The following is a 115,343-nucleotide window of genomic DNA, read 5'->3' as shown; positions in this document are numbered from 1 at the left end:
TGCGTTGCAAAATTTCGACCAGCTTACCAATTGGAAGTTGAGCAGAGCTGGATCATATTGCCCATAAAAGTTAGACAATAGGTCAAGGTCTGATCCCTTACGGGTAGTATGGCGTTGTATTTTAAAACGTTAAAAAAAAACTTGATTTTCTTTTAGTACCGCTGTGCGGTTTTGTTGTTATATAATAAAGGATAAGGTTTAATGGTTAACGAATTTGATTAGCAACCGCCCCGCATGTCTATGCGGGGCTTTTTCATTACAGGGTGGTATGAGTGAATGTTATATAGATGATTGTTTCTTAAAATAAATTGACAATTCGCTTAGTACCAGGTTGCCGTTTAGTTGTTATAGTAATAGTGAATCATAGCATACAAATATTTTAGTTTGGGAACCCTGTATGTCTATGCGGGGTTTATTTTAAAAGAAAAACACTCATCAAGTATATCAATGGGCGCGGATGATAGCAAGAGACTGCGACCATCGGTTCGTAGTCTCTTCTTTTTAATTTTTTGATTTGGATAATTAGTCTTGTAATTGAATTTGGTTTGCCCTGCATGTCTATGCAGGGCTTTTTATTGGGAGAATCCGAAGGATGCCTTGCGTTGGCCTAAGCTCCATCATCCAGTGCCGGATTCGCCTGGTGGCTGTCGGCGGGTAGGGACCAATAAAAAGGGCCACCTCTTTTCCTAAAGGTAGCCCTGGCGTATAGTTGGTTTCGTAATAACGGGTAAAGGTGCGCGTGGCGCCGGCTGATCATAGGCAATCCTGGTCGCGGCCCTTGAAACAACCTACCGGCTGTTCGGGCATCAGGATCTTTTTCGGTTCCTCCTGTTTATGCCGGAGGGCGGGCATCGGGATCACGATCGCTGCTTGCTTCACTTCTGTCACAGGTGCTAATGGCTCGTTGCGGATGGCAGTGGTAGTATTCATAAATAGCGGTTTTTTACTCGTTTTGCGGTCGGCATTCTTATTTGACAATTGTTATGCCAATGGGAGTAAGCGGCCTTATTTGTATGGCTGTGGAAGTGAATGCCCAAATCGTGGAGCCCGGTTGTAGTGTCATTTGATTATGGGGTGTAATTGTATCGCAGGAAGGGGACGTATTGACCAGTGGTGTGCCATGAAAAAGGCCGGGGGAGAACCCCCGGCCTGCTGTCTGCTAAATATTAAATAAACCAAAGTCTTAGTCTTCTTCTTGTTCGTCATCTTCCTGCTCTGCTTCCCAGTTGATCCCGTTTTCGGCGATCGCGGTCAGGTGGCTATCGGTGTCTTTTTCTTCCTGCAGCGTCTCTACCAGTAGCTCGGCCAGGTCCGAGTTGCCCATGGTATTGGCGAGGGTCACCAGGGTGCCATAGGTAGCGATCTCGTAGTGTTCGATCTTCTGGGCGGCGGCGATGATCGCTACGTCGCGGGTCATGGTACCTTTCTCCGTTTCTTCGAGGATGCTCTCGCCCTCTTTGATCAATCCCTCCATGGCTTCGCATTTCTTCCCTTGTGCTTTTTTACCGAGGAGGCTGAACGCTTCTTCTACCCGTACTATATGCTCTTTGGTTTGAGCGAGGTGATCTTCGATGGCTGATTTTAGTTCGTCGGTGGTGGCTGCCTTCTGCATTTTGGGCAACGCTTTGGACAGCGCTTTCTCTGCCCAATAAATATCTTTCAATGCGTCTATGAAAAACTTTTCCAGTTGGGTATTGCCTTTGGCGGGCGCCTTGGTTTTACCTTTTGCGGTACGTGGTTTTGTTTTCGTGGTTGGCATATGTGGCTTGTTTGAATTTGATAAAGGATAATTGTTCATCCCTGTTTCAAAGGCTATGCCGCTTGCCATGCCGCCTGCACAGTTGTGGCTTTGTGAACATTGTTGCCCAACTATACGCCAGTTGAGGAAGATAGCACAGTCCTGACTGTTATAGGCGTCAGCTGCTGTTCATGGGTTATCAGCTATGCTGCCCTGATGGGGTAGCCGGATACCGCGCCCTTCAGGCTGCTGTGGGGAATGGGTAGGAACGTAGACCTTGGGGTCTGGTCGCTGTGGGCGCCGCTACCAGACAGCACAGGAAGGGTGGGTGGCAATTTTTTCCTATTTTGTCGTCCTCATGCAACACAAGCTATTCCGGTTACTATTACCGGCAACGATCCTGCTGGCCGCTTTCGTCGATCCTCCCCGGAAAAGAAAGCTCTTCCTGGTGGGCGATTCCACGATGTCCGATAAAGTACAGAAGGCCTTTCCCGAAACGGGCTGGGGCACTATGTTTGCCAAATTTGTGGACACCAGTAACACGGTCGTCTACAACCGCGCGCAAAATGGCCGTAGCACCAAGTCCTTTCTCGCCGACAATTTATGGGCACCCATCCTCGATAGTCTATCTACAGGCGATCTGGTGCTGATCCAGTTTGGCCACAACGATGAAGTGCCCACCAAAAAGCAGGCAACGACCGAAGCCGAATTTCAGCAAAACCTGCTGCGTTATGTATCGGAAGCTCGCGCCCGTAAGGCCATCCCGATCCTGATCACCCCCGCGGCGCGGCGTAAGTTTGGCCCCGATGGCAAACTGGAAGATACGCACCGGGTCTATGCGGAATTGGTACGAAAAATAGCGGCCAAAGAGAGTGTACCGCTCATCGAGCTCGACGGTAAAAGTCAGGCCCTGCTGCAATCCATGGGCCCCGAATCCTCCAAATTATTGTTCAACCACCTGAAGCCAGGGGAACATCCCAACTATCCGGAAGGGAAGATCGACGATACGCATTTCAGCGAGCTCGGTGCCCGCAGAATGGCAGAGATCGTGTATGCTTCGCTGAAGGAGTTACATCCCGGCGATATCCTGGATCACTTTTACAAACCTATTCCCAAAAAGAATTAACCTGATTTATGCGATTGATTGCCCGAATGCCTTTACTGGTAAGCTGCCTGGCATTGTGTTCATTTATCCTGTTCCGCAGGGATAAGATCACCGTCTACCTGATTGGCGATTCTACAGTTTGCACACAACCGGTGTCGCAGGCGCCCGTAACAGGGTGGGGGACGCCGTTCGCCACTTTCTTCAATGAATCGGTAACTGTAGACAACCATGCCCGAGGGGGTCGAAGTACCCGCACCTTCCTCAGCGAGAACCGCTGGCAGCCGATCGAACATGCGCTGAAGCCGGGCGATTATGTGTTCATGCAGTTTGGCCACAACGATGAAGCGAAAGGCGAACAATACAAAGACCGGTATACCACGCCCGAAGATTACCGGAAGAACCTGATGCGCTTTGTTGCCGAAACAAGGGCGAAATCTGCTTTCCCGGTATTGGTGACACCCGTGTCGCGCCGCCGATTTACGAAAGAAGGCAAAGCGTCAGCAACTCATGTGGAATATTCCAAGATCGTGGTGGAGGTCGCAGCTGCGCAGCAGGTGCCCCTGATCGATCTGGACACCAGGAGCCGCAAGCTGTTCGATTCCCTTGGCCCCGATGCTTCCAAAGTACTGTTCAATATATCAGAACCCGGCGTCAACCCGCAATTTCCTGATGGGGTCAATGACAATACCCACTTTAGTGAATATGGTGCGAGGCTGATGGCGCAGCTCGTCTATGATGAAATGCGTAAGCTCCGGCTCGAACTGATGAAGCACATCGTCAATGGCGGGTAGACGCTTACTCCCGAATTGCCACCCTGCGGCTACTAACACTGAATCCACTGAAGCAGCCCGTAACATTTTCGCCACTGATGGTAGATTGTAGCGTAACCGGGGTCGAAAAGGGCCCTCCGTTGCTGCGCGCCTTATTGAAGCTATCCCAGAAATTGTAGACTTTTCTTTCTACGCTGGCCAGGTGATAGGTAATGGTGTCGCCTACATTGAGTCCATTACCGTGGGTGATATGCAGGTATTGGCCATTCACCAGGTCATCGGTGCCAGGCGTGTACCGGTTCGTATGCAGGCTGCCCCAGCCAAACCGCCGCTCCAGCCGGTATTGCCAGAAATACAGTTGACTGTTGCCAATGGTATCGGGATCCTTGTAGTGAACGGTGATCAGTGCTTTGCGAACGATATGCCCCTCTTCCTCGTCGTTGTAATAATTGCCGACGGTTACGCTATCCAGTCTTACCACAGGTACCAGGTGTGTGGTAGCGGTATACTGTTTGCCGTCGGTTTCGATTTCCAGTAAGTAATGTTTACCGGCGGTTCCCCGTAACGACCGGCCCGGATCGCTGGCTAAGCGGGGATCGAAGTAAACTCCGGGTAGCTGCACGTTGCCCAATTGGGGCACACGTATCTCCCGCATTTGCCGGCGGGTGGTAGCATCCCAGCTATACGTATCGTTGGGCCCGTAGGTGCCCTCCGTAATGAACACCCGCGCATTGGAGACGGCCACATTGGAGAAAGCCGTATCATAAAAATCCTGGCTACGGCCAAGTATTACATAGTTGTAGAGCGGATTCCAGGTATTGATATAGCCCTCCACCACCAGCATGGGTACTGCCGGCTTCAGTTCAATCTCGAAGTCACGTGAACAGCCGGCCATGAAAAGGGCGATACACAAAAGACCCGGGACTGTATATCGTTTAACGGTTACCATGCTTTAGAATTTAAAGTTCCAGGTAACACCTGGTATGATGGGGAAGAGAAATACCTTCTTGCCCTGGATCTTGCGATCTTCTTCGTCTACATCCAGGTAAATGAAATAGGGGTTCTGGCGGCTGTATACATTGTACAGGCCAAAAGCCCAGCTGCTTTTGAATCTTTTGGTGCTCTCCGGCTTAGGCGTATACGTGAACGACAGATCGAGCCGGTGATAGGCCGGCATGCGGTAATCATTGATCTTATCGTACTGGTTGATGCTGGTAAAGATGGGCGCATTGCCAACGGCATTGAAACCAATGCTGTATACAAATCGGCCGGTAGGCATCGTAAGCGCATTGCCGGTACCGTACACAAATACCAGCGAAGAACTCCATTTCCTGTTCAACTGATAGTTGGCTACTACGCTCAGGTCGTGCGTGCGGTCGTACCGGTAAGGATAGGGCTTGCCATCGTTCAACTCGGCGAATGTCCTTTCCGAGCGGCTTAGTGTATAACCGATCCAGCCAGACAGTCTGCCCGTTCTTTTCTGGAAGAAGAGTTCAAGGCCATAAGCCTTGCCGCTGCCAAAGATCATCTCCCCATCCATATTCTGGTTCAGCAGCAACTGGGCACCTGGTTTGAACTCCAGTTGATTCGTCATGGTTTTGTAGTATGCCTCGGCGCTGAATTCAAACTGTCCGTTGCCAAACCCTTTGAAATAACCGGCAGCCACCTGCGTCGCTTTCTCGGGTTGGATGCGGCGGCTGGAAGGCACCCATAGATCGGTAGGAAAGGTGGCGGCACTGGTGGTGGCCAGGTGCAGGTATTGGATGGTGCGGGTATACGACAGCTTGATATTGGAAGTGGGTGTCAGCTTGTACTGGAGGCTGATCCGTGGTTCGGGATAATGATAACGTGCGATGCTTTCCCCCCTTTTATAGGTTTCTGTTTCACCGGTTGGTGCGCCGTCGGGCCCATAGATCATGCGATCTGTTGGCCCTACCTGGTTAAAATAGCTATAACGCATGCCTGCCACCAGGTTGAGCGCTGGGGTAATATCGATATCGGTACTGAGGTAAGCGGCCGCCTCATGGGCAAACTGGTCCTGGATGGCCGACCTGAATTCCTGTGTACCCTGGTTGCTGCTGCCTGCCCCCGGTCTGAAATTGTGCCAGATGTATTGGGCCCCCGCTTTCCAGCGCATCCAGTTGGTAGCGGTGTAATTCCAGTCATTCTTGGCCTGGTAATCTGTCAACCCCGAGGATAGAATAAGGCTGTTGGTGTTGAAGGTAATACGGGAGGTGAGGTTGAAATCATTGCGTACGATCGTAAGCTCTTGTTTCAACTGCTTGTTGAGTTGTTGTTTCCAGGTGAGCCCGGCAATCGTATTGCCCCAGGCGGCGTTGAAGGAGCGGGAGCGGCCTTCTCCTTCTTCTTCGTCATCGTCGACAAAGGTGAAATTATCGCGACCAGTATAGAAGGTGAAGTACAGCGCATTTTTGTCGTTGAGCTGGTAGTCCACTTTGGCATTGATATCATAAAAATAATATCCATTATCGCCAATGGTGTCTTTGGCCACCAATCGGGCCACCTGGTCGATGTAGGTGCGCCGCATGCTGACCGTGAACGTGGATTTCTTTTTGATGAGCGGCCCTTCCAGGGTAAGGCGGGAGGAGATCAGTCCTATACCGCCAGTGCCTTTGATAGAATCACGGTTGCCGTCGCGGGTATTCACGGCAATCACACTGCTGAGGCGCCCACCGTATTCGGCCGGAATGCCCCCTTTGATCACTTCTATATTCCGTAGCGCGTCGCCATTGAAGACACTGAAGAAACCCAGCAGGTGATTGGGATTGTAGATCGGAATGCCATCCAGCAGTACCAGGTTTTGATCGGGACCGCCGCCGCGCACATAAATACCTGCACTGGCATCGCCCCCACTTTTAACACCGGGCAGTAATGTGATCGTTTTCATGGGATCGACCTCGCCCAGGATCACGGGTAGTTTTTGGATAAGGGTCATATCGAGCGTGTGGGCGCTCATCTGGTTGCGGTGTAGGGTACGACTTCCCAATACCGTCACCGCATCCAGGGTATTGCGCCGGGTGCGCAAGGTCAGCTGCAACACATAGTCGCTCGTCAGTTGCAACGACAGGTTAGTGTCTTCATAGCCAATAGCGGTGATGAGGAGGCGGTACCGGCCGCCGGGTAACGTATCGGTAAAGGCGCCCGTGGAATCTGCCACGGATGCCTTGCCGTTTATTTGAATAGTTGCCTGATGGATCGGGTGAGAAAGGGTGTCGTTGATCCGCACCGTGAGCCGGTAGCTTTGACTGCTCGATCGCAACGGCATACAGATGGCCAGCCAGGCCAGCACACAACACACCAGTATGCAAGGGGTACGCTTTTCCATACACATCAAAAAAGGTAGGTTTTATGGTACGACTCGTCTGGTGGTCAGGCCAGTTCCTGGCAGGCGGGGTTATCGTTCATTACCCCCGCCGAGTGCCCTGTAAAGATCAGTAATGGCATTCAATTTTTCTCTTCTTACCGCAAATAAAAAGAGCCGCTGAAGACAGCGGCTCCCGGTTTGCAGGATAGGGGACTATCAATTGATCAATTTGCGTACACGTTGAAGGCACGTATGTTACAGAACTTACCTGGTGTGCCATCTACCTGTGTAGTCAGGTAGCCAATGCTGACCTCTTTGGTTTCCGTCAAGGTAAACCGAATGCGTAGCTCACTCAATGGTTTTCCGTTCACGATCTTTGCCGATGCCAATGCGCTGCCAATATTGGCCACATCCGGCAGGTCGGCACCAACGGCCGCCACCAGGTAGGTGTTGTCTGTCGGCAGCAGATTGGTATCGCGCAGGTCGGATATCTCAAAAGTGTAGGTGCCCGCGGGTAGTGAGATCACCTGCCACAGTTTACCGTTGTTGATAGCTGGTGAACCCCAACCCGATTCTACATTGAAGATGTTGCTGTTCCATTCGTCCCAGCCGCCGAATCCTCCATGGCTCTTCACGGCAGCGTTGGCGTTCCAGTCGGACAGGTTTCCCCAGCGGCCCGATTTGGCCGATGCTATAAAGGGTATGCGACTGTTTTTAAAAGGTACCAGGGTCGTGTCCTTCCACGGCAGTGCAAAGGTGTCTATACAGGTAGTGTCGGGCCGGAAGATAGAGCGGAAGCGGAATACGGTAGCCGCATTCGGCAAGGCAGGTAGTGTATTGACGGTTGTGGCCGTCGGTGTGACTACCTCCTGGGTAACACCATTTAAAGGATACTGAAACTCGGTGCGTATGGTTCCTATACTCGCATCGGCCGGCTCCCAGTTGATGGTGCTGCCGGTTCCCAGGAACAAGGTGTTGAAGATGCGGTGGCTGAGCTTTTTCCGGTAATTGGCGCCATAACTTCTGCCTATTACGGATACGGGTACCGATTTATTACCCTTGGCGTCGTAGGTGTGTACCGTAAACGTCGTCACCCCCTCAGGAGCTGCAAATATTTCCCTGAACTGGTTGTCGCCGCTCACGCGTTTAACAGTGAATTGTGCAGAATCACGCCGGTTGTTCCAGAACACTTTCACTTGTGTGATGGAAGGGTCGGCATTGAAACGGCCGGTGATCATTACACGGTCTTTTCCGGAAAGGATTCGGATGGAATCCAGTTTACCGGCATACGTGATCTCGCCGGTCTCCGTGTATTTTTTATAGTCGTCCCATTTGTTGCACGAAGCCACCGTCAGCAGGCCGGCCGTCAACAAGGGCAGTAGAATTGGACGAATGATAGTTGTTGTCATTGTAGTGTTTTGAATGGTTGCTGAATTACCTTGGATCTCCATAAACCGTGATCTCATTGATGTTTTGCGCAGTGCCACCAGCCCAGTTCTCCAGGCAGCGAACACGCAGGTACCTCACCCTTGGAGCGTTCAACGGGATCTCGAAATTGAAACCAGCCGCGGCGACCTCCCGGTCAAGGTCGGTATCCTTGCCATAAGCTGTACCCGATGGTTTGGTGATCTGGAACGAGCTCAACAGTGTCCAGCTGGCATCCAGTGCGCCGCTTGCCGTAGGAGCCGTAGCGCCATATATTTCAAAGCGCTTGAGCGTCGTGAGGAAGTAGAACTGCGTAGGGTTGAGCTCGGGGAAAGGACGGATCCAGATCAGGCTCAGCTTGGCAGTAATACCCATGTCGAAGGTGATCGTGTGCGGGCCCGAACCACCAGCCGTTTGGTCGGTGAAGCTGACGTAAGGCCATCCCAGCCGGTTATCCCAGGCATACTCCAGCCGTGCGCCATTGGTTACCTGCGGTGCATCACCGGGAAGTACATAAGTCTTGAACTTCGCTTTGTCGAATTGCGTTTCGTAGATCGGCGTCACATCCTGGAACAGGGTGTCGGAAGCGTTGCCCCAGCGATCCTGTACAAAAAAACCAAGTCGCTGTTTCACGGTGTCCATACCCCTGATCTTGGCCAGGAAGGTCTTTTCTCCCGTAGTCAGGTAAACGCTTTTGTAATTGTCGATCTCGTACTCTTTGAATTGGTTGGGCGATAGCACGATGATGCCATAGTTGGCGCCGGTAGCATTGTCGCCGGTCAGACGAAATCCACCAAAGGCGTTTTCCACCTTCATGCTACGGAATACATCATGGATCGGCGCTTCCAGCGGTTTTATCGTCGTTGTTATCGGTTGTGAGCGTACGCCGCATCGGGATACCGAGTACAGTTTGATCTCGTGTTGCAACGTGTCGGCAAAGCCATTGACGAGCAAGGAGTCGACATAATACGACACTTTGGTTTCTATCGTCTTTGCTTTTCCGGAAGTATACTCCGCCAGTACATAGAGGATATTGGGATCGTCGGGCACCTTATAATTGATCCTGGCGTAACCCTTTCTGTTTTCCACCTGTATATTGGTGATGGCGCTGGGCACCGTGTTACCATCGCAAAGCGGTTCCTGTTGCACTTCTTTACCGCAGGTGGCAAACAGGAAGCTGCCGATAGCCAGCCATTGTATATGTTTTTTCAAGTTGTTCATGTCTGTTCTTTGAATGTGAAAAGTGAATTACCAGCCTGGGTTTTCTACCAGCAAAGGATTTCTCCGGATGTCGTAGTTGCCCACGGGCCAGAGGTAATCGCGGGGCACGAGAAAGCGTTGGGTAAATACCACGCGTTCCTTGTAATAGGTCTCGGTGGTTTTACCGGAACTGGTCCAGCCGGTGATGTCCTTGTTCAGCTCTTCCAGTGCACGTTTCCAGCGGCGCAGGTCCCAGAAACGTTGCCCTTCAAAAGAGAGTTCGATCAGCCGCTCCTGTTGAATGATCGCCCGCAGCCCATCTTGCGAACTGTACTTGCCGGGTGTGGTAGAGAAATTGTTCCAGGATTCAACCACGCCTTTCAGTCCGGCCCGGGTACGGATCTTGTCGAGATATTGTATGGCGGTAGCAGAGCCGGGCTCCAGTTCATTCAAGGCCTCTGCATACATCAGGTACAGGTCTGCCAACCGGATCTCCGGCCAGGGATAAGCCTTCCAGCTGGTACTTTGGTTGGTACCCGATTCCCAGTGTACCAGTTTCTTGATAAAGTACCCGGTCTCGTTCCAGTTCGTGAAGTGACCGAGGCCAGCCCGTTCTCCATTTTTGGCCCGTACAAAATACGTGTTGCGGTCACTGCCTCCTGCCACGGCATCTTTCATGTACCAGACGCCGCCATCAAAACCAAGGTCTGCATAGAAGCGTGGCTCCCGGTCATAATTGAGGCGTGAGGTCGTGAAGCCGGGTTCTATATAATTGCGCTCGGCCTGTGTGGCAGTACGCAGCTCTTCGATGTTGCGGAAGTTGAGTGTCTTGTCTTCCTCGATGGGTACGCCATTCTTGCTATAGAACAGTTTAGCGATCTTGATGGGGGCCGCCCATACGCCCTGCAGTTCAAACCGGATGGTAGATGCACTGGCGCGGGAAAGACGCTCCATGGGAGGCATACACAACGATTCGTTGACGAAATAGCTTTGTGCATTGGCCCACACATGTTCCGTATTCCAGCGACCGGTTGTGGCATTGCGGATCGACAATTGCAACTTGGTGGTATCGGTGAGATTGAGCAGGTCGGGGCCATATTCATACAGGCGGTGGCCGTTGCTTTCGGCAGCCGTGATGGCTGCGAGGGTGGCTGCTTTGGCTTTTTCCCATTTGCTCTTATCGACAGCCGGATTGAAAAGCGCTTTGCCCTTGGTGTCTGTAAAGCCGGCATAGTCGGTATTGCCATTGAAGAGCGGGCTGGCGGCGAGTAGCCACAGTTTAGCTTTTACCGCGAGTGCAATCGGACGTGTAATACGACCCAGGTCCTTGTTCTCATCGAGTATGGTAACGGGGAGTTTCTCATACGCCGAATCCAATAGGTTGGATACATAATTGACCACGGAGTCTACGGGCGCACGTTGTGAATAGGAGGAGGCTACATCACCATCCACATCGATGTTCTTGTCCATGATCGGTACAGGACCATACATCCTGAACAGGTAATAATGGTAGAACGCTTTCAGGAATTCCGCTTCACCGATCCATTGCATCCGCTCCGCTTCGGAGATATCGGGTACCTTGGTCATGTCGCGCATGTTGAGCATGAATATATTGCAATGGCTGATGGCGATCCATAGTTTACGATGGTCGTTGGTGCCATTATTGCCTTTGCGTACTCCGGCCCATTCGTCGAACAGGGGTGCATCTTTGGTCTGCATACCGCGGGCGATGCGGAAGGCCGGGTGCCAGTGTGTTTCACTTTCTTCCGGTAGCCAGATCTCATCACCACCCATCATGCCGGGGTTGTACCAGCCATCGCCACTACGGGGCATGAAAGAATACAGGGTGAACAGGTATTTCTCTGCTTCATTTCTCAATCTGAAAGCGTGGTCGATCGTAGCCACGTTATCGGGTACGATGTCCATGAACTTTTTGCAGGAGCCCAGCAGCGATGTTATAGCGAGGGCGCCCAACACGGCTCCCAGCCAACGGCGGGTTTTACGTGGTGGCCGCTGATTGCCGGCAGCTGCCCGCAGGCGATGGTTGTCAGTTTGTATACTTGATTTCATTGTTCGCTTCATTGTCATTGTTTAGAAACTCAATTCCAGACCGAGGTTGAATACCGATTGAATAGGGTATCCCAGGCCATTGCCACCCATTTCCACATCCCATAATTTAAAGCTGCTCAACATCAGCAGGTTGGTGCCAGATAAGTACACCCGGCCGCTTTGCAGGCCATATTTGCGGAGGTTCGGGAAGTTGTAGCCGAGGTCTACGTTCTTCAACCGCAGGAACGCACCATTGCGCATCCACCAGGTAGAACGTTGCAGGTTGCTGTTCACGGGCGCCGAACTGAGGCGGGGCCACAAAGCGTAGAGGTTACGGTTCTCTTCTGTCCAATGGTCATCAGCAATGGCCTTTAGCAAGCCATTCTGTAAACCGCCCACCTGGTTGAAGGGTTGTACGGCATTGGGGTCGATGAAGAAAGAAGAGCGGGCCGATCCCTGGAAATAAAAACTGAAGTCCAGGTTCTTGTAACGCAGCGATGCACCAAAGCCATAAATGATCTCCGGTTGGGTAGGGTAGCCAATCGGCACACGGTCATCGCCATTGATGATGCCATCACCGTTGATGTCGCGGTACTTGATGTCGCCGGCCATGATATCACCCAGCTTGGAGCCATTGCCCTGATCGCCAAATTGCTGGGGTGAGTTGGACACTTCTTTCTGGTCGATGAACAGGCGTTCGGCGATATAACCCCATTCCTGTCTCAGGGGATAACCTACGCTCGACAGGTGACGGAGACTGTTTTCATAGTTCAATTCATCTACAATATGCCGTTTGCTGGTGGCAAAAGTGAAGGTGCCGCGGATATTCGCATACAGGTTTTTATTGACTACGCGATCGTATTTAACCGACAGGTCTACACCCCGTGATTCAGCCTTGCCATAGTTGGCTTGCGGAATGGCCATCAGGCCCAGGGCCGATTCCAGGTTGGATTTGAACAACAGGATGCCATCCCGTTGCTGACGGAATACATCCACGATCAGTTCGAGTGATTTGAACATACGGATATCCATACCGATGTTCAACTGACGCGATTTCTCCCAGGTGATATTCGGGTTGGCATAGCGGAAGATCGATACACCGGGACGGGAGTAGGTGGCTGCACCATCATTGCGGCCGAAGGTGGCCCCATAGGCCAGGTTATCTAAACTGATATTGGACAGGTAGAAGAAACGATCCCTTTCGTCACCGATCTGGTCATTACCCACGATACCATAGGTAGCTCTGAACTTCAGGTCGTCGATGACGGTCAACAACGGATCGAAGAATTTTTCATTGGAGATCCGGTAAGCGACACCACCAGAAGGGAAGAAACCAAAGCGGTGGCTGGCGTCGAATCTTTCTGAACCATTGTAACCAAAGTTGAATTCGGCCAGGTAACGGTCATCATAACCATAGGTAAAGCGGCCGCTCACCCCCAGGTTGCGTTTGGGTAGCGAAGACGTTACGTTGCCGGCATTGCCCACTTCATAACTCGACATATAGGAGATGAGTGAACCGCCTACGCTGTGCACGTCCTTGAAGGTCCGGTTATAGTTGAGCGTACCTTCCAGCCAGATGCGGGAATCTACATCTTTGGCCAGCTCTGTATAGTCCAGGTATTCCGTACCGATGATGCCGGCGGGTAAACCGGAGGTGGTGGCGTCTGCATTGTATACCTGCAGGTTGTAGTTCTTGCCGTCAGGCTGCACATTGGCATAGTAGTAGAAGGGGTTGTATTTTCGGCTCGACGAATAGAACGAATAGCGCTTCAGGTAAGCCATGGTGCGGAAGTTCAACCCCTTGGTGATGAAGTCGAGCTTCTGCCGCAGTTCTACCTGCGGTTGCAGGTTGGAGGTCTTGTAGACGCTATACCCTCTTACCATCTCCGCGTAAGGATTCGTCAGCAGGGTAGAGGTGAGGGTACCATTGGCCATCATCCGGTACGATCCAAACAGCGGATGGTTGACATAAGGGCGCATTTCATGGGGGTATACTGCCGGGAACATGACCGGGTTCGAGCGCAGCGCCAGCCGGAAAATATAGCCACCGCCATCATTGTACGTCACATTGTCCAGCCGCCCGCCGATGGGGCCTTGGTAATCGTCAAACTGACCATACATACGCACCATCAATTCGGTGGTCTTGGTAACATCCAGGTTGAAGGTCGAGCGCAGCGAATAACGCGACAGGCGGATATTGCTGTTGAAGTCATTGATAGGATCTACGCTGAGGATACCGTTGTCACGTGCGTACGAAGCGGCTACGTGGTAGCGCGCCCGGGCGGTGCCACCGTTCACGCTGGCGTAGTAGTTCTGGTTGACGGTAAAATCCTTCACCAGTTGCTTGATCCAGTTATTGCTGGGGTACAGGTTGGGGTCGTCGCCCGCTGCAGTATGGTTGATCTTGTTTTGACTGTAAGGAAGTGCCACGGCGCCGTTGGCCCGCGTAGTGGCCGCCTCGTTGGCGAGGTTCATATAGGTAATGTTGTCGGCATACTTCAGGTTTTGTGTGTTGGTGGATGCCCTGGCTTCACTTCTGACGAAGAATTTGGGGGCGCCTTCCTTACCCAGTTTGGTATTGATCAGCACGACGCCGTTCGCTCCGCGGGCACCGTATACGGAGGCTGCAGAGGCGTCTTTCAACACCGAGAAATCGGAAATGTCATCGGCCTGGATACGGGCCATATCGGTCGGCGTCGATTCGATACCATCGATGAGGATCAGCGGATCCTGTTTGCCCGATCCAAAGGTGGCCAGACCGCGGATGTAAAAGGTGGAGTTGTCACTGCCACGTCCGGGTTCACCGCTTTGCTGAAATGAGATCATACCCGCTACACGGCCTGCAATCTGATTGGTGATATTGCCGGTGGGCGTTTGCAGGTCTTTCGCGCTGATGGAAGTGATAGAGCTGACGAGACTGCCTTTCTTGCGGGTGCCGCCGAAGCCGATCACGGTGACATCTTCCATGCCTTTGTCCTTAATCCGCATCGTCACATTGATCGTGCTTTTGCCGTTGATGGGTATCTCCTGTGTTTCGAATCCTACCATCGAGAATACGAGGATACCATCTGCCGGCACCTTGATGGAGTAAGCGCCGTTCGTAAGCGTGCGGGTGAAGATCTTGGGGTTTGATCGCAGTACGATATTCACTTCATGCAGGTTGGCTGAGTCGGAACTTACCTTACCCTGCACAGTGATCTCGTTTCCTTGTGAAAAGAGTTTACCAGTGGTGAGTAGTAAAACGATCAGCCAAATGAGTTGATGTTTGCCGGGTGACAAACGAGCCTTCATTGTCATCGAATGTTGTTATTTAGAAATTGAGAGGAAAAAAGAATTACTGGCCGGCCGGTAAACGTTATTGAAACGCTCCGGGCGGTGTACCGGTCGTAAAGGCCGGTCATCAGGTTGTGTGGTGGTTGATTATGTTCCGAATAGGCGGCGGGTGCGGTCGTTGAGGGTCAATGACCGACAACGAAACCAGGCCGTCAGGTTAGCAGGTCTCATATTGCTTTGATTTGGTTGGTGGAATAGCAAAATAGTGTCTGCCGGGTACCATGGGCGATAAGCCGGTAGCCGGATAACATGATACCAGTAAACTTCAGTTGCCTAGTGCCTCAAAAATGTTTGGATGTATAGAAGTGCGTGCTGGTGTGGGTACGTCCGCAAGCGGAAGACGATGGGTTGGGAGCATTTCATAATAGCAATATTTATCGTTTTGGAATAAAAGCAAGGTCAAATCCCCGTCGGTCACACACTTTTCGAGAGCTAAAAAGAGGTATACCGCTATTAACGTCAAATTAACAGTTATTATTCGAAATAAAAAAGAATTAGTGTCAAGAAAACAATTAAAAATTTTCCACTATGCCGGAGCAGGTAAGTACAGGATAGTTAGACTGGTGGCCGATTGCCGCGTTGCCTGGCCTATGACAACCGATTGCACTACCTGCTACGCCTCGGCGCCGTTTTACCCCGCTTCGCGCAATTGGGCTTGAGCAGCCGCCAGCCACCCGATAGATTTGTGGGATCAAACTGATACAGCCCTTGCGCATCAGGACACTCATATTATGTTGTTGCCTGCTACCAGCCGTTTACTGGCCCGCTTTCCTGCAGCACCATAGCTCACCGGCCCCCAGGCTGGCCTGCCTGCAACCAGTTGCGAAGGGTGGTGACAGGCAAACGGAAAAGGGTTGTTGCGAAACGGCTTGTGGCCAGCATAGCCCCCTGGTGTATGTGGTCACGGCAAACGCCTGGCAAACATCCTCCGACGGGGTGATGGCGGTTGCCAGCGCATTTCGTTACTTCCATTCACATTATTGCTTTCAGTATTTATCCGGCGCGTGGAAACCACCGGATGCTGTTGCGTATAGCCCTGAAAATCAAGTTCATTTTATTTACTCAACAGCTACAACAAACACAATATGAAAAAGGTATTTTTTTTAGCTACTATGGCCCTCCTGATGAGCAGTGCAGTAGCTTACTCCAACGAAGGCGAAAAGAACAAGCAAAAGACCGGTAAAGGAAAGACGGAAAACTGTTGCAAGAAAACCTGCACAAAACCCGGAAAGCCTTGCTGCGAAAAACCGAAGTGTACGAAAAGCTAGTCTTATCGGTTATCGGTACAATGACAGCCCCTGGCAACAGGGGCTTTTTGCATAGCAGTGTATCAGGCGTGTTCGATGAGAAAGCGATCCATGGAGCGATGACTCAGCAGGCCGCCTACTTCCAGTTCGAGGATCCGTTGAAGCAGGGAGACCAGTTGTACATAGCTGGCCGGCTTGCAGGCATAGAGGTTGGCGCCGGCGCCAAATGCGACCTGTACGGTCGATGGGTTCCTGGTGGTGGAGAACATGACGATCGGTACGTGTTGAAGCGTCTTGTGGCCCTTGATCTCTTTCAAAGCTTCCAGGCCGTTTTTGCGGGGCATATTGATATCGAGGAACAGCAGATCGGGCAACACGATGGCCTCATGCAGGTAATCGAGCAGGGCCTGACCATTTTCAAAGGTGAGGGGCTTTTGTTCGATCGACAGATCGCCGAGCGCCTGCTGAAACAACAGGCAGTCGTCCGCATCGTCGTCCGCTAGCATGATAAAGTATTTTGAGTAGGGCATGTCGCTGGTATACGGGGCTGGCAAAGATACAACGCCGGTGGCAGCAAATCCGATCTTTCTTTGGCAAGCTGATTCCCTGGCGGCAGCACCGGGGCGGTCGCCGCTAAGCCATGGAGGGTATTTTAGCGACCGGTCATACGGGACCCGAGAACCGGCGGGATACGTCCCAAAGAGGGAATGTAATGCAGGGTAGTAAAAAAAGTCATGGATTGGGATGAACTTTTTGTCTTTTCTCTGTTGATAAAAATAATCAGGGTAGCGGGCAAAAATGACGGCGATGCATGATGCCAATAGTAGGTCGTAAATTTCGCCGCCGTTAATGGCTTCTATTTCAGCAGGCTAATGAATGTGTGGCGCATCGGCTTTTATTGTGGGCGTGTATGAACTGATTTATTGCCCTCGTGGAAAATATTGATCATCGTAGATTTCCTATTGCATTTATGCAACGCTGGTATTAGCTTTAGTGTAGTTGATACATGAAACGGTTCAGACAATCCGATATCCTGAAAATCCGACCAATATCATCCGAAAAAGCCCGTTGTTAACCGTACCCTTTGGATATCCTGAACTGTTACTTGTGATCTGCTGTAATTAAGGTCCAGCGTCCTGTCGTCCAATGCATGTGAAGAATGTTCTGTGCTCGTCCGTAAAAGATTGAAGCCCCCGTAAGGGGGCTTTCTTGTTGGTATCACCTGCCGTCCGCTCCCCCTCCTGTTACCGCTCCCCCTGTAGAAGTGTAGAAAAATGTCTCCGACCAGCCGGTCCTGTCCGGCCTTCCGCTGGTTTACCGCCCGGCCGGGGCTGCCGTGGCGTCTGGCTTCAATTTGGTAATGCCATCAGCAGCAGCACAAAGCGAAGGCACTAACATATGGAAGAATCAATCGTAGAAGTCGGCGCCCTTCTCCAGGAGGATGGCCATTGTCTGTTCCGCGTCTGGGCCCCCTTAGTGAAGCAGGCAGGCGTTCTGCTCAACAGCCATTATCATGGCCTTGTATCCCGGCGCGGAGGCTATTGGGAGGTCACGATACCCTGCATTCGGCCAGGTGATCGATACCAGATACAGTTAGGGGATGGGCCACCTTTGCCCGATCCGGCTTCGCGCTGGCAACCGGATGGCGTTCATGGCGCTTCGGCAGTAGCCGGTACGCACTACAACTGGACCGACCAGGCATGGAAGGGCTTGCGCATGGAGGAACTCATTATCTATGAGCTACACACCGGCACCTTCACCCCAACCGGCGATTTTGCCGGCATCATCGATCAACTGGATTACCTGCACGACCTGGGCATCACGGCCATAGAACTGATGCCCATTGCACAATTTCCCGGCGATCGCAACTGGGGATACGATGGCGTTTTTCCCTTTGCAGCCCATACTGCTTATGGTGGTATTGAAGGGTTGAAAGACCTCGTCAATGCCGCCCACGCTAAAGGCATCGCCGTCCTCCTCGATGTGGTCTACAACCATTTTGGTCCCGAAGGCAATCATTTTCCGCAATTTGGTCCTTACACCACCGACAAGTACAAAGGGGTATGGGGCCCTGTCGTCAATTTTGACGATGCCTACAGCGACGGTGTACGAAATTTCTTTTGGCAAAATGCCCTGATGTGGCTCAATGAGTTTCACCTCGATGGTCTTCGCCTGGATGCGGTACATGCTATCTGGGACCATGGCGCCCGTCATTTCATCGATGAATTGAGAATAAAAGTAGAAGCGTTGTCGCAATCGACCGGTCGACATAAGTTGCTGATCGCTGAGCTCGACCTTAACCATCCCCGCTATATTCAATCGCCTGCTATAGGCGGATACGGATTGAGCGGACAATGGATCGATGAGTTTCACCATGCACTTCATAGCCTGGTTACCGGTGAAGTAAAAGGGTATTATGAAGATTTTGGCCAGCCCCAACACCTGGTGAAAGCGATCCGCGATGGCTATGTCTATACCGGGCAATACTCCCAGCACCGGAAAAAGAATTTCGGCACCTATCCCACCGGTACCACCAATGATCAGTTTGTCGTATTTGCACAAAACCATGATCAGATCGGTAACCGGCCGGGTGGCGACCGGCTTAGCTCGCTGGTATCTTACGAAATGCAAAAGCTGGTCGCCGCCACCGTATTGCTTTCGCCCTATACCCCCTTACTGTTCATGGGGGAAGAGTATGGAGAAAAGAATCCCTTTCAATATTTCATCAGTCATACCGACGAGCACCTGGTAGAAATGGTACGCAAAGGTCGCCGAGAAGAATTTGCCTATTTCTTCGGAGACGACGAGGTGCCCGATCCACAAGCGGAGGCCACCTTCCTGCAATGCAAGCTCAGCAGGGCTTACACATTCGATGAGCGAGCCGCCAACCTACTGAGCTTTTACAAGTACCTCATCAATATGAGAAAGTTTGTACCCTCGTTGAGGAGTACCCACCGGGAAGATCTGCAGCTACTCGATACAGGCCATGAGTACATCATTGGTTTCCGCAGGCAGGATGGTTTCGACGCGCTGTTGATATTCCTCCATTTCAGTCAGGCAACCAGTGAATGTCATTTTCCCCTGCCGGCCGGGGCACGAAAAGTGCTCGACTCTTCCGCCTCAGTGTGGCTGGGTCCGGGAGAACTACCCCTGAGTGAGCCATACCCCGAAAGCTGGACCCTGCAACCCGAATCAGTTGTCGTATTCGAAATACCTAAAAAGATATGAGCATTCCTATAGCTACCTATCGTATCCAATTGCACAAAGACTTTACCCTGCAACAATTGTCGGAGATCATCGACTATCTCCACGCTCTGGGTATCAGTACCGTGTATGCATCGCCCATTACCCGGGCACCGGACAACAGCCTGCATGGGTATGATGTCACCGATCCTCATCAACTGAACCCGGTGATCGGTACCCTGGAGGAATGGAGGGCCATCACCAGGCGCCTGCAGGAAAAGAACATGAACTGGTTGCAAGACATCGTGCCCAATCATATGTCGTTCAGTAGTGCCAACTGGCGCCTGATGGATGTGCTGGAACGCGGACGCTTGTCGCCTTATGCCAGCTATTTCGACATCCTGTGGCAGCATCCCCATTTTGGTGGTCGCCTCATGGTGCCGTTCCTGGGCGTTTCTTTGGCAGATGGTGTGCGCGACGGTTCTGTGCGGTTGACCGTTGCTGCCGACGGCATCTATGTTGCCACCCCGGGCGATCGGTATCCGTTGTCTATCGGTGCCTACTACCTGTTGTTCGTCAGCATGATGGCCAGGGATACTGCCATGCAGCTGGCACCGGCTATTACCCACCTCGCACTTGTGAGCATGCAGGAGCGTACCCTTGAACAATGGCAGCAAATGAAGTCGACCGTACTGGGCGCCGCGCTCGATCATCCTCAGCATCGTCAGCAGGTGGAAGCGCTCATCGATCTCGTCAACAGCCGGCATGATTGGTTACTCGAAATACTCCACAAACAATACTATCGACTGTGCCATTGGCAGGAGGTGAACACTGTCATCGATTACCGTCGTTTTTTCACGGTCACTTCCTTGATCTGTCTGCGCATGGAAGATGAGCGGGTATTTGACGAATACCATGCTTTTTTGCACCAGCTGTACCAGGAAGGATTGGTACAGGGATTGCGCATCGATCACATCGATGGACTCTACGCGCCCGGCGAATACGTACAAAGGCTGCGCGCTTTGTTTGGGGAGGAGTGTTACCTCATCGCCGAAAAGATACTGGCAGAAAATGAATACCTGCCACCACAATGGCCCTTGCAGGGCACCAGCGGTTATGAGTTCCTGGCCTACGTCAACCAGCTCTTTGCCGACCAGGAAGGCATGCAGGAGTTGGAACGTTTTTACCGCCGCTTATTGCCCGATCTGCCGGCTTATCCGCAAATCGTGATCAACAATAAGCGGATGATCCTGGAGCAATACATGGCGGGTGAATTGGATAACCTCGTGCAGCTGTTTGCAGAACTTGGACTGGCGAAGCACAACGAACAGTTGAAATGGCGTGCTGCATTGGCGGCGATCATGATCCACCTGCCAGTGTATAGAACCTATCCAGTCGAATATCCCTTGTCGGCCTCCGAGACGACGCTGCTGCAGGATGTCATTGCAGAGGCCATACACGCTTCACCAGCGGTGGAGCCGGAGTTGAACTATCTGCGGCAATTGCTGACCGGCCAGGATGCCAGTTCCGATAAGGGAAGAAAGATCCTGCAATTCCTGAAGAGGCTCATGCAGTTTACCGGCCCGCTCATGGCGAAGGGGGTAGAGGATACCACCTTCTATCAATACAATGCCTTCATCGGTCATAACGAAGTAGGCGATTCACCGGCGATTGGTGGTATGTCTGTGCGGTCATTCCATACGCTTATGAAGGAGCGGCTGTTGCGCACACCGCAGTCGCTCAACGCTACGTCTACCCACGATACCAAACGTGGTGAGGATGCCCGCATGCGCCTGGCCGTGTTGACCACGATGACGGAAGCCTGGGAAACGGCCGTGCAGGAATGGATGATCGTCAACGATGCCATCAGGCAACTGGAAGGGGAACGCAGGATGCCGGATACCAACGAGGAATATTTTATCTATCAGTCACTGATCGCCGGGTGGCCGGCAGACGGACTATGCAACGATGGGTTGGTAGAAAGACTGAAGGCGTATTTGACCAAGGCATTGCGTGAAGCGAAGCAACACACACGCTGGGAGACGCCCGATGAACAATACGAAACGGCCTGTCACCGGTTTATCGATGAACTGCTCCATCCTGCACATGCGTTCCTGGCCTCCTTTACGCCATTTGCCCAGCAGGTAGCGCGCAAGGCGGAAGACCTGTCGCTGGGACAGGTGCTGATCAAAATAACAGCCCCGGGCATTCCGGATATTTACCAGGGTTGCGAGCGCTGGGATCTTACTTATGTAGATCCTGATAACCGTCGCCCCATAGACTATGCTACGGGCAAATTGCTCCTGAATGAACTGCAACTGGTGAAACCCACGGCGCTGATGGATTACCTGGCGGCACACCGTGCCGACGGAGCCGCTAAGTTGTACATCACCTGGAAGGCTTTACAATGTCGTCAGGAAAGCGCTGCTGTGTTTGCCGAAGGAGATTATCGTCCGTTGGACATAAAAGGGCAGGAAGTGACTACGTTGGCCTATGCACGTACGCTGGACGATGCGTGGGTAATTGTGGCCGTACCCCTGCAACCATTGCCTGATGATCGCCAGCTCTGGCAAATACAGTTACCGGATCAGGCGCCACAACGCTGGAGAAATATTTTTACCGGTGAAGATGTAGCAGTCGATGAAAATAATATGTTACCCGCAGGCATCGGGAAGGGAGATTTTCCGGTAGGCTGCTGGGTGTCGATTCGTTGAGCGTTAAATGTGCTCACGCCTTATTGATTTCTCTGCTGGTTACCTCGGTGCCCCGACGAATGTCGGGGTTGCCTTTCTGCCTTTTTCTGCCGCGTTGCCTGTAACTTTGCGGTCCTATGCAAAGGATCATCCGGCTCATCGGCACCTTCTTCTTATTGCTACTCGTTCAGGCAAGTTTAGCCCAGGTTGCCCGTCAGCGAATGGCTGTACTCATGGGCGCGCGTTTCGATATTACCATTGTCGCTAAAGACTCTCTGACGGCCGAGCGCTATATTGATTCCGTCATTGCTGAAGTTTCGAGGATCGAATACCTCATCTCCGATTGGAAACCTGCTTCACAGGTCTCTGCCGTCAATCGCAACGCAGGTATTGCCCCGGTAAAAGTAGATCGGGAAGTACTTGAACTGGCAGAACGCGCGATCCGTATTTCTGAATTGACCCATGGCGCTTTCGATATCAGCTTTGCTGCCATGGAAAGGATCTGGAAATACGATGGTTCCATGACGGCGATGCCCGATTCGGCAGTCGTACGCCAGGCTGTGGCCAAAGTAGGATACAGGAACATCGTGATCGATAAAGAACAGTCAACGATCTTTTTGAAGTTGCCCGGTATGAAGATTGGTTTTGGTGCCCTGGGGGAGGGGTATGCCACCGACCGATGTCGCGATATGATGTTGGCGCGCGGCATCCACGCAGGCATCGTCAATGGGTCCGGTGATATGAGTACCTGGGGGCGTCAGCCCAATGGCAGCCCCTGGACGATCGGCATCAGCGATCCTTTCGACAGAGGTAGCCTCTATGCAGTCGTTCCCCTGCGTACCAGTGCCGTGACCACTTCCGGCAGTTATGAAAAATATGTCGAGCTCGATGGCAAACGCTATTCACACATCATCAACCCCACTACCGGTTACCCGGTGACCGGACTGACCAGTGTAACCGTTTTTGGCCCCAGTGCCGAAATGGCCAACGCCTTCAGTACTTCCATTATGGTGATGGGTAAAGAGGCGGGCTTCCGTTTATTGAAACAGTTTCCCGCATACACCACCATCATGGTCAGCGACGAAGGCAAATTCTATACTTCTAAAAAGATAAAGCTGCGTAAATACCGGCAACGCGATCAATAGCAGTCGCTGAGGATCTGACCGCCCGATTGCCAGGCTTCCACACCTGCTCCTTTCTTCGCCACACTGATCTTTTCCAGCAAGGCCAGTACATCTCTCTGCATCGACAAGGAGCCACAGATCATGACAATGCCACCCTCCTGCAGGTGAGTGAATACATGCTCCTCATCCCGCAACAAAAGGTCGCTGACATAATGTTTGCCGGTTTCACGTGATAAGGCCAGGTGGATATCATCCAGCTTGCCGGCATCCATACATCCCTGTAAGAAGGTGCGGTAGAGGGCAAAGGCTGCCCTGGTTCTAAAACCCGCATACAGCTGTATCGGCACGCCCTTATGGTTGCTGCTGATCATACCGAGAAAAGGTGCGATGCCAGTACCATTAGCAATCATCAGCACAGCCCGTGCTTTGCGGGGGAAGTGGAAGTGCTGATTCTTGACGATCCGGGCAGATAAGGTGGCGCCCGGTTCCAGGCCGTGCAGGTACCTGGAACCCAGTCCATGTTCATGTAGCCTGATGCTGAGTTGTATTTCCTTGCCGATCTTGCCAATGGAATACAACCGCTCCCGGTGATCGTTTTTGGGATAGATGGCCAACAGGTCGCCCGATGATACTTTGGTAAGCCCTTTCAATTTCAGTCGTACCTGGAAGGAGTCATTGGCATCTACGGCTGTTTTGTGCATCACCTTCACGGAGCGCAGACCATGTTTATTCGTCGTAAGCAGCTGGCGGGGTAACGTGAGGGGGAAGCCGGTCAACTGCGACCAGGCCGTCAGCCAGTTACTGAAATCCTGCGGCGAACGGTCATCGATGGTATACAGCGGCAACGCAGCCTGTGCCCAGGATTGCTGTTGCAGCAGGTGGTCGGTATCTACGGCAAACTGACAAAAGTCCTGGTAGCTGCGCGAACCAAATCCAACCACCGAATAGTGTATCGGCTGCGCCTGTGGGTGTTTCAACAGTTGCGCGGCAAAATGTTTGCCATTGGCAGGTGGATCTCCCAATCCATACGTACTGGTCATCACGATGAGGTGCTGCGCCTGGGGGAAGGTCGTGTATTTGTCCAGCCCGGCGAGGTACACTTTTTCTCCGTGGCTGATCAGTTGTTTGTATACGGAAGCGGCAAAGTGATTGGTCGTGCCATTCTCAGTACCTACCAGGAGGATGATGCGGGCATCGGCAGCTTTGTATTTGTTGCGCACACGACCCGAGCGGCGTTTGATCGTGATCACGAGGCCCGAGTAAATGAAGAACAATAAATAGCCAGCCGTAATGGCCAGCACGATCGCCCAGATGATCCCGTTGCGGCCTGTATGCCAGCGCATGCTCCAGTTGTTGAGGAGCACCGTTTTGTCGAGCACGGCCTGTGCCAGTACATCGCCGGTAAACTGATTCACGGCTACATGACGGTCCTTCAACTTCAAGGTGTAATAATCTTCCGGAAAATCAGAGAAGGGAAATTCTACCGATTGTACCTGTGATAAGAAGGTGCGTTGAAAGAGCGGAAACTCCGCGGGCTTGCGGACAGGTTCTTCTGCTACGTGGTCGGTATCGACTGATAGGATCGTTTTTTTAGGGGCCCAGCTGTCAAATTGAGCCAGGGCGAGTAAGGTGCCGGTGATGGCTACCGCGAGTATAGGGAAGAGCGCAAAGCGCCCAAACAGCACATGGTAGTATTGGGCCCAGTTGCCTTGTTCGATCGGGTGGAAAAATCTTTTAAGACCTTTTTGCCGTTGTATCACGAGGGCAATGCCCGATAGGGTCACCAGGATGAGCAGGAAGGCCGTAATGCCCATGATGATCCGGCCTGTTTCGTGCAGGAAGAGTGAGCGGTGCAGGGTAGTGGTCCATTGAAAGAGTGCCGGCTTTTCGTGGGGCGTGCCGAGGCGGGCACCCGTAGCCGGGTGTACATAGGCTTTTTGGTTATCACCCGTCTTGTCCGACCAGGTGATGAGTACAAATTCATTGTCATCTACCTTGATCTCCTGCAGGCCGGGGTATTGCGCTTTCAATACAGGCACTACCTGCGACAGGTGCAGGTCATAGAACCCGCTTACTTTGTACGGTTGTACTTTCTCGGTCACCGGCTCAAATGCCAGGATGATACCTGTCACGGAAGCGAGGGTCAATAAAAGAAAAGAAGATACAGCCAGTGCGAAGTGGCTGTATCTCCATATAGACATCGTCATATTGTCGGGTGCAATTAATTAGCGCTGAAACGAACGTACCGGATATAATGCTGGCCATCTGTTTTAGCAGCCAGTGCTTCTGTCGTCAGAGGGATTTCCAGGTCTTTTACGTGGTACTCTTTGTCTTCAACGGCACTTTCAAAACGCAGCTTGTAGCCGGCATTGATGGTGGCGTTGTCGAGTTCGATGGTGACCACGCTGCGGTCGCCACCAGCCACAGAGGCGCCGGTGATCGCGCTGATATTGGTTGGCTTCTTTTTATACGCCTTGTGCCATTCCTTCACATCGGGATACCATTTCTTGTCGGACCCCAGTACGTACAATGTTTTATTGTAGGTGTCGTTGCTGTTGATCAGCGATACCACGATATAAGCACCCTGGCCCATATAGTTGGTCATCTGGATCATGCATTTGTACTTGGTCGTTTGCGCGCTGCCGGCCAACGTAGCGGTGAGCAGTACGAGTAATAAACTGGTGCGGATGAGTTGTTTCATGGGGAGCACACTATTTTAAGAAGTCTACGGAAATGTTTTGTTTGGTCAGGTACTCGTTTTCGGCGGCCAGTTGGAAAGCTGTTTCGTTGAAGCTGGTACCAATGTCTTTTTTAGCGCCGATGCTCAGCAGGTATTTCAGGGCAGCATCATCTTTGGCGATCATGGCTGCTTTGTGCAGGGCGGTCATGCCTTCCTTGTTTTTGGCGTTCACGTCGGCACCATAGGTCTGTACTTGCTGCAGCAGGCCCAGGTCGTTTTTCGCTACGGCGAGGTGGTACAGGGTGCTGCCATCTTGTTGGGGCGCGGCTATGTCCAGTCCTTTACTTTTCAGCAGGGCCAGCTTGGCATCAAACTCTTTGGCGTTGCGGGGGCTGTACGATTCAAACAGGTAATACACCAGGTTATTGCCTTTGGCATCGGTCGTCTTCAGCGAAGCGCCCTGGTTCAGCAGGTAGCTCACTACTTCGGGGGCATTGCTGCGTACGGCCAGCGAGAGGGCGGTAGCGCCTGCTTTGTTGGCATAGTTGATGTCTTTAACGGATGTTTTCAGTAAACCGATCAACGCCGTGTCGCGGCTGCTGGCGGCAGCGTTCAGGAAGGCGGTATTGCCATCTTCGTTGGCCTGGTTAACGTTCACGCCTTTGCCGAGGAAATACTTGATGATCTCGGTTTGGCCGGGACGGCGTACCAGCGCATGCAGTACGTTGTCGCCATTTTTCGCAGTCACCGTTGGCTTGATGCCGAGGCTTTCCAGGTACTGAAACACTTCCAGTGTATTAGCACCGCGGCGGCCACCCTGGCTGGCGAAGATCATGGCGTTGTTGGTATGCTTCACGCCTTTGCTTTGCAGCAACTGCATGTTCTTGATATTGCCGGCGCGGGCTGCGTAATCGAAAGCCGTGTTGCCCGCAGCATCTTTCGATTGCAGCGACAGCCCTTTCGATACAAAGTATTCGGTGAGTTTAAATTCAGGGTCATTGCCGATGGCCACGAGCAGCGCATTGGCGCCGTCATGATTCAGTTCTGTTTTCAGGTTGGCACCTTTGCTCAGCAACAGGTCATACACTTTGGTGTCTTGCTGTCCACCGGCCGCAAACAACAGGGGGGTAGAGCCATGGCTGTCGGGGTTGCTTACTTTGGCGCCCTTGTTGAGCAGGTATTCCATCACCACGGTGTTGCCTCTGCTGGCCGACCAGTGAATATAGTTGCGGCTATCGTGGGTGATCTTGTTGATGTCATTGCCTTTCTGCTCTAGCAGGTAAACAATGGCTTCGTTGGAGGCACCGGCATTGATGGCCATCACCACCGGGTCGAAAGCGTTGCCGTTGAATTCTGCAGGATTGGCACCTTTCTCTACCGCAGCTTTCACGGCGTCGAGACCTGGTTTCTCCTGCCAGAAGCTGGCATTGAGCAAGGGATTGTTCGTTTGGGGACCTGCTGGGCGCTGGGCCTGGGTGCTGGTGCTGAGGAGCATACCGGCAACAAGGGGCATCAGTAAATATCTCATGTTTCGAGTTTGTGAATGATGATGGTGGGGCTGGCGGACAGGAACAAGCAGAAAAGGTCCGCAGCGTCATTTTCAGGTTGCGAAATTAGCCCGTATCACAGGCTACCTGTTTACGAATGCCGGAAATAAGCTAACCGATTGAGAAATAAGAATTTGATAAATGATAATAGCCCTTTGGCCTGCCAGGCAGGCTGGCCGGTCAGGCAGGTGCCCCCGGTTGCCACCAGGGCATGCCGCATCGGGAATTCCCCCTCTGCCGGATTACCAGATAAATGCGGTGACCGCCAACCCAAAGGTCCAGTGGTTGAACCGTACCCGCTCCCGGAGAGAGCGCTCATACCGGTACGAACCATCCTGGTTGATCTCACGCAGTACATCGACATCGAAGTCATGGTCCGAGTCGAAGTAAGCCGCAAATGCTTTGAGGCCCAGGTTGCGGGCGACTCTTTTCTGAATACCGATCCCACTGCTCCAGCTAAAAGTATATTCAGGCTTATACCGGATGTAGGGCAGTTCTTTCTCGGTGATCAGCGATTGAAATTCATCCCTGACCTGTACCATGATATTGCCTTCGGCACCGGTGGAACTGCCGGCGTTCAACTTGGCCGTAATGAACCAATTGTTGCGGAGCGGCAAACTGAAGAAGGGACCGATGTGCAAGTAGCGAACACCCATGGGTTGCGTGTAATAATTATCGCCCAGGAGGGTGGCGGTAGGATCGTTGATGACGAGCTTATCGTCATTGGCAGGAAAACTGGTAAAGGCAAACTCGCCACCAATGCCAACATTCTTGTGAAAGAACCAGGCACCCTCCAGTCCAAAATTGAATCCCCGTTCGGCATGCAGGTCTTTGTTAGATTTGATGAGGTCGCCCGAGCTGGCCACCGCAAACCCCAACCGCAGTTCCAGGAAGCTAGGCTTCTTGTTGATGGGAAAAGGATCACTGCGCAAAGGCTTGTGCACACCTTTGTCCTTAAAGATCTTGTCGGCAAAGAAATAGCCCAGTTCGGTGGATAGGATACCAATGCCTGCTCCGGCCAGTACATCGGATATCCAGTGCCGGTTGTTCAACTGACGCCCGACTGCTGTGGCGGTCGACATAGTATAGGCCGCTACGCCGTATAAGGGATGACGGTACTGTCCGTATTCTTTATTGAGGAAGGTGGCGTTCATGAAAGAATTGGCGGTATGTCCGGAAGGGAAAGAATTGCGGTCATCTCCACTGGGTCTTTGCACCTTGGCGGTATACTTGATCGTGTTGACGGTAAGACCCATGATGGCTGCGGAAAAGGCATACGACACGAAAGCCCGTTTCATACTGTGTTTTCCTTTTACGCCCGCTGCATTGAGGCCGAATACCGCCAGGGCAGGTACATATTGGAGATAGTCGTCGTAATGATGCCGGAAGGTGGGAATATACCGGTTGCGAAATTTCCGGATCTCCTCGCGTTCGCCCCAGGTAAGGGCGGAAGCTGCAAAAAGACCGATCGGCACGGCCGTCATCCTTACAAAGCGGGTTTGCCAGAAACTGGCAGCATTTGCTGGGGAGTCAGCCAATGACAGTAGTGAAAGCCGTATGGGGCTGATCAGGGACGGAGCAGCAGGGACAAATGCTGGTCTGGAAGGCAGGGAATCTATCGTTGAGTAGGGCAAATCCGGGAAGCTGGATCCGAAAGGTTGCTGCGCCAGCTGTGCGATAGCTGGCTGCCATCCCAGCGCCCCGATCAGGACAAAGGCTACAAGTCGGTTCATAAACAGTGATTGGTATACAATAATGGGTAAGGACTAACAGACAAGTACCTTGAAATTAAACCAATCAGGTAATAGTTGAAGAAAAAATATACTGTGTAGAAGTTAATTACCCATTGCCCTTGAAGCCCTGGAGCGGAAAATGCCGGAGCTATGGAATTTGTGGTAGATGGTGGTGGTTTACCTCGATGCCTGGTTGCCTTTTGCCACGGCGCATTAGTTGTTAAACGTAGGGTCCAGCCGATCCGGCTGGTTTTCGATCAGTTCCAGTTTATGCATCAGCATTTTGATCCGGTCACGGGCTGCATACAGGTCAGGAAGGGCCGCACCCTTTTGCAACATGGCCGTAAAGGATTTGATTTCCGAAATGATCTGCGCTCTCAATACAATACTCTCCACTGCTATACATTTTAGTAGTTCTTATTAAAAGCTTATGCCAGCCCCCGTGTCTAATAAGCCCGGAGCGGTCAAAGTCTTTTCGAATAACGTGAATTAAATCTGCGGCTACTACATTGGGGAACATCAACCCCGGAGGTGATCTACACCCCGGTTTGTGGTAAAAATGGGACTGTTGCCGATGCAGGGGGCAGGGTACCCGATACAAGCTGCCTCCAGTTTGTTGTTAGCACGATAGTACCACATTACCCGTCGATTTGAAACAAGGTGGATAAATTATATGGGCGAAATGCTAAAAATATTAGTAGTATTGCAGTGGGGAACAATGTACTTGCATGATGCCACAACAGCCAGCCATAAAAGCAAAACTGGAGCAGGAGATACTCCTGTTGCAAGGGTTTAAACCCCTCACGGCCGATCCTGTGCGGGCCATCGATATCGGCCCCATAGCCCAGTCTTTTCCCTTTCAGCAGTTTCCTACCGGGGGCATCCACGAGTTCCTGATCAGTGATCCCTCGGATGATGCCTGTACCACCGCTTTTATTGCGGGCATACTGGCCCACCTGATGCGGGCCGGCGGCGCGGTGATCTGGATCACCGGCAGTAAAAAATTGTTTCCGCCTGCTTTCAAACAGTTTGGTATTGAACCCGATCGCCTCATTCTCATCGACCTGCGGAAAGAAAAAGAAGCCTTGTGGGTCATGGAGGAAGCCTTGCAGTACCCCGGGCTGGCAGCAGTGGTGGGCGAACTGAACAATATCGACTTCACAGCCTCCCGCCGTTTGCAGCTGGCCGTGGAGAAAAGCCGTGTCACCGGATTCATCCTGCGTACCGTACAGCGTCGCATCAATACCATTGCGGCGGTGGCACGTTGGCAGGTGACCAGCCTGCCCAGCGAAAGTGCCGATGGACTGCCCGGGGTTTCTTTCCCGCGCTGGAAGGTTGACCTGCTGCGGGTGCGCAATGGCCGTACCGGTAGCTGGACCGTTCAATGGCAGTCCGGTGGTTTCCGTTTCCCGCAGGCGCCTGCCCTCGGCCAATTGCCTGCTGTTCCGCTGCCCGCTACCAAGTTGCCTGCTTCCAATAAAAAAACAGGTTGATATGGCGCGGCGGTATGTATCCATCTGGTTCCGCTTCCTGCAGGCGGATTATTGTGCACTGCGTCAACCGGCACTGCGCTCTGGGCCCTTCGTGCTGGCATCCCCCGACCATGGCCGTATGATGGTGCGCGCCGTCAATGCCGCTGCGCTGCAGGCCGGCATCGAAGCCGGTATCACCGTGGCCGATGCCCGCACCATCTATGCCGCTGTAGAAGTTCGGGATGATGACCCTGCGCTGGTCGATAGCCTGTTGCAGCGGCTCGCTGCCTGGTGTATACGTTTTACCCCCGTGTCGGCCATCGATGGCGCGGAGGGGTTGCTGCTCGATGTCAGCGGTTGCGCACACCTGTGGGGTGGGGAAGCGGCCTACCTGCATGACCTGGTACAACGATTACAACAGCTGGGCTTTACTGTCCAGGCATCCATGGCAGATACCATCGGCGCTGCCTGGGCCATGGCACGTTTTACCCAACATCCCACCATCGTACCGGCGGGTGGTCATATTGAAGCGCTGCAGGGCTTACCGCCCGAAGCACTCCGGCTGGAACCAGCCACTACAGCCAGGTTGCGGCAACTGGGATTACGGCGTATCAAACGATTCCTGTCTATGCCACGGGCCGTATTGCAACGACGCTTTGGCACCCATTTCCTGCTCCGCCTCGATCAGGCACTGGGTACGGCTACTGAAACCCTCACACCGATACAAGCGCCGGCCCCATTCGAAGAACGGTTACCCTGCCTGGAGCCCATCGTGACGGCCACCGGTATCGAAATGGCCATCGAGCAATTGCTCACTTCCCTGTGCAAGCGATTGGAGCAGGAGGGCAAGGGGATCCGCCAGGCCGTCCTGAAAGCATTCCGGGTAGATGGAGCTATCGAACAGATCGCCATCGGTACCCACCGGGCTTCACTTCATGTGGCACATCTCTTCAAACTTTTTGCTTTGAAGATCGATCAGGTAGAGCCTGCGCTGGGCATCGAGCTGTTTCTACTCGAAGCAGTGAAAGTGGAAGCAGTAGAACCCTTGCAGGAAAAGATCTGGGAAGGTAGTGGCGGACTCGATGATACGGGTCTCTCCGAACTGATCGACCGCTTGTCGAACCGGATCGATATCAACCAGATCCACCGTTTTGCACCGGCAGAGCAATACTGGCCCGAATGGTCGTTCCGCGATGCACCGGCCTTACATGGTCGCTTACCCGATGCCTGGTCGGCCAGCCGTCGGCGTCCGCTCACCCTGTTGTACCAACCTGCTCCCATACAGGTGGCAGCACCGGTACCCGATTACCCGCCCATCCTGTTCCGTTACAAAGGGCAGGTACACAATATTAAAAAAGCCGACGGGCCCGAACGGATCGAGCAGGCCTGGTGGCTGCAAACCGGTGAACACCGCGATTATTATGTCGTAGAAGATGAAGCTGGTAAGCGCTACTGGGTATTCCGCAGCGGTCACTACGATGCCCACAACAAAACGCAATGGTACCTGCATGGGTTCTTTGCATAAGGAGGTAGCAGTATGAAGTATGCAGCATTACAGGTCACATCCAACTTCAGTTTTTTACGCGGCGCTTCGCACCCGGAAGAACTGGTGGCGCAGGCGGCCGAACTGGGGTATGCGGCAGTTGCCATCACCGACCGCAATACCCTGGCCGGTGTGGTGCGCGCCCATGTGGCGGCCAAAGAACAAGGTATACGTTTTCTACCGGGCTGCCGGCTCGATCTGCAGGATGGAGCCTCCCTGCTGGCCTATCCCCGCAACCTGACCGGCTACAAGGAGCTGTCTGCTTTGCTCACCCTGGGCAACCTCCGTGCAGAGAAAGGCGACTGCCAGCTGTTCCAAAAAGATATCCAAACCTGCTCTGCCGATTTACTGTTTATCGTGGTGCCACCCGATACCCTGAATGAAGAATATGACTTCGATAAAACATTTTATGAGCACCTGAAGGTGTACCGGGATGCTTTAAAACATCTGTACATCGCCGCTGCCACCAGTTACAACGGGGAAGACCGCAAGCGTTTCTTTCGCCTGGGCCAGATTGCGGCGCGCATGGCTATCCCGATGGTGGTCACCAACGATGTGTACTATCATATCGCTGAAAGGCGTGAGTTGCAGGATGTGATCACCTGCATCCGCGAACATTGTACCATCGAAACGGCAGGCTATCGCCTCCACGCCAATGCAGAGCGGTACCTGAAGCCGGTATCGGAAATGGAACGGCTTTTTCTGCAATACCCCGATGCCCTCTCCCGTACGATCGGGGTGATGGAGCAATGTAATTTTTCACTCGATGAACTGAAATATGAATATCCCGAAGAGATCACGACCGAAGGACGCAACACCCAGGAAGAACTGACCATGCTGGCCTGGCAGGGGGCTCATGACCGCTATGGTGATACGGTGCCCGATAAGATCGGAAATGCCATCCGGTATGAACTCACCTTCATCGAAGAAATGAACTATGCGGCCTATTTTCTAACGGTATACGACCTGGTACGATTTGCCCGCAGCAAAGGCATACTTTGCCAGGGCAGGGGATCGGCCGCCAACTCCACCATTTGTTATTGCCTCGGCATTACCTCCGTCGATCCTACACAGTTTGATCTGCTGTTTGAACGCTTTATTTCTTCCGCCCGCAATGAACCACCCGATATCGATGTCGATTTTGAGCATGAGCGAAGGGAAGAAGTGATCCAGTATATCTATGAGAAATATGGCCGCGACCGGGCGGCCATCGTGGCGACCGTCACCACCCTGCACCAGAAAGGCGCCATCAACGATGTAGGCAAAGCGATGGGATTATCCGTCGATGCCGTCAAGCGGTTATCGGGCACTATTTGGGAGTTTACCAATGAGTGGTTTGATGAAAAGCGGATCGTAGAGCAGGGGTTGAATCCCGGTGACCGGTTGCTGTTGAAAGTGCTGCAGCTAACGCAACAGTATATGGGTTTTCCCCGACAGCTGGGTCAGCATACCGGCGGTTTTGTTATTACAAGGGGTAAGTTATCCGATCTGTGTCCCATCATGAATGCCCGCATGGAAGGACGTACCTGTATCGAGTGGAACAAAGATGATATCGATGCACTGGGTTTTCTCAAGATCGATGTGCTGGCACTGGGTATGTTGACCTGCATCCGCAAAGCCTTCGATCTGGGTAAGCAGCATTATGGATTGAACCTGACCCTGGCCAATATCCCCATCAACGATCCAGCCATGTTTGAGATGATCGGCCATGCCGATACCATTGGCGTGTTCCAGATCGAGAGCCGGGCGCAGCAAGCCATGTTGCCCCGTATGAAACCTGTCAACTTCTACGACCTGGTGATCGAGGTAGCTATTGTTCGCCCCGGCCCCATCCAGGGCGATATGGTGCATCCTTACCTGCGCAGGCGCAATAAGGAAGAAGACGTCACCTATCCATCCCCTGAATTGTACGAAATATTGAAACGAACACTGGGGGTTCCGCTTTTCCAGGAGCAGGCCATGCAGATCGCCATCCGTTGTGCCGGCTTTACGCCGGCAGAAGCTGATGCCTTGCGTCGCAGCATGGCTACTTTCAAATCGCATGGCATGGTCACCAAATTTGAGGAGAAGCTGATCAAGGGTATGTTGCAGAACGGCTACGAGTTGGACTATGCGAAGCGGATCTTTAAGCAGCTGGAAGGGTTTGGCTCCTATGGTTTCCCGGAAAGCCATGCTGCGAGTTTTGCGTTGCTGGTCAACGTGTCTGCCTGGCTCAAATGCCATTATCCCGATGTGTTTGCGGGTGCGTTGCTCAACAGTATGCCGATGGGTTTTTATGCACCGGCGCAGATCGTGATCGATGCCCGTAATCATGGGGTGGTGGTCCGGCCGGTAGATGTGAACCTGAGTCAGTGGGACAATACCCTGGAAGAGCAGGCCGGCCGGTACAAAGCCCTGCGGCTAGGTTTCCGGCAGGTAAAAGGCCTGAAGCAGGAAGACGTGGAAGTATTGGTGGCGAACCGGCAACAAGCTTATACGCACCTCAACCAGTTACGCGATATGGGAATACCCGTCGCCGTGTTGGAGCGATTGGCCTATGCCGATACCTTCCGGTCGATGGGCATGGATCGACGGGAAGCCTTGTGGGAGGCTTCGCGTAAAGATGCACCGGTAGGTATCTTCCGCGGTACCCAGGAACCCGATGAAGAAGAAGATGCCGTGCAATTGCCGCTGATGGCCGACTCCGAGCAGGTCGTGCATGATTATGGTGCGGTATCCTTGTCGTTGAAATCGCACCCCGTCAGTTTTGTGCGGGAGAAATTGCAACTGCTGCACATCCTGCCAACGGGCGCATTGGCGGATACGGAAGATGGGCAGTTGATAAAAGTGGCTGGGTTGGTATTGGTACGTCAACGACCTGGTACGGCCAGTGGTATTTGTTTCATGACCATTGAGGATGAAACCGGCAATGCCAACCTCGTCATCTTCAAAAACCTCTTCGATCAGTACCGTAAAGAGATCCTGCAATCACAACTGATCATGGTTGAAGGAAAAGTACAAAAAGCGGGAGAAGTTGTACACGTCGTCGTGCACCGCTGCCATAACCTCAACAAGCTATTGCGCACGCTGACGCCTGCGGAAGAAGCCATGCCGGTGGTGCAGGTGCCCGCCCGCGGCGATGAACGCGATGGTGCCTATGTACCGGCACAGCCACCCAAAGAGCAAGAGATCCAATCTTCCTTGTTTGGGCATGCACGTAATTTCAAATGACAGGACGCGTTAAAACGACAACGCCAATCCTCCATGAAAACCAAACTGCAGTACGGTAGAGTAGGTACTCAAACCAGCTCCCACACCACCGGTTCCAAAATATAGACCACCGCCGGCACCTTGTACGGCCGACATCAATTGAGCCTGCACTTTAAAGGCCACCCGGGAAGAAAGATTGATATTGGTGCCCCCTCTGAAGTTCCAGGCAAACTTGGTCGCATTGTCGCTGTAATTGGTGTTGGGATTTTCAATATCGACGATGGCTACACCGACACCACCGCCTATATAGGGCGTAATCATCGGTGCGTCGAGCTTGAAATAACGATTCACCCCTAATAAAATCCAGCTGATGCCCAGGTCGAAGTTGGTATTCTTAATGCCATTCTGGTAATAGGTCATGGGTGCATCCGTGTCCTGGCGATAATAGGAGAGTTCAATACCATAGTAGGGATGCACGAGGTATTCGGCGCCAAGTCCCCACTGGAAGCCACCTTTGATGGTGCCATCGTAGTAATTGAAAGCGTCGTAATAAGAATCTACCCCATCATCAAATACATAACCGGCATAAGCATTGATGCGGTATTTAGCTGTTTTCGTCTGGGCTGTCAGCTGTTGGGTCAGCAGCAGCAAAAGGGCCAGGCCCATGATCAGTCTTTTCATATGGGTACGACACCGGTCAGAACACCATACCGCCATCTCCATGGATTTTCGAGCCAGGTTAAAAGGTCACCACCAGGCCACCACCCAGGCCAAACTGAAAAATAGTGGTATAGGCACTCAATCCGCCGTTGGGGGTGTCGCCAAAAAACAAGGCGCCACCAGATGCGTACACCGCCGATAACAAATGCCCCTGCAGCTTGATGGCGAATCGGTGTGCCAGTGTAATATTCGTTCCACCTCTTACGCCCCAGGCCAATTTGGATCCGCTATCCCGCCAGCCATTGGCTGGATTATCGATGCCGATAAAAGCAAAGCCAATCCCTGCTCCGCCATAGGGGACGACGGGAAAATGCCTGATAGGCCAATAACCGTTTAAGCCGACCAGTACATAGCTGATGCCCATGTCGAGGTTGACTTGCCGCTCCGTATTTTCATAGGCAATCATGTCTGCTTTGGTGTCCTGTCGGGAATAGGAAAGGCTGATACCCAAATAATCTTCCAGCAGGTATTCGCCGCTGATACCCCATTGCAATCCGCCCTGAATGGTTCCTGTATAATAACTGGTAGGATCGCCGTAATGAGAGATCTTGTCGTCGAATACGTAACCTACATAGGCGTTAATGCGATAGGGGCCAGGTTTGTCTTTCGTCGTTGGTGGGGGTGTTAGTTCCATGGGAAGCTGAGCCATCGTCTGTTGGATAGACAGCAGGAGTACGGCGAGGAAAAGAATCCCTGTTTTCATACCTGGATGACACCGGTCTTGACAAGAGTCCGCCAACTAAATGCAATTATTGGAAGCCGTCTCCCCACCTTACCTTGTTGTCCCGACATATGTCGGGATTGCCATGCTTCCTCGCTGCCTTTGTGCCTCGTTGCCTCACTTCACCGTCAACGTCTCCTTCAGATGCAGGTCGCGGGAGGAAGACCCGATCATGATGCGGAAATCACCGGGCTCAATCACGCGCTTCAGGTCTTTGTCCAGCAGTTGCAGCATCTCGGGCGTTATAGTGAACGAAATCTTTTTGGATTGACCCGGCTCCAGGTCAATCCGTTGAAAACCTTTCAGCTCCAGCACCGGCCTTGCCACAGAAGCCAACAGGTCTTTGAGGTACAGCTGCACCACTTCTTCCCCGGCCCGCTTGCCGGTGTTGGTGATCGTACAGTGCACCGTGGTCGATGCTCCCACGCCGATCTGTTTGTTATCAAGTTGCAGATCACTATAAGCAAAGCTGGTATAGCTCAGCCCATACCCAAAGGGAAAGAGGGGTTGCCCGCTCAGGTTGTGGTAGTCGTCTCCGCGACCCGTCGGTTTGTGGTTGTATACCAGGGGTAACTGTGCTTCATGTACAGGAAAGGTGATCGGTAGTCGACCTGCGGGGTTGTAATCGCCAAACAACACATCGGCTACCGCATGGCCGCCTTCCTCACCAGGGTACCAGCACGCTACGACCGACTGCACCTTGTCGACCCAGTTGCTCATGGTGATGGCACTGCCACCGACCAGCAATACCACGACCGGTTTGCCGGTCGCCGCTACGGCTTTGATGAGGTTTTCCTGTTCGCCCGGCAATGACAACAGGGCGCGATCCTGGAACTCGCCTTCGTGTATGCCTACTGCAATCACGGCTATATCTGCCTGGCGGGCCGTGGCCACCGCTGCGGCGATCTTTGCCGCCTGGTTTTTCGCGACCCCTTCATTCCACACCAGTTTAAGGATGGCATTGCCCGCCGGTTCATAAAACTCTACCCGGATGGCATACTGCTTGCCTTTTTCCAGCGACACCTTGCCGGTAATTGTTTGGTAAGATCGTTTCTGCCAGTTGTCCACCACCAGTTTGTTATCGATGTACAACCGGTAACCATCATTGCCTTCGAGGCCGATGTTGATGATGCCGGTACGGGGTGCCATCAACTGTCCGCTCCAGCGTACCGCATAGTTGTCCACTGCCAGGGAAGAAGCCGGAGCATACAATGTCCATTTGAAGTCGATTGTCGCATCTGTACGTGTCAGCACGGGTGTTCCCGTTAGTTGCAGGTTGTTGTAATAGTCGCCTTGCAACCCCGGCTTGCCGTTGTGTTGCAGGTATTGGGCAGGGATGACGGTCAATCGCTCGTCTTTGATGCCAGCACCAGGAGCGTACAGTACCTGGACGGACTTACCGGCACGTCGGCGGAGGCCATCCAGTATGGATACCTTGTTGATGCCCGGACCACTATAGCCACCCAGCCGGGCTGCCTGTGCTTCTTCGCCGATCACAGCAATGGTTTTGATGCCAGCGGCAAATGGCAACACCCGCCGATCATTCTTCAGCAATACCATCGACTTACGGGCTGCAGTAGCTACCAGGGTTTTGTGTGCCTGGGCATAGCGCGTACTGCCAGCTGCTGCTTCATCGACATACGGCTGTTCAAAAAGACCGAGTTCGAATTTGGCGCGCAATACCCGGGCTACCGCTTCATTGATCCGGTTCGTATCTGTCTGCCCGTTGAGAAACGGCGGGATGAATAATTTGTAGTGATCATAGCTGGTCTGGAAGATGACGTCCAGCCCGTTGTTGATGGATTGCTTGCCGGCATCGGCATAATCTACCGCGGTGTTGTGCAGCACCACTGCACCTCCTACGGCATTGGCATCGGAGATCACGAATCCTTTGAAACCCCATTGTTCTTTCAGCTTGTGCTGCAGCAGCCAGCTATTGGCCGAGCAGGCAATGCCATCGAGGGTATTGTAGGCCGTCATGATCGACCGCGCTCCGCCCCTTTCGATGCAGGCCTTGAACGGCGGCAGGTAGATCTCTTCCAGCAGGCGTTCATTGAAGTGAATGGGATAGCTGTCGCGACCGCCGTCTCCTACATTGGCAATAAAATGTTTGGGCGTAGCAACGATGCCCATTTGTTCGAAAGAACGTACAAAGGCAACGCCCATCTCGCTGCTGAGCAAGGGATCTTCGCCATAGGTTTCTTCGGTGCGGCCCCACCGTACATCACTGGCAATATTCACAACCGGCGTCAATATCTGGCGGATACCGCGCGCTTTTGTTTCGGTGGCGATCGCCGTCGATACCTGGCGCATCAAAGCGGTATCGAAGGTGGCAGCCAGGCCGATCGCCTGCGGAAAGGCGGTGGCGCCATCGCGTACCAGTCCATGCAGGGCTTCGTCGAAGGCGATCATCGGAATACCGAGCCGCGTACTGTCTATAAAATAACGTTGTATACGGTTGATCTTTTTGGCCAGCGTACCCGCATTCTCCCGGGTACCATAGCTCAACAGCTGGCCGCCTGCATCGCCCTGGGCGGCGGCGCTCACCTGGAAGCCAAACAAGCCATGGCGATACTGGCCGGGCGCCGCCTGGTCGAGATCACCGGGGATCATGAACAGCTGCCAGAATTTTTCTTCCGGCGTCATACGGGCCAGCAGGTCTTTCACCCGGGTGTCGATCGGCAGGCGGGCATCTTTGTAGGGAGGCAATACCTGCGCAGTGGTTTGCAGGTGTAGCAACAGCAGGGGGAGTAATATCCGTTTCAGCATAGCGCCGTAAATATATCACAGTTGCTGCAACGAGACGCCAGGTAAAGCGGCAAAAGCTTAGAGGATGACCAGCTTGTTGACTTTGTAATCCTGTAAGGCGGCGTCATCGGGCGATAACTCCGTTACCAGGTAATCGATCTCCTGCAGATCGGCAATCTTCATTTGCATGGAAGAATTCAGTTTCTCCGCAATGGTCAGTACCGCCACTTTATCTGCCGCCTTGATCATCGCTTTTTTAACCTGGATGGTCTCCCAGTCGGAGTCGGTCAGGCCGTTGGTGACATCGATGGCATTGATGCCCACGATGCAGAGGTCGGCCCGGATGGTAGCCAGGTACGCGAAAACTTCACCGCTCACCGTCATCTGGCTGTACGCAGAGATCTGTCCGCCGATCATGATCGTTTTGATCAGGGGCTTGTCCAGCAGTTCAACCGCCGTCAATGGATTGACCGTGAGAAAAGTGGCGCGCAGGGTAGTGGGGATCTTCTTGACGAATTCACGGATGGTAGTACCGCCGCCGATCAATACGATCATATCGTCTTTCAGCAAGGTCAACACCTTGTCGGCAATGACCACCTTGTTGTTGAGCGAGTAGGTTTTGGAGTCATCACCGATATGATAAGCTGCCGACATCGCACCGCCCTTAATGCGGATCAACTGCCCTTCCTCTGCCAGCTCATTGACATCGCGGCGGATCGTATCCTCCGATACATCGATAAGCTTGACCAGGTCGGCATACATCAACCGGGTGTGGATATTCACCTGTTTGATGATCAGTTGCTTCCGTTCTTTTTTTTGCAGGGCGACCGGGGCCGGCTGCTGGGGCTGGTTGTCTGACATGATCTCCGGGTTGCAATTTTTGCAATAATACGATAATTCCTGCAACCAAGCGAGGCCCGCTTTAGTGTAACTACCCTGTTTCTATTTTACATATTGATTATCAGTTAATAAGTATTTTAATATCGCTTGTTAACTAGCAGTTAAGTTTATATTTCAGAAAACAGGCATCAGCAGAATTTGCAACGGGCTATGAATTAAACTGCAAATTATTTGCAGTATTTGAATTATTTGCACTAGGTTTGGTAAGTCTTGCAATTTTTACGCTATACCATAACTAACGCTCATGAAGAAGATTTCATCAACAGGACTATGCCTGCTCGGCATGGTCTGGCTGCTCACCAGCACGCTCGCAGGCGTTGCACAAACCGGGTCCGTAGTGACCGGAACGGTTAAGGCCGGTAATGAACCCGTTACCGGGGCTACCATCACCCTCGCCGGCCAACGCAAGGCGGCCACCGTCACCGACCAGACCGGTTCTTTCTCGCTCACCATTCCCGCCACTTCCCGGACCGGCGATGTTCAGCTGACCATCAGTTCCATTGGATTTGCTACCCGTACGGTGGCATTGTCCGCCGGACAAACCCGTCTCGACATCGAACTGCAACGTGACAGCGGCGCTGTGCTCTCCGATGTGGTGGTCACCGCCCTGGGTATCCGCAAGTCGCGCAAGTCCGTCACCTATGCGATGACGGAAGTTGGCGGCAGTGAATTTACCCAGGCCCGCGAAAACAATGTGGCCAATGCGCTCACCGGCCGTATCGCCGGGGTCAATGCTACCGGCCTTTCGACTGGGCCCGGCGGCTCCAGTCGGGTCGTTATCCGTGGCAATGGTTCGCTCACCGGCAATAGCCAACCCTTGTATGTGATCAATGGCATGCCCATCGACAACAGCGTACCCGGTGGCAGCAGCACGCCCAACGGCAGCACCATCCGCAACAGTACCGATCGCGGCGATGGTATTGCCGCCATCAATCCGGATGATATCGAATCGATTTCCGTGTTGAAAGGAGGAGCCGCCGCGGCCCTGTATGGATCACGCGGCGCCAATGGCGTCATTCTCATTACGACCAAGAAAGGCCGCTCGCAAAAAGGGATCGGTGTCGAGTACAATGGAACGCTGACGCTCGAAGATGTGGCGGTGTTTCCCGATTATCAATACGAGTATGGTCAGGGTGATGGCGGCGTAAAGCCCACCACACTGGCCCAGGCACAGGCCACCGGCCGTCGCTCCTTTGGGGCCCGCATCGATGGTTCTACCGATTATATGGCAGCGGATGGTAAGACACATCCCTACACGGCGCAAAAAGACAACCTCAAAAACTTTTACCAGACGGGCTCTACCTTTACCAATACGGTAGCCCTCTCCGGTGGCAACGAAAATGTGGTGTACAGGTTATCCCTGTCCGACCTCAACGCCAAAAGCGTATTGCCTACCAATACCTACAACCGCAAAACCGCCAACCTCAATATCTCCGCCAAACTGAGCGATAAGCTTCGTTTGGAATCTGTGATCCAGTACAACCTGGAGAAAGGCAATAACCGGCCCATCGCCGGCGATGCCCTCGGCAATCCCAACTGGACACCTTATGAAGTGGCCAATACCGTCGATATCCGCTGGCTGAGTCCCGGCCACGACGCCCAGGGCAACGAGATCGTCTGGAACGATGCCGGCATTGTGACCAACAGTTATTTTGTGATCAACAAGTTCAAGGAAACCGATACCAAGAATCGTTTTATCGGACAGGCGGCCATCAGCTACGATATCCTGAAGAACCTGTCTGTGAAGGGAACGGTTACACGTGATTTCTACAATTACAATTTCACCAGCATTGTACCCACGGGTACCCAATACTGGCCCAACGGACAGTACGACGGTATCAAGTCCGATGTATCGGAAACCAACAGCATGCTCACTGCCACCTATAAAGGAAATGTCGGCAGCGACCTCGGTTTTACCGTACTGGTAGGTGGCAATACCCGCCGTTTCAAGTCGGATGAGCTGACCCTCGCCGGCCGTGATTTTACCACGCCCTATTTCTACAGCTTCTCCAACCTCTCTACCGCTTCCACCACACCGGTCGCGGGGGATGTAAAGACCAATTCGCTGTTTGCCTCGGTCGACTTCGATTATAAAAGTGTGTTGTTCCTCACTGCCTCCGGGCGGCAGGACTGGTTCTCTACCCTCAGTCCGTCGAGCAACAGCGTATTTTATCCCAGTGTCGGTACCAGTTTTATCCTGTCGGATGTGTTGAGGATGCCGGCGTCGGTGGATATGCTTAAGCTACGTGCTTCCTGGGCCCAAGTGGGTGGCGGTGGCCCCGATCCTTATGCGATCAACCTCGCGTATGCCAGCGTGCCCAGCGCCAGCAGTGTACCGTTGCAGAATGTCAGCTCTGCGGCGATCACCAATGCCAACCTGAAACCCTTTACCTCTACGACACTGGAAGTAGGCTTGTACTCGCAGCTGTTTGGCGGACGATTGGGGCTCGATGTAGCCGTGTATGACCGAAAATCCTCCGACGATATTGTGAGTGTGCCCATCTCTACAGCTGCCGGCTATACCAGTGCCATCCTCAATTCGGGTGAACTCAGTAATAAAGGCATCGAGTTGTTGCTGGATGGTACGCCCATCAAGCGCAGTAACTTTAGCTGGAATGTCAGTTACAACGTTGCGTACAACAAAAGCGAAGTGTTGAAGCTGGCCGATGGTATCAGTACTTTCTCGCTGGGTAACTCCGTCAACGGCAATGCTTTTATCAATAACAAGGTAGGCAGCACCTATGGCGCTATCTATGGTTTCCGCATGTTGCGCGATGCCAATGGTACGGTCGTGTACGATCCCAATGCCAACCTGCCGTTGCAGACGGATGTAAACCAGGAACTGGGCAAGGGGGTACCACCGCTCACCATGGGATTGACCAACCAGTTCCGCTACAAGAACTTTTCACTCGATGTGCTGGTGGATGGCAAATTCGGCAACAATATATTTTCGGTGATGGAAGTGTATGCTACCCGCCTGGGCCTGATGAAGTCGACCCTGGCCGGCCGCGAAGGTGGGTTGAAGCTCGAAGGGGTGACCAGCAATGGGGCCAAATACAGTTACACGGTACCGTCCAATAACCTGCGGGCGGCGTACTACAACAACCTTAACCGCTACACCGAGTTGTTTGTGCACGATGCCAGTTTCGTCAAACTGCGCCAGGTGATCCTGTCGTACAAAATGCCGGAAAAATTCCTGAAAGGGTTAGGTGTACAATCGGCCAATATCTCACTGGTCGGCCGCAACCTGCTGATCCTGTACAAGAAGACCGACAACTTCGATCCTGAACAAAGTTTGTCCAACGGGGCTGCACAGGGTATCGAATCCATCGGATTGCCCCGTACCCGCTCTTATGGCATCAACCTGCAATTGAAATTCTAACCACACCATTTGATCGTTATGAAACAATCATTGTCAAACTATACCAGGCTGTTGCCGGCCCTGCTGTGCACTGCCCTGTTCGCATCCTGCGATAAAGACTTCGAAGCCATCAATACCAATCCGAATGCGGTATCGACGCCCACGCCGGCCTATATCTTCAGTAAAGCCGTGTACGACGCCGCGCTGAATAGCGGTAATGTCAGCAAGCTGTTGCTGGGTACCATGCAATACACGACCAGCTTCAACGATGTAGAAGGCTTTGGGTCGAAGTATGTGGCGGCGCAGGTCAACCTGAGTACAGCCGTGTTTACCACGGCCTATCCTGCCCAGATCAATGAGATCGGCGAAGTGATCAAGGCGGTGAAAAGCGATCCCGCCAAGGTCAATCTATATGCGGTCGCGCGTATCTGGCGGGTGTATTGCTTTAGTCGTCTGACGGACCTGTACGGCGATATCCCTTATACGGAAGCGGGACAGGGATATAACCTGTCTTTGTTTCAACCTAAGTACGATGCACAAAGTGCGATCTATGCCGATATGTTGAAAGAGCTGGAAGAGGCGGCTGTAGCGCTCAATCCGGCCAACGCTACTACTTTCGGTGCTGCCGACCTGGTGTACCAGGGCAACACCCAGCGTTGGAAGAAGTTTGCCTACTCTTTGATGCTGCGCCTGGGCATGCGGCTCTCGAAGGTCGATGCCAATGCGGCGAAGTCCTGGGTAGCTAAGGCGGTAGCTGGTGGCGTGATCCGGGATGTGGCCGACCTCGCTAAAGTAGACTATGTAGGCTCTGGCCAAAACATCAACAAGAACCCGATCGCGCTACAGTTGTTTAATGATAATTATGTGAAAGCCGATGGTATCAGCAATCCCGAAGGGGGCAAGTACCACCAGGCATTCATCGATAGCCTCAAAGCGAATAACGATCCGCGACTGCCTGTGCTCTCCGTCGTGTATGTAAACGGCGTGGCGACTACTACAGAGAGTCTGCAAAAAGGATTGCCTGCCACCATCAATGGTACAAAACCTGCCGATTTCGTAACTTACTCCGAACCGAAGCAAACGACGGTCCTACGGCAGAATGCGCCCTTGCTCATTTTAACCGTAGCCGAAGCCGATCTGTTGCTGGCAGAAGCTGCCCTGCGTGGCTGGTACAATGCCGAAACGGCGGCCAGTCTGTATGAAAAGGGAATCCGCTCGGCCATGTTGCAATGGGATCTCATTGCTGGTACAACGGGTGCTGTGGAGGCTTCGCGCATCAATGGTTATGTGACAGCGCATGCTTTGAAAACCGGTGCCGGGATGGAAGCACAGATAGAGCAGGTGCACCAGCAGTTATGGGTAGGCCTATTCCCGGATGCCCAGGAAGCCTGGAACAATTACCGCCGCACCGGCTATCCGGCCCTGGTACCGAATAACTATCCCGGCAATGCGACCGGTGGCAAAATACCACGTCGCTTCATTTATCCGGTAGCTGAGCAAACACTCAACCGCACTGCTTATAGTGATGCCGTCAAAAGGCAGGGTACTGATGACCTGCTGACAAGGATCTGGTGGGATAAGCAATAACGTACCCGATCCGATATCCTGCGTAACCGCACCCAATAACGCACCATGCTGAAACGACACTGGCTATTGCTGTTCACGATTTGTTGGTGGCAGCTTACGATACAGGCGCAGTCATCGATCATACCAAGGCCGGTTGCCTACCGGCCCGATGCCGGGGTATTTGTGCTCGACGCCGATACGCGCCTATTACTTACGGAGCCTGCGCTGGCAGGTGCCGCACAGCTACTACAACGTTATGTGCAGGAAGCGGGTGTGCCCGTGGCGGTGGCAGCATCCTCCGGCGGCAACGCTATCAGCCTGAAGGTGGATTCCAACAGGGTGCCCGATCTTGAAGGGTACCTGTTGCAGGTTACTTCTACAGCTATCACCTTGACCGGGCACGATCTTGCAGGTGTATTACATGGCATACAATCGTTGCGACAGCTGTGGCAACCGGGCAATGCCAGGTTGCGCATTCCTGCCTGCGAGATGACCGACCATCCACGTTTTGGCTACCGCAGCATGGCGCTCGATGTGAGTCGCCACTTTTTCTCCATCGATTTTTTACAGCAATACATCGACCTGCTGGCCCTGTACAAATTCAATACTTTTCATTGGCACCTGACCGATGACCAGGGTTGGCGGATAGAGATCAAAAAATATCCCCGTTTGCAGTCTGTCGCGGCCTGGCGCTCAGCTACGTTGATCGGGCATAAAAAAGAAACACCGCATCGGTTTGACGGAAAAAGATATGGCGGCTATTATACCCAACAGGAAGTAAAGCAGTTGGTGCGGTATGCTGCTCAACGGGGCATTACCATCATTCCGGAAATAGAAATGCCCGGCCACGCGCTGGCTGCCCTGGCGGCTTATCCGCAGTTGGGGTGTACGGGCGGCCCTTATGCGGCGGCTCGTTTCTGGGGTGTATTTGATGATGTCTTTTGCGCGGGCAACGACAGTGTATTTACCTTTCTGCAGGATGTGCTGGATGAGGTCATGTACCTGTTCCCATCGACCCGCATCCATATCGGGGGCGATGAATGTCCCAAAACACGTTGGCAGCAATGTGCCCGCTGTCAGCAACGCATGAAAGCATTGTCGCTAAAAGACGAGCATGCGCTGCAATCCTGGTTTGTACAGCGCATCGAGCAATACCTCAACAGTAGGGATAGGCAGATCATCGGGTGGGATGAGATCCTCGAAGGTGGTCTGGCCCCCAATGCCACTGTCATGAGCTGGCGGGGTGAGGAGGGTGGATTGCAGGCGGCACAACAACGGCATCCGGTGATCATGACGCCCGAAACGCATGTATATTTCGATTACTACCAGTCGCGCCGGAACCGTGAGCCCGTTGCTGCTGGTCACTATACGCCCTTACAAAAAGTGTACAGCTACCGGCCGGCGGCTACCCTGGCTGATTCCCTGCAACGGTATATAATAGGCCTCGAAGGGCAGGCCTGGAGTGAATACCTGGTCAGCGAACAGCAGGCGCGTTATATGATCTTTCCGCGGGCAATGGCCCTGGCCGAAGTGGCCTGGTCGCCCGATAGCCTGCGCCAATACGATCATTTTCTGTCGAGACTGCGGGGGCAAACGCGACTGTTGCAGCAGTACGGGATAACAGCCGATAACCGGTTCGATGAAGTGGTGCTGGACAAAGTGACCACCCGTCCTGGTGCCGTCTTGTTAACGCTAAGCAGTACCGCTCCGGAAGGAGCAATCCGCTATACGCTCGATGGCAGTATGCCCGGTCTCAACAGCCTGCACTATACGCAGCCGGTTGTCCTGACCAGGAGTGCCACCTTGAAAGCGCAGGCTTTCGATCGGCTGGGTCGTGCGGTGGGTTCGGTGCTGGAGCAGCCGGTTACGGTGCACAAAGCGACCGGTGCAGCGGTGCAGTTGACCAATAAACCACTGGCCCGGTGGGATCCAGGGAGTGAAGCCCTTGTCAATGGTATACAGGGTACCCACCGGTACAACGATGCACAATGGTTGGGTTTTAGCGGCAGCGATGGTGAAGCCATCATCGACCTGGGCAGTGAGCAATCCATTGGGCAGGTGCGGATGAACTGGCTCAATTACCACTGGCAACGTATCTGGGCACCCGTGGTGCTAGAGATCGCTGTTGCCGATGAAGGAAAGTCCTTCAAAACAGTTTTTACACAAACCCATTTTGGGATCAATGGCATCAATCCGGTCAAAGCGGTTATCGGCACCTTGCCGGTACGGTATATCCGGATCAAAGCCATCAATAAAGGACTGCTGCCGCCGGGCGAATATGGGGCGGGCAGCCAGGCGCTGCTGATGATCGATGAGGTCATCGTAGAGTAGTAGCCCGCTTGTAGCATTGTATAACACCAGTAACTTGTTTGTACATGTCATTTGTGATCGTCATTGTTTGTATTGCGGGGCTGATCCTGCTCACCACCCGGTGGAAGGTGAATGCCTTTCTGGCTTTTCTGCTGGTGTCGATACTGGCTGGCATACTGCTACAATTGCCGTTGAAGCAAGTGGTCGGTTCGCTGCAAAAAGGGATTGGTGATACCCTGGGCTCGCTAACTATCATCATCGTGTTGGGCGCCATGCTCGGTAAACTCGTGGCGGAGAGTGGGGCGGCCCGGCAGATCGCCGGGGTGCTCATGAAAGCCTTTGGTCCCCGGTATGTACAATGGGCGTTGATGATCGCGGGATTCATCATAGGTATTCCGCTCTACTATGGGGTGGGGTTTGTGCTGATGGTACCCCTCATCTTTTCGGTCATTTACCAGTACCGGTTACCCGCCGTCTATATTGCGCTGCCGATGCTGGCCGCCTTGTCGGTAACACATGGGTTCCTGCCGCCCCATCCGGCCCCGGTAGCCTTGGTGGGTCAGCTGAAGGCCAGTATGGGCCATACTTTGTTGTATGGCTTGATCGTGTCTGTGCCGGCCATCATAGTGGCAGGTCCCTGTTTTGCGCGTTTTGTGCGTCACGTGCCCGCGAAGCCGTTGGATACTTTCAAACCGGCCGATATCGAGGCACGCTTGCTGCCCGGTGCTGGTATCAGTTTCTTTACGGCCCTGTTGCCGGTAGGTTTGCTGATGCTGACCACCGCTTTGCCGTATTGGATGGCCGACAGCCCTGCATCGGTAAAAGATACGCTCGTTTTTATCGGTGATCCGGCCGTGGTGATGTTGTTGTCGCTGCTGGTAGCTATTTTTACACTCGGAAAAGCGGGTGGTAGATCCATACCTGCTGTCATGAACCTGCTGGCGGATTCGGTGAAAGACATTGCCCTGATATTGCTGATCATCGCGGGCGCCGGTGCTTTGAAGCAGGTGCTCACGGATAGTGGTGTCAGTCAGCAGATCGGTGATGCCTTGCAACAATGGCCCCTGCATCCGCTGGTGCTGGGTTGGCTGATGGCGGCGATCATCCGTGTTTGTGTGGGCTCGGCCACAGTGGCCGGCCTGACCACCGCCGGCATTATTGCGCCGCTGATGGAACAAACAAAAGTGGATCCCAGTCTCATGGTGTTGGCGGTCGGAGCGGGTAGCCTGTTCTTTTCGCACGTCAACGATGCGGGATTCTGGTTGTTTAAAGAATATTTCAATTTGAGTATCAGGAATACCTTGAAAACATGGTCATTGATGGAAACCATCGTTTCGGTGGTGGGTTTGATCGGTGTACTGCTGTTAAGTTTGTGGATCTAAAAACGAAATCATGAAGGATTTGACAATTGCAAGTGCAGAGGAACAGTTTGCTAAATTAGGACTTAGCTTACCGCCGGCGCCGGCACCATTGGGTGTGTACAAACCAATGCTCATCGATGGGAGGTACCTCTATGTGTCTGGACATGGACCCGTACAGGACGATCGTTCGCTCATCATTGGCCGCATCGGTAAAGACATGGATATGGAGCAGGGAAAACTAGCTGCACGCCAGGTAGGCTTAACGATCCTTTCGACCATCCGCACGCATGTGGGAAGCCTGGACCGGGTTAGGCGCGTGATCAAAGTGTTGGGAATGGTCAATTGTACCAGCGATTTCGAGCGCCATCCTTATGTGATCAATGGCTGCAGTGAATTATTTGCCGCCGTTTGGGGCGAAGAGCACGGTATCGGTGTACGGAGCGCGGTAGGTTTTGGCTCTCTGCCCGATAATATTCCGGTGGAAATTGAAGCTGTATTTGAATTGCATTGATTGGTAGCAGGAATTAAATGAATGATATGGAATGGTATACGATAGAAGGAGTGGAGGAGATCGACTCGCCGGCCCTGGTAGTGTATGCTGACAGGGTGCGGGAAAACATCCGGCAGGCAATAGCGATACAGGGTGATGTGCACTTGTTACGACCGCACGTCAAGACCAATAAGATCGCAGAAGTGTGCCGGGAGATGCTGGAGCAGGGTGTCACCCGGTTCAAGTGTGCAACCATTGCCGAAGCGGAAATGCTGGCCTTGGTGCAGGCGCCCGATATTTTGCTGGCTTATCAACCGGTAGGTCCCAAGCTGCAACGCCTGTTGCAGTTGATCAGGACGTACCCGGCTTCCCATTTTTCCTGCCTGGTCGATAATGCCCAGGTAGCGGCTGCACTGTCTGCCGGGGCTGCTGAAAAAGGCATCGTCCTCGATGTGTATATCGACCTCAATGTAGGCATGGGGCGTACCGGTATTGCTACCGGTGAGGCCGCCTGGACATTATACGAGCAATTGACAACATTGTCTCACATACATGTCGTCGGCTTGCACGCCTACGATGGTCATGTCAAAGAGGTGGATCCGTTGTTGCGGCAACAGCAAAGTGATGCGTTGTTTCGCCACGTGCAGGACCTGGCCCGCCGCATCGCCCAGCAAAGTGGGAAGGCGCCAGTGATCATTGCCGGCGGTTCGCCAACTTTTCCCACGCATGTGCACCGGGTAGGGGTGGAGTGTAGTCCGGGTACCTTCGTGTTCTGGGACAGGAGCTATAAACTACAGATGCCCGAATTGCCTTTCGAGTATGCCGCCCTGGTATTGAGCAGGGTGATCTCTGTGATCGACGCGCAAACGATCTGCATCGATCTGGGACACAAATCGGTGGCAGCAGAAGGTCCATTGCCGCGTGTGTATTTTTTGAATGCGCCCGAAGCCGTTCCGACAGGTCAAAGTGAAGAGCACCTGGTGTTGCGGGTGCACGATGCTGCCCAATACCGGGTAGGCGATGTGTTGTATGGGGTGCCGAACCATATTTGTCCTACCGTGGCCCTGTATGAGCGTGCACTGGTGATCGAGGATCACCGGTTCATCGGCGAATGGCGCGTGGTGGCCCGCGACCGGAAGATCACGATCTGAGTGGTGCCCAAACTGTCTTATAGTATTGAATGGCCTGAAAAGAAAAATAACATGTTCACGATAGATGCACACCTCGACCTTAGTATGAATGCCATGGAATGGAACCGCGACCTGCGTTGGCCGGTCATGGATATCCGTGCCAGTGAGCAGGGGCAAACAGATAAGCCCGACCGTGCGAAAGGTACCGTTGCACTGCCCGAGCTGCGGAAAGGCAGGGTAGGGTTGGTGGTGGCTACACAGATCGCGCGGTATGTAGGACCGGGTAATCCGTTGCCGGGCTGGCATTCACCACAACAAGCCTGGGCACAAACGCAGGCGCAGTTGGCCTGGTACCGGGCGATGGAAGCTGAAGGAGAGATGGTGATGATCAAAGACCTGGCGGCGCTGGAAGATCATATCGCATTATGGAACAATGGTCAGCCTGATGAAGGAAAGCCCATTGGTTATATGCTCAGCCTGGAAGGAGCCGATTCATTGGTGACCCTGCAGCACCTGGAAACAGCGTATGGATATGGATTGCGGGCGGTAGGCCCTGCGCACTATGGTCCTGGTCGTTATGCCAATGGTACCGATGCTACGGGGAATTTGAATGACCAAGGTAAAGTCTTGTTGCGCGAAATGGATCGCCTGGGCATGATACTCGATGCCACGCATTTGTGCGACGATGCCTTCTGGGATGCGATGCGCATCTTTAAAGGACCAGTATGGGCCAGCCACAACAATTGCCGCAGCCTGGTCAACCATAATCGCCAGTTCAGTGACGACATGATCCGCGAACTGATCACGCGGGGTGCAGTGATTGGTGGCGCACTCGATGCCTGGATGATGGTGCCGGACTGGGTACGGCAGCAATCTACGCCGGAAGCCATGCAATGCAACCTCGACAAACTGATCGATCATCTCGATCATATCTGCCAGCTGGCCGGTAATACGCTACATGTAGGGATTGGCACCGATCTCGATGGCGCCTTTGGGAAGGAGCAATGTCCTTATGACCTGGAGACCATTGCCGATCTGCAAAAGCTGCCGGGATTATTGGAGAAAAGAGGCTTCACGACGGAGGATATTGAAAACATGATGCATGGCAATTGGCTGCGCTTTCTCCGAAAAGCGTGGGCGGAATAAGCTATTTTCCATCTTCTATCTGAACGACTTCATATTTATTCTTGCCATCTACGCTGACAGGCTGGTAGTAAGTTTCACCGATCTTGACATAGGTCTGATCGCCGATCTTCACTTCTTCACCTCCATCGGGTAGGTTGTCTACCACGGCACCGGCCGGTGGCGCTACTACCTTGTAGCCGCTGCCCGACTTTTCATAATAGGCACCGCCATAGTAATAATTGGTGACATTGTTGACGACCACCGGCTGGTTGCCGGAGGGAATCGTCGTTACGGTGCCGCCCACCGGTGCCTGCACCACCGTATAGCCGTTGCTGGCCTGTGAATACCATACGCCCTGATCGTAGTGGTACTTTTCGTTCTCAACCGATACCACGATGGCGGTGACGGCCAGGGTAGCTACCAGGAATCCCCAGGGATGCCAAACAGGACCCCAGACAAAAGGCCGATAAGGGTGATAGATATAAGGATGGTAACAATAATAACGTCTTCCGCCATAGGCATAGGGAGGTCTTGGGTAGTAAGAGATGGGCCTTGGCCGCACAACCGTGTTCCGGTTGTTGAAGGAATTAAAGTTCCGGCTGTTGTCGACGTTGATGTTGATGTCACGGTTGTCGACGTTCACCTTGTTGCCTACATTGGTACGGTTGCCGATATTGTTGTTGCTTCTGTTGTTGACGTTGTTGGTGCGGGAGTTGTCGGTGATGTTGCGATTGTTGTTGTTATTGTTGCGATTGTTATTGCCGATGTCGCGGTTGCCGGTATTGCGGTTGTTGTTGGCAGGTCGGTTATCGTTGCGGGTGGCGCCACCGATGGTGTGGTTGCCGCCAGGATTGGTGCGCACGTTGCGGTCGGGCGATTTAACGGCGCCGCCATTGATGCTGCGGGGATTGCCGCCTCCGGCACGTACGCCACCGCCACCACCACCAGGTCTGCCGCCACCTCCCCGTGCGCCACCGCCTCCGCCACCATGGCCAAAGCGTTGCGCCAATACATCGTCTGCGTGGCAGATCAGGAAGAATACGAGGAAAATGCCTATAGGATGAATGTGTAAACGCATACGGGATGATTGATAGGTTATCGTTCGTCGGTGGCGAGCATTCGTACCTGGGTCACACCGGGTGGAGGCTGGAAGTTGAACATGGCTAGCGGTAAGGAAGGGTTGACCTGCCAGTTGCTGAAGGAGGCTTCGTATTGCGGATGGCCCGATTGTCCGGTATAGGTGATCGCATAACGCACTGGCAGGTTAAAGGCATCGTTGGCGATCCAGAACTGCATGGTCATCTCTTGATTGGAAGCCAATACATGAAAACATTCCTGTCCGTTGATGGTGGTACGGCCCAGGAATTTGACGACGTCCGCATGGTCAAGCAGGTCGTCGGTGAAGGTGGGGTAGAAGAAGTCGGCAGCGGGAAACTCCATCTCGTACCATTTGCTGACGCTGTCGATCATCTCGATCGTTTTCTCCGGCACACGCAACAAGGCGTAATTTTTTTCTTCCTGGTTATAATGGGCCAGCACACCGGCGTTGAACCATAACGCACGATGGCCCCGGGGTCCCTGCGCATTGACCAGTAGCTTGTCGTTGCCGGACAGGTATACCTCGTATTGGGTGAATTGCTTCACTTGCAACCCGTGTGTGTCAACCACATCGCGGCTGCTTTGCACGGTAAAATGGCAGCTTTCCAGGTCGCCGATCACATCACTCATGCGGTCGATGAGGAGGATGGCGAGTGAGTCCTGCTGCCTGCCTTGCGCTTGGCCTGGCAGGCACAGGACTGCGGCTACTAAACAGGTGAAGAGTTGCTTCATCATGGAGGGCGTGGCGCTAAATGCCGGGAGTAAGACACGCGTGGAGGGCCATTACCGCCAGGCCGGCGTGTTTTTTTTGAAGTCACCCGTTTTACGATCGCGGAATGCCTTGCCCCTCTTTTTATAAAAAGCGTTGCTGGTGGCGCAATCAGTTGGCCACCGGTGTCTTATCTGAAAATGAAGCAGGATGAAAAAGAAGGTCCTTAACTGGTTGTGCTTGTGTACACTGATAGGCCTGTTGTCGGCTTGTGCTGCCTCGAAGAAACCGTCGCCAGTTTGGGTCGATAAGGCCAAGATGCAAGGGCGTACTTTTCACAAAATATTTGTGGTAGCCGTTACGGCGGATATTCCGGCCCAGGTGAGGTTGGAAAAGGCATTGGAGACAGGCTTAACCCGTCGTGGGGTGGAAGTAGTGAAAAGTATCGATGTGATGCCTCCTTCACTCGATAATCCTACCAGACCCAATAAAGATTCTGTGATCGCCCATGTGCAACGTACGGGTTGTGATGCCGTTTTTGCGGCTACGTTGGCCCGCAAAGAAGAGGCGCTGAGTTATACGCCCGGCAATACGACCTTTACCTGGATGGGCGAATTCACTGGCTGGTACGATATGATGTACAGTACGGTCACCCGGCCGGGTTATTTCACCGATGAAAAGAAGTATACGATTCAGAGTATGCTGTTTGATGCGGCTACCCGTCAGTTGTTGCTGGCTGTTGCATCGCCCGTCACGGATCCCTCGTCGCTCGATCAGTTTACCCAATCCTATATCAGCACCCTTGTCAGTCAGTTGGAGGAAGCCAAAGTGATCAAAAAGAAATAGGCCGTAATATAAACGGCCTGCACAAGGCAGGCCGTCGGGCAATAAATATAATGAGCGAGATTAGTCAGCCTTCTTCTTGGCTACTGTGCCATCGGGATTGAAATGTACTTTCTGGTCTTCGGCGCCGTCTTTTTTCAGTTCCACTTTGTAGGTGATCTTGCCGCCTTCGTCAAACTTCTCCGGGTCTTTGATCTTGTAACCGGCATACTGGGTGGTGATGGCTTTCTGCACGGCTGCTGGCAGATCGGTGTGTTTGATATCGGTATCGACGCGCAGGAGCTTGCCGGTGCCATCGATCTTGGCCTTGTGGTTGATCTTGTTGATCTCGAACTTTACTTCATAATGATTCGTCTTTTTCTCCCATTCTACCTTAGCGGGACTCTTGAATTGCGTTTCAAAGGTCTTCACCACAGGGGCGGGCACGGCTGTTTGTGCCAGTTTCTGAGCGGTAGCCGCAGAAACACATAGCAGGAAGCCAAAGGCGCTTAACAATTTTTTCATGACATTGATCTTTTCAGGATGAATAACTGGTTTCTTGGTACAAAGGTAATCAGCTACTGCATTGGTTGGTTAACCCGTTTAGTTATTACTTGCTTACCCTGTGGTAGTTGATGTATATATTATCGATCAGGACCCTGGTACGGCAACGAAAAAGGACCGCCTCCCCCGAGACGGTCCTGATCTTTCTGCCGGATGTTAATCATCCGTTATTTTTGTGGTACGAAGATCTGTTTCAGTTGTTCTACCAGCACGCCGCTGCCGTTGACGCTGATGTTGGTGATCTTGTCGGCGATCTTTTCTACGTATTCCATTTCCTTCAGCTTCCACAACATAGCGTTGTCTTCCATCAGTTTGGCAGTGTTCAGCAAGCTACGGGTACTGGCCGTTTCTTCCCGGCGCATGATGGTATTGGCCTGTGCCTTTTTTTCGGCGATCAATACCTGGTTCATGATCTCCTTCACATCGCCCGGCAGGATGATGTCGCGGATACCGAAATCATTGACCTGTATACCCAGGGCGCCGGCCTTCTCGTTGACGGCTTTCAATACGAAGGGAGCGATGCTTTCCTTCTTCTCGAGCAATTCATCAAACGACAGGTTGCTGACATATTCCCGCAGCGCCAATTGAAACGCGATGTACAACTGCTTGTCGTATTCTTTGTTCAAGAGCAAGGCCCTTTCGATATCGGTTACCCGGTACTGCGCCCAGGCATTGAGGCGCAAGGCCGCCTTGTCACGGCTCAGGATCTCCTGGCCATTGATCTCCAGTTGCTGCTGGCGGATATCCACCTTGGCAACCTGAATGGAGATGTTGTTGCGATACCAGTTGTACAGCCCTGGTGCCAGGATGCGCACGAACTGGCTATCGATGAACAGGGCAGCTTTTTCATGGTTCTCGACCGAATATCCACGTACATACGGTGCCACCAGTTTGTGTTGCAGGGTGGCCCGGCTCAATCCTTCGGTGATCTCAGTCTTGCTGGTGTCGAGGCGCACGAAATTGTGTTGTACCACGCTTCTCCAGAAGGTGTACCGGCCAGCTGTCAGTACTTGTTTCAGTAAACCGTTTTCGTAGTGGATCACCAGTTCATGGTCGCCCACTTCCACGACGTGCAGGGCTTGCGCCAGGTCTTTGTCTTCGAGTAAGATGTTCAGTTCAACCGGTGCGATAAACGGCTTGGTGATGTCATAGCAGTTCACGACCGGGTTGTCCCAGAACCAGTAGTTCCCGGTGGTTAGCATGCGCTGGTAAACACCACGCTTGAATACCAGGCCTATCTGCCAGGTATCGATCCTAACTTGTTTCATGTTGTTTGTTTTATGGGTTTGTCTTGGTTGTTAAAACATAAAGCCTGTACCAGGTACCACCTGGTGATCGCGGAAGCACAGTTGCCTGCCCGCTGGTGGAAACGGTTTGCTGCCGGGCGTTCGGGCTGGTTCCGATAAATTGCCGCTGGCAATTCATGGCCTTGCGGCTGAACGATGGCCTGTTGGCCCGGTGGCATCGCGTTTCCCGTGACGGGTGTTTGCCTGACCTGCAGGCAATCATCGGGTTGCCGCCTGTATGGTTGTCGTCTTGCGATGACTGATATACAGGTTGCCGGTACATCGTACGGGCTTTAGAAAGATCACCATTTGAAAAGCGGTGTACTTTTTTGTCTGCTACATCCTCAGTGTAGTGCTCTACCATTGAGCTATCCTTCCGCTGGGGAAAGAATGGGATTCGAACCCATACTAACGGTTCGTTGCTCTGCCAGCTGAGCTATAGGGATTTATCCCTAAGGGGAGTCGAACCCCCGACCCACGAATCTTTGGAGGGCCCTGCGCTGCGCCGGAACAGCATACAGCACGTTACGACGGCTGCACTGCGATGCGTGTAAACATCAGCCTGGTTTCCTGACTACAGGTCCAGAGCCCTTCTTGCCGTGAAGCAAGCTTTTTATGCGTGTTGAACGAAGGCCGGCGCCCGTGCCGGACTGCTGAATGTACTTCTCTCAAAAGTGCATCGACCAGGCGGTGCCGATTTCGTTCCTGGTATCGGTCAGGACTGCTGAATGTGATCTGTGTTACAGATACATCGACCGTCACGATCCCAGTTTGCGGAATTGTTTGTTGTTGATGGTTGCCTACACGGCCTTATCGGCGCAACAGGAACTCGCAAAAGCATAGGGCTTGGCTTTGAAGGCAAATCCCATCCCCATGATATAGCCCATCGCATCTTTCAAGGCATGGTTACTGTCGAACTGGGGGTTGGTGTTGATATCGGCATGTACTTCCAGGTCTACATCGTAGGCGGTAAACAGGCCGCACAGGGGGTAGGCTACTTCGATACTTTTGCTCACTTCGGTCAGCATCCGTTCTTTCAAACTCATGCGTTGACGGGAGGTGTCGCTCAGTACGTACATGAAGCCACCGCGTCCTTTGCGGAGGAAGACGATCACCGTAGCGAATGCGATGGTGCCCGCTCTTACCTGGCTATCCGTACCAATGCATACTTTCAGGTCATGTCCGGTTGCTTTTTCTCTTGCCAATACCGATCTTACCTCTTCTTCGATCGGGCGGCGGATGGCAGAACCATCCAACCGCTGCCATTGCTGTTCCATGTTGTTGTGTTTTAGGTTTCCTTGATCATGTCCAGTATCTGACTTAATGATTTGTTGTTGAATATGTCTTTGTGTTGCCGTTTCGAGGAACCGCGATGCCACCAGTGGTGGCCATATTTCAAGGTTACCAAACGGGTACTGTTTTTTACCTGCTGCAGGTAATCGTCCAGTTCAGCTAGTCTCGCTTCAATGACTGCATCGCGCCTTTTAACCTCAGTGATCATATTGGGAGATACTTTTAATACGAATCTCCATGGTTCATTAAATACCCAATGACGTACCAGGCACTTGTAAGCGTCATACTTATACGTTTCATGAAACTGCTGCATCTCCAATGGAGTGAATTTCAGTTTCGCCATATGCCAGTCTGCCGGTTCCAGCAACCCTTGCTCCTTTTTAACTAGCTTGCGCCCTTTGCGTTTTTTTCGCTTGCTTACAGCGAATGATCTGAGGCTGCTGTAGGCATAGGTGTTGATCTTTTTCAGGATACCCTCATAAAACGCAGCGTGCTTGCTTTTGGCCACATCCTCTCTTAATACAAAGCAACGTTTCCATCCTTTTTGGTAGGGAGGGTTCAATGGCTCCCAACCCAGGTTTCTTTTCGTTTTGTTAAGTGCATTTCGTTCCCTGTCCAGTTTTAATAGCCGCTTGTCAAAATCCTCGTACTGCGCGCGTTTCTTTTGTCGCGCGGTACGCAATCGGTAGGAGAGGATATCCTCCCCATACTGTTCGATAAGTTTTCGCTCCATAATGAAGTTATTTGTTCCGTTCGGAAACTGCGGTGCCATGCTGTGGCAGCGCTTACCATTCCTGTCATTATGAAGGGTTGACTTCTTTTCATTTTTTTCGTTTTAAGCGTTACTGTTTGTCGGCCCGGCGCGGATCGAACGCGCAACCTTCCGGTTAAAAGCCGGTGACTCTTCCAGTTGAGCTACAAGCCGTAAAGTTTGTCATCCCGGCACGATTCGAACGTGCATCTTCCGGGGTGTTGGGGCAAAAAAAAGCCCGGTCGTTGTCCGACCGGGCTGCTGCTCCTGCTGCTGCTTTTACACAGCGCCAGGTGGCACACACGGTCGTTTGGCTATACTTTCCCGAACAATGATGAAATTCATACCGGCAGGTGTATGCGCACAGCGTTTACCGCCGGGGAATACCTGGTTTAGCCACGTCGAGGCACACGTACTATGACCTGCTGATAATTGTTTCATCAGAAATATTTACATAAAAAAAAGCCCCGCAATCGTTGCGGGGCTTGTGTTATATCGAATTCGTTGTTTTCAACTCATTCAGCAGTATAACCCGCCCCGCAGTCCGCCTCTGTACCCACTGGATACATCCGGAAGCTTTTTTTATTGTTTGATTGTAGGCGAATCATTTGCTGTTGTTTATTTTGTTTTGCTGTGCAAAGATGAAAATAATTTTTCGTTGTTGCCAAATTTAAACAAACTATTTTTAAATATTTTTAACAGTTATGCATTTCGGTGAATGTTGTATGGTCAATGTGATATAGGCTGGTAGCGGATTACAGCGACTTTCGAACAATCATCCTAAAGGGGTTTTTTACCTGCTTCACTTCTTTGTGCAGCAACAGGTTCGCTGCCGTGTGTCCCATGGCCTCAAAATCGGTAGTCACTACCGTGATCTCCAGCAGCTCTTTCAATACGGTTTCATTGAAGGAGATAATGCCCACCTGCTTGCCGGGTTGTAAGCCCGCTTCCCGCGATTGTTTGATCAGTTGTGCCAGGTCCGACTCTGCCGTTACGATGTATACTGTGCCAGCCTTCGGAGTTTCTTTGTCCAGGCTCGATAGTACATCGAACTGCTTGCCATGGTGTTTGCAAAACTCCGTACAACCATCGATGATATCCCGCGGGTGATTGCTCTGCATCGGGAATACGATCGTAAGCCGGTTGTACTTTTTCAGCAGCTTCACGGATGATTCCAGTACCTCGCGGATGTCTTCCTTGAAGTCCTGGTACACGGACATCTGGTACTTGCCCAGCTCGGGAACCTGCTTGTCGAGTATCAGTAGCTGTGAGGTAGGTATCGATTTCAATACTTTCAGGTAGGCCTTTTTACTGGTCTTGTGAAAGAAATGCGGCATGATCGCATAGTAGTGATACTTGCCGGTGTTGGCTTCCAGTATCTCTTCCAGGCGGCGTACATCGTAATGATGTATTTGCAGGTCAACGACAGCTTTGTCTTTCAGTGTTTCGAGGAAACTGTAATAGATGATCTTTTTGTACGAGCTCAGCTTATTGAAGATCAGCAATACCTTCAGTTTCTTGTCTTTTTTACCCACGACATAGTAGCCTTTGGCAGGCACCGCATAAATGTATCCTTCGGCAATGAGTTCGCGGTAGGCCTTCTCGACGGTGTCGCGTCCGTATTGCCAGTTGGCGCTGAAATCATTGATGCTGGGAAGTTTGGTATGGGGTGTTAAAGTGCCATTGTCGATATTGAGGGATACGGCATAGACGATCTGCTTGATCTTACTTGGTATATGGCTAACATTAATGCTGAGCAGCTTCATGACTTGTTTTTATGGGTCGATCGATCCGTGGGAGGATCATGGGCAACCGTGGCCGGCATCCTTACCGGCGTCATAAATATAATTCACCCGCGATAAATATTGTCAAAAAGAATCAGGCAGTGCGTTGGCGGCGCAGTTTTTTCACAGACTGCCAGCCAACAATGATCAGGAGCAGACCGGCGAACGCGGCCGCCAGCAGGTTGGTGTTGTCGGGTGTATGGTTCACCGACATCATATCGTTGAGCGTCGGGTTGTAATAAGCCTGCAGTGGATCGCCGGGCTTCAACCGGTCGTATTCGGACTCTTCGATGGGAATGACGCGTTCCTGTTTGTTGTGTAGCACCGTGGCTTCGTAAGTATACCACCAGGAGCTGCGGCGCGATACGGCGTGGCGGCTGGTACTCAATACCTGTACGGTTGCTTCTTTGCCACCGGATTTTACCTGGTGGTAGTACTGGTAGTAACGCCAGCTATTGTAGCTGAGGTAGGCGACGCCAGTCAGCAGCAGGCCGATAAAGATGATGCGGCCCACCAGGCGGAATATGCTTAGTCCGGAAATCATGGCCAGCAGCCCGCAGGCGAGGATGACGAATATGGCTGTCAACGCGAGTGTGGCCACCAGCCATTTGCGTTCTGCATTCCACCCATGCAGAAAAGTATAGCCGATGAGCTTCGATTGCCGGTTTTTGCTGCTAAATGCCCCATAGCCCCTGGGTTGGCGAAATCGATCGAGCCCCGGATGGTAATAGAGGGTTACCCGGTCGCCGGTGCTCAGCCAGCTGCTGTCTTGGTGATACCGGATCGTATAGGCCTTTTGCTGATAGTCAAAGCTGATGTAGGCGACGTTCATGAAGGCGTCCGTCCTGGTGCGGGAGGCACGGTTGACATCGGTGGTGGTGACCACTACGCGCGTGCCTTCGCGTATCACCTGGTTGTATTGTTGCTGGTCGAGGTGTTGCTGGTAAAAGAACCAGGCCAGTCCTCCTGCAACGACAGTGAGTAGCAGGGAGCCTATGAACCTGGCTACCGAACCCAACCGTTGTGCAAAGGATTGCTGCATGTAAACGAAGGTGCGTCGAATTAAGCTGCGCTGTAATCGCTCAAATGAGGGGGCAACCCACTACATGACTATTTCAATACATCGAAGTCGACCACACGGCGCAGGAACTGCTTGTTGCGGATGACCCAGGTGTACTCATTGCCTTTGTGGTTGGTGTTGAGCATGTAGATGTAGAAGGTATTGCCATCGTTGGACAGGAATACGCCATTGCGGGTTTTGGAGGTGCCGTCTTTATCCGTGTAAAAGAAAGCTGGTTCGTACAGGTCGAAATAAGCTGTTTTTGGGATCTGCACCGTGTCTTTGCCGACCATCACAAACACTTCTTCGATGGTGATGCGGGGCATCTCGCCATAATTGCCGTAGTAGGGTTTGCCGTCTATTTTCACCACATGTTTTTCTTCCAGCATGATCTTGTGCTTCGTCTCGTTGAAAACGCCGGTCTTAATGGTTACCTTGATGTTACCATTATCGAAAGTCATATAATCGCTGCCGAAAGATTTTACGGGCACGGTTTTCAGTCCGAGTTTGCTGATGCTTTCATCGATGCCGGCCATGGTAAAATTGGAGATATCGGCCCGGATATCTTTCTGGCTGATCTTGTTGAAATTGTCTTTTCTGTTGCGGAAGTCGCGGAATTCTTCATCCTGCGCAAGACAAATGGTGCTGATCAATAAGAAGAGAGGCAAAAAGATACGCATAGTCCGGAATTTGGATAAGCCACGAATTTAATGAGTGGGTGGCACAACAGCAAGTTGTCGATTATTGTGTAGATGCAACCAACGAGGCTGTTAAAAATGCGTGAAGAAGCGGCTGTTGTTGGTCCTTTGTCGCCCGGGAAGACTGTTTGGGCGACCGGAGGCCGCCGCAACACAACACCTCAATTGCCTGTTATGTAATACATAATGGGTTCTCGGCCGCTCCTCTGCACCTCCTCATCACATGTTCTGCACATGCTCTGCGCTAGCTCTGTAAAGGAGAGGATCACCAGAGAGTGTTTAGAGCATGTGCAGAGCATAGCCAGAGAAACATCCGGCCAAAAGACGGCCTTGGAGCTCGGATTGGCCGGCGGGGAGAACAGGCGTTTAAGACCCGGTCACTAAAAGGATTTAGTTTTTTTCAGGCTGTCAGTTTTTCAGAAATTGAAATCCTGACCCATAAACTGTGTTTTAACGGGAAAAATGGTCAGTTTTAACCTGGCCTTTTTCGGGCATTTACCGGTCTGGCAGCAGCCCCGAAATCGCCGTCCAAGATTAGAGGTATATGTCATACATATTAGTCGATAGGCAGATAGTACAATAAATGATATGTAAGCCGTAGATACCAGCCATGCAACAGTCGGGCGATTTATGTGGTCACCAGGCAAAATGAGCTGTATGCCCTCCAAACTAGCTGCCCTCGCCTTATTGCTGACATTGACCTTTGCTGGCTGTGATAAAGACAATGACGAGCACGGTGATGCCCGTGCAGGAAAAGGGAAGGTGGCGTTCTACGAACTTGAATCTGCGACATTGCTGGCCGGCAAATGCCAGGTCGATCCCGACAACGCCAAACTGAGCAGTAGCCCCATCGTCGGCAACAACGATATCATCAGCTACTCGGTCGAAGATCGTTACTGGGAGGTCAGCGATGCCGCCTGGCAACGGCTCAGTAAGCTGAAAGACAACCAGCCGATGGCGATTACACTCAATAATAACGTGGTGTATTATTTCGTGAACAAACCCAACTACTCCAGTTCCTCCTGCGACCAATCGATCACCATGCAGCTGTGGCCTAAAACTCCTGGGTTTTATACCGAAAACAGGGTGGTCATGTCGTTGGGGTATCCCGGTACGCTGGCTGGCGTCACCATCACTGACCGGCGCAATACACCCACACTCATCCACGAACTCAACGCGCAAAAGAAGCTGCAATAGTGGCCAACCGACGCTGCTGCGCGCACAGGCTGTCGGGCCATTTCCAAAAGTTTCGCAAAAACCGCAGGACGAATTCGTATTCCCGCCTGTTTGCTGCAACCTGCTTCCCCTAATTTGGACCTCCATTGCTTGCGGAAACGTACTGTGCCTTCACGCTTGCAGGTAATGCCTTCCCGGTACTAAAGAAGGAATGGCCCATAAAATGTTGCAGCATGAAAATAGTTACTGTAATAAACGATCCCGGACACCCCGGATTCAATCTGCTCAGGCTGTCTTGTATCATTAACCAGCTGGAGATGGTTGTGCTCGTTCACGCAGGTGCATCGTTTCCTTCCAATCGCATCAAAGATCAGCTCCTGTTGAGCTACCTTGTGCGAGCGGTGCCCGACGATGAACTGATATTCTTTACCGATGGCAACGATGCGGTCATGCTTGCAGGAGAGGAGGAGATTGTTGCCAAATTTGAAAGCATGGGAAAGGAATTGGTCTTTTCTGCGGAAGCAGGCTGCTGGCCCGACAGCAGTCTTGCCAGTGAATATCCTCCCAGCAATTCGCCATTCAGGTTTCTCAACAGCGGGGGATTTGTAGGTCGTTGTGGAGTCATCAAAAACCTGCTGGCAGTCAATCCCGTCGCAGGCGATCGTTTTCCCGAAAGCAATCAGTACGTATGGACCAAACGTTTTTTTGACAACCAGCACCTGGTCGGCCTGGATACGGCCTGTGAAATCTTTCACACGTTTTCTCCGCCCTTTGGGGAGGACGCGCCGGCTTCCGGTATAGAAAGGAACACCGTTGCCTACTACCACAATCTGAAACAATGGTTTGCAAAGAACTTTATGGTGGAGCAGGGCAGGTTGTACAGTTGTTTGGCCGGTACCAGGCCCGCGCAGGCACATTTTAACGGGGCTTCCAAATGGCTCATGGATGTTGACCTGATCGATATGGTATTCAGTAAAGTCGCTTCCTCCAGGCAGACTGCTTTTATTTATGAACACGATCGTTCTTCGCAATCAGGCTAATGCTTCATTTTCTATAGACAAAAACTGAAAAAATGCTTGATCACGAAAACCTTCCGGGCGTAAGCGCCTACCTGGCAAAAAACGTAACGATCGGCGCTCAAAAACTTGACGATATCTATTCGCTTGGTTTGCTGCAGCCGTTACTGCAGGATTATCCTTTTTTGCCGATCACCGGTGCGTCCCTAAGGCCATATTGCCTGGTACACATCCTGAACGATATCATTGTGAACCGGAGAAAAAGTATCATTGAATTTGGATCGGGCGTTTCGACAATACTCATCGGGCGTCTGCTGAAGAAGAACAGGCTGGAGGCGAGGTTGATATCGGTCGAGCACAATGAGGAGTGGTGTGGTGTATTGCAGGAGCAACTCACCCGGGAAGGGCTCGGCGATCGCGCGGAAGTGATACATGCTCCACTGACGGATTCTGTTCTTGGCCTTGATGGCAATGAATGGTATGATCGGGATCTGCTAAGCAGAAGACTTGATGACAGGCGTTTTGACATGGTCATTGTAGATGGACCACCTGCCTGGCAACAGGGCAGGGAAAAAGCACGTTATCCTGCACTGCCGTTCATCCTGGATAGACTGCTGCCCCATTATTCCCTATACCTTGACGATGCCAATCGCAGTGGGGAGCAATCCATTATCGAGCTTTGGAAAAATGAATACGGAATCAGATTCATCAATGCGGGGAATACGCTGGCTTATACGCGAATTGGAGAAGTGTTTTTTACCGAACCCATAAAATGTTGAATGTATATGGAATCGTCAGTTGCTCCGCACCGGGTTTCCGAAGTGGATGGGCTGTGGTTGCCTGTCTCACTGTTTTGCTATAAAGAACGTTTTCGACGCCTGCTGGCGGAGGGAATCAAACCGCTGCTCCAGCGTCTTACGGGTAATCATCACCTGCATCATTACCTGCTGGCGATCGATGCGGCAGGCGGCGATCACCTGCGCTTGCTGTTGTCTGTACCCGCTGCCCATGCCCGGGAAATCGCTGTTGAGCTTGACGATCATTTCAAAACCTATTTTTCGCAGGCGCCGGGCCTGGATAAGGAAATCGTATGCCGGGCAGATGGCCTGTTCGCACCTTATGCTGTCTATACAACACACTACGGTTTGTACGCCCCCGGGCAGTTGCTGGCAGGCTTTGCCGGTGATATCCAGCTACAACAACCTTTTTCGACCTTGATCATGGAAGTGTTTTCCGTGCAACAGGTCAGCGAACAGGCCCTCGTACTGCTTGCTTTTCAATTCTACCTCGGCTTGATGAGCCAGGTTTGCGCTACCGGCCAGGTTGGCTGGGATGAGTTGCTAGTGCCTTCGCAGGATAACCTGTTGCAGGATCGCGCGCCAGTCGATTGGTTGGCCATTCACCATGCCTTTGAGGAGTACCGGCACGAACTGTTCGAGGTGTCGCGGGCTATCCTGGCCGACAGTCCACGACAGCCGGTATGGATAGTCCACTGGACAATGATCTGCCGTGGCTGGCTCGCTGCCTGTGGATCAGCCGATGCCAGGCAGCCCTACCGGCAACTGGCAGGGCTCATCGACCGCCACCTCGGACTGACGCCCGGTATGAAGTTTATCGCCTTTTATTTTTTAAGGAAAGTGGTTGCGAGTTGAAGCCGTGTAACAACGGTACATCTATAAGCGAATCGACATGACCAGAAAACCGATCAGGATATCCTTTTGCACCGTTTGGCTGCACGACGATCAGCTTTGGAAAAAAAGTCTGCCCGCCAACGTACAGCACCTGCTCGGCCACGAGCAGGTAGAGTACTTATTGCTGGATGCTTCGGGGGATGACGAAATGGAACAGTGGGTACGTCAGCAGCGGGCTACGCTGCATTACCCTCCTGCCTTAAGGTACAAACGGATACCCGCCGATGAAACCATCTCTTATGCACAGGCAAAAAACAGGGCAGCCGTATTGGCCAAAGGGGAGATCATTTGTTTTATCAGCCCCTGGCAGGTTGCTGTTGCTGGCCTTAATGCTTATTTGTTGGGGGCGGGCGTCAGCGATGAGGCGATTTGCCTGCACGCCGATCTGGCACTATTACACACCGCCACCCATGTTCATCCACCTGTTACAGTGTACGGCCTATTGTGTACGGGCAGGAAACGTTTGCTGGCAATGGGCGGTTATGATGAACGCATGCAGGGAATGGGTAATGAAGACCAGGACCTGCTCAACCGGCTGGCTCGCGCAGGTGTGCAGCCTTTACCGATACCCGCTACCCTGCAAGGCAGGCAGCAGTTGCCGCTGGCCGGCAAAGGGCTCTCCTTTTCCCCTGCCGGCAGCGAGGTTGCCCAACTCTATATCCGGTATTGCTCACCGGCTCAGTCTGAATTGCTGTACCTGCATGCCAATGGCCTGTATGATAGTGCTACGTTGGTGCAGCCCGAAAGGCAACAATCGGACAGTTATGAACGGTTATTTGTCCGCGCAGCTGATTCCTGTTTGCTGGCGTGGCAGCCGCAGCCTGGTGGCCGGTGGAAAGAAGCTGTGAACGAGCAGCTGCTATGCTTTCATCCCGCGCAGGGCAGTGGCTTCGTGTTATCGCCTGTTTTCAACAGCCGTTATGATGTGATGAAAATAGCAGACAGCGATGTGTACTACTATGCCGTGGAGGATCCGTGGTTGTTGGACAGGGTGCTGTGGCTCAGGAACGTATTCGGCAACTATACCGTATTGGAAGAAAATAACCGGCTCCACCGTGTAGCGGTGAATACCGCTGTGCGCAAGCGACCACGCAAAGCGGCAGCGAGCGCTTTGCAGGTTCCCTCATCAAAATAACATCAACGTGTCGCAACATATGAAACATGCACAACACGTCTTCCTGATCACTACCCATGTGTTTTCAGAAGAGGTGCTGAAACGATACCAACTGATCAGGGACGCAGCCAGTGCCTATGGTGAGGCCTTGCTGTTGTTTCACCAAACCGGTGATACTATGCCTGATGGACTTGATGGAATACCTCATCACGCGTTCACCAATGCTATTCTGCAGGAATTGCAGTATAAGCCGATTGCCGCCACGCTGGTTCCGGGCAGCAATCATTTTCCCCTGTTGCAATACTATTTGCAGCATCCGGAGCATAAATACTATTGGTATATCGAGTACGATGCACTCTTTACGGGCAACTGGCAGCTGTTTTTCGATGAACTGGTAGCTGCCGAGGCCGACCTGCTCAGTACCTGCCTGGAGCTATATCCCAAATTGCCGCACTGGCACTACTGGGATACCCTGCACCATCCCGATCACAACATTCCGCGGGAGCAGCGCGTTCGTTCATTCAATCCGGTGTACCGGATGTCGGCGGCCGCACTGGGTTTTATTCATCAGTCACTTACGACCGGTTGGAGCGGCCATCACGAAGTGTTGTTGCCTACGCTGTTGTATCATCACCAATTTACCCTGCTCGATATCGGTGGACGGGGCAGGTTTACCCCGCCCGGGTTCAAAGACCGCTTCTATGATTACCGTACTTATCGGTACCGGCCGGTGTTCCGGGAAGCAGGACCCGTGAAGAACAAATTGTATCATCCGGTAAAATAGTGTTGTCAGCATTGTGGTAACAGCAGTAACATGTCTTCCGCACTGTATTCTTCCACCACCACTTCGCTGTGGAGGTCTTCTGTAGCAAGATGACAGGCATAGCCGGTGAAATCCGATAAGCTTTGTAAATGCCAGGACCTGTCTTCCAGTTGTACCGTGGCGCCGTTGCACAGATCTATCTGTGCCAGTGGTATATTCATTCCTCTTCCATCCGCTTTTGATAAACATTCCTTTGCCGTCCAGTAGTGGTAGAACATTTGGATGGGATCGGTAGCGTCAACGATGTGCAGCCACTCTGCGCTGGTAAACTGATCCCGGAAATCATGAATGTCTATGGCGTGGACTGCCTCCAGGTCGATGCCCACAGCGCCCGACGTTGCCACAACACAAACGACCCGGTTGCCCGAGTGGGTAATGTTAAAGTCCGGCGCCTGTGCGATGTAGGGCCGGCCATGTGCCGTGTATTGCAGGTTCCGGAGGTTGGCCGGATAGCCCGCTTCGAGCAGTGCGAAGGAGATCAGGTGTTTTCCCAATATGCAACTGTGCATGTCTTGCCATCGGCGGTAGCGGCGTGCTTTTTCCCGCAGGCCACCTGGCAATGCCATCAGCAGTGTGTGCAGCAGGTTGTGCGGTAGAGGATGGCGAAACTCAATTGAGTAGATATGTATACACATCGCGCTGTGTTTTACTTTTTCGAGGAAGGAATACTTATAAATATAACCCATCGATGCCGTCACTGCCCTGCGGTTGACCGTATAATGTAATAGCAAAATGCTTTTAGTAAAAACCGAACTCAGAAATGCGCACGTTACTAAGCGCCATCTTTTCAATATTGAATTAATTTGTTCATAATGATCGCGTCTTCTCTTGTACTATGATCCCGTCAACGGCGGGCTCGCCGGCGTGAACAACTATTTAGCATCTCCCACATTACTACCTGAATAAAAAGTTTTTGATCTACCGGCAACGTTACTTGCCTTAGCGATAGCTATACCTGTTACCTTCAAATTACCGACATGAAAGGATTTCAATCTGGCTGGTACCTGATCTATACCATGCCAAGGCATGAGAAGAAAGTACATGCTCATTTGACGAGCAGGAAGATCGATAGTTTTCTACCCACGCAGAAGAAATTACGCAACTGGCATGATCGTAAAAGAATCATCGATGAGCCGCTGTTTCCCTCTTATGTCTTCATTTACCTGACTGATATGCAGGGCTATTATGCGGGTCTCGATGCCGAAGGTTCTTTGTACTATATCAAGACAGGCAAAGAGATCGCCCGCGTAAGCGATACGGTGATCGCCAATTTGAAACTGGCTGCAGCGCAGGCGCAGGACATCGAAGTGTCGGATGAGCGCTTCCTGCCCGGGCGCCGGCTCCTGATTGGTCAGGGATCACTGACCGGGCTGTATTGCGAGGTCGTACAATACCATGGCAAGAGCAAGTTGCTCGTGCGTGTCGATCTGCTGCAGCGCAACCTCCTGCTGTCCTTGCCGCAGGAATACCTTGTTGCTATGTAAGGCAGCATTACTTCAACCAAAGGGCTTTAATTATAAAGATGGGTATACCGACGATCATTGACCGGCTCATGGGGCACGCCGAGCAACGGCCAGCTGCTACTGCTTTCATTATACTTGAGGATGGGGAGGCGGTTGAGCGCAGGGTGTCGTACCAGGATGTCGATGGGTGGGTGCGTACGCTGGCTGCTCAATTGAGTGAGCAGGAGTTGTATGGCAAGCGGGTATTACTGGTGTACCACGATACGCTCGAGTTTCTGCTGTCCTTCCTGGCCTGTCAATACATGGGCATCATTGCGGTGCCTGTACCTTTTGCCCGGGGCTCCAGACAAATGGCGCGGCTGCAACACATCATGGAGGATGCCGATGTAGCGGCGGTGTTGTGCGCGCATTTTTCCATCGATCAGCTGCGGGTTGGTTTGTCGGATTATTTTAAACGGTGTGCAATACCCATCATCGCTACGGATGTTGCTTACCAGACGATCGATGTGCCCGTCAATAAAAAGCCACGGTACCATAACACGGCATTCATTCAATATACTTCCGGGTCGACCGGAAAGCCCAAGGGGGTCGTGATTACGGCCAGCAACCTGTTGCACAATCAGGCACTCATCCGGGATACATTCGGATGCGATAGCCAATCGGTGATCCTTTCCTGGCTGCCGTTTCACCATGACATGGGATTGATCGGTAATATTTTACATACTATCTATTGCGGATGCACCTGCATACTCCTGGCGCCGATACAATTCATACAACATCCGCGCCGCTGGTTACAGGCCATTTCCCGGTACGAGGTCACCCACAGCGGAGGACCCAATTTTGCCTATGACCTTTGTGTAGACAAGATACCAGCAGCCGACCTGGCGCTATTGGACCTATCCAGTTGGAAAGTGGCCTACAATGGATCGGAGCCCATACGGCACGATACCCTGTTGCGTTTTGCGGCGCATGTTGGTCCGGCTGGTTTTGATGCAGCAGCCTTCAAACCCTGTTATGGATTGGCTGAAGCTACTTTACTGGTAACCGGTCACCGGCAGGGGCAACCGCCGCCCGTACTTTACGTGCAGGAAGCACGCGGTCCTTTGGGCCGCATCCTGCTATCGGATGCCAGTGATAACAATGCCCGGCCGGTTGTGAGTTCCGGCAGTATACTGCCGGGTATGGAGGTCAGGATCGTGGCGCCTGAGACTGCGCGTCGCTGCGCCGTTCTGGAAGAAGGAGAGATCTGCATCGGTGGTCCCAGTGTTACGGAAGGTTACTGGAACAAGGACAATGACCTTTTTTTTTATGAATTTGACAACCAGCGCTACCTGCGTACCGGTGACCTGGGGTTTCTGTACAATGACCAGCTTTTCGTCAATGGACGCCTCACCGAAATGCTCATCATCCGCGGCAGAAATGTATACCCATACGATATTGAGCAGTTGGTAGAAGGCTGCCACGAAGCGATCGAGCACAACGGGGTGGCTGTTTTTTGCATCAATGCTGCCCGTGACCAATGGGTGATTGTTGCCGAGATCAGGAGAAGCCGCATCAGGGAGATCGACCCAGTCACCGTGATGGCTGCCATCGATATGGCCGTGACAGGTATGTTTGGATTGTCGCCGGCAGACATTGTATTGACGACACCGCTGGGCATCCCGCGTACCACGAGCGGAAAATTGCAGCGGGTGAAATGCCGGGAGGAGTATTTACAAGGTGGTTTCAATGTATTGGCTGCCCGATCGGCCCTGGCGGATACTCAACACCGGCCTGGCTTTGCTGCCGGCCAATTGTTACAGCAGGTCAATGACCAAAGTATCCGTCATTACCTGCTTGAAGTAATCGGTGCCCGGGTGGGATGGCAGGGGGTAAATGGTGTGGTAGATACCACCGAGCTGACGTCCATCGGGATCGATTCCCTGCGCGCCACCGAAATCGTCAACCTCATCAATAAGGAACTTGGTATCAATATAGATATTGCCAAAGTACTACAGCATAACAGCTTCAGTAGTCTCGTCAACATGATCGAGTCGATGCTATGGCTGAAGAATGAGCAAACTTCCGGAGAACAGATCACCATATGAATACCTGGGAAATCATTGCTGCCTTAAAGACGTACAGGGTGATACCCCGTTTAGTGGGTGATCAACTACGCCTGGTAGGCGAAACGGCAAGCCTGCCGGCTTCGTTGCTGCAGGAAGTGCGACACAACAAAGAGGCCTTGCGCAACTTCCTGCGCGAAGCCCTGGATCAGCGGGCTTTTGCTCCCATACCTGCCATACCGCTACAAGCTGATTATCCGGCTTCCAATGCACAGCAAAGGATCTGGGTACTCAGTCAACTGCAGGGGGGCAGCGCCGCTTACAATATTGTTCGCAGCTTTTACCTGCAGGGAGCCGTCGATATCACCTGCCTGGAGCAGGCTTTTCAGCTGGCGGTTCAAAAGCATGAAAGCCTGCGCACTGTCTTTCGCGAGCGCGAAGGTGAGTTGCGGCAAGTGATCCTTCCGGACCTGTCCTTTACTATTGCCTATACAGATATCAGCAACGATACGGGCCAGCATGCTACGTTGCAGGCTGCCGCCGATGCAGCTGCTTACTGGCATTTCGATCTTACGAGCGGACCACTCCTCCGGGTTAAGCTGTACCGACTGGCCGATACGTCATTGGCGATGGTCTTCGGTATACATCATATCATCAGCGATGGATGGTCCATTGCTGTATTGGTGCCCGAAGTGATGCGTGCTTATGAAATGTTGTGCAAAGGCGATAAACCGGTAGCCGAAACGCTGAGTATACAGTACAAGGATTATTGCCAATGGCATCAATTGCGTGTGCAGGGCGACAAAGGCCTACAGGCGCGGCAATTCTGGGAAAGCCAGTTTGCCGAACTGCCACCGGCACTTGAACTGCCGGCAGATAAGCCCCGGCCACCCATCCGCACCTTCGAAGGAGCCGTCATCCGGTTTTATCCGGGTAAGGACCTGCATGGCCGGGTTACCGGTTTTTGCAAAGCGCATCATGCAACGGCCTTCAACTTCTTTCGAGCTGCACTGTCCCTGCTGCTCAGTAAACTCACCGGGGTAACAGATATCACGATCGGCAGTCCCGCCTCCGGCAGAAATCATCTTGACCTGGAAGGACAGATAGGGCTTTATGTGAATACGCTTCCATTCCGGTCTACGGTGAAGGAAGCGTTGTCTTTCCTGGCATGGCTGAAACAATTGTCAGAACACGCGTTCAAGGTGTTCGAGTTCCAGGAATATCCGTTCGATCAGCTCGTCGAAGACCTGCAACTCAAAAGAGACCTGAGCAGGAATCCCCTGTTCGATGTGATGTTGGCTGTACAGGATGCCGCGATCGGAGAGGGGAGTGTCAATAAACACCAGCAGTATGGCTTTCAACTAAGCTTGCTGCAACAATACCTGTACCCCGAGGGGGCGGCGGAAGCTGTTCCGATGGCGGCAAAATTCGACCTGACCTTTAACCTCGACTATGAACCCGACAACCGGTTCTATGTAGAGATCGAATACGATACTGCGTTGTTTACGAAGCAGCGCATTGTTCAACTTTTCGAATTGTTTATGCACGTGGTCGGTCAGGTGATCGACAACCCGGAAACGCCCCTCGCACAGGTCGTGCTGACGACACCGGTAGCGCAGCAGCAGATCTTGTCGGTCTTTAATGCTCCGGTGCAACACATCGGAGAGCATCATATCCTGCAATTGCTGGAGCCGGCCTTTCGTCATTTTCCCCATCAGCCGGCATTGTACGCCGGCGAAACAACCCTCACTTACGCACAACTGCAACAGGCTGTTGATGCGGCAGCTGCACGGCTACGGGAAATTACCAGCCCGTCGGGCCATTGCCTCATCGGATTGATGCTCGAGCGTAAGGCATCGTTGGTGGTGAGTGTTCTGGCGATATTAAAAGCGGGAGCGGCGTATGTGCCCATCGAGCCGGATTATCCGGCAGCCCGCATTCAATACATCATAGAAGATGCGCAGTTGCCCTATATCATCGCTGATGACGCCGGCCTTGGCTGCGTGCCACCCGCTTATGCGGGTCGTGTTATTCATCTGCACGAACTGGCAGGTGATGGGGCAGGGCTGTCTGCTTCCTGGCCCGATCTGCGTGAGCATACCGCCTATGTTATTTATACCTCGGGATCTACCGGCCAGCCCAAAGGCGTGGAGATCCGTCACCGCAATACTATAGCGCTGTTGAAATGGGCTGCCCGTGAATATGCCGATACGCGCTTTGATGTTTTATACGCTACTACATCGTTCTGTTTCGACCTGTCGGTATTCGAATGTTTGTTTCCGTTGATGCAGGGAAAGGCGATCCGCTTACTGCCTACTGCCATGTCTATACCCGATATGCTGCCGCTCGACCAGGCGGTTATGCTGAATACCGTGCCCTCCGTAGTGCGGCACCTGCTGCAAACAGACATGGACTGGCAGGCTGTTACTGCACTGAATGTGGCCGGCGAGCCGGTGCCTTGCTGGTTCAGGCAGGCCCCGCAGTTGGCGCACCTCGCCTGCAGGAACTTATACGGACCTTCGGAAGATACTACCTACAGCACCGTTTATCGTTTCGCAGCCGACCGGTATGATTTCGTTCCGATCGGTGTGCCGATCGATAATACCAGATTGTATATTCTGAATGCCAACCGGCAACTGCAACCGATCGGTGTACCCGGCGAAATATGGCTAAGTGGCCAGGGAGTAGCGAAGGGTTACCTGAACCGGCCGGCTTTAACCGCCGAGAAGTTTGTGGCCGATCCTTTTGAACCTGGTAGGGTGATGTATGCTACCGGAGATAGTGGTCGATGGACCCCCGATGGGATGGTGGAGTTTTTAGGGCGGGTCGATGACCAGATCAAGATCAGGGGTTACCGCATCGAGCCCGGCGAAATACAAGCGAAGCTGGAACTACATCCGCTGGTTCAGCAGGCCGTGGTGGTGGCCCGCACTGTGCAGGATGAACAGGAACTGGTTGCGTATGTTCAGGGAGATGCGTCACTGGAAGCCTCCCGGCTGAAAGCCTATCTTACCGGCCTGCTGCCTGCACCGATGATACCTGCCTGGTGGGTATTGTTGCCCGTGATGCCGCTCAATAGCAATGGGAAAGTGGATAGGAAAAGATTGCCGGAGCCGGTTGCTGATAATTTATTGGAACCATCGCGGGCAGAACCACTCACCTCCCTGCATTACCAACTGATAGGATTGTGGAAAAAAGTGCTGGGGCCTGTTAGCCCTGGTGCAACGGATAATTTCTTCGATATGGGTGGCCATAGCCTCAAGGCCACGAAACTGAGGTTTCTGCTCATGAAGGAATTGGGCAGGGAAGTAAGTCTCAACGAACTTTTTGCCTGCCCCACCATCGGGCAACAGGTATTGCTACTGGAATCCAAACCGATCACCAGCGTTGAGCCGATCGGGAAGGCCGTAGAGCAAACGTATTATCCCATTTCGATGGCCCAGGAGCGGTTGTGGGTGTTGACGAAGTTTGCGGATGCTTCCGTGGCCTATCATATGCCGGCAGTCTATAGGATCAAAGGTGTCCTGGATGTGCAGCGGCTGCAGCGGGCTTTTCAAGGGGTAATCAGGCGCCACGAGTCCTTGCGGACCGTGTTTGTTGAAAAGGAGGGGGTGCCGGTACAGCAAGTGTTGCCGGCTGAAGAGATAGGATTCGTGGTAACGGAAATGCCGTTTCCTGCGTATGACGACGAACAGGTATTGCAATGGATCGCCGGACAATGGACCACGCTTTTCGATCTCGGTACCGGCCCTTTGCTGCGCTGTGCGATTGTGCAGGGACGTGATAATCACTTCCTGTCTTTCAATATGCACCACCTCGTCGGCGATGGCTGGTCGCTGGGCATCCTCTTGCAGGACCTGGTGGCTGCTTACCATTCGTCTGTAGATGCCGGACTACTATCCGGCCAGCTAAGTATACAATACAAAGATTATTCGGTTTGGCAGCGCTCGCGCGCATTGTCTTCAGTTATGGAGCAACACCGGCAGTTTTGGATGCGCCTCTTCGAGTCGCCTGCACCTGCGCTGGAGTTGCCCACTGATCACAACCGTCCAACCATTAAAACATACCGCGGTGAACGCCGTACACACCTCTTTGCTCCTGCTATTGAAAGCGGTTTGCAGCAGCTGGCACGCCAGTGCGACGCGAGCCTGTTCACGGTCCTCCTGGCTGCCACCCGGGTGCTGTTGAAAAAATACAGCGGCCAGCACGATATCGTGATTGGTACGCCGGTGGCCGGGAGAGAGCATCCGCAACTGCATGATCAGATCGGTTTTTATGTCAATACCTTGCCGGTGAGGCTGGAGGTAAACAGTGCCGATCGTTTTACCGATGCGGTGCGCCGGGAGCAGGAAATGCTGCTCGCTGCCTGGAAGCACCAGGCCTATGCATTCGAAACGATGGTAGAAGAACTGGCCATCAAAAGGGATCTTTCGCGTTCGCCCTTGTTTGATGTGCTGGTGATCCTGATGAATCCCGATGACCCGGGTAATGGGACGCAGCATATGCTGGAGCCGGGTCTTTACCTGGAACCGATTGCCCTGCCGACAGGTGTTGCCAAATACGACCTGCAGTTTTCTTATGCCCAACAGGCAGACGGACTACTGCTCATGCTCGAATACAATGCCGACCTTTTTGAGGCCAGTACGATCGACCGAATGGCCGGGCATTTGAACCGGTTGCTGGAGCAATTGATCGCTTCACCGGAACTACGTATCCGGGATATTGTGCTGCCGGGCAGGGATGAATTTGCCCTGCTGACGGCGAAGGCGGACCAGACTGCCTTTGCATTTGATCCCACCGCCAGCATTGTCAGTCTGTTTGCGCAGGCTGTGGCCAGCTATCCCGACCATATTGCTTTGGTGGTGGGTGACCAACGGTGGTCATACCGTGCCCTGGACAGGGCCAGCAGTCAGCTTGCCGGCGTACTGATCCGGGAGTATGCGTTGCAGCCGGAAGATCTGGTAGTATTGCATTTCGACCGCAACGAGTGGATGCTGATCGCTATTCTTGGGGTCCTGAAAGCTGGTGGTGCTTATGTACCGGTCGATCCGGAATACCCGCTGGCAAGGATCTCCTACATTGTGCAGGATGCCGATCCGGCGATCATTTTGTGCGATAGCGACAAGCGTGGTCAAGTTGCCCAGGTGGCCGGCGACAGAATCCTGTTGGATATTACCCGATTGGATGACACGGGAGAAGGAGAAGCGCGTAAGGTGTCACCAGAACAACTGGCCTATGTGATCTATACCTCTGGCACAACCGGCAATCCCAAAGGCGTGTTGATAGAACACCGCCAGGTGGCCAGGTTGCTCCATCATGAAGGCAATCGCTTTGCCTTCACGGCCAACGATCGCTGGTCGATGTTCCATTCCTACTGTTTCGATTTCTCCGTATGGGAGATGTACGGCGCTTTGTTGTATGGCGCTACGCTGGTCATGGTGCCCGCGGACATTGCCCGGGATGGGCGCGCCTTCTTTGATTTTCTGGTGCAGGAACAGATCACGGTGCTGAACCAAACGCCGACTGCTTTCCGCAGCATGCTGCAGGTCAATGGTGGCGAACTGAATCGCAACGTGGCCGTGCGATACCTCATTTTCGGCGGCGAAGCGCTGCTGCCTGCTATGCTGCTACGCTGGCACCAGGCGGTACCGGCCTGTCGCATCGTCAATATGTATGGCATTACGGAAACGACCGTGCATGTTACGTATAAAGAAATTACCCATTTGGAGATCACAGAGAACCGCAGCAATATCGGTATCCCTATGCCTACCGTAAGTTGTTTTGTACTCGATGGTGATTTGATGCAGGTACCTGTTGGCGTCATCGGTGAGTTGTGTGTGGGGGGAGCGGGCGTAGGACGCGGTTACCTGAACAAACCCGAGCTCTCCGCTACGAAATTTATAGCACATCCCTTTCAGCAAGGCGCGCGCATGTACCGCTCCGGCGATTTTGCGCGCATCTTATCCAACGGGGATATTGAATACATCGGCCGGCGCGACGACCAGGTGAAGATCCGTGGCCACCGCATCGAAACGGCTGAAGTGGAACACGCGCTGCTTGGCCAGCCCGGTATCGGAGATGCCGTCGTATTGCCGTTGAAAAGCGACAGTGGTGACTATGAGCTTGCTTCCTGGTTCATTGCTACTGAAGCGTTTGAAGGAACCAGCCAGTTGCGAAAATCGTTGACGGACCTGCTGCCCGCTTATATGGTGCCCTCTTACCTGATCGAACTCGATCAATTTCCGATCAACAGCAATGGCAAACTCGACAAAGAAGCCTTGCCCCGGCCGTCCGATATAGGGTCGGATGAGCTGCCGCAACTGCCTGCGCGCAATGAGACCGATAGGGCTATTGTGGCTATCTGGGAGTCCGTACTGGACAGAAGGAACATCGGTATCCGGGATAACTTCTTCGATCTCGGCGGGCATAGCCTGAAGGCCACGCGGGTGGTGGCACGTATCCATGAGACCATGGGGGTGCGGATCGACCTCAAAGCACTCTTTATCGATCCTACGATAGAGCATCTTTCCGATTACATAGAAACGATCCGCTGGATGGAAACCCGGCACGAAGTACCGGCCGGAACCGGAGACGAGATAATATTTTAGCATGAAAGCATTGCTGGATGTACTGAGCGTTTGCAGGAAACATGGGATTCATTTTACATCCGATGATTCTGGCAGGCAATTGAAAATGCAGGGCAATATCCACCTGTTGTCAGAAGCCGAAGTAGGATTGCTGCGTACACATAAAACGACCATTCTGTCGTTGCTGACGCAGCCGTTGGGCGAGGAGGCGGCCATACCGCCTGCCCCTGCTGCCGACCATTATCCGCTTTCCGCTGCGCAGCAAAGGATCTGGGTTTTGCATCGTTTGGGGAGCGGTGCGGCCTATCATATGTCGCTGTCGAACGTGGTGGAAGGAAGGTTGGATGAAGGCCGTTTGAAAGTGGCTTTTCGCCAGCTCCTGGAAAGACACGAAATCTTAAGGACCCGTTTTGTTGAAACGGAAAACGGGGAGGTAAGACAATTTATAGCGCCCGTCGATGAAGCCGGGTTTGATTGGTCCTTTGCCGATCTGCGTGGTGATGGCGATGTATGGACGAGTGCAAGCAAACTTTTTCGATCGGCAACAGCAGCCGGCTTTGACCTGGAGCTGGGACCGCTTTGGCGGGTAAACCTGTTGCAGGTAGACAACGAACGGTGGCTATTTCAACTGACGATACATCATATCATTGGTGATGGATGGTCGATGGAGATATTGGTCCGCGACCTGATGCAGTATTATGTTTCCGGAACTGAAGCCGGTCTGTTGCTGCCGCTGGCTTTACAGTACAAGGATTTTGCCTGGTGGCAGCAAGAACAACTGAGGTCGGGCGCTTACCTGCCGCATCGTCGTTATTGGATGGAACAATTGAGCGGTGAACTGCCAATACTTTCGTTGCAGGAAGACAGGCCACGGCCCGCAGTAAGATCGTACAACGGTGCTGCTGTGCCTGTCACGATTCCGCCGGAGTTGACGGTCGCCTGTAAAGCCCTGGTGCGGCAACAGGAGTGTACCCTGTTCATGGCCATGCTCGCTTTGGTGCAGGCGCTGCTGTACCGTTATACGGCACAGGAAGAACTGGTCATCGGTACACCGGCATCGGGGCGTGAACAGGCAGCGTTTCAACACCAGGTGGGACTCTACCTCAATACCGTCGTATTGCGCAGCCGGTGTGAAGGGGCAACGGATTTTCTAACCCTGCTCGCCGCTGCAAAGCAAACGGTACTCGATGCACAGGTACACCAGGCCTACCCGTTCGATCTGTTGCTCGACGAGTTGCAGCCGGAGCGTGACCTGAGCCGCAGTCCCCTGTTCGATGTCATGGTGTCTGTGCAGGATGATGACCTGATACAACGCCACGGGCAGGAGCTTCCGGGGCCATTACGGGTAACTGCCTACGAGGCGGAGAAACAATATAGCAGCAAATTTGACTGGACCTTCCATTTTGTCGACAAAGGCGACGAGATAACAGGCACCTTGATTTATAACAGCGATACCTGGCTGCCGGATACCGCTGCCCGCATGGGCAGGCACCTGGTACAATTACTGGCTTCGGTCGTTGATCACCCAACCGCCCCTGTCAGCAGGTTGCCGTACCTGGATCCTTCGGAACGCAGGCGGTTGCTGGAAGGCGTGAATGTGTCGGCAGCGGTGGAACCACCAGCTGTGACGCTCAACGATCTCTTTGCTACGCAGGTGAAGCAGACGCCAGATACCCTTGCGCTGGTGTTTGGTGATGAACGATACACCTACCAGGAGCTTGATGAGCAATCGGACAGGCTGGCGGGTTTGCTGCAGTTACAGGGCATCGGCCCCGATTGCCTGGTGGCGATCCTGCTGGATCGTTCCGCCGATGCTATCATCGCCATCCTGTCGGTACTAAAAGCGGGCGGCGCTTATGTACCGGTTGATCCCGAGTACCCGGCCGACCGCATCGAATACATTTTGCACGACTGTCAGGCGGGTGTATTGATCACCTCTGTCTGTTACCTCGATGGTCTTGCTGATTATACAGGACATAAGATCGCCATCGATCAGTTCGACAGAAATATCACGTCTGCGCCGTATCTGCCGGCCAGCATTCGGCCAGATCACCTGGCTTATGTGATCTACACGTCCGGATCTACCGGGCGTCCCAAAGGCGTAATGGTAGAGCACGGGGCCCTGGTCGATTATTCATTTGGCATACGCGAGGTTACCAACATTACCGACTGCCAGCATTTTGGACTGGTGTCGACGATTGCGGCAGATCTTGGCAATACGATCCTCTATACCGCACTTTTCACCGGCGGGACCTTGCATGTTTTTTCCGCAGCCGAACTGATGGATGCCACGGCTTTTTTTCGCCAGCCACTCGATTGCATCAAGATCGTTCCTTCGCATTGGAAATCCCTGCAGCTGCCGGACAATATATACCTGCCGTCGAAGTGCCTGATCTTTGGCGGAGAAGTACTTACGGCTGATGTACTTGATCTGATCAGGTCGGCGGGCGCTGCTTGCCAGGTATACAATCATTACGGACCTACAGAAGCGACCATCGGTAAGTTGATCAACCGTCTCGATCCCGGTCAGTTGTCTGCTCCTGTACCATTGGGACGGCCCTTTTGCCGATCGGCCTGTTACCTGCTCGATGCCTATGGTCAACCAGTACCCGAAGGGGTATTGGGCGAGATATGCCTGTCGGGCGTGGGGCTGGCGCGTGGTTATTATAATCAACCCGAGCTGACCGCCGAAAAGTTCATTCCTCATCCATTGCTGCCGGGCGAACGTCTTTACCGCACGGGCGACCAGGGGCGCTGGGTGGCCGGCGGGTTGGTCACCTTTCATGGCCGCAAGGACGACCAGGTCAAGATACGTGGCTACCGGGTAGAACCCGGCGAAATAGCTGCCGTGTTGCGCTCCTGTCCCGGCGTGGAAGCTGCCATCGTATTGCCAGTCCCACAGGCTGGTGGCGATCAGGCATTGGCTGCCTACGTTGCAGGAGCCGGGGTAGCGCCACCCGTACTACGTGCCTGGCTGGCGAAGTCGTTGCCCGCTTACATGATCCCCGCTCATTTTATCCTACTCGATAAACTGCCGCTGACGCTGAATGGAAAGGTCGATCGATCGGCACTGCCACCCGTAGAAGCCGCAGGCTGGTCTTCCAATACTACGGTACCGCCCCGCAACGAACTGGAAGCACAATTGCTGCAGCTCTGGCACGAATTGCTGGGCAACCGGGTCATGGGGGTATTGGACAATTTCTTTCAGTTGGGCGGACACAGCCTCAAAATGATGCAGCTCATCGCCAGGATCCACCGCCACTATTCCGTGCGCATACATATTCAACAATTTTACAAGGAACCTACCATCGAAAATATTGCCCTGCAGATCAGTTTTGTGCAGGATCAACATAAACAGAAAGCCAATCGAAAGCACCTGCGTCAGGTAGAGATCTGATGGAAGGTAGCCTGTCAACCGATAAACAGTGCATATGAAAGAACTCTTGCAAAATATCCGCGACAACAACATATTGCTGGAAGTGGTAGAAGGGAAACTCCAGGTTTATGCCGGAGAGGATGCCATCGATCCGGCATTGTTGGCGGCGATCCGCGAGCGAAAGGAGGAACTGTTGCAGTTCCTGCACGACAATGAGCAGCCGGCACAACAGGTAGCTTACGCAGCGCCCATTCCCTTGACGGGTGTGCAGGATAGTTATCCGCTCTCTTCCGCGCAACGCAGGTTGTGGCTGGTGGGACAGGTAGCGGCAGGCAGTCAGGCTTACCATATGGCCAGGGCCTACCGCTTGCAGGGCATGATAAACGAGCAAGCTTTCGAGGCCGCTTTTGTACAATTGCTGGCGCGGCATGAAAGTCTGCGTACGGCATTCCGGGAAAACGAAGAGGGGGAGATCCGGCAATGGATACAGCCGCTATCGGATTGCGGCTTCGTGTTCTTGCACCGGGACCTGAGCAGCCGGGAAGATGGAGAAACAGTACTTGCCGCAGCGCTGCAGCAAATGGCGACCCTGCCATTCGATTTTGCTAATGGGCCACTGATCAGGGCGGGTCTGTTCCGCCTGGCGGCGGAGGAATGGGTGTGCTGTTATGTGATGCACCACATCGTTTGCGATGCCTGGTCGCTCGACATCATGATCCGTGAATTACTTGAATGCTATACTGCGCATACGGAAGGGCGACAGCCTTCCTTGCCGACAGCGCGTCTTCAGTATAAAGACTATGCCGTTTGGCAGCACGAACTGTTGCGTGCCGGCGGTGACCGGCAACACGCTGCCTACTGGGCGCGTCAATTGGGCGGTGAATTGCCCGTACTCTCCCTGCCCCTCGATAAACAGCGGCCTGCTGTACGGTCTTATGCAGGAGGCATGGTGCAGGCGCTGCTCGATAAAGAACACGTAGCATCGCTACAGGCATTGCTGCAGGCAGAAGGATGTACCTTGTTCATGGGCTTACTGGCACTGGTCAACGTGCTGTTGTTTCGCCACACGGGTCAGCACGATATCATTACCGGTAGTCCTGCGGCCGGCCGCGAGCATGCAGACCTTGAAGACCAGGTTGGCCTTTACCTGAATGCGCTGGCCCTGCGCACCCGATTCGAGCCGATGGAGGGATTCGTGTCGTTGCTGCAACGCGTGCGGCAGGTTACCCTGGAAGCCTACGAACATCGGTATCACCCCTTCGATTTGCTGGTATCGGAACTGGGATTGCAACGGGAGTCAGGCAGGAATGCCCTGTTCGATGTGTTCATAGACCTGCACGAGGGCGGTGTCGATCCTGGCAGGCAGATCGGCCATCTGCACGTAGGGCCCTATGAAATGGGTGCCCATCGTGTCAGTAAATTCGATCTCACGTTCATGTTCATGCAATCGGGCAAGGAGCTGCTCCTGTCTGTTGAATACAACAGTGATCTTTTTGAACGGGCTACCGCCTTGCGTATAGTACAACAGGTCAATCACCTGTTGAGCGCCATCGTCGCCGATCCCGCGCAGCCGATAGCCTTACTTGATCTCCTGAGTGGGGAGGAAAAAGACAAGCTGGTAGCATTTGGCCGGGATACTGCCGCTGCTGCCGCCTGGAAAGCACCCGTTGCTTGTATAGAGGAGCGTGTGCGAATATCACCGGACGCTACTGCCCTCGTTGGTAACGGTAATACGCTTACTTACCGGCAACTGGATGAACGGGCAACACAGCTGGCCCATTACCTGATCGACTCTTGTGCCATTCGGCCCAACAATGTGGTTGGTATCATGCTGGGCCGTTCGGAGTACCTCGTGATCGCCTTGCTGGCCGTGCTAAAGGCTGGAGCTGCTTATGTGCCCATAGATCCCGACTATCCGGATAGCCGTAAAGCGTTCATGATGGAGGATACCGGTCTGCAACTGCTCCTCACAGAGACGAATCAGTTGTTTCAGCTCGCTGGGTATACGGGCAACCTGTTTGCCATGGACGCACAACTGGACACGCTCACAACACCGTCGACGGCAACAGGCGTCGTTACGCAGCCGGATGACCTGGCCTATGTGATCTATACGTCCGGCTCTACCGGTAATCCTAAAGGATGTTGTATCTCCAACAGCAATCTTTCCAGTTATATTCAATGGGCTGCCAGTTACTATTTTCAGTATAAACCGATCCATGGGTTCCCGCTGTTTACTTCCCTGACCTTCGATCTGACCGTTACCAGCATTTACTGTACGCTGATGCTGGGTGGCACGCTGACCATTTATGATCAACAGCAACACCTGGGAGATACCTTACAGCAGGTATTCAGTAATACTGCGATCGATACCATCAAGCTGACGCCTTCTCATATTAATCTGTTGAAGCAGCTGCCGATCGGATCGTCGCAGTTATCCTGTGCGATCGTGGGGGGAGAAGAATTGACGATGGACCAGGTCGATACCTTGAAAGCGATCAATCCGGCGATGCGGGTGTACAACGAATATGGTCCCACGGAGGCAACGGTCGGTTGCATTGTTACGGAAGTAGCAGGTCCAGGACGCATACTGATCGGAAAGCCTGCGGCCGCTGCGCAGATCTATATATTGGATGCGTACGGAGGATTGTGCCCGGTGGGCATACCAGGCGAGCTATACATTGGCGGTGCGGGCCTCGCCCTCGGCTATCTGAACAACGCAGCGCTTACGGAGGCGCGCTTCCTGACAAATCCCTATACGGGCAAAGGCCGTGTGTATAAGACGGGCGATCTGGCCCAATGGCTTCCCGATGGCAATATCCGGTTTCTCGGCCGCCTGGATGATCAGGTAAAGATCAGGGGGTATCGGATTGAACCGGGAGAAATAGAGCAGGTGCTTTGCCGCCACGAAGCAGTGGAGGCTGCTGTGGTGGTTGTTAAAGAAACCAGGCCTGGTGAAAAAGAGTTGGTAGCCTACGTAGTGATCGATGATGCCGTCACGACCGACAACCTGCGGGGATGGCTCACGTCCTTGTTACCAGCCTGGATGATCCCGGCAAAATGGGTGCAGCTTGCGCGTTTGCCGTTGACCTCGCATGGTAAAGTGGATAAAAAGCAATTGCCAGCGCCTGACGAAATAGCTGACGGGGCACGCAATCCATACACAGCTCCACGTTCGGACCAGGAGCGGGCCATGGTTGCCTTGTGGCAGGAGGTGCTCGGCCGGGCGCCCATTGGTATCGATGATGATTTTTTTGCCCTGGGCGGCGATTCCATCAAGGCTATTACATTGGTCGTACATGCCCGTAAGCAACTGGGGATGAAGATCAGTGTGCATGAGCTGTATGAACATCCCACCGTGCAGTCGCTGACGGAGTCGCTGGCTGTCCCTGATCTTACCAATGCACCCAATACCGTAGAAGAGTACCTGCAGGCCGGCCATGCCGCCATAGCTGCTTTTGCTGCCGGCATCGAAGAGGAAGATCTTACCAAAAAGATATTACCCGCTGTTTATGAAGATATTTATCCCGTAGTGCCGATCGAGCAGGGGATGATCTTTTCGTCCCTGCTCAATCCGGCCGAACCGGTGTATTATGATCAGTTCTCTTTTATCATCCGGATCGATGATGTCGACCGGTTCCTGGAGGGGTTGCACCGTCTGGTACAGCGTCATGCTATTCTCAGGACCCGGTATTTTATGAGCAGTTTCAGCCGCCCTGCAAAAGTAGTGCTGCCCGCATTGGAGTTGCCCCTGACCTATGAAGACCTGAGCGCGTTGACGACCGGGGAAAAGACAGTCCGGGTACAGGACTATGTGCGCATGGACCTCGACAAGCGGCTGCGGTTCGATAATGAACTCCTGTGGCGGATTAACCTGTTCCGGCTGGAAGGGGACCGGCATTACATTACCTACAGCTTTCACCATGCGATGCTGGATGGCTGGAGTGTGTCGGTATTTAAAACGGAAATTGCCAATTATACCGGCGGGGAACCTGCTCCTTTGAAACACAGCTACAAGGATTATTGTGCGATCACCCTTGGCAGGCAGACCGGCAGCGCAACAGCATCCTATTGGAAAAACCTGCTGCAGGGTTATACCCGGAATAAACTTCCTTTCAATTATAAGGGTACCAGGATCAGTGATGCCACCGGGATGCTGAAAGTGCAGCGACCCGTGAGCCGCGAGTTGCTGCTACAATTGACAGCGCTATCCGAACAACAACAGGTTTCCTTCAAAGCGATCTGCCTGGCGGCCCATATTTGTCTGCTGCACATCATCTGCGCCGAACAGGACGTGGTGACGGGGGTAGTGACCCATGAGCGGCCGGAGATCGAGGATGGTGAGAATATGCTCGGTTGCTTTTTGACCACCATTCCGGTACGCATCGATCTAGGTAAGTGCACAGACCTGTTGTCGCTGGTAAAACAGGTCAACGAATACCTCATTACTGTCAAGGCACATGAAGTGCATTTGAGTGATATAGCCCGGTTCATCGGCGATAAGACTTCCGTCGGCAATCCTGTTTTCGATACGATCCTGAACTATACGGATTTTCACCGCTTCGAAGACGTGGGGGAAGATGCGCTGATCAATATACTGGAGGCTGGTGAAAAAGTGTCGGACCTGGAGGTGGCACACGAGATGACCAATACGCTTTTCGATGTGGAGGTTGGTAAAACACTGGACCGATTTACGGCACGGATCAAATATGCGCCCGCTTATTTTGAGACCGAAGCAGTGGCTTATGCGCTGGAACTGTATATCCGGATACTGGGCGCTTTTGCGCAGCAGGTGCATACTCCTTTGGTGGCGCTCGACCTGCTGACAGCAGATGAAAGGACCAGCTTGCTGACCACCTTCAACGATACAGAGCAACCCTATGAACAGGCGATGACGCTGGATAAGCTGTTTGAGCGGCAGGTTGCGCTGACGCCCGGCGCTGTGGCGCTGCGGCAGGATGGGGTAGGACTAACCTACCAGGCAGTCAACGAGGAGGCGAACCGCCTCGCTGCCTGCCTGCTTGCAAAGGGGGTACAGGGTGGCGATAATATCGGCATCCATGCGAGCCGCAGTTTCTCTATGATCATCGGGATGTATGGTATCCTGAAGGCAGGCGCGGCGTATGTACCCATCGATCCGGACTATCCGGCAGATCGCCAGGAATACATTGCCCGCAATTCGGCCGTGAAGCTGGTGGTCAGCGATGCCACGACATTTGCTACCGCGGCATTTGACGGGATTGATATGCTTTTAATGAGTCAGGAAGCACTCGCAGACTTCCATCCGGGCAATCCCGGCATACTGCACAGCAGCCGTGAGCTCGCTTATACCATCTATACATCGGGATCGACAGGCCGACCCAAAGGCGTGATGATCGAACACCATGCTGCGGTGAACCTCGTCGATTGGGTCAATAAAACCTTTCAGGTGGGGCCGGAAGACCGGATGCTCTTCATCACGTCTATGTGCTTCGATCTGTCGGTGTACGACATATTCGGCATTTTGTCTGCCGGTGGTACCGTAGTGATTGCCCGCCAGGAAGAGGTACAACAGATCGGCAGGCTGAAACAATTGCTGCTCGAAGAACGGATCACTTTCTGGGATTCGGTTCCTTCTACCATGCATTACCTGGTCGGTGAGCTGGCGGCAGCCAACGACCCCTTCCGGCAAAACGATCTTCGCCTCGTCTTTCTTAGCGGTGACTGGATACCCGTAAAGCTGCCCGATCAGATCCGCGCTTACTTTCCGGCCGCTTCGGTCATTAGTCTTGGCGGCGCCACAGAAGGAACGGTGTGGTCCAATTACTATCCCATCGAAACGGTATTGCCCTCCTGGGCAAGTATCCCTTATGGTCGTCCTATCTGGAACAATAGCTTTTATATTTTGAATGATCATGGACAACCGGTGCCGAAAGGCGTGGTGGGTGAGTTGTACATCGGTGGAGTAGGTGTGGCGCGGGGCTATGCCAATGATCCGGAGAAATCGGCCGCGGCTTTCAAGCCCGATCCTTTCAACGATCGCCTCGGTGGCGTCATGTACAAAACGGGTGACCTCGGGCGCTTTCTGCCGGATGGTAACATGCAATTCCTGGGCAGGAAAGACAACCAGGTTAAGATACGGGGATTCCGCGTAGAGTTGGGCGAAATAGAAAGTGTATTGCAAAAGCATGAGCAGCTGAAAGGGGCCATTGTTCACGTATACCAGGACGGCAATAACATGAACCAGTTGTGTGGCTACCTGCTGCGCAGCGATGAACCGGATATTCCGGCCATTAAAGACTACCTGAAGAACAGCCTGCCTGCTTATATGGTGCCGGCCCACTTCCTGCTGGTGGAAGCGTTTCCGCTCAACAGCAATGGGAAGATCGACCGGAAAGCATTGCCCCGGCCAACAGAAAACGAAAGCCTATTGCTATCAACCTATCTCGGGCCTGTAACCCAACTGCAGGTGCAAATCGAAAAGATCTGGGCCTCTATTCTCAATGTGAACAGGATCGGTATCCGCGATGACCTGTTCGAGCTGGGCGCCAATTCCCTGTCTGTAGGTGCTTTTGTCAATCGCTTGCAGCGTGAGCTGGACGTTACCGTCAACATGCGCAACGTATTCGTGGCGCCCACCATCGAAGCGATTGCAGGCGAAGTGGAAAAGATCAGGTGGGCCAACGGTGAATTGTTTGATGCCGACGCTATTGCTAATACTGAAACATTTTCGATATGATCGCTGAGCTGTATGAAACCCTGAAAACGTTAAAGGTTCGTGTCAGGGTAATAGATGGCCGTCTCGATGTACAGGCGCCGAAAGGTGCGATGAACAGCGAGTTACTGGCTGCCATCCGCCTGCACAAAGAAGCACTGATCGGTTTTATTCAATCCCACCAGAAAAATAGCCAAAGCCTGCAGCGCATTCCGCGTGCGCCGGAGCAGGCGGATTATCCGCTGTCTTCCGCGCAGCAGCGCCTGTGGGTACTGAGCCAGTCGGAGCAGGCGAGTATCGCCTACAATATGTCGGGTGTGTACCAGTTGGAAGGCGACCTGCATCCTCATTTGCTGGAATCGGCTTGCCGGAGTGTTGTGGAGCGTCATGAGAGTCTGCGCACTGTGTTCCGGGAAAATGAGGAGGGAATCGTACGGCAATATATACTTCCGGCGGATAGTGCATGGCCCGGCATCCTGTGTCGTGATCTGAGAACAGTAGCATCGCCGGAGACAGCGCTGGTCGAAGGGCTGGAAAGCCAGCTTGCCCGACCCTTTGCGCTCGATCAACCATTACTTTGTTTGTACCTGTACCAATTGACTGATAACCAATGGGTGTTTGCGTACGTGTTGCACCACATCATCTGCGACGGCTGGTCCATCAACCTCCTGATACGCGAGATCATTACGGTGTATAATGCTTTACAACAACGCCTGCCGGATCCCCTGGCGCCGCCGGAACTACAGTATAAAGATTATGTAGACTGGCAGCAAAAACAGGTAGCCGGTAACGACAGTCTGCGTACGTACTGGTTGCAGCAATTTAAAGGCGATCTGCCGGTATTGCCATTGCCCTCCGACCTGGTACGGCCTGCGGTGAAGACTTTCAATGGTGAATACTATGGTATGGTGCTGGATGAAAAAGTGGTCGGTGCACTGAAGGCGCTCTGCCGTCAGCAACAGGCTACTTTGTATATGGGACTGCTGGCCGCCTGTTACACCCTTTGTTGTCGCTATACAGGGCAATCGGATATTGTGATCGGCAGCCCGGTCGCAGGCCGGCAACATACCGATCTCGAAAGCCAGATTGGTTTTTATGCAAACACACTGGCATTGCGTACCAGTTTTTCAGCGGAAGAGGGGTTTGATGCCTTGTTGCAAGGGGTAAAGCAAACGGTGACCGGTGCTTATGAACACCAGGCTTATCCCTTCGATGAATTGGTAGAGCAATTGAGCGGTCAGCGCGACATCAGCCGCAACCCCTTGTTCGATATACAGGTATTGCTGCAAAATGCCGATCCGCAGTCCCTGCAGCAATTGGAAGGACTGAGTATAAAAAAATTTGAAGGAGCTGCCAAATACATCGGCGCCTTCGATATGGTACTCAACTTTGTCGAGTCGGTAACAGCGCTCGAGTTACGGGTTATTTTCAATCCCGATGTATATTCCTATGGTAATATTGAGCGGCTCTGCCAACACCTGCAGCAATTGCTGGCAGCGATCGTGCAGGCACCCGCTATGCCCTTGCAGCAGCTCGATTACCTGAGTGTTGAAGAAAAAAGGCAGGTGCTCCATGTGTTCAATGATACGCAAGTGAACTTCGGTGGCGCACAGGATGTGATCGGGTTGTTCAGGAAACAGGTTGCTTCCATTCCGGATGCCCTGGCGGTCGTGTATGAAGGCGTTACGCTTACTTACCGGCAACTCGATGAGCAATCCGATCTGCTCGCAGCATGCCTGCAGCAGCAGTATCAGGTGGGTAAGGAAGATCTGGTAGGTGTGATGATCGAACGATCGGAAAAAATGATGGTGGCTGCTTATGCCATTTTGAAGGCAGGGGGTGTGTACGTGCCGATCGATCCGGAACATCCGAGAAACAGAAAGGAATTCATATTCCGGGATACCCGCCTCAAGGTGTTGCTCACGCGCACCGATCTTATTTTTGACCTGGATTATTACGACGGCGCTTTGCTGGCGCTCGATATTGAACTTACCGGGGTTGTACCGGATGTTATTCCGGCTCAACCCGCCATCGATGGTGCACAGTTGGCCTATGTGATCTATACTTCGGGATCGACGGGTGAGCCCAAAGGCGCGATGATCACACACGCCTCACTCGCCAACTCCATGCAGGCGATGAATGCTGTTTATGAGATCAGGCAGCGGGAGAAATTCCTGCAGTTCTATTCCCTGTCGTTCGATGTTTCGGTTTTCGAGATCTTCTCGGCACCTGTGGCGGGTGCGGAGATGCACATTATTAAAGACGAAGACCGGAAGAACCCTGCATTGCTCGAAGCTTTTCTGATCGACCGGCAAATTGAAATAGCCGGCCTGCCCACCGCCCTGTTGCACCAATTGCAGATCGATCAACTTACCTCCCTGAAGAAATTAATCGTTGGTGGGGAGCCTTCCAATCCTGAAGATGTAGCTGCCTTTATCAAGACCGGCACTTTATTCAATGCTTATGGTCCTACGGAAACAACCATCTGTGCCAGTTTGTACCGCATCGATCAGGGAAGCCTCCTTACGCATAAAAATATTCCCATTGGCAGGCCTATTGCCAATGACAGGATCTATATACTGGACAACCAGGGCAACCTGGTGCCGGTGGGCGTTGTGGGTGAACTCTGCATCGGTGGTATGGGGCTGGCCCGCGGTTACCTGAACCGGCCCGACCTGACGATGGAGAAATTTGTACCCAACCCTTTTGTAACGGGTGAGCGGATATACCGCACCGGTGACCTTGCGAAGTGGTTGCCGGACGGTAACCTTGTCTTCATCGGGCGCAAAGATGAGCAGGTCAAGATCAGGGGTTATCGGATAGAAGTGGGTGAAATAGAATTTGCCTTGCAGCAATATGAAAGTATTGATGGGGCGTTGGTCGTGGTGCGGGAGCTTCCCGACGGCGGTAAGGAACTGGTGGCCTATCTGATCGGTAATGCCGATTTGCAGGCGCCTGCTTTGCGCAGCTGGTTATCGAGGCAATTGCCGGCTTATATGGTGCCTGCCCAATTCGTTCAGGTGGATGCTTGGCCCCTGACCACGAATGGCAAGATCGATAAACGGAAATTGCCCGATCCTGCTGTGCATGGCTTACGTGGTGGTGCTGGGTATGTAGCGGCCCGTACCGATGCGGAAGAACAGCTGGTGGCAGTGTGCGAGGCGGTGTTGAAGAAGCAACCCATTGGTATCGGTGATGATTTTTTCGTGCTGGGTGGAGATTCCATCAAGAGCATCCAGGTGGTGTCGCGGCTGAAGCAACGGGGGTATAGTTTAACGATCCAGGACGTGTTGCAGTACCCTGTACTGGAAGAACTGGCCGGGCGTATGAGCCTGTCTGGCCGCAGCATTGGCCAGGAGGTGGTGCAGGGAGCGGTGCCGCTGGGCCCTGTACAACATTGGTTTTTCAACAACGGGAGTAAAGCATTTGCTCATTATAATCAATCGATGCTGCTGCGCAGCCGTGGCCCTTTATCGGAGGCTGGCCTGCGTGCAGCGTTGATGGAACTGGTAAAACACCATGATGCACTTCGGATGGTCTTCCGCGCTACGCCGCAAGGGTGGGTGCAGGAGAACCTGGGATTGGCGCAGGGATACGGTTTTACGGTGGTAACAGGAGCGACGGGGGATAGTTTTGTGTCGCATTGTGAGGAGATACAATCCGGTATGGACCTGCAAACGGGTCCGCTGTTAAAAGCCTGTTTGTTCCGTGGGGAAGCGGAGGACCGTTTGCTGTTGGTGATCCATCACCTGGTGACCGATGGGGTATCGTGGCGTATCCTGCTGGAAGACCTGGAGCAGTTGTATGTGCAGCACCAGGCAGGCGAAGCATTGACGCTGCCACTGAAGACGGATGCTTTCCGTGACTGGCAGCTGCAGCAGGGATCGTATGCGCAAAGCGAAGCTTTGCTGCAGGAAGATCAATACTGGTCATCGTTGTCGCAGCATGACTTTGCCTCGCTTCCGGTGGACCGGGAAGGAGGCAGTAACCTGCAGGAGTCGATTGCCAACTGTTCTTTTGCGTTGACGGCTGAACAGACGGAGCGTTTCCTGCTGCGTTGTTATAAAAGTTACCGTACGGGTCCCAATGAAGTTTTGCTGACTGGCCTTGGTCTGGCGCTGAAGCGTGTGTGGGGGTTGAACCGTGTACTGGTGAACCTGGAAGGTCATGGGCGGGAAGACATCGGCGGTGGCCTTGATACCAGCCGTACAGTGGGCTGGTTTACGAGCATGTACCCGGTGTTATTGGATATGGGGCGTTCTGCCGACCGGTTGTTGCAACTGATCGGGGTGAAGGAAGACCTGCAGGCTGTGCCCGGCCGTGGCATCGGTTATGGGATCCTTCGATACCTGCGTGGCCGTGACTATGGCCTTAGTCCCGCTATCAATTTTAATTATCTCGGCGACTTCGGCAGGGGCGGATCTGGTGACCAGGTGCTGGTTCCTTCGGGGGAGGCCCATGGTCGCAACATCGGTGGTGGCTGGCAGCGTGACTGTTTGCTGGATATCACGGGCATCACGGTGGGTGGTCAACTGGGTATCTCGATCAGCTACAGTACCGGTCAATACGATGCTGCCACGATGGAGCGACTAATGACAGCCTACCGGCAGGAGCTGGAAGGGTTGATCGACCTGTTGTCTGATACTGCTGGCGAATACCTGACGCCTTCTGATCTTGGCTATAAAGAATTAAGCATTGGTCAATGCCTGGCGTTGAATACGAAAGGCGACCTGGAAGATGTATATACGTTGAGCCCGTTGCAGGAGGGGCTCTATTACCAATGGTTGATGTGGCCGCAGAGCGGTGCCTACTTCGAGCAGATGAGTTACCGGGTAGCAGGGGTGGTGGATATCGACTTGCTGGGGCAGAGCTACCAGCGTCTGGTAGCGCGTCATGCGGTATTGCGGACGAGCTTCCGGCACGACCTGGGGAATAAGCCTGTGCAGATCGTTCGAAAGGGTGTGTTGGGTGATTTTGATTATGCCGACCGTTCAGGAGACAGCAGCTTTAATGTGGCTGATTGGCGTTCGGCAGACCGGGCACGTGGGTTCAACCTGCAGGAGGGTTCCCAGATGCGCTTGCAGGTGGTACGGGTAGCGGATGGGGAGTATGAGTTTTTGTGGAGTCACCACCATATCCTGATGGATGGCTGGTGTGTGAGTATACTGATCCGTGAGTTCTTTGCGATCTACCATGGGCTGTTGCAGGGTAGGGTAGAGGACCTTCCCAAACCACCCGCCTATGCACAATACATCAAATGGCTCGGCAAGCAGGATAGCGAACTGGCAATGTCGTATTGGAAACAATACCTGACCGGCATGGATACGATGAGCCTATTGCCGGGTAAGCAATCGGCGGATGGAACCGTTTTTCGTCCGCAGTTTGTAGGGTTTTCACTGGATGAACCACTGCGCAAGCAACTTCAAAGGTTGTGCGCGACGCTGGGTGTTACAGAAAGCACTTTTATTCAAACTGCCTGGGCGCTCGTTTTGGCCCGGTATACCAATAGTTCCGATGTAGTCTTCGGTGCTGTGGTATCCGGCAGGCCTGCAGAGCTGGAGGGGGTGGAAGAGATGATCGGTATGTTCATCAATACGATCCCTGTACGGATCGACCTTTCGAATAAGGCAACGGTAACCGATTTGTTGCGGGCTGCTCAACAGGCTTCCCTGGACAACCTTCCCTACCGCTACCTACCCTTGGGAGCCGTGCGGGAAGTTGCCGGGCAGGGCAGGGAACTGTTCAACCACATTATGCTGTTTGAGAACTTCCCCGTGCAGGAATTGGTGCAGCAGGAGGTGGCTGACCAACAAGAAAGCCATGCTATCACTATGACGGGTTTTGAAGTGTATGGCCGCAACAATTTCGATCTTACCATCATGGTGACACCGGGTGATTCCTTTCATATCCGTTTCGACTATAATGGATCGGTGTACGATGCTGCGCAAATGACAGCGCTATCCGGTCATTTTGAATACCTCATCCAACAGATGGTGGAGCAACCACAGGTTGCTCATCAGGAGCTATCCTGTCTCCGGGAAGCGGAGCGCCAGGAGCTACTGGTGTCGTTTAATGCGGTGTTGCCCAATTTCGAGGGATACCGGCCTGTTGTCGACCTGTTTGGGCAACAGGTGCAGCTTCATCCCGAAGCAATTGCGGTTCAGGCGGGCGATGCCAACCTTACTTACTGCGAACTACAGGAACAGTCCGACGGGCTGGCTGCTCACCTTGTATCGGCCTATGGCATTCAGCCGGGCGATCGTATCGGCATCCTGCTCGACCGGTCGGTGGCTATGATCACCGCCATATGGAGTATCCTTAAGGCCGGCGCAGCTTATGTGCCCATCGATCCGGATTACCCACTGGCCCGCCGGGAGCACATCATGGCAGATGCAGGGATCGCTGTATTGCTGACCCAGAGCGACTACCTGTTTGAGCTGGGTAACTACAGTGGGCAGGTGATGGCGCTGGATATACAACTGGATGGGATCGAAGGATCAAGGGCAATGCTTCCCCCGTCACAAAAGGACGGACTGGCGTATGTTATTTATACATCGGGCTCTACCGGCCATCCCAAGGGCGTGGCAATCTCCCATAGCAATCTTTCCAACTACATACAGTGGGCCAATAAGTATTATTTCAAGGGGCATGAGCCAGCTTCTTTTGGCCTATTTACTTCTTTGTCATTCGACCTGACGGTCACCTGTATATTCTGTACATTGACTCAGGGTGGCACACTGACGATCTTCGATCACCGGGCAGACCTGTCACAAGTGCTCACCGCCAATTTTCGGTCACACAGCGGCATCAACAGCATCAAGCTGACCCCTTCGCATATCAACCTGCTCAGGTACCTGCCCCTGCAGGGAACTTCCATACAGCGGGCTATCGTTGGCGGAGAGCAACTGACGGCGGAACAGGTCGATATCTTACAACATATTAATCCTGCCATTGAAATATACAATGAGTATGGACCAACAGAGACCACGGTAGGTTGTATTGTGGCACCATTGAAGAGCGGGGAGCCGGTGATCATCGGAAAACCCATTGCCCATACTCATATCTACTTGTTGACCGATGCAGCAGCTCCTGTTCCGGTTGGTGTGCCCGGAGAGATCTGCATTGGCGGTGCCGGTGTAGCGCGCGGTTACCTGAACAAGGAAGCGCTGACAACAGAACGATTTGTAGAAGATCCCTTCCGCGCCGGCGAGCGCATGTACCGTACCGGTGATCTGGGGAAGTGGCTGCCGGATGGGAATATCGTTTTTATTGGAAGAAAAGATGCACAACTGAAGATACGCGGTTACCGCATCGAGCCCGGCGAAATTGAGAACGCGTTGTGCCGTTCTGGTCAGGTCGATGCTGCATTGGTATTGCCCGGGGTCAATAAAACCGGGGAGCAGGAATTGATTGCGTATGTGACTGGGGCAGCTGACATCGATCCGGTGGCACTGCGTCACCGCCTGTCGCAGCAGTTGCCTGCCTGGATGTTGCCTGCGCATATCTGGGCCGTCGATGCATTTCCCTTAACAACCAATGGTAAAGTGGATAAAGACCGGTTGCCCGTGGCGGGACCGGTGGAGGACGGAGCGGGTGTTTCCTTTGCTTCGCCGCGCAATGAGCTCGAGGAGCAGTTGACTGCTATCTGGTGCGAAGTATTGGGAAGGGACAGGGTCGGTATCGCCGATAATTTCTTCGAGGTGGGCGGTAACTCGTTGCGCATTGTAAAGTTGTCTGCAGCTGTTAGTCAGCTGCTGCAAAAAGATATTTCGGTAGCGCAGTTGTTTGAATATCCCAGTATAAAATCCCTGGTAGAGCATGTGGTGCCTGGCATGGCGGTGGAAGAAGAGCAGGTGGTGGATGCCGGGTTGCTGGTCGATGAGTTTTCTAAATTCAATATCGAAGAGGATGAGTACAGGTAGCCAATACAATGGACTGGAGATAGCCATCATCGGTATGTCGTCGGGTTTTCCGGGAAGCAGCGATCACCGGCAGTTTTGGCAGAACCTGCAGGCAGGTCATGAATCGATCACCTTCTTTTCGAAAGAGGAGATGCGTGCACTGGGCGTTGATGAGACGTTGCTGTCGAACGAACTGTATGTGCCGTCCTGCGGAGCGATCGTGGAGGATAAGGACTGTTTCGACCCTGCCTTTTTTGGCTATACGGCGGAAGAGGCGGCGATGATGGATCCGCAGATAAGGGCCTTTCACCAGCATTGCTGGAGTGCGATCGAAGATGCCGGTTATGCTTCGCAAGTAGATCAGAAGAAGATCGGTTTATTTGGTGGCGCCTCATCCAATGGTAACTGGCAGATGTATGCCTACGCCAGGTCGGGGAAGTCGGAGATAGATCCCTTGTACCGAAAAATGATCACCAATGCCGCCTTCGTCAATACCCTGACCGCTTATAAACTGAATTTACGCGGGCCTGCTGTGTTTGTCGATTCGGCCTGTTCTACTTCACTGGTAGCGATCCACCTTGCCTGTCGCAGCCTGCTGACACGGGAATGTGCAATCGCGCTCGCCGGTGCGGTGTCCATCAAGACGATCCATAAGAAGGGATATTTGTACGAAGCCGGAAAGATCGCTTCGCACGATGGGCATTGCCGAACCTTCGATGCTGCTTCCAGCGGCACATCGGTAGGAGAAGGAACAGGTGTGGTCGTGTTGAAGCGTTTGCAGGAGGCAATAAAAGATAAGGACGCTATTTATGCGATTATAAAGTCTACATCGGTCAACAACGATGGCGGACAAAAACCGGGGTATACCACACCCGGTGTAAAAGGACAGTCGGAATGTATCAGGGCCGCCCATAAACTGGCCAACGTATCCCCTGATTCGATCAGTTATATAGAAGCCCATGGTACGGCAACGCGGTTGGGTGATCCTGTAGAGGTTCGTGCATTGAATGAAGCTTTTGCTACAGGCGGGGCCGATAAGTTTTGCGCTATCGGTTCTGTAAAGACGAATATTGGTCATCTGGATACTGCTGCTGGTGTTGCTGGGTTGATCAAAACGGCGTTGAGCTTGCAGCACCGTCAGTTGCCTCCGAGCCTTCACTTCGAAGTGGCCAATCCGGAGATCGATTTTGCGGGTGGTCCTTTTTATGTAAATACGTCGCTACAGGATTGGGTGCGCCGGGGCGACTGGCCTTTGCGTGCAGGTGTGAGTTCCTTTGGTATCGGTGGCACCAATGCGCACGTGATACTGGAAGAAGCGCCGGCTGTGGAAAGCAGTGACGCGGGACCAGCGAATAAATTGTTGACGGTGTCGGCACGGACGGCACAATCGGTGAAGCGATACCTGGAGAAGCTACAGCACTTTTTAAGCGAAGAACCAGACCTCAACCTGGGTGACCTGTGTTATACGTTGCAGACCGGTCGCAAAGCCTTCGGGTACCGTTGTGCCACGGTTTTCCGCGACCGTGCCGATCTGCTGGATCAGTTGTCCGGTGGGCGGCTTGCGGGGCAGGTGCGCCGCAGTGCTGACCGTAGTGTGGGGATCGTGTTCCTGTTCTCGGGCCAGGGATCGCAGTATGCGGGTATGGGCCGCGACCTGTATGAACAGGATGCGGTGTTCCGTGCTTATATGGATAAAGGGTTCTCGCTGTTGCAATCGCTGACGGGTGAGGACCATCGTTCGATATTGTATGGTGAGGAAGGTGGTAAGATCAACCAGACAAAATATACACAGCCCTTGCTGTTTCTGCTGGAATATGCTTTGTCGATGTGGCTGGGTCAACTGGGGATCGTACCGCGTTATATGCTGGGTCATAGTCTGGGAGAATATACGGCTGCGTGCGTAAGCGGTGTTATCGCTTTTGAGCAATGCCTTGAACTGGTTGTGCGGCGGGGTGCTTGTATGAATGCCGCGCAACCGGGATCGATGGTGAGTATTTCGCTGAGTGAAGCAGCCGTGCAGGTATACCTGCAGGAAGGGTTGTCGCTGGCAGCAGTGAACGGCCCGGAGCAGGTTGTGCTATCGGGTGAACTGGCTGCGATTGACCGGCTGACGCAGGCGCTGGAGGCCGACGCTGTTGTATACCGGGTGTTGCATACGTCGCATGCCTTTCATTCGGCAATGATGGAGGAGGCCGGCACCTCGTTCTTGCCCTACTGGAAGCACGTATCGATCCAGAAGGCTACGATCCCTTTTATCTCCAACGTTACCGGTGGGTTCATAGGCGCGTCAGAGCTGGCGCATGCGGACTACTGGGTGCGGCAGATGCGGGAGGGGGTGCAGTTCTCCAAAGGGCTGCAAACGATCCTTCAACAAGGGAGCCGGGAAGAACTGGTATTTGTGGAAGTAGGGGCGGGCCAGTCGCTGATCAGTTTGCTGAAGCAGCAGCCGGTCGCAGAGCTGCCGGCAGCGTTGAACCTGGTACGTGGTATCCGGGAGCAGGCCGATGACCTGCACTACCTAACGAACCGCATTGGTCAGTTGTGGAGCAGTGGGGTGCCTGTTAACTGGACATCCTGGTACGAAGGGCAGCAGCGCCGCAAGGTATCGTTGCCGACCTATTCGTTTGAACCGGTAAAGTATCCCACCGAAGTGGACCCGGTTAAAAGTTATTTACAGGCTGGTATCAACATAGGTTTTTCCGACAACAAGTCACTAAAAGATTGGGTGTATCATCCGCTGTGGAAAAGAACCATTTTTTGTGAAAAGCAAGTGGTGACTTCCCGTGTATACCTGCTTTTCGGTGCCGATGGTGCATTGGGTGAATCCTTGAAAAGGCACCTGGCGGATGCGGATGGATCGTGCAGGGTGCTGGAGGCTCTTGTTGGGGATGGCTTTTACCAGGAGGGTAATGACCGGTATACGATCAATCCAACGGATCCCGGTCAATTTGATCGGCTGCTGGAAGCTGTTCGGGCGCAAGGTATCGTCATTACGGATATCGTATATGGCTGGGGGATGGGCATCGATCCTCATAAGACCATTGTTGATGAAACGAATGCCGGCGGCTGTCGCCTGTTCTTTTCCCTGGTATGGCTGGTGCAGGCTTTGCTGCGGTCGGGAACCCTGAAAGAAAAGAGGATAGCGGTACTGACGACCGCACTACATAAGGTATTGGGCAACGAAAGCGGCGATCACGGGCAATCGCTCTTGTTGGGATTGGTGAATGTGCTGCCGCAGGAATACTCCGTTACTTGTTTTAATATCGATCTCCCGATGGAAGCACAAGGCGAACCCTTATGGTCTATGCTCGCCGATGAGATCAGGGGGAATGTGGGGGCGCGTGAAAGGATGGTCGCATTACGTAATGGCCAGCGTTGGATACAGGAGTTTCAGAAAAATACCAGGAGCGTAGTCTCCGGGCAGAAGATCCGCCCCGGAGGGATCTACCTCATCACCGGTGGGTTGGGAAATGTAGGTTTTGTGATCGGTAAATACCTGCTGGAACGCTACGGCGTAACGCTGGTGCTCACGGGGCGAAGATCGCTGTTATCGCTTAAGCAGGAAGCAGCTGCGCATTTCCAGGCACTTACTGCGATAAGCGATGCCGTCCATTATTTTCAGGCCGATGTTGCGGACGCCGTTGCTTTTGAACAGGTCGTTCAGGCAGTAGAAACACAACTGGGGGCAATCCATGGGATCGTTCATGCAGCTGGTGTAATCGATGATCATTTTTTCGAACTGGTAGAAGATATTACGCCGGCCAGGGCTAAGACCTTGCTGGCGCCAAAGGTGACAGGCATTGAAAATATCTATAGCATTTTCGGGCATCGTACGCCCGACTTCGTGTGGTTTACCTCCAGCCTTTCAACCGTGCTGGGTGGACTGGGATTTTGCGCCTATGCGGCTGCTAATTCCTATATGGATCACTTCTTGTTGTCCAGATCGGGCGAGCTGCCCAACTGGCGGGGAGTAGGTCTGGGCGATATGGTCTTTCATGAAAAAGATATACGCCGCGAGACCGGTACAACAAGGTCTTGTTTGAGGCCCGATGAGATCATCGAATTGTTTGAATGGAGCCTGGGTCCGGTAGGGACACCTTTGTTGATCCAAACGATAGAGGAACTGAGCAGCAGGATCTATCGTGTATTCGAGGTGAAGAAGGATGTATACCTTGACGAAGTGGTGAACGAAGCAGTTCCTGAAAAGGCGGAGCGCCCACGGTTGTCCAGTCAGTGGCGTGCTGCACAGACGGAGACGGAAAAGCGCACGACCGAACTTTTTGAACAATTCTTCGGGATTACGGGCTTGGGCATCGATGATAATTTCTTTGAACTGGGAGGCGATTCCCTGAAAGCGATGATGTTGCTGAAGCGGATCAGGAACGCTTTCGATATCAATATAACCCTTACAGATTTCTTTCAACATGAGCATCCCGGCGCCCTGGCTGGTTTCATTGACCAGGTAGCGCAGGTGTCGGCGCGGACAGCCCGGACCGGTAAGAAAATGCTGATCTGACGACGGCAGTCAACGTTAACGTGTAATCTCTCTTTTGTCATAGCCGTGCTGCCAGGCGGGCTCTTTGTTATTGACGCATTTTACCAATTATTAGACTATGTATATTCCTCAGCTGATCGATGAGCTAAAAAGCCATGATGTATATCTTGCGTTATCGGGTAATGACCTGGAGGTCAGTTTTCCGGGGGATGCACTTTCAGATACATTTATTGAGCTGATCAGAGCGCATAAGGAAGCGCTTGTAGGGTTCTTAAAAAGCAGGCACACGGGCCGCGAGACGGCCATTCCTGTTGCTGCACCGTCAGCGAGCTATCCGGTCTCTTCTGCGCAAAGGCGATTGTGGATACTGGCCCAGGTGGAGGAAAGCAATATTGCTTACAATATGCCAGGCGTATTCGTGTTCGAAGGCGGGCTGAACAGGCAAGCCCTGGGAGCATCCTTGCAGGAGCTCCTACGCCGGCACGAGATATTGAGAACGGTGTTCCGGGAAGCTGCCGATGCTACACTCCGGCAGCATGTACAGGATGCTGATTCCTACACTTTCGAACTGGGCTACCATGACCTGCGGGCGGCCCGGGACCCGGAAGCTGATCTTAAAATGGCTGTTCGTCGCGAGATCGCCCAGCCATTCGATCTATCCAACGGGCCATTGCTGCGCACCAACCTGTACCAACTAACCGACGATAGGAACGTATTTGTTTATGTGGTTCACCATATCGTCAGCGATGGCTGGTCGATGAATATTCTGGTGGAGGAGTTGATGACTTTGTACCATGCGCGTTGCAGGGGGATGAGTATAACGCTGCCGGCGCTCAGGATACAATATAAAGACTATGCGGTATGGGAGCAGCAACAGTTGAATGACGGTAAAAGTTCCGATCTGCGGTCATATTGGCTGCGTCAGCTGGGCGGCGAGTTGCCTGTGCTGGCATTGGCCACCGATAAGCCGCGGCCAGCGGTAAGGTTCTACAAGGGGGATATGGTAAGCCGGCGCCTTGACCCGGCCGTTATGCGATCTGTGCTAGCATATTGCCAGGTTCGCGGCGCCACCCTTTTCATGGGGCTGCTGGCAGCGGTCGATGTGTTGCTTTTCAGGTACACGGGCCAAACTGACCTGGTCATCGGTAGTCCGATAGCCGGTCGCGAACACACTGATCTGGAGAACCAGATCGGTTTTTATGTGAATACGCTGGCGCTGCGTTCATCTTTTGAACCGACGGACAGCTATGCCGGGTTGTTGCAACGCGTCAAACGGATCACGCTGGAGGCATATGATCATCAATTGTATCCTTTCGATGAGTTGGTGGATCAGCTGCAGTTACCACGTGACCGGGCACGCAACCCACTGTTCGATGTTTGGGTTGTGCTGCAGAACACCGATGCCATTGGTATGTCGGGTTCGAGGGAGCTGGGTGATTTGAAGATCAGCAGCTACCACGAGGAAAAGGAAAAAGTAAGCAAGTTCGATCTTTCCTTCCTGTTTACGCTCAATGGAAAGGAGATCGACCTGCAACTGGTATACAATACCGACCTCTATACGGCTGATACGATTCAGCGTATGGCGGTTCACCTGGAGCGGTTGCTGGGTGCCGCCATCAGTGCGCCGGACATGCCGGTAGGGTCTTTGGATTATTTAATGCCCGGCGAAAAAGAACAATTGCTGCACCAGTTCAATGTCACGGGGGCAAGCACTCCTGCAGGCAAAACGGTAGTCGATCTGTTCCGCGAACAGGCCTTGCGCACTCCTGACGCAACAGCGCTCGTGTTCGGAGAGGCTTCACTCAGCTACCGCGAACTGGACGAACGGACCGACCAGCTGGCTGCTTACCTGATCGCCGAGGGGTATGGTGGAAAGGGAGCGCTTGGAGCGATCTTATTGGATACTTCGATAGACCTGTTGGTAGCGATCTGGGCGGTTTTGAAAGCGGGCATGGCGTATCTGCCGCTCGACCCTGCAAGTCCGCCTGTGCGTAACGGGTATGTGCTCGAGGATGCTGCGCCGGCTGTGTTGCTGACAACGGGTGCTTTGCTGGCGGAGCTACCTGGCTATTACGGTCCGCAGGTGTTGCTGGATACAGACCGGCCCTATGCCGGTGATCGGAATGTGCCTGCAGGTACCGCCCGACCGGAAGACCTGGCTTATGTGATTTATACTTCGGGATCCACGGGCAATCCCAAGGGCGTGATGATCAGGCACGAAAGCCTGACCGATTATTGCTTTGGGGTGCTCGGTAAAACGAATATACAGGCCTGCACCAGCTTTGCGCTGGCATCGACGGTTGCGGCCGATCTCGGCAATACGGTCATCTATACCTCACTGCTGACGGGCGGTGCGTTGCACCTGTTTTCGAAGACGGCGTTGATGGATCCTGAGCAATTGTTCGCCCGGCCGGTTGATTGTTTGAAGATCGTACCCACACACTGGAAAGCGTTGCAGGGAGAAACTGTTTGGTTGCCTAATAAATGTCTCTTGTTTGGCGGTGAACAATTGACCCCCGATGTGTTGTCGCTCATACGAAACGCTCATGGATCGTGTGAAGTCTACAATCACTATGGTCCAACGGAAACGACGATCGGTAAACTTATCAATCGCATCGATCTGTCGAAGGACCTTCCGGTAATACCCCTTGGTGCACCGTTTGGTGATGCGGCTGTTTACCTGCTCGACGATCAACAGGCACTGGTGCCGGTTGGGATACCAGGCGAGATCTGCATCAGTGGGGTAGGGGTAGCCAGCGGATACCTGCATCAACCTGCATTGACTGCCCAAAAATTTGTTGCCAATCCGTTTGTGGCAGGGACTACGATGTATAAGACCGGGGATATTGGCCGTTGGCTGCCCGACGGGAAGATCGAGTTTCTCGGCCGGCGCGATGACCAGGTCAAGGTCCATGGATACCGCGTGGAAACCAAGGAGGTGGAAGCTGTCTTGAAGCAATACCCGGCTATCGATGCCGCGGTAGTGCGGGTCAGGAAAAATAAAGTGGGAGAAAATGAACTGGTCGCCTACGTGGTCGGATTGGACGAGGGGCTATCATCTGGTTTGCGCACCCACCTGGAAAAGCGTTTGCCTGCGTATATGATACCGGTGCATGTGGTAAGGTTGAACAAGCTGCCGCTCACACCCAATGGTAAGATCAACCGGGACCTGTTGCCTGATCCCGAGGGTGCCGACCTGGTCGCTGCCCACCTGTACAGGCCACCTGAAACAGATACGGAGATTAGGTTGGCCGTTATTTGGCAGCAGTTGTTGAACAGGACACAGATCGGTTTGCAGGACGACTTCTTTTTGTCGGGCGGTCATAGCCTGCATGTGATCAGACTGGCCGGTCACGTGTACCAAACCTTTCAGGTAAAACTTCCAATCAAAGATTATTTCAGACATACAACGCTGCAGTCGCAGGCCCGGGCTATTCAATCGGGCCGTAAGATGGATTTCGAAAGCATTGCAGCTGCGCCGTCGATGCCGGATTATCCCCTGTCTTCTTCGCAGAAGCGCTTGTGGCTGCTGTGTCAATATGCGGCCGGCAACAGCGCGTATAATATTCCGGTTACTTTCCGGTTTCACGGCAGGCTCGACGTGCATGCCTTCGACAGCGCCTTCAGGGCTTTGCTGCTACGACACGAAGTATTGCGCACGGTATTCCGGAACAATGATAAAGGGCAGGTGCGGCAATACATTGTATCTGATAGCGACTTCGCCTTCAGGATGGATCTCCGGGATCTGCGCGGGCAGCAGGATGCCGTAGAGACCGTTAACCGGCTGTTGGCCCACAATGCCCGCGAGCCGTTTGATCTGCAACAGGGACCACTCTTACGGGTTTCGTTGTACCAGGTAGGTGATGAAGCATGGGTTTTCAACCTGGTGGTACACCATATCATTAGTGATGGCTGGTCTGCCGGTATTGTCTTCCAGGAATTGTTGTTGCTATACAAGGCTGCCCATGAAGGTATGGCGCCCAACCTGGCGCCGCTCCGTATTCAGTACAAGGATTATGCCTGCTGGGAACAACAGGTATTGTCGGGTGCTTCGCTGGAGCTGCACCGGCAGTGGTGGCTGCAGCTGTTTGACGGAGATGTTCCGGTACTCAATCTGCCGGCCGATAAGGTACGTCCTGTCCTTAAAACATTCAATGGTGGCGCTTTTATCAAGCAAATAGATCCCGCTGCTGCATCGGGATTGAAAGCACTCGTGGCCCGGCAAGGCGCTACTCTGTACATGGGGTTGCTGGCCGTGGTGTACGTGCTGCTGCATCGATATACGAATCAGGAAGACATGGTGGTAGGTAGCCCCATTGCGGGCCGTGAACATGCAGACCTCGAAAACCAGGTCGGGTTCTACCTCAATATGCTGGCCTTGCGCACCCGGTTTACCGGCGATGACACGTTTCATGATGTGCTCGGCAAAGTAAAAGACGCGACGCTGGAAGCCTTCGAACACCAGGCATATCCCTATGATCAACTGGTGGAGGAGTTGCACCTGCAACGCGATATGAGTCGCAATCCATTGTTTGACGTCAGTGTCGTTTTGCAAAACCAGGAGGGCGGCCGGTTCGATCTTCGACGTGAGTTGCCCGGTCTTTCGGTTACCTCCGTACAGGAAGAGCGGCATGTCGTCAGCAAAATCGATCTAAACTTTGGATTTGCAGAAGTCGGCAATTCCATTCACTGCCGTATCGAATACAATAATGACATCTATTTTGAAGCAACAGCGCATCGGATAGGGGAGCATCTTGAACAGCTGATAGCGGCTATTGTGGAAAATCCTGTAATGCCTGTTGGGCTGGTGCCTTATCTCAGTAACGCCGAACAGCAGGAATTGCTGTACGATTTCAACCATAACCCACCTTTCGAACCTGCTTATGATACCTTGAATGCCATGTTTGAAGAACAGGTGCAGTTGCATCCGGCCCTCGACGCCGTCGTCTTTGGTGAAAGGCACATGACGTATCATGCGCTCAACCAGCGTGTCAACCGGCTGGCGCACTACCTGCGCGATCTATTGCTTATACGGCCAGGCGATCTCGTGGGGGTGATGATGCGCCGATCTGATGACCTGATCGTTACCATCCTGGCGATCCTGAAATCGGGTGGGGCCTATGTGCCGATCGATCCCGAATATCCGCGCCAGCGGATCGATTATATGCTGGAAGATAGTGCCTGTCGTGTGGTGTTGGATGAAGAAATGCTGAAGCAGGCTGAAGTAGCAGCCGCCAGCCTGTCTGGCGAGAATCCATCACGGGTGAACAGGCCCGAAGATCTGGCTTATGTGATCTACACATCGGGATCAACGGGCAGGCCCAAAGGGGTCATGATCCAGCACGCATCGATCGTTAACAGCATTGCTTCGCAGCGTGCTTTATTTGGCGTTGAAACAGGAGAGCGGAGCCTGCAATTTGCGACAGCCTCCTTCGATGCTTCCGTGGCGGAGATTTTCATTTCACTGGCTGCCGGTGGAGCGCTGTATATTATCAACGAAGCGGAGAAACGTGATCCTGCTGTACTGGAAAAATACATCTCGGAGCAAGCCATCGATATCGCGACCATTCCACCAGCCTACCTGAAATTGCTTCGGGTCGAAAAATTAAAACCACTGAAAAAACTGGTCAGTGCGGGTGAGGCTGCTAACCTGCAACAGGCCATTGCTTTTTCACGAGAAGCAACCTTCTTCAACGCTTATGGACCAACGGAGGGAAGCATTACGCTGACCATCCACAAGATCGGTCCTGGCGAGTTGGTAGAAGGATCAAGCATACCCATTGGCAGGCCCCTTCACAATACACAGGCCTATATTCTCGATGCGCATAAGCAACTTGTTCCTGTGGGAGTATTCGGCGATCTGTATTTCAGCGGCCGCAACCTGGCGAAAGGATACCTGAACCAACCGGAACTGACAGCCAGCAAATTTGTGCGCCATCCGTTCGAAAAGGATGGGTGTATGTATCAGACGGGCGATGTGGCACGCTGGCTGCCGGGTGGTGTTATCGAGTTTACGGGAAGAAAAGATCACCAGGTCAAAATACGAGGTTATCGCATCGAGCTCTCCGAGATAGAGCAGGTATTGCAGGCCCATCCGCTCATCGAATCGGCAGTAGCCGTGGTGCGGGTAAACCAGCGGGAAGAAAAGGAGATCGCTGCCTATGCTGTCGGGAAGGAAGCAGTGGATGAGGCGGATATCCGGTCTTACTTATCGGCGACCCTGCCTTTGTACATGATGCCGGCACACGTCGTATTGCTCGATCAACTGCCGCTCAACCGTCACGGTAAAGTAGATCGTGGAAGGTTGCCCGATCCGGGTGGTTTAATACTATCTAACGGTCAGAATTATGTTGCGCCTTCGGGTCCAGTTGAGCAAATGCTGGTGCGGATCTGGGAGCAGGTGCTCGAGAAAGAAGGCATTGGTGTACAGGATGATTATTTTGTAGTGGGTGGCGATTCGCTGAAAGCCATCAGCATTATACAAAAGGTACTGGAAGAGACCGGTGTGGTGATCCCTATCCAGGTTGTTTTTCAGGACCGGACCGTGGCGCAGGTCGCTGCCTGGGTCGGAGGGGCCATGACGGGGCTGCAACAACGGAACGCTATCAACCAGCAGAACCTGGGTGTGGCGGCGGAATGGACGCCCATATCTTATAATCAACGGGCCTTTTTAACCGGCTCACTGAAAGAAAGCCCGCCTGTTATTACCCCTTATCATTTTGCCGACCTGGATCTGCCGGCTTTCGCGCAAGCTGTACAGGAGCTGATAGCGCGGCATGAGATCTTACGAACGCGTTTTGTACAAACCGAAGCAGGTATTCTACAACAAGTGATTCCGGTGGAAGAAGCATTTTCAGGCCTGCCGCCTGTTGTTGTAGCCGATACCGAGGAGGCATTTGATCGTATTACACGCGCAGCCCACGAAAGAATGCTGGATCCTTTTACCGGTCCTTTAATGGTGGTGGAAGTGTACCAGCGACCGGAAAATGAGTATGTTGTTTTGTTGTCGATGCATCATGCCCTGACGGATGGCTATTCGGATGGCGTGCTGCGGCGGGAGATCATTCATCTGTACAAAGCAGCCCGGCAGCAGGAGGGCCATGGGCTGAAACCATTGCCTTGCCAGTACCGTGACTACAGCAGGTGGCAGCAATCGTTCGTTCATTCTCCGGAGGGCGAACGCCACCGGGCATACTGGCTGAGTCAACTGGAAGGATGCAGCAGCCACGCGATGACGGTGGCCAGTGAGTGGGGTGATCTTCAGGGACCACAAAGCGCCAGCTGTGTTACCAGGCTGCTGGAAGGCGGACTGCTGGAGAAAATCGATGTGTTTGCCCGAAAGAACGGCCTCACGCGGCCAGGCGTCCTCATGGCGACGCTGGTCAACCTGTTGACAACATGGACGGGGCAGGAAGCGGCATGTATTTCCGTGACGGTGTCTAACCGAAACTCGACCTACTACGGCGACCTCGATGTTAGTGGGCTGATCGGCCTTTTTGCCAATCCTATCGTTATAGCCGGCAAGTTTGATAAAACATGGTCCGTAACAGACTATTATAAAAAAGTGCAATCGCAATTCCTGGAGGCATTAAGCTACGATGCTTATCCGATGGAGAAGATCCGGGAAGACCTTTCTATTGCACGGCCTGGTGCCAATATCGAACCGCCAGCCTACTTCAATTACCACAATTATGCTTATCTGCGAACGCAGAATTACCGGATCGATCCGGAGGAATTGGCCGGCAGGCTTACCCTCCGTCCTCCCATGGAGCGATGCCTGGGCCTGGCAGTGAAAGAATACCGGAACTGCCTCAAGCTGGAGCTGTCTTTTAGTCACCGCTATTTTTCAGAAGAGCGGGCAACCCACCTGAGCGCCCGTTTTTGTTCGTTGCTGGCACAGGCTGTCGGGAATGAAAAGCTACCGGTCGATCAACTGATGGAAACCAATCAACATGCTAAAGTTTAAATCATCTAATATGGAAAAATGGTATCTCAAACCAAATGTCGTTATTGAGCCACTCATTGAAAGGTGGTACGCCTGGGCACACCTGATCTCGCCTGCTACCGCAGCCATGAATGTGGTTGGTCGGCACCTCAAGATCATGAACTCTTATATCCAGTCGCCGCAGATACATGCTGCAGCTGTGTTGAACCCCAAAATGCTGGGCGGACCGTTTATGGACTACAAGGGGGGGCGTGTAGAGGACATCAAATCACTGCGTGACCAGACCAGGGCCAGCCAGGCCAGGTACATTGAATTGTGCGAGGCCATCATAGCCCTCGATAAGATGTTGCAGAAGCAGGCGACCGGTTATGCGCTCGAATCGTTGTATGAGCAGGTGCCGGAACCTTTGAAGGGTTTTGTAGAGCTCACCTATGACCTGAACAACAATCCGTCGTTCCGGGTGTTCGAATCCCTCTTGTACAAAAGTCCCTATTACGACAAGTCATTGCAAAGTGTGGCACTTTGGGTTACCGATAATGACGAACGTCCCTTTTGCCTCAGCACGCCGCGGCTCGATGAACCACATGTGCTGCACCTGAATATCTCCTTTGATCACCAGGGAATCGATGTGCTCAGTAAGATGAAACGCAATGGCGGATCGGTAGACGAGGTGGCCGCACTGCTGAACGTACAGGACGAGGACCGGGCATTGTTCAATACTTTCTTTACACGGCAGGAGCATCCGGCTTACCGCAAATACGATGGGGAGTTTGTGCGGATGCGGTACTTTGGTCATGCCTGTATCCTGATCGAAACCAAGGATGTCAGTATCCTGGTGGATCCGCTGATCAGTTATTACGGCTATGAGTCGAGCGTGGCGCATTATTCGGATGTAGACCTTCCGGATGTGATCGATTATGTGCTTATAACCCACAATCACCAGGACCACGTACTGTTCGAGACCTTGCTGCCGTTGCGTCACAAGGTGCGCAACTTCATTGTTCCGCGTACTACCAGTGGCGCATTGCAGGATCCCAACCTCAAACTGGCCTTTGAACATGCAGGTTTCAGGAACGTCATTGAAATAGATGAGATGGAGGAGATCAGGTTCAAGAACTGCGTGATCACCGGCCTGCCCTTCACGGGTGAGCACAGTGACCTGAATGTAAAAGCGAAGACCTGTTTTCATGTAGCCATCGAAGACTTTACCTTTTTGTTCATGGCCGATTCCCGCGTGGTGGAACCTCGTTTGTATGAGCACATTCAACGTCAGATAGGTGATGTCGATGTGCTCTTCCTGGGTATGGAATGCGATGGCGCACCGCTTACCTGGTTGTATGGTCCCTTGTTGACCGAAGAGCTTGCGCGGGATAAGGATCAGTCGAGACGGCTCTCCGGCTCCGATTACCCCAAAGGGATCAGCCTGGTCGATATCTTTCATCCCAAGGAAGTATACGTCTATGCCATGGGCCAGGAACCCTGGCTGGAGTTCATCAGTACCGTGCGGTACACGGAAGCATCCAATCCGATCATTCAATCCGATAAGCTGGTAAAGGACTGTATCGACCGGGGACTGATTGCCGAGCGCTTGTATGGGGAGAAGGAATTGCTTTATTCTTACGCATTGCAGGAGTAATCGTATATCGGTACCATTATAAAATAAGGTTAATGAAACGAATATTCACGCTTCTGATGGCGATGTTGGGCAAGCGAGGCTTTGTCAAATACATTGTATTGGGTATGTTGTCGGGTTGCAGCAGTTTCCTGTTCATTAATTTTGTGACGAAGGCAGTGGCGTTGATCATAGCAGGCGATTTTTGGGCAAAACGCCTGGAGTTTACGGCGATCTTTGCCGGTATCATCTTATTATTTGTGATTGCCCGCAGAGCCCTTTCCGTAGGTATTATCCGCCTGTCGCAGAAATTGTTCTGGAACCTGCGCAGGCAGATTTTGGTATCTGTACTGAATACCAACTATCGCCAGTTGTCGGACAAGAAGGCCGATATACAGGCTGCCATTACGCACGATGTGGGTACGCTGACGACTGTGTCGCTATCTGTGATCGACTTCTTTACCGCCTCCATACTGGCGATTGCCAGCCTTGCCTACCTCGCCTCTATTTCTTTCCCGTTGTTCCTGATCACCCTGGTAGTCGCTTCTGCCGGATCGCTGGTATATCATTACAGCGGATTAAGCAACAGCAATAAGTTGAAGAAGGCCCGCTTGATGGAGCGGGAGTTTTTTCAACACATGCATACGATCCTGGATGGGTTCAAGGAAATGTACATGGAACCCCGTAAGGGAAAAGCAGTGTACGATGAGAAGATCAAAGTGGTTTCATCGACAGCGTACGATAACATGGTTTCTGCGTTTACCGGTTACCTGAACAACCAGATCATCGGTCAGATACTCTTTTATACCCTGATTTCCGCCATCCTGCTTTTCTTCGGATTTGCGTTGGATATCCGTTCGGAAGACATCGTAAGTTTTGTATTCACCTTGCTTTTCCTGCTGGGAGCACTGCAGACGGTGCTATCGACCATGCCCATCCTTGCCCGGTCGAAGATCTCGTCAGACCGGTTGATTGATCTGAGCGACGAGCTGAAAGTGAACAGCAGCCGCAACCGGATGGCTAAAAGGTACATGACGAAGGATGAATTTGTAAGTATCGAAGCGAAGGATTTATGGTTCCGGTACAACCAGGAAAACCAGGATTTCAGTATCGGTCCGGCCCATTTCGATGTCAGAAAAGGCGAGGTAATCTTCATTTATGGTGGTAATGGCAGCGGCAAGACGACCTTTGTTCAGGCGCTGATGGGACTTCAGATCCCAACAGCGGGCGAATTCTCGTTGAACGGGACGCGCATCTACGATGCGAATTATCCGGAGTACCGGGCTGTATTTGCCGTCGTATTCAGCGATTTCTACCTGTTCTCCGAATTGTATGGCATCAAGTCTCCTGACCAGAAGAAATTCAATGATTACCTGCAGTTGTTTGAACTGGAAGGCAAGGTAAGCCTGGAAGGCAATTGCTTTTCGACCACCGCGCTGTCGATGGGTCAGCGGAAGCGTTTGGCGTTGATCGCTGCGCTGCTGGAAGAAAAACCTGTGCTGGTGTTGGACGAATGGGCAGCAGACCAGGACCCTTACTTCAGAAAGAAATTTTATACCGAGATCATACCGTTGCTGAAGCAGGAAGGTATTACAATGATCGCCATCACACACGATGACAAATACTATCATACTGCTGATCGGGTGTATAAGATGGAGTACGGCAAGCTGACCGAAAAGCTTGTTGGCGAATACACCGTTGGCTAGAGAATGACCATTCCCCTCTTATTGTATGCGTCCATTATTATGCTTGTTCCATTTTGCAGGTGGAAATGCCTATTCTTTTCAGTTCCTGCAACCCTTTCTGGCCGATTTCGATGTTTTCTGTCCTGAGTTACCCGGCAGGGGGAAGCGTATGGCGGAAGCGGTATTGACCGATTTTCCCGACGCGGTAACCGATGTGTACCAACAACTGATGCAACGTCTGGGCAACCGTGTGCTGATCCTGTATGGACATAGTCTTGGGTCCGCGCTTGCGTTTGGTGTTGCCGGCATGCTCGAAGCTGCCGGCCGTCCGGCCGACTATCTGTTGGTGAGTGGCAACCCTGGGCCAGGCGTACGCGAACCTACTTTCAGGTACCTGATGAACCGCGAAGATTTTTTACAGGAGTTGCGACAATTGGGCGGCATTCCCGATGCCTTTTTTCAAGACAAAGACCTGATCGATTTTTTTGAACCCATTATGCGTGCCGATTTCGAGCTGGCCGAAAGGAATGACCTGGCTGCTTCGAAACCGCTGTATACCCCTGTGTATGCCTTGATGGGCAACCAGGAGCAGGGTGCCGTACATATCGAAAACTGGCACAAATTCACCACCGCGCGTTTCGATCATGAGCTGCTGGAAGGGGATCATTTTTTTATTCACCGGCATCCGCAACGCCTGGCGGGTATCATCCGCTTGTGTTGCAGCCGGACTAAGCAAATCAACCATCCTTGTTAAATAATCACCTTAATTGACACATCATGGAGAACAATTTTATTGACCAGGATTATGACGCCTATACTGCCGAAGACCATTTGGTTTGGCAGGAATTGAACCGCCGGCAATCTGCCATGGACCAGCGCAGGATCTCGAAGGAGTACCTGAATGGCGTGGAGTTGCTTCAATTGCGGGAGTCACGTATTCCGCACATCGCCACCTTGAGTGAGAAATTGTCGGGTTATACCGGTTGGTCACTGGTGCCTGTAAAAGGGTTGATACCGGCAGAGGATTTTTTTAACCTGATCATCGATAAGCGGTATCCAGTGACGACCGTGATCCGGAAAGCCAACGAGATCGATTTCAGCGAACAGCCAGATATCTTCCACGATATTCTGGGGCACCTTCCCTTGCTGATCAACAAACGATTCAGCGATTGGCTGATCGCCTATAGTAAGATAGCCATCCGCTATGTAGGCAATGAAAGAGCGGTGGAGCTACTGGCCAGGTTGTACTGGTACACGTATGAAATGGGATTGATCGTCGAAGAGCAGGAAGTTAAAGTGTATGGTGGCGCGATCATTACCTCGGCCAATGAACTGGATAATGTGTGGGACAGTGAGGTGCCCAAACACGCTTTCAACACCGATTTCGTATTTCGTACCCCTTATAACCCATTCAAGCTGCAAAACGAATATTTCGTGATCAACGATTTTACCAGCCTGTACGATAGTTTGGCCAGCCTGGAAAACAGGCTGCGGCATCACCTGAGCCAGGTAGCACATAACCAGGTGGGTGTTTAGATCACCAGCGATTGCGTATAGGCGGGCAGCGCTGCGATCAGCATGTCGGGTGTATAATCGCTGCAGAACAAAAGTCGGCTGGTGTCGTGTTTTTCAGCTGCCGGGAGGTCGCTGAGCAATACCGCCTCCTTGTCGTTGTTTTCCGTGGCCCGTAGAATGATGCAGGTTACCAGTGGGGAGCTGCCCCACCAGAAGTCGGCTGTGTGCCCGTCGACGTAACGGCCTGTATAAGTAATAATGGCTGGTATGGCAGTACCAGCCATGCCAAGCCGTAGAAAATGATTGTAGATGCCCGAAGCACAATGGAGAAGGCCGGTGCAAGGGCCAAAGATCATCCGGATATAATCGGCGCTGAGCAGGCAAAGCGCCTCCCGTAGACTTAATTTCTTAGAGAAAATCACTTTGGAAAGATCTTCTTCACCCAGCCATTCCCTGTAGAACTGCTGCTTACCGAGGTTCTGTTCATCAAACAACAACACTTTTACCGACTCCTCATGCAGTAAGTGTGTGAAGACCGATTTGTAGGTATCGATATCCATCAGTTTGTAGCGTTCCGAGGTGGAGTCGAGTACGACGTATACCCTTTCATGCTCCTGAACACCATTGTCCCGCAGCCATTGGTTGGCCCATGCTTTTTCCGCCGCACTGATAAATAATTCGGACAAGGTGGTTTGGTTGTGGTCTGCCTGGTTGTCCAGTATTTCAAGGAAGGGCGGGAACAGTGACCGGGTGACCGGATCGGGACCCCAGTTGAGGAATTGAACGCTCATGGAGTACACTGCTGTAGTCCATGGCTGTGTGAGCGTGGCCAGGTATTGCTGCTCGAGCGTGTCGAGCAGTTGCTGTTCCTGGCGGGAAATACAGAATACCATATCGTAGTCACGAAAGGCGAGTTGGTCCCAGCTGGCGTTGATCACCTCGCGTATGTAGGGATTGTTCTTCAATAGTGTGCTGCACAGGTCGGCATGTTTGGCATTCGGACAATTGATGTCGATGGTTGCCTGTGTAAAAAAAGAACGGCAGGCAGTTAGCTTATTCATCAGGATATAACTGTCGCCGATAAACATCTTGTTCTCCTGATCGAAGCTGATCAGGATGTGTTTCGCCTGACGGCTTTGGGTAGCCTGGTTGCATTGCAGGATAAGGTCGAGCATATAGCGGGAGGTTTAATAGTGTGGTATTCTAAAATTAAATAAATCCACCAGGAATTACATCAACCTTTCACCATAAAATTTTCAACTATTACGCATGGATACTATTTCGCAACACTGTTATACGGTATTCGAGCGCGCTGTTTGTGACTATCATTTATTCGATGATGTAGACCGGTTTGTTCAAAATCCATTCGGTCAGGGAACATTGGATGCCTTGTTGTACGAGAAGAGCTGGATCGATACGGTGCAATGGCATCTTGAGGATATGGTGCGCGATCCTGCTATTGATCCCGGCTATGCGCTTGCTATCAAACGGCGTATCGATCACCTCAATCAGCAACGTACCGACCGGGTTGAGCAGATCGACGATCACTTTCAGGAAGCATACTGCCAGGTAGTGCCGCTGGCCGGGGCCCGGCACAACAGTGAAAGCCTGGGCTGGGCGATTGACCGTTTATCGATCCTGACGCTCAAGGTATATCATACCGGGGTGGAGCTGGAGCGTAGCGGTGTATCGGCCGATCACCAGGATAAGTGTATGGCACGAATGCGGATACTCTCGGCGCAAAAGGAGGATCTTTTATTGGCGATCAATTGGCTCCAGGAAGATGTTAGCACCGGAGTAAAGGTCAACAAGGTGTACCGTCAATTGAAGATGTACAACGATCCTGCCTTTAATCCGGTGCTTTATGCCAAGCGGTCTGTTTCTGTTGATTAACTAGTCAATACGCAGGCTTTTTGCAGGGTTGAGGAGCGCGGCCTGTATCGCCTTGTAACTGATGGTGAACAACGCAATGCCGATCGTGATCCCGGCAGAGGCGATGAATATCCACCATTCCAGTCCTGTATGGTAGGCAAAATTCTGCAGCCAGTTGTACATGATCAGGTAGCCGATGGGGGTAGCGATAAGGGCCGCGAGCAATACGGGCTTCAGCAGATCTTTCAGCAGCAGTACGACGATGTCCTGCACCGAAGAACCAAGTACTTTTCGAATACCGATCTCTTTGATCCGCTTGGCTGCTGTGAAGGATGCGAGACCGAAGAGACCCATACAGGCAATTACGATGGCCAGTCCGGAGAACAGGCTGAGGATGGTCTGTTGCCGGATGTCTGCCTTGTATAAGGTATCGAATTTCTGGTCCAGGAAACTGTATTCAAATGGGTAGGCCGGGGCGACGCG

Annotated in this window: 66 protein-coding genes and 1 tRNA gene (1 of these 67 running past the window's edge); 36 read left to right on the top strand and 31 right to left on the bottom strand. The window is 52.8% G+C overall.

The features are described 5' to 3' along the window. Positions 1–753 precede the first annotated feature (753 nt). Together P2W70_RS23355 and P2W70_RS23350 are read right to left on the bottom strand one after the other, a co-directional pair. A complete protein-coding gene (locus P2W70_RS23355) occupies positions 754–930 on the bottom strand; it encodes a hypothetical protein (protein WP_276483953.1) in 177 nt (58 codons plus the stop codon). A gap of 253 nt (positions 931–1,183) precedes the next feature. After that, positions 1,184–1,759 carry a YciE/YciF ferroxidase family protein gene (locus P2W70_RS23350; RefSeq protein WP_276483952.1) on the bottom strand — a complete coding sequence of 192 codons (576 nt, stop codon included), beginning with the start codon at positions 1,757–1,759 and terminating at the stop codon, positions 1,184–1,186. 337 nt (positions 1,760–2,096) lie between these two features. Here P2W70_RS23350 and P2W70_RS23345 point away from each other — a divergent pair, with 337 nt between their 5' ends. Both P2W70_RS23345 and P2W70_RS23340 read left to right on the top strand, forming a co-directional pair. Further along, entirely contained in the window at positions 2,097–2,864 is a 768-nt protein-coding gene (locus tag P2W70_RS23345) for a rhamnogalacturonan acetylesterase (protein WP_276483951.1), read from the top strand. Between the two features lie 8 nt (positions 2,865–2,872). After that, on the top strand, positions 2,873–3,634 hold the full coding sequence (locus tag P2W70_RS23340; protein ID WP_276483950.1) for a rhamnogalacturonan acetylesterase: 762 nt from the start codon (positions 2,873–2,875) through the stop codon (positions 3,632–3,634). Between the two features lie 4 nt (positions 3,635–3,638). Here P2W70_RS23340 and P2W70_RS23335 read toward each other — a convergent pair whose 3' ends face one another. From P2W70_RS23335 to P2W70_RS23310, 6 genes are all read right to left on the bottom strand, one after another. Continuing rightward, positions 3,639–4,508: a DUF4249 domain-containing protein gene (locus P2W70_RS23335; RefSeq protein WP_276483949.1), complete on the bottom strand. Its 870-nt coding sequence runs from the start codon at positions 4,506–4,508 to the stop codon at positions 3,639–3,641. Positions 4,509–4,565: 57 nt separating this feature from the next. Beyond that, the gene (locus tag P2W70_RS23330) at positions 4,566–6,959 is read right to left on the bottom strand and encodes a TonB-dependent receptor (RefSeq protein WP_276483948.1); all 2,394 of its coding nucleotides are present in this window, start codon (positions 6,957–6,959) and stop codon (positions 4,566–4,568) included. Positions 6,960–7,162: 203 nt separating this feature from the next. Beyond that, the gene (locus P2W70_RS23325; RefSeq protein ID WP_276483947.1) at positions 7,163–8,347 is read right to left on the bottom strand and encodes a DUF4998 domain-containing protein; all 1,185 of its coding nucleotides are present in this window, start codon (positions 8,345–8,347) and stop codon (positions 7,163–7,165) included. A gap of 25 nt (positions 8,348–8,372) precedes the next feature. Further along, the gene (locus tag P2W70_RS23320; RefSeq protein ID WP_276483946.1) at positions 8,373–9,584 is read right to left on the bottom strand and encodes a DUF5000 domain-containing lipoprotein; all 1,212 of its coding nucleotides are present in this window, start codon (positions 9,582–9,584) and stop codon (positions 8,373–8,375) included. Positions 9,585–9,611: 27 nt separating this feature from the next. Then, positions 9,612–11,645, bottom strand: coding sequence for a RagB/SusD family nutrient uptake outer membrane protein (locus P2W70_RS23315; RefSeq protein ID WP_276483945.1), 2,034 nt, complete (start codon positions 11,643–11,645; stop codon positions 9,612–9,614). Positions 11,646–11,654: 9 nt separating this feature from the next. Then, positions 11,655–14,909 (bottom strand): SusC/RagA family TonB-linked outer membrane protein, encoded by a 3,255-nt coding sequence (locus P2W70_RS23310; RefSeq protein ID WP_276483944.1) that lies wholly within the window; start codon positions 14,907–14,909, stop codon positions 11,655–11,657. A 1,121-nt stretch (positions 14,910–16,030) separates the two neighbouring features. Here P2W70_RS23310 and P2W70_RS23305 point away from each other — a divergent pair. Then, positions 16,031–16,213 (top strand): hypothetical protein, encoded by a 183-nt coding sequence (locus tag P2W70_RS23305; RefSeq protein ID WP_276483943.1) that lies wholly within the window; start codon positions 16,031–16,033, stop codon positions 16,211–16,213. Positions 16,214–16,275: 62 nt separating this feature from the next. Here P2W70_RS23305 and P2W70_RS23300 read toward each other — a convergent pair whose 3' ends face one another. Then, positions 16,276–16,698, bottom strand: coding sequence for a response regulator (locus tag P2W70_RS23300; RefSeq protein WP_276483942.1), 423 nt, complete (start codon positions 16,696–16,698; stop codon positions 16,276–16,278). 892 nt (positions 16,699–17,590) lie between these two features. Between P2W70_RS23300 and treZ the strand changes: the two genes are divergently transcribed. From treZ to P2W70_RS23285, 3 genes are all read left to right on the top strand, one after another. After that, entirely contained in the window at positions 17,591–19,420 is a 1,830-nt protein-coding gene (gene treZ, locus P2W70_RS23295; RefSeq protein ID WP_276483941.1) for a malto-oligosyltrehalose trehalohydrolase, read from the top strand. Next, positions 19,417–22,089: a malto-oligosyltrehalose synthase gene (gene treY / locus P2W70_RS23290; protein ID WP_276483940.1), complete on the top strand. Its 2,673-nt coding sequence runs from the start codon at positions 19,417–19,419 to the stop codon at positions 22,087–22,089. The genes treZ and treY overlap by 4 nt, the downstream gene beginning before the upstream one ends. A 116-nt stretch (positions 22,090–22,205) precedes the next feature. Then, positions 22,206–23,213, top strand: coding sequence for an FAD:protein FMN transferase (locus tag P2W70_RS23285; RefSeq protein WP_276483939.1), 1,008 nt, complete (start codon positions 22,206–22,208; stop codon positions 23,211–23,213). Here the strand turns inward: P2W70_RS23285 and P2W70_RS23280 are convergent. From P2W70_RS23280 to P2W70_RS23260, 5 genes are all read right to left on the bottom strand, one after another. Continuing rightward, complete coding sequence (locus P2W70_RS23280; protein WP_276483938.1) at positions 23,207–25,399, bottom strand: PepSY domain-containing protein; 2,193 nt, start codon at positions 25,397–25,399, stop codon at positions 23,207–23,209. The two genes, P2W70_RS23285 and P2W70_RS23280, sit on opposite strands and share 7 nt — an antisense overlap. 14 nt (positions 25,400–25,413) lie before the next feature. Next, positions 25,414–25,893, bottom strand: coding sequence for a DUF2271 domain-containing protein (locus tag P2W70_RS23275; protein WP_276483937.1), 480 nt, complete (start codon positions 25,891–25,893; stop codon positions 25,414–25,416). A 10-nt stretch (positions 25,894–25,903) separates the two neighbouring features. Next, a complete protein-coding gene (locus tag P2W70_RS23270; protein ID WP_276483936.1) occupies positions 25,904–27,400 on the bottom strand; it encodes an ankyrin repeat domain-containing protein in 1,497 nt (498 codons plus the stop codon). Positions 27,401–27,661: 261 nt separating this feature from the next. After that, entirely contained in the window at positions 27,662–29,152 is a 1,491-nt protein-coding gene (locus P2W70_RS23265; RefSeq protein ID WP_276483935.1) for a phosphatase PAP2 family protein, read from the bottom strand. 213 nt (positions 29,153–29,365) lie between these two features. Continuing rightward, complete coding sequence (locus P2W70_RS23260; protein ID WP_276483934.1) at positions 29,366–29,548, bottom strand: hypothetical protein; 183 nt, start codon at positions 29,546–29,548, stop codon at positions 29,366–29,368. Positions 29,549–29,880: 332 nt separating this feature from the next. Between P2W70_RS23260 and P2W70_RS23255 the strand changes: the two genes are divergently transcribed. From P2W70_RS23255 to P2W70_RS23245, 3 genes are read left to right on the top strand one after another with little or no spacing between them, the layout of a single operon-like run. Beyond that, entirely contained in the window at positions 29,881–30,645 is a 765-nt protein-coding gene (locus P2W70_RS23255) for an ImuA family protein (protein ID WP_276483933.1), read from the top strand. 1 nt (position 30,646) lies between these two features. Next, entirely contained in the window at positions 30,647–32,149 is a 1,503-nt protein-coding gene (locus P2W70_RS23250; protein ID WP_276483932.1) for a Y-family DNA polymerase, read from the top strand. Between the two features lie 12 nt (positions 32,150–32,161). After that, positions 32,162–35,377 (top strand): error-prone DNA polymerase, encoded by a 3,216-nt coding sequence (locus P2W70_RS23245; protein WP_276483931.1) that lies wholly within the window; start codon positions 32,162–32,164, stop codon positions 35,375–35,377. A gap of 9 nt (positions 35,378–35,386) precedes the next feature. On the opposite strand, the gene P2W70_RS23240 is transcribed toward P2W70_RS23245, so the two are convergent. The 4 genes from P2W70_RS23240 to P2W70_RS23225 form a co-directional block, all read right to left on the bottom strand. Further along, the gene (locus tag P2W70_RS23240; protein ID WP_276483930.1) at positions 35,387–36,037 is read right to left on the bottom strand and encodes an outer membrane protein; all 651 of its coding nucleotides are present in this window, start codon (positions 36,035–36,037) and stop codon (positions 35,387–35,389) included. Positions 36,038–36,095: 58 nt separating this feature from the next. Then, positions 36,096–36,779, bottom strand: a complete 684-nt coding sequence (locus P2W70_RS23235) for an outer membrane beta-barrel protein (RefSeq protein WP_276483929.1) — start codon at positions 36,777–36,779, stop codon at positions 36,096–36,098. A 135-nt stretch (positions 36,780–36,914) separates the two neighbouring features. Further along, positions 36,915–39,566, bottom strand: coding sequence for a glycoside hydrolase family 3 protein (locus tag P2W70_RS23230; protein WP_276483928.1), 2,652 nt, complete (start codon positions 39,564–39,566; stop codon positions 36,915–36,917). A 57-nt stretch (positions 39,567–39,623) separates the two neighbouring features. Further along, positions 39,624–40,406, bottom strand: a complete 783-nt coding sequence (locus tag P2W70_RS23225) for a DeoR/GlpR family DNA-binding transcription regulator (protein ID WP_276483927.1) — start codon at positions 40,404–40,406, stop codon at positions 39,624–39,626. Between the two features lie 283 nt (positions 40,407–40,689). On the opposite strand from P2W70_RS23225, the gene P2W70_RS23220 reads away from it, so the two are divergent. From P2W70_RS23220 to P2W70_RS23190, 7 genes are read left to right on the top strand one after another with little or no spacing between them, the layout of a single operon-like run. Continuing rightward, positions 40,690–43,827 (top strand): SusC/RagA family TonB-linked outer membrane protein, encoded by a 3,138-nt coding sequence (locus P2W70_RS23220; protein WP_276483926.1) that lies wholly within the window; start codon positions 40,690–40,692, stop codon positions 43,825–43,827. A gap of 18 nt (positions 43,828–43,845) precedes the next feature. Then, positions 43,846–45,393 (top strand): SusD/RagB family nutrient-binding outer membrane lipoprotein, encoded by a 1,548-nt coding sequence (locus P2W70_RS23215; protein WP_276483925.1) that lies wholly within the window; start codon positions 43,846–43,848, stop codon positions 45,391–45,393. A 45-nt stretch (positions 45,394–45,438) separates the two neighbouring features. Beyond that, the gene (locus tag P2W70_RS23210; protein ID WP_276483924.1) at positions 45,439–47,703 is read left to right on the top strand and encodes a glycoside hydrolase family 20 protein; all 2,265 of its coding nucleotides are present in this window, start codon (positions 45,439–45,441) and stop codon (positions 47,701–47,703) included. Positions 47,704–47,747: 44 nt separating this feature from the next. Beyond that, positions 47,748–49,064, top strand: coding sequence for a gluconate:H+ symporter (locus tag P2W70_RS23205; protein WP_276483923.1), 1,317 nt, complete (start codon positions 47,748–47,750; stop codon positions 49,062–49,064). Positions 49,065–49,074: 10 nt separating this feature from the next. Then, positions 49,075–49,554, top strand: a complete 480-nt coding sequence (locus P2W70_RS23200) for a RidA family protein (protein ID WP_276483922.1) — start codon at positions 49,075–49,077, stop codon at positions 49,552–49,554. Positions 49,555–49,580: 26 nt separating this feature from the next. Next, entirely contained in the window at positions 49,581–50,684 is a 1,104-nt protein-coding gene (locus P2W70_RS23195) for a D-TA family PLP-dependent enzyme (protein WP_276483921.1), read from the top strand. 51 nt (positions 50,685–50,735) lie between these two features. Further along, on the top strand, positions 50,736–51,809 hold the full coding sequence (locus P2W70_RS23190) for a dipeptidase (protein ID WP_276483920.1): 1,074 nt from the start codon (positions 50,736–50,738) through the stop codon (positions 51,807–51,809). 1 nt (position 51,810) lies between these two features. Here P2W70_RS23190 and P2W70_RS23185 read toward each other — a convergent pair whose 3' ends face one another. Further along, entirely contained in the window at positions 51,811–52,866 is a 1,056-nt protein-coding gene (locus tag P2W70_RS23185) for a DUF6515 family protein (protein WP_276483919.1), read from the bottom strand. Positions 52,867–52,883: 17 nt separating this feature from the next. Beyond that, positions 52,884–53,621 carry a DUF2092 domain-containing protein gene (locus P2W70_RS23180; RefSeq protein ID WP_276483918.1) on the bottom strand — a complete coding sequence of 246 codons (738 nt, stop codon included), beginning with the start codon at positions 53,619–53,621 and terminating at the stop codon, positions 52,884–52,886. A 184-nt stretch (positions 53,622–53,805) separates the two neighbouring features. Here P2W70_RS23180 and P2W70_RS23175 point away from each other — a divergent pair, with 184 nt between their 5' ends. Further along, the gene (locus P2W70_RS23175) at positions 53,806–54,441 is read left to right on the top strand and encodes a type 1 periplasmic-binding domain-containing protein (protein WP_276483917.1); all 636 of its coding nucleotides are present in this window, start codon (positions 53,806–53,808) and stop codon (positions 54,439–54,441) included. Positions 54,442–54,501: 60 nt separating this feature from the next. On the opposite strand, the gene P2W70_RS23170 is transcribed toward P2W70_RS23175, so the two are convergent. The 8 genes from P2W70_RS23170 to P2W70_RS23135 form a co-directional block, all read right to left on the bottom strand. Beyond that, positions 54,502–54,942, bottom strand: coding sequence for a PepSY-like domain-containing protein (locus P2W70_RS23170; protein WP_276483916.1), 441 nt, complete (start codon positions 54,940–54,942; stop codon positions 54,502–54,504). A 206-nt stretch (positions 54,943–55,148) separates the two neighbouring features. Beyond that, positions 55,149–56,249, bottom strand: coding sequence for a slipin family protein (locus tag P2W70_RS23165; protein WP_276483915.1), 1,101 nt, complete (start codon positions 56,247–56,249; stop codon positions 55,149–55,151). Between the two features lie 818 nt (positions 56,250–57,067). Continuing rightward, positions 57,068–57,544, bottom strand: a complete 477-nt coding sequence (locus P2W70_RS23160; protein WP_276483914.1) for a ribonuclease H-like YkuK family protein — start codon at positions 57,542–57,544, stop codon at positions 57,068–57,070. A gap of 11 nt (positions 57,545–57,555) precedes the next feature. After that, positions 57,556–58,293: a hypothetical protein gene (locus P2W70_RS23155; protein ID WP_276483913.1), complete on the bottom strand. Its 738-nt coding sequence runs from the start codon at positions 58,291–58,293 to the stop codon at positions 57,556–57,558. A 119-nt stretch (positions 58,294–58,412) separates the two neighbouring features. Further along, positions 58,413–58,485: transfer RNA gene (locus tag P2W70_RS23150), tRNA-Lys, on the bottom strand. A gap of 581 nt (positions 58,486–59,066) precedes the next feature. Next, entirely contained in the window at positions 59,067–60,077 is a 1,011-nt protein-coding gene (locus P2W70_RS23145) for a GntR family transcriptional regulator (protein WP_276483912.1), read from the bottom strand. A gap of 112 nt (positions 60,078–60,189) precedes the next feature. Continuing rightward, positions 60,190–61,137 (bottom strand): hypothetical protein, encoded by a 948-nt coding sequence (locus P2W70_RS23140; RefSeq protein WP_276483911.1) that lies wholly within the window; start codon positions 61,135–61,137, stop codon positions 60,190–60,192. A 68-nt stretch (positions 61,138–61,205) separates the two neighbouring features. Next, entirely contained in the window at positions 61,206–61,835 is a 630-nt protein-coding gene (locus P2W70_RS23135; protein WP_276483910.1) for a hypothetical protein, read from the bottom strand. 675 nt (positions 61,836–62,510) lie between these two features. Here P2W70_RS23135 and P2W70_RS23130 point away from each other — a divergent pair. From P2W70_RS23130 to P2W70_RS23105, 6 genes are all read left to right on the top strand, one after another. Next, complete coding sequence (locus P2W70_RS23130) at positions 62,511–63,050, top strand: hypothetical protein (protein ID WP_276483909.1); 540 nt, start codon at positions 62,511–62,513, stop codon at positions 63,048–63,050. Positions 63,051–63,262: 212 nt separating this feature from the next. Next, positions 63,263–64,069: a glycosyltransferase domain-containing protein gene (locus tag P2W70_RS23125; RefSeq protein ID WP_276483908.1), complete on the top strand. Its 807-nt coding sequence runs from the start codon at positions 63,263–63,265 to the stop codon at positions 64,067–64,069. A gap of 32 nt (positions 64,070–64,101) precedes the next feature. Next, positions 64,102–64,824, top strand: a complete 723-nt coding sequence (locus tag P2W70_RS23120; protein WP_276483907.1) for a class I SAM-dependent methyltransferase — start codon at positions 64,102–64,104, stop codon at positions 64,822–64,824. A 6-nt stretch (positions 64,825–64,830) separates the two neighbouring features. After that, positions 64,831–65,697: a hypothetical protein gene (locus tag P2W70_RS23115; protein WP_276483906.1), complete on the top strand. Its 867-nt coding sequence runs from the start codon at positions 64,831–64,833 to the stop codon at positions 65,695–65,697. A 37-nt stretch (positions 65,698–65,734) separates the two neighbouring features. Then, a complete protein-coding gene (locus P2W70_RS23110; RefSeq protein ID WP_276483905.1) occupies positions 65,735–66,871 on the top strand; it encodes a galactosyltransferase-related protein in 1,137 nt (378 codons plus the stop codon). A gap of 19 nt (positions 66,872–66,890) precedes the next feature. After that, positions 66,891–67,634: a hypothetical protein gene (locus tag P2W70_RS23105; RefSeq protein WP_276483904.1), complete on the top strand. Its 744-nt coding sequence runs from the start codon at positions 66,891–66,893 to the stop codon at positions 67,632–67,634. 5 nt (positions 67,635–67,639) lie between these two features. Here the strand turns inward: P2W70_RS23105 and P2W70_RS23100 are convergent, their stop codons facing one another. Beyond that, positions 67,640–68,404 carry a 4'-phosphopantetheinyl transferase family protein gene (locus tag P2W70_RS23100; protein ID WP_276483903.1) on the bottom strand — a complete coding sequence of 255 codons (765 nt, stop codon included), beginning with the start codon at positions 68,402–68,404 and terminating at the stop codon, positions 67,640–67,642. A gap of 246 nt (positions 68,405–68,650) precedes the next feature. Between P2W70_RS23100 and P2W70_RS23095 the strand changes: the two genes are divergently transcribed. From P2W70_RS23095 to P2W70_RS23040, 12 genes are all read left to right on the top strand, one after another. Beyond that, the gene (locus tag P2W70_RS23095; RefSeq protein ID WP_276483902.1) at positions 68,651–69,157 is read left to right on the top strand and encodes a UpxY family transcription antiterminator; all 507 of its coding nucleotides are present in this window, start codon (positions 68,651–68,653) and stop codon (positions 69,155–69,157) included. A gap of 38 nt (positions 69,158–69,195) precedes the next feature. After that, positions 69,196–71,223, top strand: coding sequence for an AMP-binding protein (locus P2W70_RS23090; protein WP_276483901.1), 2,028 nt, complete (start codon positions 69,196–69,198; stop codon positions 71,221–71,223). Then, on the top strand, positions 71,220–77,789 hold the full coding sequence (locus tag P2W70_RS23085) for a non-ribosomal peptide synthetase (RefSeq protein WP_276483900.1): 6,570 nt from the start codon (positions 71,220–71,222) through the stop codon (positions 77,787–77,789). The genes P2W70_RS23090 and P2W70_RS23085 overlap by 4 nt, the downstream gene beginning before the upstream one ends. 1 nt (position 77,790) lies before the next feature. Next, the gene (locus P2W70_RS23080) at positions 77,791–81,165 is read left to right on the top strand and encodes a non-ribosomal peptide synthetase (RefSeq protein WP_276483899.1); all 3,375 of its coding nucleotides are present in this window, start codon (positions 77,791–77,793) and stop codon (positions 81,163–81,165) included. Between the two features lie 34 nt (positions 81,166–81,199). Further along, positions 81,200–87,859, top strand: a complete 6,660-nt coding sequence (locus P2W70_RS23075; RefSeq protein WP_276483898.1) for a non-ribosomal peptide synthetase — start codon at positions 81,200–81,202, stop codon at positions 87,857–87,859. Then, the gene (locus P2W70_RS23070) at positions 87,856–95,757 is read left to right on the top strand and encodes a non-ribosomal peptide synthetase (protein ID WP_276483897.1); all 7,902 of its coding nucleotides are present in this window, start codon (positions 87,856–87,858) and stop codon (positions 95,755–95,757) included. The genes P2W70_RS23075 and P2W70_RS23070 overlap by 4 nt, the downstream gene beginning before the upstream one ends. Beyond that, positions 95,744–100,252 carry a type I polyketide synthase gene (locus P2W70_RS23065; RefSeq protein ID WP_276483896.1) on the top strand — a complete coding sequence of 1,503 codons (4,509 nt, stop codon included), beginning with the start codon at positions 95,744–95,746 and terminating at the stop codon, positions 100,250–100,252. Before P2W70_RS23070 ends, P2W70_RS23065 begins: the two co-directional genes overlap by 14 nt. Before the next feature lie 97 nt (positions 100,253–100,349). Continuing rightward, the gene (locus tag P2W70_RS23060; protein WP_276483895.1) at positions 100,350–108,197 is read left to right on the top strand and encodes a non-ribosomal peptide synthetase; all 7,848 of its coding nucleotides are present in this window, start codon (positions 100,350–100,352) and stop codon (positions 108,195–108,197) included. A 10-nt stretch (positions 108,198–108,207) separates the two neighbouring features. Next, positions 108,208–109,812 (top strand): MBL fold metallo-hydrolase, encoded by a 1,605-nt coding sequence (locus tag P2W70_RS23055; RefSeq protein ID WP_276483894.1) that lies wholly within the window; start codon positions 108,208–108,210, stop codon positions 109,810–109,812. A gap of 32 nt (positions 109,813–109,844) precedes the next feature. Continuing rightward, entirely contained in the window at positions 109,845–111,494 is a 1,650-nt protein-coding gene (locus tag P2W70_RS23050) for a cyclic peptide export ABC transporter (protein WP_276483893.1), read from the top strand. A 25-nt stretch (positions 111,495–111,519) separates the two neighbouring features. Beyond that, positions 111,520–112,227, top strand: a complete 708-nt coding sequence (locus P2W70_RS23045) for a thioesterase II family protein (protein ID WP_276483892.1) — start codon at positions 111,520–111,522, stop codon at positions 112,225–112,227. A gap of 23 nt (positions 112,228–112,250) precedes the next feature. Next, positions 112,251–113,009: a hypothetical protein gene (locus P2W70_RS23040; protein ID WP_276483891.1), complete on the top strand. Its 759-nt coding sequence runs from the start codon at positions 112,251–112,253 to the stop codon at positions 113,007–113,009. Here the strand turns inward: P2W70_RS23040 and P2W70_RS23035 are convergent. After that, positions 113,006–114,163, bottom strand: coding sequence for a glycosyltransferase family protein (locus tag P2W70_RS23035; RefSeq protein ID WP_276483890.1), 1,158 nt, complete (start codon positions 114,161–114,163; stop codon positions 113,006–113,008). The genes P2W70_RS23040 and P2W70_RS23035 overlap by 4 nt on opposite strands. Positions 114,164–114,257: 94 nt before the next feature. Here P2W70_RS23035 and P2W70_RS23030 point away from each other — a divergent pair, with 94 nt between their 5' ends. After that, the gene (locus tag P2W70_RS23030; RefSeq protein WP_276483889.1) at positions 114,258–114,881 is read left to right on the top strand and encodes a DUF4254 domain-containing protein; all 624 of its coding nucleotides are present in this window, start codon (positions 114,258–114,260) and stop codon (positions 114,879–114,881) included. Here the strand turns inward: P2W70_RS23030 and P2W70_RS23025 are convergent, their stop codons facing one another. After that, positions 114,882–115,343, bottom strand: the final stretch of a protein-coding gene (locus P2W70_RS23025; protein WP_276483888.1) for an ABC transporter permease. Its footprint extends 1,923 nt past the window's final position; 462 of the gene's 2,385 nt are visible here — the last part of the coding sequence; the start codon falls outside the window, past its right edge; its stop codon occupies positions 114,882–114,884. It lies immediately after the preceding gene.

The organism is Paraflavitalea pollutisoli (assembly GCF_029360705.1).
In the GTDB taxonomy this organism is placed as follows: Bacteria; Bacteroidota; Bacteroidia; order Chitinophagales; family Chitinophagaceae; genus Paraflavitalea; species Paraflavitalea pollutisoli.
Note: the sequence above shows the minus strand (reverse complement) of the source record. Positions and strands in the feature narration are given on the sequence as shown.

Excerpts from the sequence above, each read along its gene's own strand:
- P2W70_RS23355 (WP_276483953.1), bottom strand. The coding sequence starts at position 930 with ATGAATACTACCACTGCCATCCGCAACGAGCCATTAGCACCTGTGACA.
- P2W70_RS23350 (WP_276483952.1), bottom strand. The coding sequence starts at position 1,759 with ATGCCAACCACGAAAACAAAACCACGTACCGCAAAAGGTAAAACCAAG.
- P2W70_RS23345 (WP_276483951.1), top strand. The coding sequence starts at position 2,097 with ATGCAACACAAGCTATTCCGGTTACTATTACCGGCAACGATCCTGCTG.
- P2W70_RS23340 (WP_276483950.1), top strand. The coding sequence starts at position 2,873 with ATGCGATTGATTGCCCGAATGCCTTTACTGGTAAGCTGCCTGGCATTG.
- P2W70_RS23335 (WP_276483949.1), bottom strand. The coding sequence starts at position 4,508 with ATGGCCGGCTGTTCACGTGACTTCGAGATTGAACTGAAGCCGGCAGTA.
- P2W70_RS23330 (WP_276483948.1), bottom strand. The coding sequence starts at position 6,959 with ATGGAAAAGCGTACCCCTTGCATACTGGTGTGTTGTGTGCTGGCCTGG.
- P2W70_RS23325 (WP_276483947.1), bottom strand. The coding sequence starts at position 8,347 with ATGACAACAACTATCATTCGTCCAATTCTACTGCCCTTGTTGACGGCC.
- P2W70_RS23320 (WP_276483946.1), bottom strand. The coding sequence starts at position 9,584 with ATGAACAACTTGAAAAAACATATACAATGGCTGGCTATCGGCAGCTTC.
- P2W70_RS23315 (WP_276483945.1), bottom strand. The coding sequence starts at position 11,645 with ATGAAGCGAACAATGAAATCAAGTATACAAACTGACAACCATCGCCTG.
- P2W70_RS23310 (WP_276483944.1), bottom strand. The coding sequence starts at position 14,909 with ATGACAATGAAGGCTCGTTTGTCACCCGGCAAACATCAACTCATTTGG.
- P2W70_RS23305 (WP_276483943.1), top strand. The coding sequence starts at position 16,031 with ATGAAAAAGGTATTTTTTTTAGCTACTATGGCCCTCCTGATGAGCAGT.
- P2W70_RS23300 (WP_276483942.1), bottom strand. The coding sequence starts at position 16,698 with ATGCTAGCGGACGACGATGCGGACGACTGCCTGTTGTTTCAGCAGGCG.
- treZ (WP_276483941.1), top strand. The coding sequence starts at position 17,591 with ATGGAAGAATCAATCGTAGAAGTCGGCGCCCTTCTCCAGGAGGATGGC.
- treY (WP_276483940.1), top strand. The coding sequence starts at position 19,417 with ATGAGCATTCCTATAGCTACCTATCGTATCCAATTGCACAAAGACTTT.
- P2W70_RS23285 (WP_276483939.1), top strand. The coding sequence starts at position 22,206 with ATGCAAAGGATCATCCGGCTCATCGGCACCTTCTTCTTATTGCTACTC.
- P2W70_RS23280 (WP_276483938.1), bottom strand. The coding sequence starts at position 25,399 with ATGACGATGTCTATATGGAGATACAGCCACTTCGCACTGGCTGTATCT.
- P2W70_RS23275 (WP_276483937.1), bottom strand. The coding sequence starts at position 25,893 with ATGAAACAACTCATCCGCACCAGTTTATTACTCGTACTGCTCACCGCT.
- P2W70_RS23270 (WP_276483936.1), bottom strand. The coding sequence starts at position 27,400 with ATGAGATATTTACTGATGCCCCTTGTTGCCGGTATGCTCCTCAGCACC.
- P2W70_RS23265 (WP_276483935.1), bottom strand. The coding sequence starts at position 29,152 with ATGAACCGACTTGTAGCCTTTGTCCTGATCGGGGCGCTGGGATGGCAG.
- P2W70_RS23255 (WP_276483933.1), top strand. The coding sequence starts at position 29,881 with ATGATGCCACAACAGCCAGCCATAAAAGCAAAACTGGAGCAGGAGATA.
- P2W70_RS23250 (WP_276483932.1), top strand. The coding sequence starts at position 30,647 with ATGGCGCGGCGGTATGTATCCATCTGGTTCCGCTTCCTGCAGGCGGAT.
- P2W70_RS23245 (WP_276483931.1), top strand. The coding sequence starts at position 32,162 with ATGAAGTATGCAGCATTACAGGTCACATCCAACTTCAGTTTTTTACGC.
- P2W70_RS23240 (WP_276483930.1), bottom strand. The coding sequence starts at position 36,037 with ATGAAAAGACTGATCATGGGCCTGGCCCTTTTGCTGCTGCTGACCCAA.
- P2W70_RS23235 (WP_276483929.1), bottom strand. The coding sequence starts at position 36,779 with ATGAAAACAGGGATTCTTTTCCTCGCCGTACTCCTGCTGTCTATCCAA.
- P2W70_RS23230 (WP_276483928.1), bottom strand. The coding sequence starts at position 39,566 with ATGCTGAAACGGATATTACTCCCCCTGCTGTTGCTACACCTGCAAACC.
- P2W70_RS23225 (WP_276483927.1), bottom strand. The coding sequence starts at position 40,406 with ATGTCAGACAACCAGCCCCAGCAGCCGGCCCCGGTCGCCCTGCAAAAA.
- P2W70_RS23220 (WP_276483926.1), top strand. The coding sequence starts at position 40,690 with ATGAAGAAGATTTCATCAACAGGACTATGCCTGCTCGGCATGGTCTGG.
- P2W70_RS23215 (WP_276483925.1), top strand. The coding sequence starts at position 43,846 with ATGAAACAATCATTGTCAAACTATACCAGGCTGTTGCCGGCCCTGCTG.
- P2W70_RS23210 (WP_276483924.1), top strand. The coding sequence starts at position 45,439 with ATGCTGAAACGACACTGGCTATTGCTGTTCACGATTTGTTGGTGGCAG.
- P2W70_RS23205 (WP_276483923.1), top strand. The coding sequence starts at position 47,748 with ATGTCATTTGTGATCGTCATTGTTTGTATTGCGGGGCTGATCCTGCTC.
- P2W70_RS23200 (WP_276483922.1), top strand. The coding sequence starts at position 49,075 with ATGAAGGATTTGACAATTGCAAGTGCAGAGGAACAGTTTGCTAAATTA.
- P2W70_RS23195 (WP_276483921.1), top strand. The coding sequence starts at position 49,581 with ATGGAATGGTATACGATAGAAGGAGTGGAGGAGATCGACTCGCCGGCC.
- P2W70_RS23190 (WP_276483920.1), top strand. The coding sequence starts at position 50,736 with ATGTTCACGATAGATGCACACCTCGACCTTAGTATGAATGCCATGGAA.
- P2W70_RS23185 (WP_276483919.1), bottom strand. The coding sequence starts at position 52,866 with ATGCGTTTACACATTCATCCTATAGGCATTTTCCTCGTATTCTTCCTG.
- P2W70_RS23180 (WP_276483918.1), bottom strand. The coding sequence starts at position 53,621 with ATGATGAAGCAACTCTTCACCTGTTTAGTAGCCGCAGTCCTGTGCCTG.
- P2W70_RS23175 (WP_276483917.1), top strand. The coding sequence starts at position 53,806 with ATGAAAAAGAAGGTCCTTAACTGGTTGTGCTTGTGTACACTGATAGGC.
- P2W70_RS23170 (WP_276483916.1), bottom strand. The coding sequence starts at position 54,942 with ATGAAAAAATTGTTAAGCGCCTTTGGCTTCCTGCTATGTGTTTCTGCG.
- P2W70_RS23165 (WP_276483915.1), bottom strand. The coding sequence starts at position 56,249 with ATGAAACAAGTTAGGATCGATACCTGGCAGATAGGCCTGGTATTCAAG.
- P2W70_RS23160 (WP_276483914.1), bottom strand. The coding sequence starts at position 57,544 with ATGGAACAGCAATGGCAGCGGTTGGATGGTTCTGCCATCCGCCGCCCG.
- P2W70_RS23155 (WP_276483913.1), bottom strand. The coding sequence starts at position 58,293 with ATGGAGCGAAAACTTATCGAACAGTATGGGGAGGATATCCTCTCCTAC.
- P2W70_RS23145 (WP_276483912.1), bottom strand. The coding sequence starts at position 60,077 with ATGAAGCTGCTCAGCATTAATGTTAGCCATATACCAAGTAAGATCAAG.
- P2W70_RS23140 (WP_276483911.1), bottom strand. The coding sequence starts at position 61,137 with ATGCAGCAATCCTTTGCACAACGGTTGGGTTCGGTAGCCAGGTTCATA.
- P2W70_RS23135 (WP_276483910.1), bottom strand. The coding sequence starts at position 61,835 with ATGCGTATCTTTTTGCCTCTCTTCTTATTGATCAGCACCATTTGTCTT.
- P2W70_RS23130 (WP_276483909.1), top strand. The coding sequence starts at position 62,511 with ATGCCCTCCAAACTAGCTGCCCTCGCCTTATTGCTGACATTGACCTTT.
- P2W70_RS23125 (WP_276483908.1), top strand. The coding sequence starts at position 63,263 with ATGAAAATAGTTACTGTAATAAACGATCCCGGACACCCCGGATTCAAT.
- P2W70_RS23120 (WP_276483907.1), top strand. The coding sequence starts at position 64,102 with ATGCTTGATCACGAAAACCTTCCGGGCGTAAGCGCCTACCTGGCAAAA.
- P2W70_RS23115 (WP_276483906.1), top strand. The coding sequence starts at position 64,831 with ATGGAATCGTCAGTTGCTCCGCACCGGGTTTCCGAAGTGGATGGGCTG.
- P2W70_RS23110 (WP_276483905.1), top strand. The coding sequence starts at position 65,735 with ATGACCAGAAAACCGATCAGGATATCCTTTTGCACCGTTTGGCTGCAC.
- P2W70_RS23105 (WP_276483904.1), top strand. The coding sequence starts at position 66,891 with ATGAAACATGCACAACACGTCTTCCTGATCACTACCCATGTGTTTTCA.
- P2W70_RS23095 (WP_276483902.1), top strand. The coding sequence starts at position 68,651 with ATGAAAGGATTTCAATCTGGCTGGTACCTGATCTATACCATGCCAAGG.
- P2W70_RS23090 (WP_276483901.1), top strand. The coding sequence starts at position 69,196 with ATGGGTATACCGACGATCATTGACCGGCTCATGGGGCACGCCGAGCAA.
- P2W70_RS23085 (WP_276483900.1), top strand. The coding sequence starts at position 71,220 with ATGAATACCTGGGAAATCATTGCTGCCTTAAAGACGTACAGGGTGATA.
- P2W70_RS23080 (WP_276483899.1), top strand. The coding sequence starts at position 77,791 with ATGAAAGCATTGCTGGATGTACTGAGCGTTTGCAGGAAACATGGGATT.
- P2W70_RS23075 (WP_276483898.1), top strand. The coding sequence starts at position 81,200 with ATGAAAGAACTCTTGCAAAATATCCGCGACAACAACATATTGCTGGAA.
- P2W70_RS23070 (WP_276483897.1), top strand. The coding sequence starts at position 87,856 with ATGATCGCTGAGCTGTATGAAACCCTGAAAACGTTAAAGGTTCGTGTC.
- P2W70_RS23065 (WP_276483896.1), top strand. The coding sequence starts at position 95,744 with ATGAGTACAGGTAGCCAATACAATGGACTGGAGATAGCCATCATCGGT.
- P2W70_RS23060 (WP_276483895.1), top strand. The coding sequence starts at position 100,350 with ATGTATATTCCTCAGCTGATCGATGAGCTAAAAAGCCATGATGTATAT.
- P2W70_RS23055 (WP_276483894.1), top strand. The coding sequence starts at position 108,208 with ATGGAAAAATGGTATCTCAAACCAAATGTCGTTATTGAGCCACTCATT.
- P2W70_RS23050 (WP_276483893.1), top strand. The coding sequence starts at position 109,845 with ATGAAACGAATATTCACGCTTCTGATGGCGATGTTGGGCAAGCGAGGC.
- P2W70_RS23045 (WP_276483892.1), top strand. The coding sequence starts at position 111,520 with ATGCGTCCATTATTATGCTTGTTCCATTTTGCAGGTGGAAATGCCTAT.
- P2W70_RS23040 (WP_276483891.1), top strand. The coding sequence starts at position 112,251 with ATGGAGAACAATTTTATTGACCAGGATTATGACGCCTATACTGCCGAA.
- P2W70_RS23035 (WP_276483890.1), bottom strand. The coding sequence starts at position 114,163 with ATGCTCGACCTTATCCTGCAATGCAACCAGGCTACCCAAAGCCGTCAG.
- P2W70_RS23030 (WP_276483889.1), top strand. The coding sequence starts at position 114,258 with ATGGATACTATTTCGCAACACTGTTATACGGTATTCGAGCGCGCTGTT.